Annotated in this window: 86 protein-coding genes and 2 tRNA genes (1 of these 88 running past the window's edge); 34 read left to right on the plus strand and 54 right to left on the minus strand. The window is 39.2% G+C overall.

Features of this window, described 5'->3' with window-relative positions; genetic code table 11:
- Positions 1-708, minus strand: partial view of a DUF72 domain-containing protein gene (locus AWN68_RS05740; RefSeq protein WP_068412626.1) — the 5' portion only. 177 nt of this gene lie to the left of the window's left edge; the window shows 708 of its 885 coding nt (coding positions 1-708); it begins with the start codon at positions 706-708; its stop codon lies beyond the left edge, outside the window.
- Positions 709-923: 215 nt separating this feature from the next.
- Between AWN68_RS05740 and AWN68_RS05745 the strand changes: the two genes are divergently transcribed.
- The 3 genes from AWN68_RS05745 to AWN68_RS05755 all read left to right on the plus strand — a co-directional run bounded on the left by AWN68_RS05745 (position 924) and on the right by AWN68_RS05755 (position 3,152).
- Positions 924-1,670, plus strand: coding sequence for a lysophospholipid acyltransferase family protein (locus tag AWN68_RS05745; RefSeq protein WP_068412629.1), 747 nt, complete (start codon positions 924-926; stop codon positions 1,668-1,670).
- 50 nt (positions 1,671-1,720) lie between these two features.
- Complete coding sequence (locus AWN68_RS05750) at positions 1,721-2,866, plus strand: outer membrane protein assembly factor BamD (protein ID WP_068412632.1); 1,146 nt, start codon at positions 1,721-1,723, stop codon at positions 2,864-2,866.
- Positions 2,867-2,927: 61 nt separating this feature from the next.
- Positions 2,928-3,152, plus strand: a complete 225-nt coding sequence (locus tag AWN68_RS05755; protein WP_068412635.1) for a VF530 family protein — start codon at positions 2,928-2,930, stop codon at positions 3,150-3,152.
- 25 nt (positions 3,153-3,177) lie between these two features.
- Here AWN68_RS05755 and AWN68_RS05760 read toward each other — a convergent pair whose 3' ends face one another.
- The 6 genes from AWN68_RS05760 to AWN68_RS05785 form a co-directional block, all read right to left on the minus strand.
- Positions 3,178-3,384: a hypothetical protein gene (locus AWN68_RS05760; RefSeq protein ID WP_068412638.1), complete on the minus strand. Its 207-nt coding sequence runs from the start codon at positions 3,382-3,384 to the stop codon at positions 3,178-3,180.
- A 165-nt stretch (positions 3,385-3,549) separates the two neighbouring features.
- Positions 3,550-3,870, minus strand: coding sequence for a heavy metal-binding domain-containing protein (locus AWN68_RS05765; protein WP_068412845.1), 321 nt, complete (start codon positions 3,868-3,870; stop codon positions 3,550-3,552).
- 48 nt (positions 3,871-3,918) lie between these two features.
- A complete protein-coding gene (locus tag AWN68_RS05770) occupies positions 3,919-4,425 on the minus strand; it encodes a cupin domain-containing protein (protein ID WP_068412641.1) in 507 nt (168 codons plus the stop codon).
- A gap of 67 nt (positions 4,426-4,492) precedes the next feature.
- Complete coding sequence (locus AWN68_RS05775; protein WP_245657961.1) at positions 4,493-5,068, minus strand: YceI family protein; 576 nt, start codon at positions 5,066-5,068, stop codon at positions 4,493-4,495.
- 105 nt (positions 5,069-5,173) lie between these two features.
- Complete coding sequence (locus tag AWN68_RS05780; protein ID WP_068412648.1) at positions 5,174-6,202, minus strand: phosphotransferase enzyme family protein; 1,029 nt, start codon at positions 6,200-6,202, stop codon at positions 5,174-5,176.
- Positions 6,202-7,092 (minus strand): nucleotidyltransferase family protein, encoded by an 891-nt coding sequence (locus tag AWN68_RS05785; protein ID WP_068412651.1) that lies wholly within the window; start codon positions 7,090-7,092, stop codon positions 6,202-6,204. Before AWN68_RS05785 ends, AWN68_RS05780 begins: the two co-directional genes overlap by 1 nt.
- 82 nt (positions 7,093-7,174) lie before the next feature.
- Between AWN68_RS05785 and AWN68_RS05790 the strand changes: the two genes are divergently transcribed.
- A complete protein-coding gene (locus AWN68_RS05790; protein WP_068412654.1) occupies positions 7,175-8,956 on the plus strand; it encodes a sodium:solute symporter family protein in 1,782 nt (593 codons plus the stop codon).
- Between the two features lie 233 nt (positions 8,957-9,189).
- Here the strand turns inward: AWN68_RS05790 and AWN68_RS05795 are convergent, their stop codons facing one another.
- The 3 genes from AWN68_RS05795 to AWN68_RS05805 all read right to left on the minus strand — a co-directional run bounded on the left by AWN68_RS05795 (position 9,190) and on the right by AWN68_RS05805 (position 11,079).
- Entirely contained in the window at positions 9,190-10,281 is a 1,092-nt protein-coding gene (locus AWN68_RS05795) for a hypothetical protein (RefSeq protein ID WP_068412657.1), read from the minus strand.
- Positions 10,278-10,907 carry an ABC transporter ATP-binding protein gene (locus AWN68_RS05800; protein ID WP_157716105.1) on the minus strand — a complete coding sequence of 210 codons (630 nt, stop codon included), beginning with the start codon at positions 10,905-10,907 and terminating at the stop codon, positions 10,278-10,280. The genes AWN68_RS05795 and AWN68_RS05800 overlap by 4 nt, the downstream gene beginning before the upstream one ends.
- 88 nt (positions 10,908-10,995) lie before the next feature.
- Positions 10,996-11,079: transfer RNA gene (locus AWN68_RS05805), tRNA-Leu, on the minus strand.
- 133 nt (positions 11,080-11,212) lie between these two features.
- Between AWN68_RS05805 and AWN68_RS05810 the strand changes: the two genes are divergently transcribed.
- Positions 11,213-11,908 carry a LiaI-LiaF-like domain-containing protein gene (locus AWN68_RS05810; protein WP_068412663.1) on the plus strand — a complete coding sequence of 232 codons (696 nt, stop codon included), beginning with the start codon at positions 11,213-11,215 and terminating at the stop codon, positions 11,906-11,908.
- Positions 11,909-12,027: 119 nt separating this feature from the next.
- A complete protein-coding gene (gene mltB, locus AWN68_RS05815; RefSeq protein ID WP_068412666.1) occupies positions 12,028-12,990 on the plus strand; it encodes a lytic murein transglycosylase B in 963 nt (320 codons plus the stop codon).
- 73 nt (positions 12,991-13,063) lie between these two features.
- Here mltB and AWN68_RS05820 read toward each other — a convergent pair whose 3' ends face one another.
- From AWN68_RS05820 to AWN68_RS05830, 3 genes are all read right to left on the minus strand, one after another.
- On the minus strand, positions 13,064-15,598 hold the full coding sequence (locus AWN68_RS05820; protein ID WP_068412669.1) for a M14 family zinc carboxypeptidase: 2,535 nt from the start codon (positions 15,596-15,598) through the stop codon (positions 13,064-13,066).
- Between the two features lie 79 nt (positions 15,599-15,677).
- Entirely contained in the window at positions 15,678-16,883 is a 1,206-nt protein-coding gene (locus tag AWN68_RS05825; protein WP_068412673.1) for a hypothetical protein, read from the minus strand.
- 74 nt (positions 16,884-16,957) lie between these two features.
- Positions 16,958-17,455, minus strand: coding sequence for a hypothetical protein (locus tag AWN68_RS05830; protein WP_068412675.1), 498 nt, complete (start codon positions 17,453-17,455; stop codon positions 16,958-16,960).
- A 162-nt stretch (positions 17,456-17,617) separates the two neighbouring features.
- On the opposite strand from AWN68_RS05830, the gene AWN68_RS05835 reads away from it, so the two are divergent.
- Entirely contained in the window at positions 17,618-18,172 is a 555-nt protein-coding gene (locus AWN68_RS05835) for a 2'-5' RNA ligase family protein (protein WP_084362775.1), read from the plus strand.
- A gap of 8 nt (positions 18,173-18,180) precedes the next feature.
- On the opposite strand, the gene trhA is transcribed toward AWN68_RS05835, so the two are convergent.
- From trhA to AWN68_RS05890, 11 genes are all read right to left on the minus strand, one after another.
- Positions 18,181-18,828: a PAQR family membrane homeostasis protein TrhA gene (trhA, locus tag AWN68_RS05840; RefSeq protein WP_068412679.1), complete on the minus strand. Its 648-nt coding sequence runs from the start codon at positions 18,826-18,828 to the stop codon at positions 18,181-18,183.
- A complete protein-coding gene (locus tag AWN68_RS05845) occupies positions 18,818-19,636 on the minus strand; it encodes an ion transporter (protein WP_068412681.1) in 819 nt (272 codons plus the stop codon). Before AWN68_RS05845 ends, trhA begins: the two co-directional genes overlap by 11 nt.
- Positions 19,637-19,727: 91 nt before the next feature.
- On the minus strand, positions 19,728-22,733 hold the full coding sequence (locus AWN68_RS05850; RefSeq protein ID WP_068412683.1) for a DNA polymerase III subunit alpha: 3,006 nt from the start codon (positions 22,731-22,733) through the stop codon (positions 19,728-19,730).
- 53 nt (positions 22,734-22,786) lie between these two features.
- Positions 22,787-25,003 carry a hypothetical protein gene (locus AWN68_RS05855; RefSeq protein ID WP_068412686.1) on the minus strand — a complete coding sequence of 739 codons (2,217 nt, stop codon included), beginning with the start codon at positions 25,001-25,003 and terminating at the stop codon, positions 22,787-22,789.
- Positions 25,000-26,169, minus strand: a complete 1,170-nt coding sequence (locus tag AWN68_RS05860) for a S8 family peptidase (protein WP_068412689.1) — start codon at positions 26,167-26,169, stop codon at positions 25,000-25,002. The genes AWN68_RS05855 and AWN68_RS05860 overlap by 4 nt, the downstream gene beginning before the upstream one ends.
- Positions 26,169-27,137 (minus strand): hypothetical protein, encoded by a 969-nt coding sequence (locus tag AWN68_RS05865; RefSeq protein WP_157716106.1) that lies wholly within the window; start codon positions 27,135-27,137, stop codon positions 26,169-26,171. Before AWN68_RS05865 ends, AWN68_RS05860 begins: the two co-directional genes overlap by 1 nt.
- Positions 27,138-27,238: 101 nt before the next feature.
- Positions 27,239-27,901: a C40 family peptidase gene (locus AWN68_RS05870; RefSeq protein WP_068412695.1), complete on the minus strand. Its 663-nt coding sequence runs from the start codon at positions 27,899-27,901 to the stop codon at positions 27,239-27,241.
- Between the two features lie 109 nt (positions 27,902-28,010).
- Positions 28,011-29,222, minus strand: a complete 1,212-nt coding sequence (gene dinB / locus AWN68_RS05875; protein WP_068412848.1) for a DNA polymerase IV — start codon at positions 29,220-29,222, stop codon at positions 28,011-28,013.
- Between the two features lie 215 nt (positions 29,223-29,437).
- A tRNA-Arg gene (locus AWN68_RS05880) sits at positions 29,438-29,509 on the minus strand.
- A gap of 206 nt (positions 29,510-29,715) precedes the next feature.
- Complete coding sequence (locus tag AWN68_RS05885) at positions 29,716-30,351, minus strand: DUF2202 domain-containing protein (RefSeq protein ID WP_068412698.1); 636 nt, start codon at positions 30,349-30,351, stop codon at positions 29,716-29,718.
- A 111-nt stretch (positions 30,352-30,462) separates the two neighbouring features.
- Positions 30,463-31,077 carry a Tll0287-like domain-containing protein gene (locus tag AWN68_RS05890; protein WP_068412699.1) on the minus strand — a complete coding sequence of 205 codons (615 nt, stop codon included), beginning with the start codon at positions 31,075-31,077 and terminating at the stop codon, positions 30,463-30,465.
- A 137-nt stretch (positions 31,078-31,214) separates the two neighbouring features.
- Here AWN68_RS05890 and AWN68_RS05895 point away from each other — a divergent pair, with 137 nt between their 5' ends.
- Positions 31,215-32,672 carry an NAD(P)/FAD-dependent oxidoreductase gene (locus tag AWN68_RS05895; protein WP_068412700.1) on the plus strand — a complete coding sequence of 486 codons (1,458 nt, stop codon included), beginning with the start codon at positions 31,215-31,217 and terminating at the stop codon, positions 32,670-32,672.
- 223 nt (positions 32,673-32,895) lie between these two features.
- Here AWN68_RS05895 and hflX read toward each other — a convergent pair whose 3' ends face one another.
- Complete coding sequence (gene hflX / locus AWN68_RS05900) at positions 32,896-34,095, minus strand: GTPase HflX (protein WP_068412702.1); 1,200 nt, start codon at positions 34,093-34,095, stop codon at positions 32,896-32,898.
- Positions 34,096-34,261: 166 nt separating this feature from the next.
- Here hflX and rfbC point away from each other — a divergent pair, with 166 nt between their 5' ends.
- From rfbC to AWN68_RS05955, 11 genes are all read left to right on the plus strand, one after another.
- Complete coding sequence (gene rfbC / locus AWN68_RS05905; RefSeq protein WP_068412704.1) at positions 34,262-34,807, plus strand: dTDP-4-dehydrorhamnose 3,5-epimerase; 546 nt, start codon at positions 34,262-34,264, stop codon at positions 34,805-34,807.
- The gene (locus tag AWN68_RS05910) at positions 34,804-35,544 is read left to right on the plus strand and encodes a tyrosine-protein phosphatase (protein WP_068412706.1); all 741 of its coding nucleotides are present in this window, start codon (positions 34,804-34,806) and stop codon (positions 35,542-35,544) included. The genes rfbC and AWN68_RS05910 overlap by 4 nt, the downstream gene beginning before the upstream one ends.
- Before the next feature lie 4 nt (positions 35,545-35,548).
- On the plus strand, positions 35,549-36,529 hold the full coding sequence (locus AWN68_RS05915; protein ID WP_068412707.1) for an SDR family NAD(P)-dependent oxidoreductase: 981 nt from the start codon (positions 35,549-35,551) through the stop codon (positions 36,527-36,529).
- Positions 36,530-36,624: 95 nt separating this feature from the next.
- Positions 36,625-38,028, plus strand: a complete 1,404-nt coding sequence (locus tag AWN68_RS05920) for a tetratricopeptide repeat protein (protein ID WP_068412708.1) — start codon at positions 36,625-36,627, stop codon at positions 38,026-38,028.
- Positions 38,029-38,790: a phosphosulfolactate synthase gene (locus tag AWN68_RS05925; protein ID WP_068412709.1), complete on the plus strand. Its 762-nt coding sequence runs from the start codon at positions 38,029-38,031 to the stop codon at positions 38,788-38,790.
- A 2-nt stretch (positions 38,791-38,792) separates the two neighbouring features.
- Entirely contained in the window at positions 38,793-39,731 is a 939-nt protein-coding gene (locus AWN68_RS05930; RefSeq protein WP_068412711.1) for a DUF368 domain-containing protein, read from the plus strand.
- Positions 39,732-40,475: a shikimate dehydrogenase family protein gene (locus AWN68_RS05935; protein ID WP_068412713.1), complete on the plus strand. Its 744-nt coding sequence runs from the start codon at positions 39,732-39,734 to the stop codon at positions 40,473-40,475. It begins immediately after the preceding gene.
- Between the two features lie 93 nt (positions 40,476-40,568).
- Positions 40,569-42,599 carry an excinuclease ABC subunit UvrB gene (gene uvrB, locus AWN68_RS05940; protein ID WP_068412716.1) on the plus strand — a complete coding sequence of 677 codons (2,031 nt, stop codon included), beginning with the start codon at positions 40,569-40,571 and terminating at the stop codon, positions 42,597-42,599.
- 93 nt (positions 42,600-42,692) lie between these two features.
- Positions 42,693-43,463: a hypothetical protein gene (locus tag AWN68_RS05945; protein WP_068412718.1), complete on the plus strand. Its 771-nt coding sequence runs from the start codon at positions 42,693-42,695 to the stop codon at positions 43,461-43,463.
- A gap of 182 nt (positions 43,464-43,645) precedes the next feature.
- Positions 43,646-44,944 carry an ammonium transporter gene (locus AWN68_RS05950; protein WP_068412720.1) on the plus strand — a complete coding sequence of 433 codons (1,299 nt, stop codon included), beginning with the start codon at positions 43,646-43,648 and terminating at the stop codon, positions 44,942-44,944.
- Between the two features lie 181 nt (positions 44,945-45,125).
- Positions 45,126-46,361 (plus strand): cysteine desulfurase-like protein, encoded by a 1,236-nt coding sequence (locus tag AWN68_RS05955; RefSeq protein WP_068412722.1) that lies wholly within the window; start codon positions 45,126-45,128, stop codon positions 46,359-46,361.
- A 77-nt stretch (positions 46,362-46,438) separates the two neighbouring features.
- Here AWN68_RS05955 and AWN68_RS05960 read toward each other — a convergent pair whose 3' ends face one another.
- Positions 46,439-47,044 (minus strand): superoxide dismutase, encoded by a 606-nt coding sequence (locus AWN68_RS05960; protein WP_068412724.1) that lies wholly within the window; start codon positions 47,042-47,044, stop codon positions 46,439-46,441.
- A gap of 30 nt (positions 47,045-47,074) precedes the next feature.
- The gene (locus tag AWN68_RS05965; protein WP_245657963.1) at positions 47,075-47,524 is read right to left on the minus strand and encodes a nucleoside deaminase; all 450 of its coding nucleotides are present in this window, start codon (positions 47,522-47,524) and stop codon (positions 47,075-47,077) included.
- A 154-nt stretch (positions 47,525-47,678) separates the two neighbouring features.
- Between AWN68_RS05965 and aspS the strand changes: the two genes are divergently transcribed.
- The 8 genes from aspS (at position 47,679) to AWN68_RS06005 (ending at position 57,418) form a co-directional block, all read left to right on the plus strand.
- Positions 47,679-49,424, plus strand: a complete 1,746-nt coding sequence (gene aspS / locus AWN68_RS05970) for an aspartate--tRNA ligase (RefSeq protein ID WP_068412733.1) — start codon at positions 47,679-47,681, stop codon at positions 49,422-49,424.
- A gap of 105 nt (positions 49,425-49,529) precedes the next feature.
- Positions 49,530-51,572 (plus strand): GAF domain-containing SpoIIE family protein phosphatase, encoded by a 2,043-nt coding sequence (locus AWN68_RS05975; RefSeq protein WP_172796039.1) that lies wholly within the window; start codon positions 49,530-49,532, stop codon positions 51,570-51,572.
- Positions 51,573-51,589: 17 nt separating this feature from the next.
- Positions 51,590-51,934: an STAS domain-containing protein gene (locus AWN68_RS05980; RefSeq protein ID WP_068412737.1), complete on the plus strand. Its 345-nt coding sequence runs from the start codon at positions 51,590-51,592 to the stop codon at positions 51,932-51,934.
- The gene (locus tag AWN68_RS05985) at positions 51,924-52,343 is read left to right on the plus strand and encodes an ATP-binding protein (protein ID WP_084362776.1); all 420 of its coding nucleotides are present in this window, start codon (positions 51,924-51,926) and stop codon (positions 52,341-52,343) included. The genes AWN68_RS05980 and AWN68_RS05985 overlap by 11 nt, the downstream gene beginning before the upstream one ends.
- A gap of 7 nt (positions 52,344-52,350) precedes the next feature.
- On the plus strand, positions 52,351-54,267 hold the full coding sequence (locus AWN68_RS05990) for a peptidylprolyl isomerase (RefSeq protein ID WP_068412741.1): 1,917 nt from the start codon (positions 52,351-52,353) through the stop codon (positions 54,265-54,267).
- Positions 54,254-55,129: a peptidylprolyl isomerase gene (locus AWN68_RS05995; protein ID WP_068412743.1), complete on the plus strand. Its 876-nt coding sequence runs from the start codon at positions 54,254-54,256 to the stop codon at positions 55,127-55,129. Before AWN68_RS05990 ends, AWN68_RS05995 begins: the two co-directional genes overlap by 14 nt.
- Entirely contained in the window at positions 55,086-56,447 is a 1,362-nt protein-coding gene (locus AWN68_RS06000; protein WP_068412746.1) for a peptidylprolyl isomerase, read from the plus strand. Before AWN68_RS05995 ends, AWN68_RS06000 begins: the two co-directional genes overlap by 44 nt.
- Before the next feature lie 5 nt (positions 56,448-56,452).
- Entirely contained in the window at positions 56,453-57,418 is a 966-nt protein-coding gene (locus tag AWN68_RS06005; RefSeq protein ID WP_068412747.1) for an AAA family ATPase, read from the plus strand.
- Here the strand turns inward: AWN68_RS06005 and AWN68_RS06010 are convergent.
- Together AWN68_RS06010 and pheS are read right to left on the minus strand one after the other, a co-directional pair.
- A complete protein-coding gene (locus AWN68_RS06010) occupies positions 57,415-58,278 on the minus strand; it encodes a 3-hydroxyacyl-CoA dehydrogenase NAD-binding domain-containing protein (protein ID WP_317038918.1) in 864 nt (287 codons plus the stop codon). The genes AWN68_RS06005 and AWN68_RS06010 overlap by 4 nt on opposite strands.
- Positions 58,275-59,294, minus strand: a complete 1,020-nt coding sequence (gene pheS / locus AWN68_RS06015) for a phenylalanine--tRNA ligase subunit alpha (RefSeq protein WP_068412748.1) — start codon at positions 59,292-59,294, stop codon at positions 58,275-58,277. Before pheS ends, AWN68_RS06010 begins: the two co-directional genes overlap by 4 nt.
- Before the next feature lie 73 nt (positions 59,295-59,367).
- On the opposite strand from pheS, the gene galE reads away from it, so the two are divergent.
- From galE to AWN68_RS06035, 4 genes are all read left to right on the plus strand, one after another.
- The gene (galE, locus tag AWN68_RS06020) at positions 59,368-60,387 is read left to right on the plus strand and encodes a UDP-glucose 4-epimerase GalE (protein WP_068412750.1); all 1,020 of its coding nucleotides are present in this window, start codon (positions 59,368-59,370) and stop codon (positions 60,385-60,387) included.
- Between the two features lie 106 nt (positions 60,388-60,493).
- Positions 60,494-61,807: a UDP-glucose dehydrogenase family protein gene (locus AWN68_RS06025; RefSeq protein ID WP_068412751.1), complete on the plus strand. Its 1,314-nt coding sequence runs from the start codon at positions 60,494-60,496 to the stop codon at positions 61,805-61,807.
- 2 nt (positions 61,808-61,809) lie between these two features.
- Positions 61,810-62,793 carry a UDP-glucuronic acid decarboxylase family protein gene (locus tag AWN68_RS06030; protein ID WP_068412752.1) on the plus strand — a complete coding sequence of 328 codons (984 nt, stop codon included), beginning with the start codon at positions 61,810-61,812 and terminating at the stop codon, positions 62,791-62,793.
- A 38-nt stretch (positions 62,794-62,831) separates the two neighbouring features.
- Positions 62,832-64,229, plus strand: a complete 1,398-nt coding sequence (locus tag AWN68_RS06035) for a capsule assembly Wzi family protein (protein WP_068412755.1) — start codon at positions 62,832-62,834, stop codon at positions 64,227-64,229.
- 24 nt (positions 64,230-64,253) lie between these two features.
- Here the strand turns inward: AWN68_RS06035 and AWN68_RS06040 are convergent, their stop codons facing one another.
- Complete coding sequence (locus AWN68_RS06040) at positions 64,254-65,579, minus strand: exopolysaccharide biosynthesis polyprenyl glycosylphosphotransferase (RefSeq protein ID WP_068412757.1); 1,326 nt, start codon at positions 65,577-65,579, stop codon at positions 64,254-64,256.
- A 147-nt stretch (positions 65,580-65,726) separates the two neighbouring features.
- Entirely contained in the window at positions 65,727-67,226 is a 1,500-nt protein-coding gene (locus AWN68_RS06045; protein ID WP_157716107.1) for a capsule assembly Wzi family protein, read from the minus strand.
- Between the two features lie 247 nt (positions 67,227-67,473).
- On the opposite strand from AWN68_RS06045, the gene AWN68_RS06050 reads away from it, so the two are divergent.
- Complete coding sequence (locus tag AWN68_RS06050; protein WP_068412760.1) at positions 67,474-68,157, plus strand: hypothetical protein; 684 nt, start codon at positions 67,474-67,476, stop codon at positions 68,155-68,157.
- Positions 68,154-69,833, plus strand: coding sequence for a capsule assembly Wzi family protein (locus tag AWN68_RS06055; RefSeq protein WP_068412762.1), 1,680 nt, complete (start codon positions 68,154-68,156; stop codon positions 69,831-69,833). The genes AWN68_RS06050 and AWN68_RS06055 overlap by 4 nt, the downstream gene beginning before the upstream one ends.
- Here AWN68_RS06055 and AWN68_RS06060 read toward each other — a convergent pair.
- The 5 genes from AWN68_RS06060 to AWN68_RS06080 are packed head-to-tail and all read right to left on the minus strand — an operon-like array spanning position 69,830 to position 75,222.
- The gene (locus tag AWN68_RS06060) at positions 69,830-70,885 is read right to left on the minus strand and encodes an NAD-dependent epimerase/dehydratase family protein (protein ID WP_068412764.1); all 1,056 of its coding nucleotides are present in this window, start codon (positions 70,883-70,885) and stop codon (positions 69,830-69,832) included. The genes AWN68_RS06055 and AWN68_RS06060 overlap by 4 nt on opposite strands.
- A 34-nt stretch (positions 70,886-70,919) precedes the next feature.
- Positions 70,920-71,687: a WecB/TagA/CpsF family glycosyltransferase gene (locus AWN68_RS06065; protein WP_068412766.1), complete on the minus strand. Its 768-nt coding sequence runs from the start codon at positions 71,685-71,687 to the stop codon at positions 70,920-70,922.
- Positions 71,688-71,733: 46 nt separating this feature from the next.
- Positions 71,734-72,645, minus strand: coding sequence for a glycosyltransferase family 9 protein (locus AWN68_RS06070; protein WP_157716108.1), 912 nt, complete (start codon positions 72,643-72,645; stop codon positions 71,734-71,736).
- Positions 72,646-72,651: 6 nt separating this feature from the next.
- Positions 72,652-74,043, minus strand: coding sequence for an O-antigen ligase family protein (locus AWN68_RS06075; protein ID WP_068412770.1), 1,392 nt, complete (start codon positions 74,041-74,043; stop codon positions 72,652-72,654).
- 24 nt (positions 74,044-74,067) lie between these two features.
- Positions 74,068-75,222, minus strand: a complete 1,155-nt coding sequence (locus tag AWN68_RS06080; protein ID WP_068412772.1) for a glycosyltransferase family 4 protein — start codon at positions 75,220-75,222, stop codon at positions 74,068-74,070.
- Between the two features lie 341 nt (positions 75,223-75,563).
- Between AWN68_RS06080 and AWN68_RS06090 the strand changes: the two genes are divergently transcribed.
- The gene (locus AWN68_RS06090) at positions 75,564-76,451 is read left to right on the plus strand and encodes a class I SAM-dependent methyltransferase (RefSeq protein WP_068412780.1); all 888 of its coding nucleotides are present in this window, start codon (positions 75,564-75,566) and stop codon (positions 76,449-76,451) included.
- Between the two features lie 51 nt (positions 76,452-76,502).
- Here AWN68_RS06090 and AWN68_RS06095 read toward each other — a convergent pair whose 3' ends face one another.
- The 18 genes from AWN68_RS06095 to AWN68_RS06180 all read right to left on the minus strand — a co-directional run bounded on the left by AWN68_RS06095 (position 76,503) and on the right by AWN68_RS06180 (position 100,719).
- Positions 76,503-77,414 (minus strand): glycosyltransferase family 2 protein, encoded by a 912-nt coding sequence (locus AWN68_RS06095; RefSeq protein ID WP_068412782.1) that lies wholly within the window; start codon positions 77,412-77,414, stop codon positions 76,503-76,505.
- Entirely contained in the window at positions 77,398-78,672 is a 1,275-nt protein-coding gene (locus AWN68_RS06100) for an oligosaccharide flippase family protein (RefSeq protein ID WP_084362777.1), read from the minus strand. The genes AWN68_RS06095 and AWN68_RS06100 overlap by 17 nt, the downstream gene beginning before the upstream one ends.
- Positions 78,673-78,706: 34 nt before the next feature.
- Entirely contained in the window at positions 78,707-79,777 is a 1,071-nt protein-coding gene (locus tag AWN68_RS06105) for a GumC domain-containing protein (protein WP_068412784.1), read from the minus strand.
- Positions 79,774-82,284, minus strand: a complete 2,511-nt coding sequence (locus tag AWN68_RS06110; RefSeq protein ID WP_172796040.1) for an SLBB domain-containing protein — start codon at positions 82,282-82,284, stop codon at positions 79,774-79,776. Before AWN68_RS06110 ends, AWN68_RS06105 begins: the two co-directional genes overlap by 4 nt.
- A 167-nt stretch (positions 82,285-82,451) precedes the next feature.
- A complete protein-coding gene (locus AWN68_RS06115) occupies positions 82,452-83,579 on the minus strand; it encodes a glycosyltransferase family 4 protein (RefSeq protein ID WP_068412790.1) in 1,128 nt (375 codons plus the stop codon).
- Between the two features lie 88 nt (positions 83,580-83,667).
- Complete coding sequence (locus AWN68_RS06120) at positions 83,668-84,333, minus strand: sugar transferase (protein ID WP_068412793.1); 666 nt, start codon at positions 84,331-84,333, stop codon at positions 83,668-83,670.
- A gap of 2 nt (positions 84,334-84,335) precedes the next feature.
- Entirely contained in the window at positions 84,336-85,556 is a 1,221-nt protein-coding gene (locus AWN68_RS06125; RefSeq protein ID WP_068412795.1) for a polysaccharide biosynthesis protein, read from the minus strand.
- Position 85,557: 1 nt separating this feature from the next.
- Positions 85,558-86,412: an NAD-dependent epimerase/dehydratase family protein gene (locus tag AWN68_RS06130; RefSeq protein ID WP_068412796.1), complete on the minus strand. Its 855-nt coding sequence runs from the start codon at positions 86,410-86,412 to the stop codon at positions 85,558-85,560.
- Between the two features lie 5 nt (positions 86,413-86,417).
- On the minus strand, positions 86,418-87,593 hold the full coding sequence (locus tag AWN68_RS06135; RefSeq protein WP_068412797.1) for a glycosyltransferase family 4 protein: 1,176 nt from the start codon (positions 87,591-87,593) through the stop codon (positions 86,418-86,420).
- Complete coding sequence (gene wecB, locus AWN68_RS06140; protein ID WP_068412801.1) at positions 87,590-88,675, minus strand: non-hydrolyzing UDP-N-acetylglucosamine 2-epimerase; 1,086 nt, start codon at positions 88,673-88,675, stop codon at positions 87,590-87,592. Before wecB ends, AWN68_RS06135 begins: the two co-directional genes overlap by 4 nt.
- A complete protein-coding gene (locus AWN68_RS06145) occupies positions 88,665-90,254 on the minus strand; it encodes an alginate lyase family protein (protein ID WP_172796041.1) in 1,590 nt (529 codons plus the stop codon). Before AWN68_RS06145 ends, wecB begins: the two co-directional genes overlap by 11 nt.
- A gap of 10 nt (positions 90,255-90,264) precedes the next feature.
- A complete protein-coding gene (locus AWN68_RS06150; RefSeq protein WP_068412806.1) occupies positions 90,265-92,382 on the minus strand; it encodes a bi-domain-containing oxidoreductase in 2,118 nt (705 codons plus the stop codon).
- Positions 92,382-94,274 carry an asparagine synthase (glutamine-hydrolyzing) gene (gene asnB, locus AWN68_RS06155; protein WP_068412809.1) on the minus strand — a complete coding sequence of 631 codons (1,893 nt, stop codon included), beginning with the start codon at positions 94,272-94,274 and terminating at the stop codon, positions 92,382-92,384. The genes AWN68_RS06150 and asnB overlap by 1 nt, the downstream gene beginning before the upstream one ends.
- Positions 94,275-94,345: 71 nt before the next feature.
- The gene (locus AWN68_RS06160; RefSeq protein ID WP_068412810.1) at positions 94,346-95,161 is read right to left on the minus strand and encodes a class I SAM-dependent methyltransferase; all 816 of its coding nucleotides are present in this window, start codon (positions 95,159-95,161) and stop codon (positions 94,346-94,348) included.
- Between the two features lie 62 nt (positions 95,162-95,223).
- Positions 95,224-96,510, minus strand: coding sequence for a hypothetical protein (locus AWN68_RS06165; protein WP_068412812.1), 1,287 nt, complete (start codon positions 96,508-96,510; stop codon positions 95,224-95,226).
- The gene (locus AWN68_RS06170; protein WP_084362778.1) at positions 96,511-97,695 is read right to left on the minus strand and encodes a glycosyltransferase family 4 protein; all 1,185 of its coding nucleotides are present in this window, start codon (positions 97,693-97,695) and stop codon (positions 96,511-96,513) included. It abuts the gene before it with no gap.
- Positions 97,696-97,701: 6 nt separating this feature from the next.
- Positions 97,702-98,832 carry a glycosyltransferase family 4 protein gene (locus AWN68_RS06175; protein WP_068412816.1) on the minus strand — a complete coding sequence of 377 codons (1,131 nt, stop codon included), beginning with the start codon at positions 98,830-98,832 and terminating at the stop codon, positions 97,702-97,704.
- 69 nt (positions 98,833-98,901) lie between these two features.
- Positions 98,902-100,719, minus strand: a complete 1,818-nt coding sequence (locus AWN68_RS06180) for a glucosamine 6-phosphate synthetase (RefSeq protein ID WP_068412818.1) — start codon at positions 100,717-100,719, stop codon at positions 98,902-98,904.
- Between the last annotated feature and the right edge of the window lie 247 nt (positions 100,720-100,966).

Here is a 100,966-nt window from a genome sequence, read left to right on the forward strand (position 1 = left end):
TTCGAACCAATCATCTAAACGCGCATAATCACTTTCATGGTTGGCACCCACGTAGCGAATAAAGGCTTTGGACGTAGTAAGGCGCATGTGAAGTAAATCTCTTCGACCGGCAGTATCGGTGATAATGTTCGTTACATTATTTTCTTCTAGCAGGGAATAGAATTGGTTAGCTACCTCGGTGTCATTAAGCCAATCGGTATGCCTTACTTCTACCGCAAGCGGAATTCCTTTTGGAAAATTTGTGATAAAATGCGCTAACCTATCCCAGTTTTTCGGTCCAAAATTTTCGTGCAATTGAAGAAAAGTCTGCTCCATTTTTTCCTCCAAACCAGACAAGGCATTCACGAAGTCTTCTGTGTAGCGATCCGCATCGTTCAGCCGCTTTCTATGGCTGATCATCTGATTGACTTTAGGGAAGAATTTGAAATCGGCAGGCGTTTTTCCATACCAGTTTTCAAACTGTTCAGTGCTATAATTATAGAAGGTGGCGTTCAACTCGATGCTGTTGAATTGAGTAGCATAGTAAGTCAGTTCGTCTTTAGTGCCTTTGGGGTAAAAGCCCTTCAAGTCGGTCTTGTTCCATTTTGCGCAACCCACATAAATCTTGGGTTTAGCCTTTGATTTCCCCAAAAGCTTGGCCGTACCTGGATGATCTTGTGGTAAAGTAAAATCAATTTTCTCTGGGTGTTCAACGCTTCCAAATTTCATACATCAAGATTTGTCTCAAGTTAAGCTAATCCACAAAAAAAGCCCAAACCTGTGAGGGTGTGGGCTGCAAGTAAAGAGTGAAGTTCATCCTTTTCTTTAAATTGAGTCATGATTCGGATGAATAACCATGGTCAATTGTCATTAATTTCCGCTCAAATCTAATGACGCATTCCACATAAAAAAACTATTTTAGCTAATTCTTCTGAAAAGATTTTATGCTGAAAAAAGGGATTCAAATACTGTACACGGCTTGGTGCGCGATTTGGTTTGTGGCCATCATGATTGCGCTGTCTCCTTTTACGGTAATTCCAAGATTGATCAGCCCCAAACTGGACAAATTCAGTTACTTTTTTGCCCGTGTCTGGGTCTTCCTGTTTTCCGCGTTTTCTTTTATTCATTTTAAAACACATAACCGAAACTTAATTCAGCGTGGTCAGCCCTATATTTTCACTATTAATCATACCTCCTTTTTGGATGCCCCCGCCATTCCACGAGCCATTCCCGTTCCTTTAAAAGGTTTGGGTAAAGAGGAACTGGCTAAAATTCCTCTGTTTGGATTTATCGCTGGCAGTTTTGCCGTCTGGGTGGATCGTACTAGTGAAGAAAGCAGAAAGAAATCTGTTGAGAAATTAGTGAGGAATTTGAATCGCGGGTTATCCATTATGGTGGCCCCTGAAGGTACGCGAAACAATACCGATGAACCACTGCTTCCTTTCTATAACGGCCCTTTCCGATTGGCCATTGAAACGGGCACTCCCATTATGCCTTTGATTATTCACGATGCAAAAAGGCTTATGCCCAAAGGTCAGTTGGGCTTGAGACCAGGACTAATTCATAATTATTTTCTTCCACCCATTTCTACCCAAAATATGACGCAGGAAGACCTTCCAGCCCTAAAAGCTCAAGTTTATGAAATGATGAAATCTAAGATCATTGAACTAGATAAGGAGAATAAAAGCTAATTTGGCATTCATTTTGGAATGGAGGCTTACTCAACCAAACAATAAAGCTTATGAAAACTTTTCTACACTCACTTTTGGCGCTTATGGTGTTGACTATCGTAAGCTGTGCTACAGGAAAAAACGCACTTGAAAAAGGCAATTACGAAACAGCTTTAGACCGTGCCATCAATCGTTTACAGTCGAACCCAGATAACAAGAAATCGCAGGATGTATTGATTGAGGGGTATCGTTTGGCGAGCAATTATCATATGGATTACATCCGTATGTTGGCCGTAAATAATGATCCAAATAAATGGGAGGCTACTTATTATCAGTACCAGCAGCTGAACAGTTATTATCGCCAAATTCAGCGATGCCCAGCTTGTTTGTCACTGGTAATGCCTAAATCTTTTATTAGTGAAGAAAGTGATGCGGGCAGAAAAGCGGCAGACTATCAAGTAGAATTGGGCAATAATGCTTTGGCTACCAATACTATTGAAGGCGGAAGAAGAGCTTTTAAGCATTTCAATTTTGCGCTCAACTTTGATAGAAACGTGCCGAATATTGATAGTTTGTTGACTGATGCTAGAAACATGGGGACTGTACGGGTTTTAATCGAGCCAATTCCAATTCATTCTCGCAGTTTAGAGTTGACAAATGAATACTTCGAAAACAGAGTTATTGAGTATTTGGACCGATTCAGCGAAGGCAGGTTCATCCAGTTTTTCACTGTTGATGAAGCAGAGCAAATTGACTTGCAGCCTGATCAAATCGTGTCAATGCAATTTGACGATTTTGTATTGGGTCAAACTTTGATTGAATCGAATACCAAAGAAATAAAGCGTGACAGCGTAGTGGTTGGACAGTTTACTGACGACAAAGGCGTAAAGCACGATGTTTATAACACTGTGAAAGCTCAATTGACTGTAAACCGTAAAACGCTCTCGTCTCAGGGTGTAATGAATTTCGAAATAAGAGATGCTTATACTAACCGAATTTTGACCAATCGTAAGTTGCCAAGCAAAGATGTTTGGGTACACGAATGGGCTTCGTTTAACGGAGATTCAAGGGCGCTTAATCGTGATGAAATAGAAATGAGTAAAGGGAAAGAGTTACCTCCGCCTCCACCTCAAACCCTATTCATCGGTTTTATAGACCGCATCTACGATCAAATTATTGGCAACATCAGTAATTTCTATAGAGATTCTGAAATATAAATATTTGGCCTTGGCATTTTTGTCAGGGCCAATTAATTGATTACCCGAAAGACGCAAAACCATGACCACCCCAAAAGAAGCCCAACCGAACAACCCCCTCCACGGAGTAAAACTGGCCGATATCCTTGCGGTATTGGTGAAGAAATATGGCTGGGAAGAATTGGGCGATAGAATCAATATTCGCTGTTTTACACACGACCCCTCCATTAAATCAAGCCTTACCTTTTTGCGGAAAACGCCTTGGGCGAGAGAAAAAGTAGAACAGCTGTATCTTAGATCTATCTAGTTGAGCCGTTCTCTCATTGAGGTGGCTATCTTTTCTTCTTTCTAAAAAAGGTATACCAAACAAAACCTATTGCCATAATTCCAATCAGGATTCCCCAGATCAAATCGGGGTTTTTAGAAAGGAAGTCGCTATCATCAGGGTTGTCGGCATTAAAGATTGACCTTTGAACCACCGGGGTGTATTCAACTGAATCGAAATGGCTTGAAGGATTTTCTATGAATGTATAAAGCATAATTTATCTCTTAATTAAGGTAAACATGCCCGACCATCGAGCAGCGTTAACTATGCCTTAGTAACTTTCAGAAGTGTTAAAGGTTTACCGAGGTTTGGTAAAGGAAAAGCCCCGATCTACTAGAAACCGAGGCCTTATGGGATAGAAAACACCAATCGGTGTATCTTATTGATAGGTTACCGCAGTTCCGCTTGCTGTGACCATAAGCATACTGGAACTTTGACCTACCGTTTCGTAATCCAAATCAATGCCCACTACTGCGTTGGCGCCCATTGCTTGAGCGCTGTATTGTAATTCTTGCATTGCACTATTTTTCGCTTCGCGAAGCACTTTTTCATAAGAGCCAGAGCGACCACCGACTAAATCGGTAATGCTGGCGAAAATATCTTTGAACAGGTTGGCGCCAATAATGGCTTCTCCTGTAATTACGCCATGGTATTTTGTAATCGCGTGACCTTCGATAGTTGGGGTTGTTGTTAAAAGCATGTGGTTGTTTTGTTTTGAGTTTTCGCTGCACATTCATGCAGAACACAACTATGCTTTCGTAAAACGCTCAATTAGTGTTTTATGATCGGGATAAACGGAAGCTAAAGTCGAGCGATCGGCCAATTCAAAGTCTTCAAATTCGAAACCAGGTGAGACAGTGCAGCCTACCAAAATGAAATCTCCTTGAATAATTTCCGCGGCAAACCAATGGTGTTTTGGAATCACTACTTGGAAACTTTGACCCTTTTCTAAGTCTTTTCCAATGGTTTTGGACACCAGTTTTCCTTCGGGGGAAAGCATGTGAATGCAAGCCGTACCTCCATCATGGAAATGCCAAATTTCGTCTGAATTAAGCCTATGGAAATTTGAAACGCTATTTGGGGTAAGCAAAAAGTAAATCGAAGTGCCGAATGTTCTTGCCGATGGATAGTAATTGGGCAATGCACTTTTCTCAATACTTTCTTCCGACCGATAGTTTTCAGCGTAATAACCTCCTTCAGGATGAGCTAAGAGGCTCAGCTTTTCAATATAGTATTCAGCAGTTTTTTCAGCCATACCCAAAAATAATAAAAAAGGCCGCTCCATTAAATGAAACAGCCTTTCAGTATCGTTTAGGATAGATTTATTTCTGCGTAGCCATTTCTACATTACAGATAATTTCAATCGTTGGAGCGACAGAGCCACCTGCACCAGAAACACCAAATTCATTTCTGTCTACGCTGCCTTTGATTTGAAAACCTACTTTCTTGCCACCGTCTTTTGTGTCGATAGACCCAATGTGCTGTGCCATCAGCTCCACTTGTTTGGTGTTACCTCGCATGGTTAAATCACCCACTACTTTATACATACCATCACCTGATTTAGTAAAAGAGGTGCTTTTAAAAGTAACCGTAGGGTGGTTTTCCATATCGAAAAAATCAGCGGATCTCAGGTGGTTATCTCTTCCGTCAACGCCCGTGTTGATGCTTTGCACTTGAGCCGTAAATGAGATTTTGGCATTGGTGAAATCTTCAGCTGTTCCGCCCTCAACTGTGGCTTCGAATTTTTCGAATCTTCCGTTCACAAAGGAAATTCCAGAGTGTTTTGCGTTAAATAATATGCTCGAATGTGCTGGGTCTATTTTCCATGTTTGGCCATTCATTAGGTTGGCCGAAAACAGAGTGGAAATGACAAATAGGGTGAGTATAACTCTTTTCATAGAATAGTTTTTTGCTTGTGTTCGAATAAAACTAACGATTTTCTCAAGAGCAGGAAACCGACATTTCTGTTCAACGGTAATAACTCCACCAAAAAGCATCAACTCTTAATTGGTTTTACTGCTGAAAATCTGACTGTGCATTAGCTGAAGTAAGGTCAGCTGGTTTCTAGCCCTGATGTAGTTCTCTTCGGGGAAACTTATTTTGTAATAACTGTCTCCATTCAGGTAATCGGCTAAAAAGCGAACAGCCTGCATATAGGTCATGTATAAACCTCCAAACTCTAAGTTCTCTTTTTCAAGAGGAATCAATGATTCAGCGCAAGCCGAAAGGTAACCCGATTTTAAGGCCTCTAAATAGCCTTCTCTGATTTCAATTTTGCTTTCATTTAGCTCAGCTTCTTTCGTTGGGGTGAGCAAGGTGCGCATCATGTCGCCAAAATCAGAAAGCACATAACCTGGGCCTGTGGTGTCCAAATCGATGACATGCCGAAATTCATCACTGCCCTCAGTCAAAAGTATGTTGTCGATTTTCGTATCGTTGTGACACACCCTGAGTGGCAGACCATTCTCAACAAGAGTATTAAAGTGATCAACGATCCAACTGAAGGCATTCACTTGGTCAATTAGGCCCTTGGCTGCCTCTTTTCGGTTAGCTTTATTTAGTGCAATGGCTTCCTCCAGCTGTTCTAGCCTCCACTTTAGGCTGTGAAATTTGGGAATGGCTTCATCAAAGGCATTAGCTTTTAGCGAAGCAGTTGCCTTGGTAAACATGCCAAAGCCTTTACCTACTTCTTCTACCAAATTAAGATTATTGGCAGTGGTTGGTCCGTAAGCATTCAACACAAATTCTTGCAATTTCCAGCAACCACCTTGGTCAACATAAAAGCAGTTTCCGTTTTCGGTGGTAATGTGCTTGGCGAATACATCCGACTGTAAGCCTTGAAGCAGATTCAGATTGTTTTCCAAGGTTTCGGTATTCTGAAAAACCTTGGCATTCACCTTCTGAAGGAGGTAGTTTCCGCAGCTAGATTCCACTTTATAGGTGTCATTGATATGCCCAGAACCGAAAGGGGCAACCTTTTCGATTGCCCCTTCTAGTTGGAATGCCTTCAATGCTTCTAAGGCAATGTTCATTATTTTATTTCTTCTGGATATTTTCCGTCCGCAATCATTTTACTGATTCCGCTTACTACAAATGGTTTGTCTTCTTGATAAGTCACTCCTAACCAAGAAGCAGAAGTAGGCACTACGCGAATGGTGGCTTTGCCTTCATTCATCAAGTTGTCCATTTCAGCGGGAACAAAACATTCTGATTTAGGATTGGTATGATTTTCCTTCACAAAGTCAATAAATTTCTCTTCAAAAAGTGACAGTGCTGAAACTGGAAATCCCAAGAAGTTCATCGATACGTAAGTGTCTGGCGCGAGTGAATGTTTCACTCCATCTTCTTCGTAAGTGATATCGTTACCATTTTTACTGATGGCCAAAGTCTCTTTGATGCCCGTTAGGGTCATCTCATCTTTCACTTGACAAACGCCACGATTTACCGTTCCATGGTCAGAAAGGGTGTTTACCAAGCTGTAGCCCATAATCAGGTACTCATTTTCCTTTAAGTTTCTCATGGCAGTTACCACCTCACCAAAAGATTCCTGTCCATAATAGTCATCGGCATTGATGACCACAAAAGGCTCATTAATTAAGTGTTTAGCCGCTAAAATGGCATGGGTTGTTCCCCAAGGTTTTTTTCTATCCGCCTCATAGGCCGCAGTATGCTCAGTGTATTCATTCTGAAAAGCATACTCCATTTTAATCTTCCCGTTGAATCGGTTTTTATAATGCTCATCAAAGGCATCTTTCAAATCGGTGCGAATAATAAATACCACTTTGGTAAATCCAGCATTGATGGCATCATGAATTGAATAGTCCATAATGATCTCACCATTTGGGCCAATTCCGTCCAATTGTTTGTTCCCGCCATAGCGGCTTCCCATGCCAGCGGCCAATACTACCAAAGTCAAATCCATAATGTCCTCTATTTTAATTATAATTGTTGGCTCGAAGTTGTCGAAAAAGACAAGACGAGTCAATTTAACAAATCATTATATTATGCAGCTAGCGACACTCGACTGGATTATCATCCTCGGTTTTTTTGTCATTTTTTTATTAATCGGCCTTAAAGTATCAAAAAAGGCAGGAACCAGCTCAAAAGAATTTTTTCTATCGGGTAGAAATATGCCTTGGTGGTTATTGGGGATTTCCATGGTCGCCACTACTTTTTCTGCCGATACCCCAAATTTAGTAACAGACATTGTGCGCCAAAATGGTGTGGCTGGTAACTGGGTATGGTGGGCTTTTCTGGTCACGGGTATGCTCACCGTTTTTGTATACGCCAAGCTTTGGAGGAAATCGGGCGTACTTACTGATTTAGAATTTTACGAAACACGTTATAGCGGAAAAGAGGCGGCCTTCTTAAGAGGCTTTCGCGCCATTTATTTAGGTGTTTTCTTCAATGTGATGATTATGGCCTCGGTTTCCTTGGCTGCCATTAAGATTGGGGAAATCATGTTTGGCTTAGAGCCTTGGAAAACCATGTTGTATGCTTCCGTAATTACTGTGGCCTATAGTTCAATGGGTGGATTAAGGGGTGTTATTCTCACCGATTTCCTACAGTTTTTAGTGGCCATGGTAGGCTCCATAGCTGCAGCGGTATACATCATCAACTTACCTGAAGTAGGTGGTTTAACGGAGCTTTTGGCCAATCCAAATGTGGCGCCAAAACTTGACCTCATTCCTGACTTCAACAATAGAGAACTATTCATTACGCTCTTAGTTATGCCACTGGCCGTGCAGTGGTGGAGTGTCTGGTATCCTGGTGCTGAACCTGGCGGAGGGGGCTACATTGCCCAACGTATGCTATCTGCCAAAGATGAAAAAAATGCAGTTTCGGCTACTTTACTTTTCAACATTACACATTACGCGTTGCGCCCTTGGCCATGGATTTTGATTGCCTTGGCTTCCTTGGTGGTTTATCCAGATTTAGAGTCCATTAGGTCGGCCTTCCCAAATATTTCTGAAGGAAAAATGGGACATGATTTAGGCTATTCAGCCATGCTACTCACTTTGCCTAAAGGACTTTTGGGCATCGTTATCGCCTCATTGATTGCGGCCTTTATGTCCACCATATCAACGCACCTCAACTGGGGATCTTCTTACGTGGCCTATGATTTCTACCAAAGATTTGTGAAGCCAGAAGCAAGTGAAAAAGAATTGGTGAATATTGGAAGAATATCTACCGTGGTTTTAATGATTTTCGCGGCCTTGTTTGCCTTGGTCCTTACCAGTGCTTACGATGCCTTCCAAATTCTTCTACAAGTCGGTGCAGGAACAGGTGCTGTATTCTTATTCCGCTGGTTCTGGTGGCGTATAAATGCTTATTCTGAACTTACGGCTATGGTCGTTTCATTTATCATGGCATTACTTTTCTTTGAGAAAACAGGCCCTGAATTTATGACTTCCATTTCGCCAGATTATCAACTTCTTTTGAGTGTCGGTGTAACCACTTTCGCTTGGGTAGCTGCTACTTTACTGACCAAACCAACGGATTATAATAAACTAGCTGCCTTCTTCAATTCGGTAAAACCTTATGGCACGGGTTGGAATGGTTTCAAGAAAATCGCCCAAAAAGAAGGCATTCATTTAGAAGCAAAAGTAGGTCGCTTCAGTGTTGACCTACTCGCTATGTTCCTCGGAATTATCATTGTTTACAGTGCGCTTTTTGGTGTGGGAATGCTGCTTTATGGTAACATTTCAACGGCAGTGATTCTACTCTCCGTTACACTAGTGAGTGTTTTACTCTTATTACGAACTTGGAAGAAATTGACATTCTAAACCTAAAAACAGGCTGTCCAAATGGACAGCCTGTTTTTTATACGCATTCCGTACAAAACTAAGCATGCTGTAAGCATCCTTTTTAGAAACACAGGGTAGCAAGTCAAGACCTTGTGAAACGTGAAAAGACCTCTACGAGGTGACTGTTATAGTGGGCTGTTTTTTTAACCGCAAAGAACACTGAGTTTAGCAAAGCCAAGTGACTATGGGGCCTATTTTTATAGGCTGTATTGTTAATCAGTAGATCTTTGCCCTCGTTTCTGAAAAATAAGATAGCTGAGCAATAGGAATAAGCCGCTGATGAAGATGACTTCTATTCGACCTAAAATCACAAAGAACAGTATTGCGCTAGCAAAGAAAACCACCTTTATAAAGTCCTCCATGTCTATCCCCTTTAAACAGAAAAGGCAATGATAGAAGAGTAACAAGGCCAAGGGTAGCATAATGCTTTTCAATAGAAAAAGGGTAGAGATAGTAAGTCCCAGATTCCCAAAGAAAACCATCAATTCGGGCAGCATTAAAATGAGGTAACTTAAGCCATACCAAACAAATTGAAGATTCTTGGAAACGGGTAAATTACGGTAGATCAACAGTTCCTTTTGCTGGTATTGATGGTAATGAAAACAGAAAGCAGCATTCACTGCAGCACTCAACAAAAGACCAAGGTTTAGTAACCTCAAATCTGTTCCTTCCATTTCAAAAATCCAGATAGATCCCACCAAAACAATCAGAGAAGCCATTTTTGTACCTAAAAGTAAAATGGACTGCCGGTTTAAAAGGTGATGAACGAACAGCATAGGGAAAGACTTGGGCAATCTGTTGGTAAAGCTTCTAAACCCAACTTGAAGCTTGGCATCTACAGGACCTATAAGTTTGCGTTCCACCAAGTAAGTGGAGGCGAAAAGTAAAATCAAGTTTCCAGAAATTACCAATACAGCAGAAGTCCATTGATTTAATTGAATGGCAATGGCCGTCATAAAAAGGCCATAACCGAGTATGGGTAAGAAAAGTAAAGACTGAATATGCAGCACAAGCATTAGTCTTCTAATCGGGCTCAGTAAAACCAAATAAGATAACCAGCTATTGTTGGGCAATCTTTTAACCGTAAAAATGAAACTAAGCGTTTTAGCTGCATATAGTAGCCATAAGACTAAAACCACCAAATAATAGAAGGGCTTGACAGCTAAAAACGAAGCAAGATCAACGTGTTGTGGAGTTTTCAGAAAACCGAAACCTAGGCCAAGCACGACCAAAAAGAAGCCTGTATTAGCTTTGTAAAACTCTTTCACCAAAGCCCTCACCAATACCTTTCTTACTACCTTCATGATTCAGGAGTCAACAACCGATTTTCCACTTTGTAAGTATGGGAAGCTTTGATTAACGAATTATCGAAATCCTGATGCGTAGAAAAGAGAAATGAAACACCCTTTTCACGTGATTCCACAATCATTTTGCTTACCAATTGTTGCGCCTCCACATCCAAAGTAATTAAAGGTTCATCTAAAATAATCCATTCAGGTTCGCCCAAAAAGGCCAAAACGATGGACAGCTTCTTGGTCATTCCGCTGGAATAAGTACCGCAAGGCTGGTCGGCATACGCATCTACCGAAAGCTGTTGGATCAAGAATTTTGATTGGCCAGCTGGTGCTTTCTTGAGTTTAGCGAAAAAATTGATCAGATCATTTCCAGACAGAAACTCAGGGAAAAGTGGTTCTGACTGACTATAGTTTACCTTGAGTTTATAAGCTTGTGGCGATTTCTTCAAGTTAATTTCACCCAAACTGATTTCCCCTTGGTAAGGAGAAAGGCCAGCCAGACAATTAAAAAGTGTGGATTTTCCCGATCCGTTTCTGCCTTTGATCCAGTGGATTCCTCTTTCAAAAGTCAGTTCAGGGATCTCCAAGATCAACTGTTTACCAAACGACTTTTGAAAATTATGGAGTGAGAGCATAGACATTCAGAATACGAAGATTCTATAAAAAAAGGTATATAAGATTGGGTAAAAATAAAAAGCCCCGATAAATCGGGGCTTTTTATAGTGCGCACGAGAAGATTCGAACTTCCACACAACTTAATGCACCACCCCCTCAAGGTGGCGTGTCTACCAGTTTCACCACGTGCGCTTAGGTATTAATTAGGGATCGCAAAAGTAGAGAAGTTTTGACTGAATTCAAACATTGGCCACTACCATTTGCAGGGAATCTAATTGTAAATAGACAGGAACCTTTCTACATTTAACCTCTGAAAAATCACTTTATGAACAATCTAAACAGAAATGCTATAGTAGGGCTAATCTTCATTTTGATTGGTACCGTATTTCTACTGGATAACCTCGATATTATCTCATGGCATTACAGGCGCTATATTTTCCAATGGGAAAATATCCTTATCATCATTGGGGCAGTACTTATTCTGAATAAAGAAAATGTAAAAACTGGGGGAATTCTAATGGGGGTAGGGATTTTTCTGAATCTCGATGAATGGTTTAGTATTGACATTAATATTTTCGACTTATGGCCTTTGGTCTTTGTTATTGCTGGTTTTGCCATTGTAAGCCGCAACAGAAACTCAACATCGGACGACAACTATAACACCAGCACCGGGAATTTAGACGCTGAGAAAATTAACGACACTGCAATTTTTGGCGGGGGAGATAAAATCGTGAACAGCCATAATTTCAGGGGAGGTTCACTCACTGCGATTTTTGGAGGTTCCAACATTGACCTTACCCAAGCCAAACTGGCCGATGGTAGACATGAAATTGATGTGTTTTATATGTTTGGTGGCTCTAAAATCCGTGTACCTCAAGATTGGAATGTACAGTTGAACGTCACCGGCATTTTTGGAGGAATGTCGGACAGAAGAAAGCTCATAGACCCACATGCAGATGAAAACAAAGAGCTTGTAATCCGTGGAACTGCAATTTTTGGTGGGGCTGAAGTAACCAACTAATCGACATTATACTAAGCTGACAATTAGTTTTAACTGCATCTAATTAAATAAGGCAGGCGATAAAATCTTTCTCTGGCGTCATATTTGTAAATGAAGTTCGAAAAAGCCTAAATTCGAACATGATCAAATCATTTGCTTTCACTGCTCTTTTATTCATCTCATTTAGTGCTTTTGCACAAATAGATGACACCGCTGTTGCCAACTTTGCCAAGTCATTTTCTGAAAAGAATAATGTACCAATTGAAGAAGTCAATGCCATTCTAAATAAGGCCACCTACCAAGCCGATATCATTGAAAAAATATCGAAGCCTGCCGAAGGCACAATGACCTGGGAGCGCTATCGCAAAATTTTCATTACTGACGAACGCATTAATGCGGGAGTTGAATTTTGGAAAGAAAACAGCGAAACTTTAGCAAAAGTGAGTGCAGAAAGTGGCGTTCCGGAACATATCATCTTGGGAATTATTGGTGTTGAAACTTACTTCGGAAGAATTAAAGGAAGTTACAAAGTGCTCGATGCGCTCTATACCCTCTCTTTCGGCTACCCAAAACGCGCTAAGTTTTTCACTTCGGAACTTGAAGCTTACCTGATACTGGCTACAGAAGAGAAGCTCGACATTGAAACCACCAAAGGTTCTTATGCCGGGGCCATGGGCTACAGCCAGTTTATGCCTACTAGCTACCGCGCTTATGCCAAAAGCTTTGAGGATAACGGTACAAGAGACCTAATCAATTCTGCAGATGACGCTATTGCCTCCGTAGCAAATTATCTCAAAGTTCACCGCTGGGAAAAAGGAGAGCCTGTGACCTCAAAAGCTACGATGACTCGAAAAATAACGAAGCTGAATCCTCAAGCATTAAAACCAAAAAACAAGGTGTCGGATTATACCGCTATTGGTTTTAAGCCTGCTGAAAAGCTTAACGTAGAAATTCCGGCCACCATGATTATTCTTGAAAACGAAAATGGTGAAGAACACTGGTTTGGCATGAATAACTTTTATGTAATTACCCGCTACAACCACAGCCCGCTTTACGCCATGGCGGTTTATCAATTGGCAGAAGCTGTTAAGGCGAAGAAATAATAACACTCCCTTTAAAAGAAAAAGGCCTGTGAACATATATCGTTCGCAGGCCTTTTTAGTTAATCTCTAGTGCTTACTGCCCTACAAAGAAAATTGAGTTGGCAACGAACAACTTTCCGTTTTGCCAGAAGGCACGGAAAAGTGGGTTATCGGCCATATATACAATAGATCCTCTACCATAGCTTTCAACACCGAATACTACAGACTTGGCTAATCTTTCTTTGGCTTTATCTCCAGCTACTCCACTCACGTAAGCGTCAACTCCTTCAATAATTCCAACATTGCCCCCACCTGCTAAGTAAGCATAACGGCTGCTGTTGTTTTTTAAGGTGAAGTAGTAATCAGGATATCCGAAAGCAAGCGGGTTGGTATTGTCCACTTTCAACTTAAAGATTGCACCCGGCAAACGAGAGCTGGCGAAAAGATCACTTCTGTCGGCATAAGGCGTTAATGCCTCTTTTTCCTTTTCTTCATCCGTTTTCTTGTTGGCATCCTTCTCGTCAGAATCAGTAGCGTAGGTTTTCAAACTGAAACCATCTTTTCCTGCAAAAGTATTGATAGATCGTTCGATGGCAATGATTTTTCCACCTCCACGTACCCAACTTTTTACGTCATCCATTCTGTTACCTCCCAAAGCACTTCCGTAAGAACCACTTGGCAATACCAAAGTGTTATACTTGTCAAGATCGATACGCCCAAAATCGCTGACATCAACCATCGTGATTGGGTAGTTCAACTCTTGTTCCATGAAATACCAGAACTCACCAAAACCAAGTGAAGAAACGCCATCTCCTCTTAAGACCAAGATTTTAGGCGCGTCCAAAAATTTCACTCCATTCGATCCAAAATCTTTACCTGTTTCAACAAAAGTAGTTGGGGTAGAAGTAAGACTTCTGTCGTAAGTTTTTGCAGCATTTTTCACAATGTCGTCAAACTTACTGCCCATGTGCATGTTCCCTTTTCGGGTAATGATTAGCGTTCCAGGGGCATAAGAGTTACCTGCCACAGAAAATGACTGCTCGGCAAATCTCAATTTGATGTCGCTTTTAAGCAAATGCCCTAAAAACTTAGCATCCTCCAATGTCTCCCATTTCAATAAATAAGCTGCTGGCTTACTGCCTACATTTACCTGCCCTTGTGGTTTAGTGTATTTGCCGACCTTCACGTCCATTTTGGTTTCAGTAGCATAAGCGTCTAATCCCATCATGTATGGCACAGCCCAAGCTGTTATGTCATAGGTATCAGAAGTACTGGCAAAGGTATTTGGCTCGAAGAAGGCTTGCACCAAAACTGCTTTAGGTTGAAAAGCACTAATGATGATATCACCACTCTGAACACCAGCATTCTCATTTTTACCAGTGAGGTAGTTAAACGAAGACACTGCTTTGCTAGAAGAGCCAATCCCGTAAACGATTTGCTGACTGTCTAAAAAGTCGGTCAATTTTTTAAGTTTGTCTGGGTGGTTTGTTCCTCTAACGACATACGTTTTGTACTTCGCTTTAGGGTTGTTCACGCTCTTATTAAAGAAGTTAGCAAACTCATCCACCATTTTTTCGCTGTATTTCGAAGCGGTTTCTACCGTAGACATTCCAGTAGTATGATGGTGAGCAATCGCATCTTCTAATTTCAAAGTGTCTCCTTCATCCGTAAGAATGGCCAAGTCGCTACTGCCTTGCTCGTAAGTCATGCCAATAGCTCCATTGAACATTGGATAAGAATCGCCATAGCTCGGGTACAGCATATCGAAGCTTTCTTTGGTAAAGAATAACCAGCCGTTCTCGTCAAAGTACTTGGCGTGGTTCTTACCAATAATGTCTTGAAAATCTCTTTGCCATTGGGTTACTTGTTCGTGAACGGGCTCTGCTGCTGGCGCGAAATAATAAGGGCTATTGCTTCCTTGCTCATGGAAATCCACATGGATATGCGGCATTACCGTATTGTAGAATTTCATGCGTTGCTGAGACTCCACTTGCGTTTGCCATGCCCAGTCTCTGTTCAAATCAAACAAGTAATGGTTTGCACGTCCACCTGGCCAAGGTTCATTATGTTCAGCAGCATCTGGATTCGGGTTAGCGGTTGTTCCAGCTACTTGGTTGATCCAGTTCGAGTAGCGATCGCGACCATCAGGGTTAATAGAAGGATCAAAAATTACTACCGTATTTTTCAACCATTCTCTTGAAGTTGAGTTGTCTGGCCTTGCAATTTCATAGAGGGTTTTCATGGCTGTTTCTGTAGAGTTCGCTTCGTTGCCATGCACGTTATAACTTAACCAAACTATACCGATTTTCCTTCCAGAAGGCTCGCCTTCCATCAGTTTTGCTCTTTTTAGGTTATCGATACGAATGGTTTCCCAGTTGTCGATATTTTCTTGAGAAGAAACAATGGCCGATATTAACGGGCGTAGCTCATTGGTTTGTCCGTACTGGTGAATTTTTGCATTGCTCAATTGATTGGTGACGTACTCATAGTAGTCTACCACTTTATAATTGGGTGTAAATCGTGTACCCAGTTTATACCCCAAGAATTCATCTGGGCTTTTAAGCGATTGCGCTTGGGTTTGAAAAAATGTGAATGCCAAAAGGCACAGGCAGAGGAGTGTTCTTTTCATAAATGTAGAGTTAACAGCGAGGAATTTACGGCTATTTAGTTTGTTGCCAAACTTGATTTTTCTGATCGGTTAAATGAGCTTACTTCACCTCAACCACTTTGAGCTTATAAAAAGTAATCAAGTCGGGTTCTTCTTCTAGCTCGCTAATGTCCTGATGCGCCCAAAGAAAGCCCTCATTATCTGCCATATCGAAATGTGACACCTTATCAGGAAGTCTAAGTTCATCATTCATTCTACGTCCATTTTTTATGATCAGATGTTTCTGTGGGTCTGCCTTCATCAAACGCTCCCTGAAATCAGGAGAGTCTCGATCAAGCGCTTCAATATCTGAAAGCTTCATTCCTGAAGAATAGACAATCACTTCAAAATCACCAAGCTTATAAACTCGCTCAATACTTCCGCTTTTGTCGCTAGGGCGACTTTCTCTTTGTTCTTTAAGGCCTACAGGCCCCATTGAAAAACCTTTAAATAATATGAATTTATCAAAAGGTATCCTCATTTGACCAACTATTTCACCACTTGGCAATTCCACCTTGTACATTGTGGTGTCTCCTTTAAAGGCATAATAAAGAAAGTTATCCTTCACGTCTAGCTCCGGCTTCAGAAAGTAAAAAGCCTTGCCACTTGTTACAAACCTGCTGTCGCTCGCTAGCTTCCCTACAGGCTTATAGATTTCCTTATCCATGTTTTCGGTTGCTAAGCTTTGTTCTTTGGCTAAATAGGGGTCTATAAGTGTCATTATTTTACGGTCCTGGTAATATTCTTCGTTTTTATCACTGAACTCTGTTTGTGGCCCCATGTAGGCGACTAGCCGATTATGATCATTCCCTTTTATTTCAAACAAATGATTAAAACCCATGTAAACCATTCCGCCATGAGTAAAATCGGGCTTCATCGATTCCCTTAGATTAAAATCCATGTCATAAGTTTTAACTGTCATAAAGCCCATTAAGGCGATTCCATCTTCATAAAATTCACCAGAGAGTAAATAGTCTCCCACGGCTTGAGGGTCTCCAGCTTGTCGACCCATCTTTTTTAGTACTTCGCCCTTTGGACTCAAAACATAAGCCACTGGAGGGTTGGGCTGAATGGCTAAAAGCTCACCTGTTTCATCATTTACATCCGCGATGGATAGACCTGAAGAAAGGAGGTTAACTTGGACGGAATCAACAATTTGCAATTTATAAATAGAAGCCACATTGGTGGTGGTTTCATTGGAGCTACCACAGCTTATGAGCAAACCAAAAGCCGATACTAATAGAAAGTAAAGCGAGTATTTTTTCATAAAGTCAATTTCAACTTCGGAAATTAACTTATTTTCTACCTAAAGAAAAATAAAGACAGATCGCAATCGTACACTTATTCAACTGGCTCAAGTAATATCACTCTGGAATACTTACCATTATCGCCTGTGCCAAAAAGCAAACGGGTTTCAGACATCTCTTCGAGTTCCAATAGGTAATACTGAGATGCAAAATGATCTCCACTGGTCTCTCCTCTACTGTGTTCTATGATAAACTTGCCTGTGGCTTCATCATAAAAGTATTTTACCGTGGCTACTTGTTCGTCAGGCTCAGGCCAATAACAACCCAAATCACCTAAGGTCACTTCAACTTCTTGAGTATCGGCTTTGAAAGTGTAGACATCGTCTTTATAACAATCATTAAAATCGCTCAATTCATTATTGCTGTAGTCGGCATAGTAAGCAGTCACTTGCCATGACTTCTCAACATCACCATAGACCATTTTTAGTTGCTCGGATGTAAACTTGATTTTTGGCGAATCATCATTGTTTTTACAACCCGTCAAAACAATGATTGAAAGTATAATTGCCAAGAAATATTTAGGTGCTTGCATAAAGGTTTCAAATTTACGCAGTCGTTACCAAAGGCTGTGCCATAAACCCCACAATTGTAAGTTATCGCCTCCATTTTTTAATAGATAATTATTATGCCCAAACACCAAATTAAAATTCCTTAACCAAAAGATCCCTGTTCAAAAAAGTAAGCCTAATTTTGAGTGCTAAAAACTGCAACCGTGAACCGCTATTTCATCGCTATTCTTCCCACTGAACCTCTGGCTTCTGAGATCATTAAAGTCAAACAGTATTTTGTGGAAGCCTATGGAAGTAAAGGCGCATTGCGGTCGCCAGGACACCTTACTTTACACATGCCTTTTCTGTGGAAAGAGAAGAAAGAATCCAAACTGATTGATTTACTTGCACAGACAACTAATATAAATCCATTTAAAATTCAATTGGATGGTTTTGGGGCTTTTCCCCCGAAAGCAATCTTTATTAAAAATAAGCCTTGTGCCGAATTAAGTACGTTTCAAGAGCAACTCACCCGCTTTACTTGGCGCGAAATGAAGCTCTTTAACCCGACACATAACCGAGGCTTTCATCCGCACATTACCGTGGCATTTCGAGATTTAAAGAAGGAAGGCTTTTATAAAGCCTGGCCAGAATTTGAGCACAAAAGCTTTGATGGCGAAATCGAAGTCAATTCTTTCTGGCTATTGAAACATGACGGCAAGCAGTGGCATCCGTTTCACGAATTTGTTTTCAAGCCTTAAAATTAATTTTAGAAAGGAAGCACATATAAATAAACTGCTGCAAAATGAAATGCAGTTCCACCCATGACAAAAATGTGCCAAATGGCATGATGGTATTTAAGTTTGCGCATGAGGTAGAAAACCACACCTGCAGTGTAACACAATCCGCCATAGAGCAATAAGTTTACAGCTTCTGGAGAAATCAACTCTGATAAACGAGAGAACAGAGTAAAGCCCAACCAGCCCATTCCCAAATAAGAAATAAGAGAAAGCACTTCGAGTTTGCCAGTAAAGAAAATTTTGAAAATAGTGCCCGCAAAGGCAATGGACCAAACAGCAATGAGCACATTCATACCCAAAGCTTCTTCGCGAAGCACCACCCAGCAAAACGGGGTAAAAGTGCCCGCAATTAAAATGTAAATGGCGATGTGGTCTAACTTCTTATATAATGATTTCCGCTGTTGGGATTTAACACTGTGATAGGCAGTTGAAGCAGCATAAAGCAATATCATACTGAGTCCAAACACCAAAAAGCTAACTTGTTTTTCACTTGACCCAGCTGGAGTTTTGAGCAGTAAAACTCCAGTACCAACAATTGCTAAAAGGGCTGCAATTCCATGCGTCCAGGCATTGGCCAACTCTTCTTCTGATAGGTAGGCTTCTACCTTATTTTTCATCTGGGAGTATTAATTCTGTGCCACAGAATTTACAAAAGTGCGCGACAGCTTCATGCCCAGTTTGATGGCAGTTAGGGCATTTTACTTTTTTCCTTTCAGCGTTGTCCTTGGTGAGTTCTGCCGTCACAATTCCTGTGGGAACGGCTATAATGGCGTAACCCATAATCATGATAAACGAAGCCAATGACTGACCAATCACGGTTTGCGGGGCGATATCGCCATAGCCCACTGTAGTAAGTGTTACAATGGCCCAATACATACTGACTGGGATACTGGTGAAGCCATTTTCACCTCCTTCAATCATATACATGGCCGTTCCAGTAATCATTACTACTGTGAGTACAGAACCTAAAAATACCGTGATTTTATGCCGACTGGCTTTTAAAGCCCTGGCCAATTGTTCGCCTTCGCCCACAAATCGGCCTAGTTTTAAAATTCTAAAAACCCTAAGTAACCTTAATGCCCGAATAATGAGTAGGTACTGCGTTCCCGTAAAAACCAAGCTAATATAAGCAGGTAATACTGCCAGCAAATCAATGATCCCATAAAAGCTAAAGGCGTATTTTCTAGGTGTTTCCGAAACATATAAGCGTAGAATAAACTCGATGGAGAAGCCTATGGTGAGTACCCACTCTGCTATTTTAAAAAGCTGACCATAATGATCGTTGAGTGATTTTACACTTTCCAAAATCACTGCCAATACACTAATGACAATGGCCCAAAGCAAAGCCACATCAAAGGCCTTACCCGCAGGGGTATCGGCTTCAAAAATTATGATGTAGATCCTTTTTCTTAGGCGCTTGTGCATTCTCAAAAGTAGCAATTATTTGGAGATTCGTGTATTATCAAGAGCATGCGCGTCAAGTTATGAAGTGTCTAAGGCATATTTGTTTTGAAGCCTACCCATTACTCGCATGCCTTGAGGCCAAAGCCAAGCGAGGATCATGGATAAATGGAAGCTTTTGCATGGCCACAACTTCCAGACTGAAAAAATCAAATTCTTCTACCACCTTGCCTGTAATTTCATAAATACCTTTCCCCCTGAAAGGGTGCTTCGCTACTACTGGCGGAAAGTGCGTACTGTCTACAAAATAGCCTTCTCGATCAATCCAGGTACCAAACTGCATTCGTTTTCCGCCCGAAGTGGTAGTGCTTTTTACATGGATTAAGTAACCCACCATTTTCACTAGCTTGTTTTTATGTTGCTCCATTTGTCTTGCCATTACTTCTTTTTGTGGCTGCTCTTTTAATAGATGGAAAGGGTTGCAGAGTGGAAAACCGAGCAGCTCAATTTGATCGAAAGCATCTTCCAACAGATCATAGTTGAGTTCAGGTAATTTATAGTGTTTTACTTCTGGGTCGAAAAGCATTTTGGCGGGTTTGGTTTTTTTCTGCTGGCCTAGCTTAAGATAAGCCTCCCAAAGCAATTCCTTTTTAGTGTAACCCGTAAAACGAAAAGCATTGATTCGGATAAGTAAGCTCAGCTGATCGAGCGAAATCTGCACCCTTTTTAAAAAGTGATCGAAGCTCATAAACACTCCGTTTTTTTGCCTTTCTGTGAGCACTTCCTGCACCGTGTTTTGCTCTAGCGCTCCAATAAATGCCAAACCCATAAAAATTGTATTGCCATAAATGGTGCAGAGTTGTTCGCTTTGGTTTACACAAGGCGCCTGAATATCGGCACCGTGCATAAAAGCCTCGTGCGCATACAACTCCACACTGTAAAAACCACCCCCGTTGTTCATGGTCGCCACCATGTATTCCCTCGGATAATAGGCTTTCAGAAAAAGGCTTTGATAACTTTCAACAGCATAACTGGCCGAATGCCCCTTGGCAAAAGCATAGCCTGCAAAGCTTTCAATTTGCCTCCAAATTTCTGCTGCCAACTGATGAGAATGCCCTATTGCCGCGCAATTTTCAAAATACTTATCGCGAACACTTTGAAACTCCTCACGTGAACGATATTTCCCCGACATGCCCCTGCGCAAAACATCGGCTTCGGCCAAAGTAAGGTCGGCAAAGTAATGCGCCACTTTAATTACATCTTCCTGATACACCATTACGCCAAAAGTTTCGGGCATAATACTCAACATGATTGGGTGGGCTTCTTTCCGTTTTTCGGGTTCGCGAAAACGCAAAATATATTGGCGCATCATGCCCGATTTGGCCACCCCAGGCCGAATGACCGAACTGGCCGCCACCAAGCCCAGATACTCTTCCACCCTCAGTTTTTTGAGCAGCATGCGCATGGCGGGCGACTCTACATAAAAGCAACCGATGGCCTGTCCTTCGCGCAGCATGGCTTTGATTTTTGGGTCTTTTTTAAACTGAGCAATATTATGAATATCAAAATGCGGGTCGTCAGGATGGTTTCTAGAAATGATTGACAAACTCTCCTTGATCTTTCCCAAACCGCGTTGACTCAGAATATCGAATTTATATAAGCCCACATCTTCAGCCACCACCATATCGAAATGAGTAGTAGGAAAACCCTTGGGGGGAAGGTAGGTGGCAGTGTAATAATGGATAGGCTGCTCCGAAATCAGGATTCCGCCTGCGTGAATACTCAGATGGCTGGGGAAATTCTCGATGTAATTTCCATAACGCAAAACCAGCAAATGCAGCTCGTCCAAGTCCTCCACTTTGGCGGACTGGATGTGATCAATTTCGTGCGGAGGCACACCAAGCACTTTGCCCAGTTCGCGCACAATGGCCCTGAACTGAAAAGTACTGTAGGTCGCCAGTAAGGCTGCATTTTTAAATTCCGAAAAGATGAAACTGGTGATGTCTTCTCTGTCTTTCCATGAGAAATCAATATCGAAATCAGGTGGGTTTTTTCTGTAAAGGTTAATGAAACGCTCGAAATAAAGATCAAGCTCTATGGGGTCTACATCGGTAATGCGCAGTAAATACGCCACTACAGAATTGGCACCACTGCCCCGCCCCACATAGAAATAGCCTTTGCTTCTAGCGTATTGGCAAATGCGCCAATTGATCAGGAAATAAGACATAAACCCTTGTTGCTTGATCACCTCTAATTCCGTCTGAATACGATCTAGAATTTTCTGGGTAGACTGCGGATAACGATAGTCAAAACCTTCTTTGCAGAGCCTTTCCAACATTTGATAATCTGCCTCGGGACTACCGCAATAAGTGCGTTGATTTTTATTCAGGTTTTCCCCTTCGAAATCAAAATGGATACCGCATTCGCTCAATAGCTTTTCGGTATTGGTGATCATATAGGGGTGGTCGCAATACAATTCCTTTAACTCCTCCACAGGTCGAATGAAATCCTCCACACTACCTTCTTCTGTCTTAGGGAGTTTGCTCAACAACGTATTGTTATCAATGGCCCGCAACAAACGATGGGCATTAAAGTCCTTTTTCAGAACAAGCCTTTCCCTAGTCTCTTTATCAATTTTGCTTCTGAATGTGGCCGTTGGCAACATCACCAGTTTGGTCTTTTCCATCTGGTGTGGCGGATACACCAGCTTAATTAAATCGGCAGGCTTTATACCAATAAATTCATTTTCGCGAAGCTGAAAATGGGTGTATTTCTGAAAAGGGTACACCACAAAAGCATGCTGAAAAGCTGGAGCTCGGTCTGGAATTTTTTCGCCCGAATGAAGAAACTGAGAGAGGTAATCATTGAGTTCTTTAAAACCCTCGTTGCTCTTAGCAATGGCCACAAAAAGCTGATCCGCCCCATTTCTAAAATCAATTCCTAAAACAGGCCTAATGTCATATTTTGGTGCCATTCGCACAAAATTGAGACTGGCAGCCGTGCTATTAATATCTGTTAAAACAAAAGTACGCACCCCAACTTTCTGCATTTGAGCAAGCAACTCGGCTGTTTTAACAGTGCCGTATTTAAAGCTGAAATAGGAATGGGTGTTGAGGTACATTTCACTTCCAACTTAGTCAGCCAGAAGTGAAAATACTAAATATATTAGTTTAATTATCTAGATGAATTGGATAAAGTCAAAATCGGAATATCGAAGGCAAGGAATACGTTAAATCTTATTTTTGGATCTCCAATAATTAAATTTGGATTACCTGAATCATTGTTAATCTCAGTTAAACCCGGGCCATATTGTAAACCAACCCCAAGCGACAGAGGTATTCTACCTGGCAAAGACCATACTCCATACAATCCTGGTGAAAATATTTGAGCAAGTTCAATTTTATAGTCAGCCTCAGTGCTCATAACCTCTGTAGTGGTAGTGGTGGTATTACCTCCAGGTTCCATAGTAACTGTGGTTGAAATTGTCGTATCAGTACGAATTTCATAATCAACTATTGCACCTACATCAATAAGAGAAATCATTACTCCTAATGCACCCATTTTTCTTTTAAGTCCCCAGTTGAAAGACACCCCAACAGGAGCAGTTACTCCAATTCTGTTATTCCATGCCCTATCAATCTGAGAATCATGATCAAAGTTGTAATAAATGCCTAGGTAAGATTGTAATGAAATGTTGAATTTTGCATTTCTCTTAATAGAATAACTCCCAGCAGGCAGCGCAGCAGACTGGATAATACTCTTGACAACATCTGGGCTATCTGCCTCTACCAAAGCAGCCATAAAAGATGTATATCTCAAAAAACTCTCATGAGAAATCCCAATGGACTCTTCTCTTTTGATCCTGTCGAATTCAGTCTTATAGTTCGCTACAATGCCACCACCCAATCTGACTATCTCCTTTTTATATTTTTTGACTACTTTACGATTGGGGTCTACAATCCCATTACTTGATAGATAGGCTTTCATTTCACCTCTGTCTGTCAAGAAGTCATTATTGATTTTTTCTCCAATGATGCTTTCATAAGCTATGACAAAATTCAAGACAGCAGAACTATAATTCTTCTCATTTATGTTCTTATATATTTGATTACCTGTTCTTAATAAATTGAGATAGTTTCTCCCTTCTTTCATTGCTCCTATTTGGCCCACCGAATATCCTATTGAACTCAAAAAAGTATTAAGGTTCAAAGATCGATCTACGAGGTCTAGGCTCTTGTCAAAGTATAAATAGTAATCTGTATAGTCGACTGACTCTCCCTTCAACTTTTTTCGATCAATTTCAAGCTTAGCTATTTTTACAGTATTCCAACTAGACTCCATAGTTCCAAAGTATTCGAGTATAGGACGAAGACGGCTAATATCGGTCGAAACAGACTTCAGCATACCTTGAACTGCCTGAGAAGATCCGCTTACTTCAAACTCTATTCCTTCTACCTGCTTATATATTAAGCCAAAATAGATTCTTATAGCTTTATCATTACCAATAATTTGAGTTTCAATATCACTAGTACTTACCCAAGCATTACCCGAATCCTTACTCCTAATACTTTCCGAAAGTATAGCCATCAGTTTTATAGAAGCGTAAAGATTTTTTGCCTCACCATCTGCGGGGTTTTGAAACTGACCTAGCGATTTTATTACATCTGCTATATTACCACCATCGATTAATTTACTTACCGAAACCACTGCCGCAAGACCTGCGTATGCCTCGGGATGATCATGCCCAAAATCCTGATAGCGATCTAACAATAGAAGATCATCTAACTGATTAACAAGATTTTGAATATCTTCTTTAAACGCTTCTCTAAACGCCTGTAATAAAATGGCGTATTGATGTGGCTGTGAGTTGATAATGAAATTGGCGCTATTGGGAAATAAGGTAGACGCCTCCTCATTTTCTTTTAGAAACTCCTTGAATTTATCGAAGAAGAGTATGTTGATCTCTTGATTTGCCCTTTCAATCAAAAATTTTGAAATGCCAGTAGCTAAATTGGTCACGTTAAGGCCTGCTATACCTCCAGGGGAGCTAACCAATGCGCTTTTAACTACCGCGCCCTCAAAACCTGACCCTTCAGTTGAGATCGATTGTAGATAATCATTCAAAAAAGGATTATAATTTTCATCATTTGGATCGACTAACTTAATGGCAAAATTTCGGTTCGACAGTCCTGACAATGACGGATAGTAAACCTTAAGTAAACTCACTACCTTATCATGATTCAAATCATCAAAGGCATCTTGTCCAAGAGCAGGAACATTTTTAACATAGGTCGCCAATTCCTTGGCATCATAGTAGGCATTAACACTGTTTTGAGCTACCAAAGGAGTGCCAAGGCATAGGGTTAGTAATACAATGATGATTGTTTTCATAGTTGTGATAGTCTATTAATAAGTGCTTCGAACGTCTTTTTGGGGTTAATAATCCCCGGGTTTCCCTTACCAAATTCAGGGTCACTATTATCCAAAATCATACTGCGCAGATCGAGTACATTAATCTCAATACCTGGCGACTCTCTCTTAACATATGATATTAGTAAAGCCAAAAGTCCCACCACATAAGGTGTGGAAAAACTTGTACCGGAATCCACTACAAAGTGGGTTTTGCTACTATTACCCAGTAAACTCAAATTTTCACCGGGTGCGTAAATTTCAGTAAGTCCTGCTGAATTATTGAACCCTGACTTATTTCTCGATTGCCCTACAGAACCAACTGATATCACTTCCTGAAACTCTGCGGGGTACACAACGAACTCCTTGTCTGGCCCATAATTTCCACTTGATGCCAAAATGAGTTTACTGGCATTACTTTGAATCGCTGACATAAAACGACCTCTGTGATTCTGATAAATACGCTTTGGATAATCATAACTGATGGATATGATATCAATATCTTTTGAACTTGCGGCTTTTTCCAATGCATCCATGTAAAATACTGGCCCTTGTTCGCTTCCTTTGGCTGCATAAAGACTTGCTCCAGGAGCTACTCCAAGTAGATCGGGGTGACATGAATTGATAACAGAGATAACCTTTGAGCCATGGCCTACATCGTCATTAAAGTCCGAATTATCACCCTCATAATTCCAGCCAGATATTAGTTCATCACTTCCCAATGGGTGCCCCAAAGCATAACCAGTATCCAGTACCATTATATTGCATCCACTCCCTAGAGTTTCATACTTCTCCCAAATTTCTGCTATTCCATAATCCTTAATCCACCAATTACTAATCGCTTTTTTATAACTCAGCACTTCCCTCAAGTTTGGGAATTGGTCTGAAGCCTTAAAATGAGGTATATCTGAGTTGATCGCTGGATTTTTATCTGGCTCATTGATTTGGCTAAAGCCTCCACTCCATAAATAGTCTCCGTTCTTGTCTTGATACCAAGTACCATTGCCGTTAATTACTTGGGCATTGGTGTTAATTACATTTATCACCTCAACCTCAAAACCAGGATACAAAACACCCTTTTTATTCCCAGGTTTGACCCAGGGTTCCTTTGCTCTTATATGTACTTCTTGCGTTGCTTTGACTTTCATTATCCTACAGGTTGAGCTTTCATGTTTTTGCTTTGGTTTTGCTGAGTAGTATTTCTCAGCTGGTTAACTCTACTGATCACATCATACCAAAATGGGGCTCCAAAAGAAATGGCCAAAACAGACAAAGCCATTCCAAAAGGAGCCCATAGCATTCTTAAGCCATCCTCTTTGTAATAAGCCCAGCTCTGAGGCCATCCAAGCCCAAGCAAATCAATAGGTTTCTCTAAGCTCCCACTGTAGAATTGAGTCAATTTTTCTTGAGGCGTGTCGACACCTTCTTTCTCTTCCCCCTCTTTTGGATTAATTTTAAAGTATTCAAATGCTGAGTTTGCAAATTGAATTCTGAGTTGTTCATTTTGAGAAAGTGCTTCGTAGATTCTTACAGTATCAATATTAAATAACAACACAAGTATTACACTGGTAATCAGAGTTACTTTTTTAATCTCTCGACTAAACCAATCTTTCATTTGATCACCTTGTTCATCGAACCAGCTCTCAAGCTTATTCTGAAACTCTTTTATATCTTCACTGGCCTCTTTTGAGAAAGTCTTAATTAGACCAAGTGTTTCTGAGCCATCAGGATCCTTAAATTTATCTTTGCCCACCTTATCTATGGACTGAGTTATTGTATAATTATCAAAATTTGACTCCCGCCCTACCTTTTGGGAGTCACCTCCAGTTCTTAGAACATCCATCAATACTTTAGAGAACTTATCGCCACTCAAATTAGAAAACCCCTTATTCCCATTTTCTGAAAGCCCCCGAATTAAGGGGTGTTCAAAAAAGAACTTCGATAGGCCTTGACCTTCTGGGTCATCTAACAATTTGATAATACCTTTCTTGAGGTTTTTAGCTCTCAAGTCCATCTTTGAGGAAGCGTACTCCACCAAAAGCGTTACGAGAGTGCTGAATAAGAAGAACAGAAAGGAAAAACCTAGTACTATATCTAATATTTGTGAGTTGATCATGATCTATTGGTTTAGATAAAATGCTTCGTCTTTCTCTTGCCTTGTTAAAGTGACTATCTTAGTTGAGGTCATATCTTCAATGAATTATTCCACCCAGAACCCTAGGTTTGGAGTAAAGACTCTAACATATTTACTGATTGCTGTCCGTAAACCCCATCAATGGTCAGCCTGTGATTGGCTTGCAGTAGGCGCAAAGCATCTTCGGTTTTTTGCCCAAACACGCCATCGGGGTCTCCACAAGGGTAATGCAGCTGATTTAAAAGTTCTTGCAGCTTCATTACCTCTGAACCTCTGCTTCCTTTTTTCAATACAGGCTTGGGTATGGATAATTTCTTTTGTGCCTCAACCCTTCTGAAGCCTAGTACCTTTTGGGCATCATAGGCCGCTACTGATACGCTGTTAGCTTGATTTCCTCCTAGGCAAAATACCTTATCTCCTTTTGGAGAAAAGCCCAAGAAAAAACCAACATGGCCTTTCCATGAGTGAACACTTTCTCTCCAAAATACCACAATATCTCCAGGCAATGGGTCATTAACTTTCGTGCCTACCTGCATCCACGATCTGGCATTCGCTTTACCGCTCTTTTTATAATCTAGACGATGGCAACAGAAATTAACAAATATACTGCACCACGGAGTTTCATCATCTTTAATGGTTTCGAATCCTGAATCTTGGGCGTACTGCAATATTTTTTTCTCATGCTCCGAACCTAGGATCTCACTTACCCCCAATTCTTCGAAAGCTATTTTCAACAACTGACTCATACTTAGCTCTGGTTATTTCTAATAAAATAAGTCAATAAAAGTGTTGTGAAAAATACCCACAAGCAGGTATTTACACACTCAACTCAATGATAAAGAGCTGTTTACAATATTATCGCCTCCTATTCGGCAACAGCGGGGGTGGTTCTCCTGTAAAAGGATTAAAACGGCTGATGGTCCGAGCTTCCATACCGGCTGCGCGCATTACCACTCTATCTCCATATTTGTCGCGCATTTTATCCATGGCATGATACAGGTTGAGTTGCTCTTCTATGTCTTCAAAAAGGTTGATCTGGTAACTTCCTTCCACCAAATGACTAAACCGGACTCCAATCAGTCTGACTAAAAGTCGTTTATGGTAGAGTTTATTAAACAGCTCCAGCACCTTAGCAATCAACACATGATCTGCGGAGGTATATGGAATTCGAGACTGAAGCGTATAAGTGTTAAAATCAGAATAGCGGACTTTGACAGTAACGCAAGAAGTAAGTTTTTGCCCCCTACGCAACTGGAAAGCAAGGTTTTCGGCCATGGCCAGCAGTATGCCTTTGAGCTTAATCACATCAATGGTGTCTCTATCAAAAGTTCTTTCGGTAGAAATTGACTTGCGTTCGTTGTAAGGCATCACAGGCGAATTGTCTAGCGCCTGGGCTTTCTTCCAAATACTCACCCCATTTTTACCCAATACTTTTTCCATCAGTTCCATGGGCATTTCTTGAATGGTTCTGATCTGCTTTACTCCCAAACTGTACAGCGTTTGTTGGGTCTTCTCGCCCACCATAGGAATTTTGCTAATGGAAAGCGGAGCAATAAAGGGCATTTCATAACCCAAGTCGACCTTAATTTGATTGTTGGGTTTTGCTTCGCCCGTAGCGATTTTTGAAATGGTTTTGTTCTTCGACAAACCAAAAGAAATGGGCAGCCCTGTTTCCCTGGTAATCCGTTGACGCAGTTCCGAAGCCATAAGATAACTATTGAAAAATTTATCCAAACCTGTTAAATCAGCATAAAATTCATCAATAGAAGATTTTTCATAAAGTGGTACCGTCTCTTTTATGATGTTGGTTACGTCTTCAGAATAATTGGTATAAGTAGCGGAATTGCCTCGAATTTGGATGGCATCGGGACAAAGTTCTTTGGCCCTTTTCATCGGCATAGCCGAATGCACACCATAGGCACGTGCCTCATAACTACAGGCAGCCACTACCCCGCGGTCGGTAACTCCCCCAATAAGCACAGGTTTGCCAATAAGCCTACTATCGAGCAGGCGTTCAACAGACACAAAAAATGTATCCATATCGAGATGAAGGATTGTTTTTTCCAATTCAGTAGTCTTTCCAAAAGTCAACGTAAATCTAATAATTTTAGTTAACTAAAATTATTAGATTTTATGATTATAAATACTAAAGTAGTTAAGGGTTATTAGTTATGCGGGGTTGGGTTTTGAGACCTAGATAATTGATTTATCGAAATATTAAATAAGCCCTCTAATGTCAGCAAACAAAAAGCCCCGATTTATGTAAAACCGAGGCTTTTTAGTGATCCCGACAAGAATCGAACTTGTATCTAAAGTTTAGGAAACTTCTATTCTATCCGTTGAACTACGGGACCCATTCCTTTTTTTTGGAGGAGCAAAATTAATTAATAATATGTGTCTTTCAAGTAATTTGGAAAGATCGCTTTAGGAGACTTTACCACATAGACAGACGCTTCTCTTGGTAAACAATGATAAAGACAACCAATGGCTAATAAAGCCCTGTTGGGGATAGACTGTGACAAATGCAACAGGAGTTTATAGATACCCAGCTGCTCTGAAGTTAAGAATTGATGATAACTTCAAATTCTTCTTGAGTTAAATATTGAGGAACATAAGCTATATTTTGTTTCTTTAAGTTCAGCACAAAAGATTTAAGGTGATTTTTTGACCCTTTCATCAAGTTTTCGAAAACTAAAATAATGTCTTCATTATCCACATTGGAACTCAACTCTCTTTGAAGGTCCAAAATATCAATTTCTTCAATAGCTGCACCTACTTTAAGCGCACTCTCTAAACTCACCGATCCAACCTGAATTAATTCAGTATACAATGTTTGAAGTTCTTGATTGACGAATACTCCAGGGGGCCTATTAATTGCGGGATCCTCCAATTCATATTTATTTAAGAGTGTTCGCACCGCATCTGTATGAGACTGCTCGCTCGCTGAGATATTATTAAAGATTTTTAAAGACCAAATAGTAAATAGATGATCATACACATCCCTCGCTAATTTTTCTTCCTCGCGCATAAATAAAAGCGCATCTATTTCAGTTTCACTCAAAGGTTCTACTGGAAGTGCCCAAATTTGTATATTGACTAATTCATCGTCTGTATTAATCATCTCATCCCTGGAATTGCTACACGAAAACGCAACCACTGATAAGCTTAACAATATGTAATTGAATAAATTTTTCATGATCTATGGTATTTCTATTCAAATAAAGCCAATTACCAAATGATTATTGGCAACATTTGTTACACTCGTCAAGGGAAAAACCGGTTGGTAAGGTTAGCAGAAAGAAAGAAGTTACTTAATATTCTTTAGATAGTGAGTCAGCTCACTGATATCAAATGTCACGCTCCATATCCCTCTCAAATCACCCATTTTATGATTTAGAGCATTGTCATTTGGGTACAATTCCTGTATGGATTTTAGTGTTTCTAGAGTAACCTGACTACCCACTTCACCATGACAGTTCAAACAAAGAGGACTATCTAATAAAATTGGCTTAGCATAAAGTATCTCGCTTTCATTAAGCACTTCCACTACTGGGCTTAAATCTCCACCCTTCTCCAGCGATTGTGCATACTTTTCAAGTATCACCCGTTCCACATCTGAGGGTTTGTCCTTCTGATTCCTAGCGCTAAGTGAAGCTCTTCTTATTGAAGCTTTAGGTACCGTTTTCAAGGTATCAAGAATAGGGTATGCGGCTACATTACAGAACTGCACGGCATAAGTAACCCCCTGCTCGGAGATTGCTTGTTTTAATTGTCCACCGAGTGTTTTTTGCGCCAAAGTCGAAATCTCATCGCCTTCAATATGCGCCAATGCTGTTAACTCATCTATAGATGCTGTAGAAGTACCTTTGTTATTTGTGCAGCCCATCACGATTAAAACGAATGGAATTATTAGTAATCTCATAATCCTATCTTTTCAATAAAGTAAAACTAAATCAACAGACAGTTCTGTAACAAATGTTACCCTTATTTCTTATATGTAACATTTGTATCATAATACCATTACTACTTGCCTTAAACTTGTTCTATAAAAAGAGCAACATGTCTAAAATCGTAATATTAGGGTCGGGAATAGCGGGCCATACTGCCGCTTCCCATTTGAGAAGAAAGCTCTCAAAGAAACATGAAGTGCTGGTCGTTTCGCCAAACTGGAACTACCAATGGATCCCCTCAAATATTTGGGTGGGGATAGGAAGGATGCAACCAGAGCAGATCATCTTTCCATTGGAACCGCTCTACAAAAAGAAAGGCATCAACTTTAAGCAAGCTAAAGTTGTATCATTCCATCCTGAAGGAGATGACAGTACCCTACCATACGTAGTTGTAGAGTATGTTTTTGGTGAACAGAAGGGGGAAACGGAGAAAGTCGCTTACGACTACCTCATCAATGCAACAGGACCAAAACTAGCTTTTGACCTAACAGAAGGGCTTAACCCTGGTACAGATGATGTTTATTCGGTCTGTACCTATGATCATGCGCAGCATGCCGCAAGTGGATTGGAAAAGCTAATTGAAAAAGCAAAGAATTCTTCCTCCAAACTAAAAGTACTTATAGGAACAGGACATGCCAAAGCTACTTGTCAAGGAGCCGCTTTTGAATATATTCTCAATGTAGAACAGGAACTAAGAAGAAGAAAGGTACGAGATAAAGTATCCATAAAATGGATTACCAATGAGTCAACTTTAGGAGACTTTGGAATGGATGGAATGCTGCTATCTTATCAAGGAAAACCAATGAAATCAAGTGATATGGTAGAAATGGTTTTTCGAGATAGGGAAATAGAATGGATTTTAGGAGCAGGTGTCAATAAAATAGATCAAGGAAAAGCCTTCTATGAAAATCTCGAAGGGGAGAAAAAAACCGAAGAATTTGATTTTGCCATGTTGATTCCAGCGTTTTCGGGTCATGGATTCAAAGCTTACGACCAGCAAGGAGGAGATATAACTCCTAAGCTTTTCAAAGGCTTTATGGTTGTAGATGCCGACTATACCGTCAAGCCATACGAGGAATGGACAGTTCAAGATTGGCCAGAAACCTATCAGAACCCGAGCTATCCAAACATTTTCGCGCCAGGTATTGCCTTTGCTCCACCACATAGTATTTCTAGACCTAGAAAAAGCCCGAATGGAACAGAAATATTCCCTGCACCTCCAAGAACTGGGATGCCGTCAGGCATCACTGCTAAACTGGTAGCGGATAATATTATCGACTCCATAAAGAGCGGGAAAGAGTCTTTACACCATAGAGGTTCTTTAGGAAATATGGGGGCAGCATGTATTGCTTCCGCAGGTTATGGACTTATAACTGGTAGTGGTGTTAGTATCACTACTTTTCCAATTGTTCCAGATTATAAAAAATATGAAAAAACAGGCGGAAGGGATATTAAAAAGACATTTGGTGACATTGGGCTTGCCGGTCATTGGGTAAAACTTTCTTTACACTATGCATTTATTTACAAAGCCAAAATGAAACCATTTTGGTGGTTAATACCTGAATAAAAATACCATGAAACAGAAAATCACAAAGTCCCAGAAAGCTTATATGCAAAACCCTATCATCCAATTTTTCAAGTTTATTTATTTGAATGTTCGGATCATACGAATAGTAGCAGGCGGACACGGGGGTACTAGGAAGTAATAATCTGTTCTAAAGAAAAAACGATTATCACCTCATTCTGATAGACCCCAAATAACGGTCCATCAGTTGAAGTATATTAATCATTTAATAATATGTGTCTTTCAAGTAGTTTGGAAAGATGGTCATGTGCTGCTTTTTCACCTTCTCGAAAATCACTTCTCGCATTTCGGCAATATTCTCCTTTTTCTCAGCCGAAATAAACACAACGCTCTCACCTTCAGCATTTAGATAGGTTTTCTTCAGTCTTTCTAATGTCATTGGCGGATGTTCCATTTCCTCCTCTATTTCTGGATCTAAAGATTCAACCAGTTTGTCAATTTTATTAAACACAATAATTGTTGGTTTATCTGCTGCTCCAAGGTCTACCAAAGTTTGGTTTACCGTTTCCATTTGATCTTGAAAATAGGGGTGTGAAACATCTACCACGTGTAAAAGAATATCGGCTTCCCTTACCTCATCCAAAGTAGATTTAAAAGATTCGATTAAGTGTGTAGGAAGTTTTCTAATAAAACCTACCGTATCGGACAACAGGAAAGGAATATCGTCAATGGCTATTTTTCTAACCGTGGAATCCACTGTCGCGAAAAGTTTATTTTCAGCCAACACCTCAGCTTTGGTCATTAAACGCATAAGGGTAGATTTACCCACGTTGGTGTACCCAACCAATGCTACACGCACAATGCTTGTTCTAGATTTTCGCTGAACTGCATTTTGCATTTCAATTTTCTCCAGTTTCTTTTTCAGCACATCAATCTGATTCCTGACAATCCTACGGTCGGTTTCTATTTCCATTTCACCAGCCCCGCCTCTTGTGCCAGTCCCTCCTCTTTGTCTTTCCAAGTGAGTCCACATTCTGGTTAATCGAGGCAATAAATATTTAGATCTCGCCAGTTCAACCTGAGTTTTAGCTTGGGCTGTTTGTGCACGATAAAGAAAGATATCTAGGATGAGTAAACTACGGTCGTAGATTTTAACCTCTAGTTCCTTTTCTAAATTTCGTAACTGTGAAGGAGAAAGGTCATCATCAAAAATAATTGTTTTAACGCCTTCAGCTATAATGTAAGTTTTAATCTCTTCGAGCTTACCCTTACCCACAAAAGTCTTTACCTCTGGCCTTTCCATCCTTTGTGTAAATGACTTCACAACTTCAAGACCAAGCGTTTCGGCCAAGAAGGCCAATTCGTCCAAATACTCCATTACCTTTTCTTCGGGCTGGCCTTTAGTGATGAGCGCGACCATCACTGCTGTTTTTTCGTCCGTATCCGTTGTTAAATATCCTCCCATAAAGCATCAAAATTACTACTTATCGAAGCCATTTCTAAATTCAACCCAGAAATTGCGTCATGAAACTAAAAAGTATAAACACCATTTAAGGGTATAATAGTTTTGTAGTGCCTTATCGTTTGATAAGAAAGCTTAACGGCTTAAGTTTGAAAGGAATTTTTTAGCAATGAAAATTATAGAAACAGGCTTTAATGGCCTTTACGAAATTGAGTCTACCGTGTTTGGAGATGACCGAGGTTATTTTTTTGAATCGTATCGAAAAAAGGCTTTTGAGGACCTCGGAATACAAACTGACTTTGTTCAAGATAACGAATCGTTTTCCGTGAAAGGCACATTACGTGGACTTCACTTCCAAAGTGAGCCTTATGCCCAAGCAAAACTCGTAAGAGTAGCCTTAGGCAAAGTAATGGATGTGGCAGTAGACCTAAGGCCTAACTCCCCTACTTTCGGTAAGCATCATACCGTAATTCTAGATGCAAAAAGACATAACCTATTCCTTGTACCAGCTGGTTTCGCTCATGGCTTCTTAGCTTTGGAGGACAGTGTTTTTTCATACAAGTGTACTAACTACTACAATAAAGCATCTGAAGGGGGTATTTTATGGAATGATCCAGAGCTAAATATCGACTGGCAAATAGAAAACCCAATCGTGTCTGAAAAGGATAAACTTTTACCTAATTTTGTAGCCTATAAAAACGCTCCTCTATTTTGAGTATACTTTCTTTTTTAAAGCCAAAGGATACTTCTCCCGCCTCTGTTTTACCTATTAAAACAGACATCCATTCGCATTTAATTCCTGCGATCGATGACGGTGTGCAGTCTATTGAAGAATCGTTAACGGTTTTACGCGAAATGGAAGCCCTAGGCTATGAGAAGGTAATTACTACTCCTCACTCTATGCCAGGCACTTACGACAACTCGCCTGAGAATATTTATGCTGGGTTGGAAGTCATGCGTGAAGCAATCAAGAAAGAAGGCATCAATATTCAGTTAGAGGCCGCCACAGAATATTACCTCGATGAATCGTTCGTAGAGCTAATAGACTCAGGGGCTCCATTAATGACTTTCGGCAATAAGCACGTTTTGTTCGAAACTCCGTTTATGAACATGCCACCCCAACTGAAAGAGGTCACCTTCAAGCTGAGTTTAAAAGGATATAAACCTGTTTTCGCCCATCCAGAACGCTATTTATACTTAATGCAAAGTGAATATTTACTGGATGAATTGATTGATAGAAATGTAATTCTACAGTTGAACATCATAGCACTTACTGGTTGTTATTCTAAACCGGTGCAAAAGTTTGCTGAAAAGCTCATTGACATGAAAGCTGTGAAATTAGTAGGTACCGATTGTCACAATATGGGCCACATTGACCTCTTGAAAGAAGCGGTAAAAACAAAGTACTTTAAAAAATTAATGGACTTAGATCTTCTAAATAATTCCCTTTAGAGTTATGGTTTTTGTTACTGGCGCTACGGGCTTACTCGGTAGCTTTATTTGTAGAGAACTTATTAAAAATGGTCAGTCCATTCGGGCTGTCAAACGCGGAAGCAGCCAACTGACTTTGATCGAAGATATTGTTGACCAAATTGAATGGGTGGATGGTGACATGAACGACACCACATTTCTGTTCGAAGCACTGGAAGGTATTGACGGAGTAATTCATGGGGCTGCGATTATTTCCTTTGATAAAAGAGATGAGGATCGAATGTACAAAACCAATGTACAAGGCACTGCCGATCTGGTAAACGCTTGTCTAAAAGCTGAAGTGAAAAACTTTGTGCAAATAAGCTCTGTGGCGGCCTTGGGTAGAAAGCCTGGACAGAAATTTATTGACGAAAAAGACAAATGGGAAGGCACAGAATACGACTCCATCTATGCACGATCTAAATACTTACAAGAGTTAGAAGTTTGGCGCGGTGCTCAAGAGGGCTTGAATGTAAAAATTGTAAACCCTACTGTAGTATTAAGCCCTGGGCTTTGGGGCAGCGGAAGCACTTCGGTTTTTAAATACGCTTACGATAGCAAAACATTCCACCCTGAAGGCACCATTAATTTTGTGGACGTTCGTGATGTAGCTGAAATCTGTATTAAACTACTTGGTTCTGACGTTCAAAACGAAAGGTTCGTACTTAATGCAGGTACAAAAGAGTTTAGAGATTTCTTTGCCGAAGTAGCCAGCCGTTTTGGTAAAAAACCACCTTCTAAACCAGTTCCTTACTGGATGCTCAAAGTAGCTGTAAAATTAGAGTTCGTACGTTCTAGAATAATGCGCCAAAGTGCATTAATCACAAGCGATACGGCTAAGCTGTCGCGTATGCATTATCACTTCAAAAATGATAAAGTAAAAAAAGCTTTAAACTTTGAGTTCCGGCCTGTGAACGAAACTCTAGACTGGAGCGTTAGAGAACTTAAATCCATGCACAACCTTTAAAAAACAGGGCTATAAACAGATCAGGAAAAAAAAGACAAGGCCATATAGTTTGCCATTCATTTATTCCTTACTTTGAATAAACCTTTCGAAAATAGATGCAAGAAGACTATCCTAGCAGAGAAGAGGAACGTGGGCTGATCAAGAAATTCGAGGAGCAACTCAAGCAAAAGACATATAATTTTTTCGATATCACTGAATACGAAACGATTATTCAGTATTACATCGATCACCTTCAATTTGGCAAGGGCTTAAAAGCATGCAAGCTAGCCATTGATCAATTCCCGTTTTCTCAAGAAATAAGCTTGCTCATGTCGCAGTGCTACATTGGTAAAGAAAATTATCAAGAAGCCCTTAGAGTGATTGATGAAGCTCAAAATTTGCATCCGAATGATGTAGAATTGAACACCGTGAAAGGAACAATTTATTCCTTTTTAGGTGAGTATAAAAAAGCAGTTGAACTTTTGCTCGGCACATTGGATTATGCCGAAGACAAATCAGAAGTATATTATAATGTGGGCCTTACCTACCAAACCAATTCCAAATTTGAAGAGGCAATTGGTCATTATAAAAAGGCCATTGAGCTCAACTTAAATCACGAAAACGCACTTTATGAGCTTGCCTATTGCCTAGATGTGACGGGCAAACTGGAAGACAGCGTTGATTATTATAAGCAGTTTATCGATCAAGACCCTTATTCTACCTACGCATGGTATAATTTGGGAATCGTATTAAACAAGCTCGAACGCTATGAAGAAGCGATAAAAGCTTACGATTATGCTTTGGTCATTGACGACACATTTTCATCGGCTTGGTTCAACATGGGTAATTCCTACATGAACATTGACAAGTATGACGAGGCGCTAGAAGCATATAAGAATACGCTAACGAATGAAGGCCCCTCAGCTGAAACCTACTGCTGTATTGGCACCTCTTATGAAAAACTCGAGCAATACGAGTTGGCCATGAAGTATTACCGAAAATCCACAAAGCTTGATCAATTTTATGAAGATGCTTGGTATGGAATAGGTTGTTGCTTGTCTGAACAAGACAAGTACTATGAGGCCATTCATTTCTTTAACAAAGCACTTAAGTTAGACCCAGAAAACGCGAACTATTGGCTGGCTATAGCTGATGCCGAACAGCATGTAGGCAATATCGTTTCAAGTTTTGAAGCCTATCAAGAGGCTGCTATGCTTGAACCCAACAACGAAATGATTTGGCTGGATTGGTCGCTCATTCATTACGAACAAGGAGAGCACATAAAAGCCATCGAATTGATTGATAGGGCTTTGGAGGAACTTCCAGAACATTCTGACTTAATGTATCGAATGGTAGTTTACCAAATATCGGCAGGTAGATACAAAGAAGCCTTTGCTTATCTAGAAAATGCTTTAATTTTGGACTTTGAAAATCACGAAGTGCTTTTTGATTTCTTTCCTAAAATTGAAACCCAAAAAGCATTATACAAGATCATTGATCAGCACCGAAATAAAATTTAAATGCACTACTTTTTAGATAACCTGCCCGAAAGGACACAGAAACCAAGAGAAAAAGGCTTCACCATGGTCATGGACAAGGGCCTAAGTGTTAGACAAGCGGAAGATTTCCTTAGCGTTAGCGCTAACCATGTAGACATTATTAAGTTAGGCTGGGCTACCTCGTACGTAACGGCTGGCCTGGAAGACAAGCTTAATGTGTTCAGAGCTGCTGGAATCCCTTTTTATTTTGGAGGTACGCTTTTCGAAGCCTTTGCTGTTCGCAATAAATTTGACGACTACAGGAAATTACTAGATAAATTTCAGGTCCCGTTTGCTGAAGTATCTGACGGTTCATTGGATATGGACCACGATAAGAAGTGTGAATACATTACTGAGTTATCGAAACAAGTGACTGTGCTTTCAGAAGTTGGTTCTAAGGACGAGGAAAAAATCATTCCTCCATACAAATGGATCGAACTGATGCAAAAAGAACTAGATGCCGGTGCTTGGAAAGTAATTGGCGAAGCGCGTGAAGGCGGAAACGTTGGTCTTTTTAGGTCTAGCGGAGAAGTTCGTTCAGGCTTAGTTCAAGAAATTCTAACCAAAATTCCTTTTGAAAAAATCATTTGGGAAGCCCCACAAAAAGCACAGCAAGTTTATTTTATTAAGCTGGTTGGCGCCAATGTAAACCTTGGTAACATTGCGCCAGAGGAGTTAATCCCACTAGAAACCATTCGTTTAGGTTTAAGAGGAGATACTTTCAGCCACTTTCTGGACAAGTAAGAATGAAGAACATTAAGGGATTCATTCTTCTCTACTTCAAGGGTATTGCCATGGGTAGTGCTGATGTGGTTCCTGGAGTTTCGGGCGGGACAATTGCCTTTATTACTGGCATATACGAAAACTTACTAAACGCCATTCGCAGCGTTGACCTTCAGGCACTTCAGTACCTGAAGAAATTTCAGATCAAAGCGCTTTGGAAGCACGTTAACGGAAACTTCTTATTGCCATTATTGGCAGGAATTGCGACCAGTGTTCTTACACTCGCCAAAGTAATCACCCATTTGTTGGCCGAACACCCGATTCAGGTTTGGTCTTTCTTTTTTGGGCTTATTGTTATTTCAGCCCTCATTATTCTTAGGGAAATAAAGCAATGGAATATTGGTGTTTTTGTGGCCATAGCTTTGGGTATTGCCGCGGCATACTTTATTACCTCTGCAACTCCTGCTGAAACACCAGAGGCTTCATGGTTTCTATTTATAGCTGGCGCAGTGGCCATTTGTGCAATGATTTTGCCCGGTATTTCGGGCGCATTTATTCTGCTTATTTTTGGAAAGTATGAGTTTATTCTTTCCGCTGTAAAAGAATTTAGAATCGTAGATATTGCCATTTTTGGCTTAGGTTGTATTGTGGGTTTATTGAGTTTTGCTCGTTTGGTGGGTTGGCTTTTCAACAAATACCATAACATCACAGTGGGTGTTTTATCAGGCTTTATGATTGGTTCTTTAAACAAGGTTTGGCCTTGGAAAGAAGCTATAGAGACATATATTGACCGCCATGGTGATTTAAAACCTTTGGTCGAAGCCAATGTATTGCCCAATCAATATTTTGCAAAGACGGGTGCCGAACCTTTCTTTTTAGAAGCCATTTTATTTGCTGCTGCTGGTTTCCTTATCGTATTGGCAATGGATAGAGTTGCAGCTGCGTTAAACCCTAAAAAGTAAATGCGAAAATTTGGACTGATCGGTTACCCACTCGGCCATTCGTTTTCGAAAAAACACTTCTCAGCTAAATTCGAAAAAGAAGGAATAGAAGCCGAGTATGAGCTTTACCCTCTTGAGAACATTGAGGAATTTCCTGCCTTAGTAAAAAACACAAAAGGCCTAGAAGGCATTAATGTGACCATTCCCTACAAGGAGTCAGTAATGAAATTCCTTGATGGAGTTGATGAAAAGGCCGCTGCCATTGGTGCCGTAAACACCATCAAAATTCAGAAAGGAAAACTGAGAGGTTACAATACCGATTATTTGGGTTTCAAAACTTCATTGGTGAAGTTTATTGGAGCCAATCCAATGCCCACAAACGCTTTGATTCTAGGGACAGGCGGAGCTTCTAAAGCCGTTCAAACTGCGCTTTCAGACCTCGGTATTGAATTTAAGTTGATTTCGAGAAGACCACAAGACGGGCAACTTACTTACAAAGACTTCAACAAGCCAACACCTGAACACCTCGATACCTACAAACTTATTATCAATACCACGCCATTAGGCATGGCTCCTAAAATAGAGAGTCTTCCAGATTTACCTTATCAGCAACTAACCCCTGATCACTTTCTCTATGATTTGGTTTATAACCCACTTTCAACCGCCTTTATGCAAAAGGGAATTGAGACCAAGTGTTGGGTGAAAAATGGTTTGGAAATGCTGCATGGCCAAGCAGAAGCCTCTTGGGAGATTTGGAATAAGTAAGTTTCTCATAGACTTAAATTCCTCCAAAAACTTCTGAACTAAAAACAGTCACCAGAGGTTTTTCTTGCTCACACTTTCCCTTAGTTTTACTCTATGGATTTCAAGCTTACTTCTGACTTTGTACCTACCGGTGACCAACCTACTGCCATCAAGGCCTTAACCGAAGGTGTCAATGCAGGAGAGGCCAGCCAAGTGCTCTTGGGGGTTACAGGTTCAGGTAAAACCTTTACTGTAGCCAACCTTATTCAGGAAGTACAAAAGCCTACTTTAATCTTAAGCCATAACAAAACTTTGGCCGCCCAACTTTACGGAGAATTCAAGCAATTCTTTCCAGACAATGCGGTAGAGTATTTCATTTCTTACTATGATTATTACCAACCAGAAGCCTTTATTCCAGGCAGCAACCTTTTTATAGAAAAAGACCTTTCTATTAATGAAGAAATTGAAAAGCTAAGATTGAGTGCTACCTCCGCCTTACTTACAGGCCGAAGAGATGTGATTGTGGTGGCTTCAGTTTCCTGCATTTACGGTATTGGAAACCCAGAAGAGTTTGGTAAAAATGTAATTACACTCCAAGTCGGTGACAGTATTTCGCGCAATAAACTCCTTTTTGCTTTTGTAGATATTCTTTACAGCAGAACAGAAGCGGAGTTCAAGCGGGGCACATTCCGCGTAAAAGGCGACACGGTAGATATCTTCATTGCTTATGGCGATTTCGCTTTTCGAATTTACTTCTGGGGCGATGAAATTGAAGCCATTCAAATGATTGACCCGATGTCAGGAATGAAGATATCGGACGAAAAAATTATCACCATTTTCCCTGCTAACCTTTTTGTTACGGGCAAGGATGTATTGAATCAGGCCATTCTTGAAATTCAAGATGATTTGGTGGAACGTCTCCACCAGTTTGAAGACGATGGCAAATTCTTAGAAGCCAAAAGGCTGAAAGAACGCACTGAATTCGACCTAGAAATGATGCGCGAATTGGGCTATTGTTCTGGTGTAGAAAACTATTCCCGCTATTTCGACAGACGAGAAAGAGGCCAAAGACCTTTCTGTTTGCTCGATTATTTTCCAGAAGATTTCTTGATGGTCATTGACGAAAGTCACGTAACGCTACCACAGGTGCGTGCGATGTGGGGTGGCGATAGATCTAGAAAAGAAAACTTAGTGGAGTATGGTTTCAGATTGCCATCAGCCATGGATAACCGCCCACTAAAATTTGACGAATTCGAAGGTTTGGCCAAGCAAACAGTTTACGTCAGTGCTACGCCAGCCGATTATGAGCTCAACCTCACTCAAGGCGAAGTAGTAGAACAGGTTATTAGACCAACAGGTTTATTAGACCCAATTATTGAGGTACGACCAAGCCCTAACCAAATCGATGATATTCTAGAAGAAATTGACATTCGTGTGAAGAAAAATGAGCGCGTACTCATTACCACTTTAACCAAGAGAATGGCCGAAGAGCTTTCTAAATATTTGGAAAGGGCCAATGTAAAAGTCCGCTATATCCACTCAGAAGTGACCACCCTAGACAGGGTTGAAATTCTGCGTGACCTAAGGCTCGGTGTTTTCGATGTGTTGGTAGGCGTAAACTTACTAAGGGAAGGGCTTGATTTACCAGAAGTTTCATTGGTCGCAATTTTAGATGCGGACAAGGAAGGTTTTCTACGAAATGAACGCTCCTTGGTACAAACCATTGGCCGTGCCGCCCGAAACCAAAATGGCATGGTGATCATGTATGCAGACCGAACCACGGTTTCTATGCAGCGTGCCATTGACGAAACCCGAAGAAGAAGAGCCATACAGCAAGCCTACAATGAAGAGAACGGCATTACGCCAACGACCATCCACAAATCGAAAGAGGACATTAGAAATCAAACTTCGGTGGCCGATTCCAGAAAGCAGAAAAAGAACTACTATTCGGAAAACGAAAGTATTTCTATAGCCGCAGATCCTGTTGTGGCTTATATGAGCAAAGAAGGGATGGAAAAAATGATCCTCAAAACCCAAAAGTCGATGGAGAAAGCCGCCAAAGACCTCGACTTTATCGAAGCGGCCAGACTGCGTGATGAACTAGCTGAATTGAAGGAGTTATTAAGAAAAAAACAATCACATTAACTGCCCTTTCTCTGTCTCCAAAAATATTTCCGTCCTTCTGCTGTGACCTTTTCTAAAAGCTGCGTCAAATGGCTCAAACACAGAAAATAAAACATGAAACAGCAAATTATCATTGGAGTATTCATCTTGACATTGTTCAGTTGCTCTAATGAAAAAGAGAAAGAAGTATTGATGAGTGAAAACTCAAGTTTGGTTGCCAAATTAGATAGTCTTTCATCAGAACTAAAAAGCAATCAAAAGGCATCGGCAACATTAATGCAAGCCATGACCTTATTGGATTCAATTGATTTAGGCAGAAAAATGCTCAGAGTAACTTTAGAGAACAGCGACTCTCAAGAGGATTTCATTGCTCATTTAACTGAATTGAAATCTTATATAGCGCAAACCTCTCTTCAGATTTCGAGTTTAGAAAAGTCATTAAAAAACTCGACAACCGCACAAAACACTTATGCGAATAGCTTAAAGAAATTGAAGGCTGATTTTGAGTTGCAAAAGAATGACATCGCGTTATTAGAAGCTCGATTAGATACTGAAACCAATAACAATCAAAAGTTGGTGGCATTGAATAACATTCAATCAGAAACGATTTTGAATCAAGATGAAATGATTGAAGCGAAAACAATGGAACTAGAACTTTTGGATCAGCAAATTTCAGCAATGAAATCGGCATTCAAAATTAGTGAGGCAGACTCCTATTTCACCAGAGGCGAAGCGTATGCACTAGCCGCACAGAGAACAAAACTGGCCCCTAGCAAGAAAAAAACCACCTACAAACAGGCTTTAGAAAACTATCAAAAAGCACTTGAATTAGGTAGAGAAGACGCAAAGCCGAAAATCGAGTTGATCGCTAAGAAATTACATTAATAGGTTTTGAATTTTTGTTTGAGAGAAAGGGGTGATCATAGCGATCACCCCTTTTTTATTTACCATGAATTTAAATCAATACAAATCTTTTCTGATTTTAGGGTTTTTTCTAAACCTATTTTTTCTTTCTTTACATGAATTTACTAAAAAGAGGTTCATTTTTAAACCTGTAATTAAAGAGAATGATTAGAAAACAGTGGATCCCAGGATTTACCATCTTAATACTGGTAGCAATCATTAGCATGTTCGATGTAGATAACGGAGAGGTTATTATCGATGCAAATATCAATGGAGCCGATACCGCCTGGATGCTTGCCGCAACTGGATTGGTATTACTTATGACCCCAGGACTTTCCTTTTTTTATGGGGGAATGGTGAACAAAAAGAATGTGATTTCTACTATGCTTCAAAGCTTTATCTGCATGGGAGTAATTACGCTGGTTTGGGTGGTTTTTGGCTTTAGCCTCGCTTTTGGCGACAGTATTGGAGGTATTTTTGGCAACCCTACTACGTTTGCCTTTTTCAAAGGGGTAGGCGGTGCCACTCAAGTAGATTTGGCTCCTACCATTCCATTTATCTTATTCGCCTTATTTCAAATGAAATTCGCCATCATCACCCCAGCCTTAATCACCGGGTCTTTTGCCGAAAGAGTGAGGTTCTCTAGCTTTTTACTTTTCATCATTCTTTTCAGCGTATTTATATATGCTCCTCTAGCGCATATGACCTGGCACCCTGACGGCTTCTTAAGGAAGTGGGGCGTTCTCGATTTTGCTGGAGGAACAGTTGTTCATATGTCTGCTGGTTTTGCTGCAATAGCCGCGGCCATCATTCTAGGCAAAAGAAAGGACCATGGAACTTCAGAGCACCAACCCGCCAACGTACCTTATGTCTTACTTGGTACAGGCCTCCTCTGGTTTGGTTGGTTTGGCTTTAATGCTGGCTCTGCTTTAGGTGCCAATGCCAGTGCCGCCATGGCCTTTGCCACAACCACTGTCGCTTCTGCAGCCGCTATGTTAGCTTGGGTATTCTACGATGCGTTAATGGGACGTAAAATTTCAGGAATGGGGGCTTCCATTGGAGCAGTTGTAGGCTTAGTTGCTATTACCCCTGCCGCAGGTTTTGTCACCGTTGGCCAAAGTGTTTTCATTGGTGTGGCTGGGGCGATTATATCCAATATTGTAGTTTACTACAAAAACAAAACTGGAATTGACGATACATTAGATGTCTTTCCATGCCACGGAGTGGGCGGAATTGTAGGCATGATTCTTACCGCGGTTTTCGCAAAGGATGTAGGCCTTATCTATGGAGAAACCACAACTTTCTTTCGCCATATAGCCACCATTTTTATGGTAGGCACATTTACCTTCGGAATGTCTTATGTGCTGTTTAAGTTAACCAACCTGATTATCCCCATGAGAGTAAGTATTGAAGATGAAGAAAGGGGTTTAGACTTAAGTCAGCACGGAGAAACTCTAGGTTAAAAAAATCAAAATTGAATCGATCGTCAACGAGTATATAGATTAGGTTACAATTTTTGTTTGCAAGAAAAAGGGGTGCCAAAAGCATCCCATTTTTGTTTTTATTCAATGGGCTCACCATTTAAAAACTATGGGTAGCAGGGGTCGCTACCCTTTCTTATATTATCCGTCTAATTCCCAATCTATGAACAACCCTCAACTCGATATCGATTTTGTTAGAAGTTACTTCCCTGCGCTTAGCAGTGGCTTTGTCTATATGGACAATGCCGGTGGTTCTCAAACCTTAAAACCTGTAGTCGATAAAATTTCGGAATACCTGCTGAATTACGATGTACAGCACGGAGCTTCCTATGAAATTTCGCGTATAGCAAAAGAAAAAGTTGATTTTGGGACGGCAGAAATGGCCAAACTCGTGAATGCCAAAGACCCAAAAGAAATTGTGATGGGGCCTTCCTCCACCATGATGTTTAGACTTTTGAGTCTTACGCTTTCAAAAGTATGGAAAGCCGGAGACGAGGTAATCACCACCAACTCTGAACATGAATCTAATTGTTCGCCTTGGACAGACCTACAAGAAAAAGGCATTGTGGTGAAAATTTGGGAGGTAAATCCTGAAAGCCTTGAATTAGAAATCGAAGATTTAAAGCAGCTGCTTTCAGTTAAAACGAAACTGGTAACCATGGTGCATGCTTCCAATATTTTGGGCACCATCAACCCAATTGCCGAAGTGGCCAAAGTGGTACATCAAGCTGGTGCGCTATTCTGTGTCGATGGCGTTGCCCTTGCTCCTCACCGCTTGGTGGATGTGCAGGCTTTGGATGTAGATTTCTATGTGTTCAGTTGCTATAAAGTGTATGGCCCACATTGCGCGCTCATGTATGGAAAGCTGGACGTTCTTGAAGCCATGGCAGGCATTAACCACCACTTTATTAAGGAAGTGCCCTATAAACTTCAACCCGGCAATAAGAATTTTGAACTGACCTACAGCATGGCTGGACTGACGGAATATTTGAGAAGCGTTCACGACCATCATTATCCAAATGACACCAAAGCGGATGACCAGATAAAATTTCAGAAAAGCTTCGATTTGTTTGCTGCCCATGAAGAAGCGCTGGCCAATCGCTTTATGGATTTCCTAAAAACTAAAGACTCGGTTACCATTCTTGGCGTGCAAAATGGGGATCAGAAAAGAAGAGTCTCCACCATTGCTTTTCATCATGACAGTTTAAAAAGCGAAGCCATCGTAAAGCAAGTTGACCCACACCGCATTGGTATTCGATTCGGTGATTTTTATGCCAAAAAATTAGTGCAATCCCTCAACTTAGAAGCCAAGGGCGGCCCAGTACGCGTAAGTTTTGTGCATTACAATACACTGGAAGAAGTGGATAGGTTGATTGGGGTTTTGGAGAAGGTTTTATAGTATTTGTTTTGCCACTACAAAACAAAAAAACCACCCCTTTGCAGAGGTGGTTTTGAACTCATCAAGATTTTAGAATCTTACTTCCCTTCGTTGTATCTTCTGGTTACTTCGTCCCAGTTAATTACGTTAAAGAAAGCGCTAATATAATCAGGTCTTCTGTTTTGGTAGTGCAAATAATAAGCGTGTTCCCAAACATCAAGACCCAAAATTGGCTTTCCGCCACAGCCTACATTTGGCATCATTGGATTGTCTTGGTTAGGAGAAGAGCAAACCTCTACTTTACCACCAGAGTGAACGCAAAGCCATGCCCAACCAGAACCAAATCTTGTCGCTGCTGCTTTTGAGAAAGTATCTTTAAAGCCATCGAAAGAACCAAAAGCTGAATCGATAGCTGCGGCTAAATCGCCAGAAGGCTTACCTCCACCGTTTGGAGACATTACTGTCCAAAAAAGATCGTGGTTATAGTAACCACCACCGTTATTTCTTACTGCTGCATTGTCAGTATGGTTGGCCAAAAGCTCTTCAATACTTTTGCCCGCCATTTCAGTACCTTCAATTGCTGCGTTCAGGTTGTTGGTATAACCTGCATGATGTTTATCGTGATGGATTTCCATCGTTCTTGCATCCACGTGCGGCTCAAGCGCGTCAAATGCATATGGTAAATCTGGAAGTTTAAATGCCATGTTTATTTATGATTATAGTTGAACAAAAATTTATGGTCTCAATTTAGAGAAAAACGATTTCATAAGCGCTTCACTCTCTACTTCTAACAAGCCTCCTACCACTTCTGTTTTAGGATGTAGCAAGTTTCTCTCATGAATGCTGTATCCTCTTCGAATATCCCTGGCTCCGTACACCAATTTGCCGAGTTGCGCCCAATATTGAGCTCCGGCACACATGACGCAAGGCTCTAACGTAACATACAAAGTGCACTCTTTCAAGTATTTTGCCCCCAAATAATTAAAGGCCGAAGTCAAAGCCAGCATTTCTGCATGGGCAGTAACATCATTCAATTGCTCCGTTTGATTATACGCTCGGGCAATAATTCGTTTTTCAGCGACTACCACCGCTCCAACAGGAACTTCTCCCCTGTCGAAAGCCATTTGGGCTTGCTTTAAAGCCTCACCCATGAAAAACTCGTCTTTATGTACTGATAGTTCCAAAGTTCAAACGTTTTATTTACCCAAGGGGCTATTGAAAGCGAAAATCTTTTCAGAATAAGTAAAGATTAAAAGTCTCTTTCGATTGAAGCCTAATATTAGCCCCATTTGCTAAAACAATTACTAAATTTGCGGCTCAATTTTACGAAAGCATACCATGTTAAGAACGCATACCTGTGGCGAATTAAGAGAAAGCAATAGCAACGAGCAAGTTACACTTTGTGGTTGGGTACAGCGGTCGCGCGATAAAGGCGGCCTCATGTGGACCGACTTAAGAGACCGTTACGGTATTACTCAGCTTTCTTTTGAAGAAGGAAGTACCCCTGCTGAAGTGTTGGAAACGGCCAGAAAACTCGGGCGTGAATTTGTTGTGAAAGCAACAGGAACCGTGGTAGAACGCTATTCAAAAAACGATAATATCCCTACAGGAGGCATCGAAATTAAGGTAGAAAGCTTAGAGATTTTGAATGGCTCAAAAGTACCTCCATTCATTATTGAAGACGACACCGATGGCGGTGAAGAGCTCAGAATGAAATACCGCTACTTGGATTTACGTAGAAACGCGGTGCGCAGCAAGCTGCAATTGCGCTCTAAATTGGCCATGGCCGTTCGTAATTACTTAACCGAACAAGACTTTATTGAGGTTGAAACGCCTGTTTTGATCAAGTCTACGCCAGAAGGAGCTCGTGACTTTGTGGTGCCTTCTAGGATGAACCAAGGTGAGTTTTATGCGCTGCCACAATCGCCACAAACCTTTAAGCAATTACTGATGGTTTCTGGTTTCGACAGGTATTTCCAAATCGTAAAATGTTTTAGAGATGAAGACCTTAGGGCCGATCGTCAACCTGAGTTTACTCAAATAGACTGCGAAATGTCTTTCGTAAATCAAGAAGACATTCTGAATACTTTTGAAGGCATGACCCGCCATATGTTCTCTGCCGTAAGAGGTGTAGAATTGGGCGACTTCCCTCACATGACTTATGCCGATGCCATGCGCAAATACGGAAACGACAAACCCGACATTCGTTTTGGGATGGAGTTTGTTGAACTGAATGAGCTGGCACAAAACAAAGGCTTTAGCATTTTCGATCAGGCCGAATTGGTACTTGGAATTTGTGCAGAAGGTTGTGCCGAATACACCCGTAAGCAATTAGATGCCCTTACTGATTACGTGAAAAGACCACAAATTGGCGCCAAAGGTTTGGTGTATGTAAAGTGCAATACCGATGGCACTTTCAAATCTTCAGTAGATAAATTCTATTCTCAAGAAGACTTAAAAGCTTGGGCAGACAAAGCGGACGCAAAAGCTGGCGACTTAATTTTGGTACTTAGCGGAACCACCAACGAAACCCGCAAGCAAATGAGCGAATTACGTTTGCACATGGGTAAAGAATTAGGCTTACGCGATAAAAACACTTTCCAACCACTTTGGGTAATCGACTTCCCGCTATTGGAATGGGATGAAGAAACTAAGCGTTTCCATGCCATGCACCACCCGTTCACTTCGCCAAAGGCGGAAGACATGGCTCTGCTCGATACCGACCCAGGAAAAGTAAGGGCCAATGCTTACGATTTGGTCATCAATGGTGTTGAAATTGGCGGTGGTTCTATCAGAATTCACGACCGCGCTACGCAGCAATTGATGTTTAAACACTTAGGCTTTACAGAGGACGAAGCCAAAGCCCAGTTCGGCTTTTTAATGGATGCATTTGAGTATGGTGCGCCTCCGCACGGTGGAATTGCCTTCGGTTTCGATAGACTTTGCGCCATGTTTGGTGGTTCAGACAGTATCAGAGATTACATTGCTTTCCCTAAAAACACTTCGGGCCGTGATGTAATGATCGACTCACCATCTACCATTGATGAAACACAACTCAAAGAGTTAGGGATAAATTTGAGATAAGCCGTTTACTTAAAACTTAGTTTTAAGATTTGGCCGTAGCGTTAAATTCGTAAATTCGGGCGCGTCTAAAAACTGATGAAAACAAAGCTTACAAAAAAATTCTACATGCGTATTAGCCTAGCGATATCCACGCTACTCTGGCTAATTATGACGCTGTTGGATGTTTTGCAGGTTTTAGCGGTAAGGAGCGATGTGGATTTAGGTATTTCTCCAACTGTCTCTGTCCTTATAATGGACTTCTTTTTTGTCTTTGTGGTATTGTTTTACCGCCTTAGAATTACAAAAGTAGAAAGTACAGACTTCATCGATTATCTCTGGCGAGTATTTGCCATTGGCCTTATTGCTACATTAGTTTCACTTGCCCTTGGCCTGTTCAACAACTCCATTGCTGATTCGGCACTGGCCAATAATCCATTTTTAGAGGAGGTGTTGTATAGTATCCGCTTCGGATTAATTTCCGTATTCCTCATTTCTACTTTTACGGTGTGGAAAAAGCTCATTCTGTACCAAAAATCTAAAAGACTGGTCATCTGGTGGAATGTTTTTGAAGGCGTGATATTGCTTTCTATATTTTTCAATCTCACAGGCACGGAACTACAAACCAGTGATTTATTTAAAGTTCTTTTCGGTGTAATTACCCTAATGGCGTTAATCCTATCAGCCAATTTAAAGTGGGTGGCTTTTCTCAACTTTAAGCAAAAGTGGAAAAGTATTTTGCTCATTCTACTCATCACCATTTACCTTGGTTATTTCTTTACCTCTATTTATGTTCCAGGAGAAGAAACAATGGATACCTTAAAATCCATAGACAATCTCTTTATTGTTTCGCTGTTTGTCTTCTTACTTTTCTATAGCATTTTCTCACTTTTGGTGATCCTCTTTAACCTTCCAACCTCCTCTGTTTTCGAGAAAAAAATGGAAGAGGCAATCAACTTCCAGCGCCTGAGCCAATCCATTCAACAAGGAGAAAATGAAAATCAGATTTTCGACATTCTGTTAACCAGCTCCATGAGCGCTGTATATGCTGATGCTGGTTGGCTAGAAATTGAGCGCAACAAACAAGGTGCAGAAGAATCAGAAATCAGAAGAAAAAACCTTAGCCCTACAAACCGGCTTGAGGTAGTAGAGCAAATAAAGGTGAGCAAGCAAAAATATGTGCTAAAAAACCCGCTTTCAAAAGCCACAGAGCAAGACCAAACGCTTATCTTATTTAAGAAATCCAATTTCAGATCCGTACTTATTGTTCCCTTGATCATTCAAGAAAAAGTAGCGGGTCACATGTACTTGCTCAATGAACTCAGTGATGGCTTTAACAAAGAGATGATTAACATCATCAATACTTTTGCCAGCCAGGCCAGTATTTCCATTGAAAACTTCCGCCTTTTGGGCGAAGCCTTAGAAAACGAACGATACAAAAAGGAGCTCAACATTGCCAAAAAGGTACAGCGTGCACTTTTACCTGTAAACCTCGATCACGATGATTCTTTTCAGATTCATGCCTTTACCCAAGCACCAGATGAAGTGGGAGGTGACTATTATGACACCTTCAAACTGAGCGAGCATAAGTTTGCGGTGGTCATTGGAGATGTTTCAGGAAAAGGTACCTCGGCAGCTTTCCACATGTCGCAAATGAAGGGCATTTTTCAGAGCTTGGTCCAGTTAGACCTTGCCCCTGACGAATTTTTGGTCAAAGCCAATAAGGCTTTGAGTGGCTGTTTAGAGAAAACTTCATTCATTACCCTTTCTTACTTTGTCATCGATACCGAGCGTAAATCGGTTGAATATTCAAGAGCAGGCCACTGCCCTACTCTTTACTACTCCAGTCAAAACTCGAGTGCCGAATTTCTTGAAAATAAGGGTTTAGGATTGGGAATTCTACGTAACGACAGCTTCAAAAACTATGTGTTCGTCAATAAAATGACTTTCCAGAAAGATGACGTCATAGTACTGTATACCGATGGCATTTCAGAAGCCTCTAACCATTCTGGCGAGGAATTTGGTTATGACAGAATGAAAAAGATATTGACGGACAACGCACAGTTCGATGCCGTTTCAATTCAAAAGACATTTATTAAAAAACTCTTTGAGTTTTGTGAGGATAAAAATTTAAATGATGACTACACTATGGTGGTGATCAAGTTCAAATAAAGAACGTATAAAAGCTTATGTTAGAGATTGTACAGACCAACGAAAACAATTACATCTCCATTGCCGTAACAGGAGATGCAGATGCCAGTTCTTCCATCAAGTTGGACAAAGGGCTCCGATCGGCTTTTGACGAAAGCCACAGTAACATTATAATAGATTGTACTAACCTTAACTATATTTCTTCCGCTGGATTGGGTGTATTCATGTCCTACATCGAAGAAATAAATCAAACCAACATCACCTTTATTATCTATGGCCTATCCGAAAAAGTGCTCAAAGTTTTTGGCATCCTCGGCCTAGACCAATTGCTTATACTTAAAGATACAAAGGAAGAAGCTTTAGCAGAGATAAATGGCTTATAGTTTTAACATACCCTACAGCAAAAATAAACTCAGGTTGATGCGCAAGTTCGTAACCGAAGTGTTACACGAGCATTCAGTCCCTGATATTGAAACCAATATGATGGTATTGGCGGTGGATGAGGTATGTGCAAATATTATTATCCATGGCCAATGTTCGGACCTTGAAGATTACGTGAAAATTTCTATCAGCTTTAATAAAGAAGGTGTTTGGTTCGACATTATTGACAAAGGAGCCGCTTTTGACATTATAAAATACAACGAGCCAATTTTAGGTGATTTAATTCGAACCAAACAAAAAGGAGGCGTGGGTATTATGTTGGTGAAGAAAATCATGGACAAAATAGAGTTTGATTCAAGCCCGAATCAAAACACTTTGCGCTTATTCAAAAGAGTGACTTTCCAAAAGTAGCCATACCATGCGTTTCTTAGTATTATTGATTTTCGGTTTATATACTATTGCTCCAGCATTAGCTTTCCAGGACAAGGCTAATGTAGCTCAGATTAATGGAGTCCCTATTTCCAAAGCTGAATTTCTCTATGCTTTCCAAAAAAACCAAAAGGAAAATACGCCAATCGTTTACGATTCGCTTCAAAAATATTTAACCCAATACATCGATTTCAAACTCAAGGTATTGGCTGCCGAAAAAGCTGGAATTGATGCTTCTCAAACTTTTAAAGACGAGTACAGCGGATACATCGCTCAAATTCAAAAACCTTATTTCCAAAACCCTGTATCAGAAGAGAGCCTTATTTTAGAAGTCTACGATCGACTGAAGTATGAAGTGAATGCTTCACATATTCTGATCCGCATAGCCAATGATTCCAACCCAATGGATACGCTCGCGGCCTATCAAAAAACCGACAGCCTAAGAATCTTAGCTGTAAGCGGAGTTGATTTTGCCCTTTTGGCTAAAAACAACTCACAAGATGGATCGGCTAAAGATGGTGGAAGCCTAGGTTGGTTTACTGCCATGGCCATGGTTTACCCCTTTGAAAATGGTGCTTACGAAACTCCTGTTGGTGGAATTTCCAAAATCATCCGTTCGCAATTCGGCTATCATATTATTAAAACAAATGATAAAAGACCAGCCAAAGGCCGAGTGAAAACATCTCATATTTTCTTGACTAAAAATGGGCGTTCAAGAGAAAGCGGAAACCAGTTGATCCAAACCATTTACGATTCCATTCAAAATGGTGGTGACTGGAAGGCCCTCTGCAAACAATATACGGACGATAGTCAAACCCAACTCAATGGTGGGTCTCTTCCTTTTGTAGGCACAGGAGAACTTCCAGATGAGTTCATGAAGGCAGCCTATAGTATAGAAACCCTAGGTGATATAGCCCCTCCTTTAGAAGCCTCGTACGGCTGGCACATTATCCGTCTCGATGCAGTAGAACAAATGCCCTCATTAGAAGAATTGAGACCAAAGATTTCTGAGAACATAAGGCGTTCGGGTAGAAATCAATTATCGCAAGAGATGCTAGTCAATAAACTAAAGCATGAAAACGGCTTTGAACAGGATTTACCTAGACTTCAGAATACCATTGCTCAAATTGCAGCAGTGGGTTTGCCGAATATAGATTTAGCTAATTTATCTACCCAAACCATTTTCAAAATTGGGGAGAAAGAAGTGCCCTACTCCGACTTTTTTAATTCATTAGGAAACGCTAATCAGATTACCTTGACCTCAGTATGGAATCGATATAAGCTTTTTGAACGAGAACAAATCATTCTGCATGAAGACAGCCTTGCACCACAAAAATATCCAGAATACGGGTTTTTACTGAATGAGTACAAGGAAGGGTTAATGCTTTTCGAAGTTATGGAAAAAGAGGTCTGGAATAAAGCCGTGGAAGACAGTATTGGCCTCAATACTTTTTTCAATACGAACAAAAAGAACTATGCAGCCCCAGAAAGAGCCTCCGTATGGGTAATTGAATCTGCCAATTCTGAAAACCTCGATAAGGTGCTAAGCACTTTTAAATGGGACAAGAATATGTCCTTTGAGAATGCGTTAAAGGCTCAGCTTGATCCTCAAGTATTTAGTGCGTTAAAAATTGCTAAAAGAACATATCAACGAGAGGATTTGCCTAATTTCGCACAAAACTGGAAAGAACAGGCTCTTTTTAGTCAACCCACTGAAAAGCGAGTTTACGCCATTGAAGAGATAATCCCTAAGGGTATATATCGTTTAGAGGAGATAAAAGGCCTTGTCATGGCAGATTATCAGGATTGGTTGGAAAAAGATTGGATCAAATCTTTAAGAAAGGCCAATAAAATTGAGATTGATACTAAAGTATTGAAGCAAATCGCTTCTGATGAAAAAAGGTAAATACTACATATTGCTAATCACTTTACTCGCTGCTAGCTCTTGCGAGTTCCTTGGTATGGAGTCAGAAGGCAATGTAGATAATACAGAAAACCTTGTGGCCAGGGTCGGAAATACCTTTTTATACAAAACCGACATTAGTGACTTAACGGACGCAAGTATATCTTCTGAAGATAGCGCAAGAATAACCGAACGTTTTATTGACAATTGGATTAAAAAAGAACTGTTTGTTAGAGAAGCAAGTAGCAACAGCAAAATTGATCAGACAGAAATTCAAAGAAAAGTAGAGGCCTATCGCTACACACTCATTTCTTATGAATACCAGAAATTAATGGTGGAGCAACAGCTCAGTAGAGAAGTTAGCGAAGAAGAAATAAGGCAATACTACGGTGATAATATTGAGAATTTTCAGCTTAGACAGAATATTTTAAGAGGCCGGTATTTAAAAATCTTGCAAGCGGCACAAAAAAAGGCAGATGTAAGAAGGTGGATGAAGTCTGACAGACCAGAAGACTTAGAGTCACTTAAATCCTACGGGTTTCAGTTTGCAAGTGATTTCTCTTTGCAAGATTCTACATGGATTAACTTTGATGATCTCATCAAAAACTCACCCTTTTCCACCATTGAAAATAAGATTCAGTTTCTCAGAAGAAACCGATATGTTGAAGAATCAGATTCTCTATATCTTTACCTTTTCAGAATTCATGAATTTAAGCTGTCCGAGCAGGTTTCTCCATTGGAGTATGTTAAGGAAGACATTAAAAATATTATAATTAACAAGCGTAAGGTAGAGATTGCCAAGAGTCTGGAGAATAAAGTTTATGAAAGAGCAAAAAGAAATGAGGACTACGAGATATATAAATAGAGGATTGACGGCAATACTGTTTACAGTACTTTCACTCAACTTAACTTTTGGGCAAGAAATAGTCGATAAGATTGTGGCCAAAGTTGACAATCACATTATTCTTAAAAGTGAAATTGAACAGGCCTATGCCGGCTTTTTATCCAGCGGTGAAGCGGCAAATTTTACAGGTGATGCCCGTTGTTATATTTTAGAACAAATCATCGAAACCAAACTTATGCTGGCCATGTCTGAATTAGATTCAGTGGATGTCGATGCCGGAAGAGTGGATTATGAACTCCAAATGAGAATGCAAAATATTATTGCACAAGTGGGTTCAGAACGTGCTATTCAAGAAGCCTATGGAAAATCTATCGATCAATTGATGGAAGAGTTAAGACCTAATATTGAAGAGCAGTTAAAAATAGGAGCACAAGAAGAAAACATCTTGAGTTCGGTAACCGTAACTCCTGCCGAAATTCGAAAGTTTTTCAATAATATCCCAAAAGACAGCTTGCCACTTTTCAATACTGAATTTGAAATAGGTACCATTATTAAAAAGCCTGTGCCAAACGAAGCTGAAGTACAGAAGGTAAAAGATCAGCTGATGAAAATCAGAGAAAGGGCCATGAAAGGAGAGAATTTTGAGGTTTTGGCTATTGAAAATTCTCAAGGACCATCTGGCCCAGACGGAGGAAATTTAGGCATGGCAAAAAGAGGGCAATTTGATCCTTCCTATGAGGCTGGTGCATTAGCATTAAAACCAGGAGAAATCTCAATGCCAATAGTTTCATCATTCGGAATACACCTTATTCAGTTGATAGAAAAACGAGGAAATGAATTCAATTCACGCCACATCCTTATTACCCCTAAGCCTACACAGCAAGACATTCAAAAAACTTCTGATCTATTGGACAGCCTTAGAACCCTTATTTTATCCGACAGTATAACTTTTGCCGCTACAGCGAAACAATATTCCGATGATGAAGGTACAAAGGTAAATGGTGGCTTTTTGAGCGGTCAGTTTGGAACAAACAGAATCCCATCAGATGCCTTAGATCCGACCATGTTTTTTATCATTGATGAAATGAAAGAGGGAGATATCTCCAAGCCTGAAATCATTGACATGCCGGATGGTTCAAAGGCGGTTCAAATCATATATTACAAATCTAAAATAGGGCCTCACAAGGCCAATATGACGGATGATTATGAAAAATTAAAAGCGGCTACTTTAGGAATGAAAAAGGCTCAAAAAAGAAGTGAGTATATTAAAGAAAAAATGAAAGAGGTTTACGTGATGGTTGACCCAGAGTTCAATCGTTGCGGAATAACGAATAATTAATAGGAATGGAAGAAATAAAGTCGGAAGTAGCCCTTGCAAATAAGTTTTTTGAGGATTTCAATATTCTTAAAAAGGAAATCTCAAAAATAATAATTGGTCAAGATGAAGTAGTTAATCTACTTTTGACTTCAATTTTCTGCCAGGGTCACAGCCTCTTGGTCGGAGTTCCTGGCTTGGCTAAAACTTTGTTGATCAGTACAATTTCTTCTGCCTTAGACCTGAAATTCAATAGGATTCAGTTTACTCCAGATTTAATGCCTTCAGACATTTTGGGTGCTGAAACGTTGGATAAGGACAGAAATTTCAAATTTATTCAAGGCCCAATCTTTGCCAACATCATTTTGGCAGATGAGATTAACAGAACTCCCCCTAAAACACAGGCTGCCTTGTTAGAGGCCATGCAAGAGTATGCGGTTACGGTTGCTGGCCAAACCATCCCTTTACAGAAACCATTCTTTGTATTGGCTACGCAAAACCCAATTGAGCAGGAAGGAACCTATCCTCTGCCAGAAGCTCAGCTAGACCGTTTTTTGTTCAATATCCAACTGACATACCCGTCATTTGCTTCAGAAGTAGACATTGTAAAAGGTACAACTACTGATGAACAAAAAGTGGTTAATAAAATACTCGGTGCCGAAGAAGTACTGGCTTACCAACACTTGGTACGTAGGGTGCCCGTTGCTGATAACGTAATAGAATACGCAGTTAACCTCGTACACAAAACTAGAGTTGAATCAGAAAGAGCTCCAGCCATTACAAAAGAGTACGTGGAATGGGGTGCAGGACCAAGAGCCTCCCAGAATTTGATTATTGCTGCCAAATGCAATGCCTTACTGAACAACAAATATTCACCTGATATTGAAGATGTAAAGGCCGTTTCGAAACCAATTCTACGTCATAGAATCGTGAGAAACTTTAAGGCAGAAGCCGAAGGTATCACCATCGACAAATTGATTGAAGAATTACTTTAAGCCGAGTAATCGTAAAAGCCCTTTCCAGATTTACGTCCATTATGACCAGCATCTACCTTTTGCTCTTGAATGCGTGAAGGTCTAAATTTTGGATCTTGATGAAATGCGTTGAACATTGACGTGGTGACTGAGAAATTAGTGTCTACACCAATTAAATCCATCAACCTAAAAGGCCCCATTTTAAAACCAGAAGCTTCTACCAGTCGATCAATCCCTTTAACATCAGAGACGCCCTCTTCCAGTACTTTTAATCCTTCAACGTAGAAATTACGTGCCACTCGGTTAACAATAAAGCCGGGCGCATCTTTTGCCATAACTGGCACTTTCCCCAATTGCTTAGCCAGTTCAAAAACGGTATTTGAAGTATCATCTGAAGTGGACACGCCAGAAATCACCTCTACCAATTTCATGATGTGGGCAGGATTAAAAAAGTGCATTCCTACAAAGCGTTCTGGGTGCTTCAAGTCTCTAGCAATTCTTGTAATTGGAATTGATGATGTATTTGAAGCCAAAATGGTCTTCTCCGAATTCAGGTTTTCCAATTTCCCAAACAGCTCCTTCTTTACATCAAGCCTTTCTACTATTGCCTCAATAATGATGTCTGCCCTAAGCTGCTCAAAATCGGTGCTAAAAGTGATATTGGAAAGTGATTGATCCCTTTCCTGAACGGTTACCTTACCACGTTCAATTCCCTTCTCGAGGTTCTTTTCAATATTTAGTTTGGCCTGATTTAAAGCTGTAGCTTGAAAGTCGTATAACACAACGCTATAACCAGCTAAAGCAGAAATCTGAGCAATTCCTTGCCCCATAGTTCCAGCCCCTACTACTCCAACTTTCTTAATGTCTTGTAATTTCATCATAGCGAATTGAATTGCTTTAAAAAGCGAATGTCGTTTTCTGTAAACAATCGTAAATCTTTAATGCCATACCGTAGCATGGTAATACGTTCGATACCCATTCCAAAGGCAAAGCCCGAATATACAGAAGGATCTATTCCACAGCTCTCCAATACATTTGGATCGACCATTCCAGCACCACCGATTTCTACCCAGCCACTGTATTTGCAAATGTTACAACCCTCGCCATGGCATATCTGACAAGAGATATCAATTTCGGCACTAGGCTCTGTGAAAGGGAAGTATGATGGCCTAAAGCGCACCTGAGTCTCCTTGGTATACATCTCCTTAGCGAAATGATAAAGCGTTTGCTTTAAGTCGGCAAACGAAACGCCCTTGTCAATGTATAAGCCTTCCATTTGATGAAATACACAGTGAGCCCTAGCTGAAATCGCCTCGTTTCTGAATACCCTTCCTGGAGAAAGTGTTCTGATTGGAGGTTTTTCATTTTCCATCACCCTGATCTGCACTGATGAAGTATGTGTTCTTAAAGCGATGTCGGGATTCTTCTCTAAAAAGAAAGTATCCTGCATTTCTCTCGCTGGGTGATTTTCGGGAAAGTTCAGTGCAGTGAAGTTATGCCAGTCATCTTCAATTTCTGGCCCCGAAGAAACATTAAATCCAATTCTCTCAAATATCTCTATGAACCTTTGGCGTGTAGCCGTTAAAGGATGAATTGTTCCAAACTGACTTTCAATAGGTGGCAAAGTAAGGTCTGGGTGATCTTCCGATTTTTTAGCGCCCGATTTCAAATTATCAATATGGAATTGAAAACGATTTTCAGCCAAGTTTTTCAAAGCATTTACATCCTGACCATAAGCTTTTCTTTCTTCAGCAGGCACAGTCTTCATGTTACCGAAAAGCTCTCCAATAACGCTTTTACGGCTTATGAACCTCATCCTAAAAGCTTCAAGCTCAACATCAGAGCTTACCACAGAGGCTTCTACTTCTTTCTTAATTTCTTCGATCGAATTCGACATATTGCGTTAGTATTTCGATACAAAAATAGGGTTTGATATTAATTAATCCCTCTAAGCTTCTAAATTTGTGCTTATGCAGAATATCCTTGTTACAGGTGGTGCGGGTTATATTGGTTCACATACAGTGGTTGAGCTCCATAATGCGGGTTATAACCCTATTATAGTCGATAATTTATCTAATTCTAGAATGTCAGTTTTAAATGGGCTTAAGAATATTACGGGTAAAGACTTTACTTTTTATCAAATTGACTGTAATAACAAAGAAGCTTTTAGACAAGTTTTTAAAACAAATGAGATTTCAGGCGTAATACACTTCGCTGCATATAAAGCAGTTGGAGAATCGGTCGCAAAGCCTTTAGACTATTACGAAAACAATGTAGGCTCGCTAATGACCCTTATTCGTTTAATGAAGGAAGAAAGCGTTGAAAAACTAATATTCTCTTCATCCTGTACGGTTTATGGACAACCTGACCAACTCCCTGTAACAGAGCAAAGTCCTAAGAAAACAGCAGAGTCCCCATACGGGAACACAAAACAGGTCTGTGAAGAAATCATTGAAGACATATCAATTTCAGACAAATCATTTAGAGCCATTGCCTTGCGTTACTTTAATCCTGTTGGGGCACATCCATCCTCCGAGATTGGGGAATTACCTTTAGGCATCCCAAATAATTTGGTGCCATTTATTACGCAAACTGCGGCAGGCTGGAGAGAAGAGCTTACCGTATTTGGGGATAATTATGATACTGAAGATGGCTCTTGCGTTAGAGATTACATTCACGTTGTAGATTTGGCCAAAGCCCATGTCAAAAGCTTAGAGTACTTAACACTCCATTCAAATTTATCTTTCGATATCTTCAATATTGGAACAGGCAGAGGCAACACCGTTTTGGAAATGGTAAATACTTTCGAGGAGGTTTCTGGGGTTAAGTTAAACTACAAGGTGGGTGAAAGAAGAAATGGAGATATAGAAAAAATCTATGCTGATGTCACCAAGTCTACCGAGACCCTTGGTTGGCAGACCGAAAAGTCATTGAAGGATTCACTAAAAGACTCTTGGAATTGGCAAAAAACATTAACTAAAGATATTTGATACTTATCTAATATAAGTTAACGCTCATCTGAGAAATCGATGCATTCATCTAATTTCAATTAATAGGACCCTTATTTATCAAACCTTTGTCAAAAAATAATAAGTAATGAAGATAGCAGTAGTAGGAACTGGTTATGTAGGTTTAGTTACAGGAACATGTTTTGCCGAAGTAGGTATTGACGTAGCTTGTATTGATATTGATCAAAAGAAAATTGACGGCCTTAAAGAAGGCATAATGCCTATATATGAGCCTGGTTTGGAAACCATGGTAAAAAAGAATTATGAAAAAGGTCGTTTACATTTCTCTACAAATTTAGCCGAAAGCATTCAGGGTTGTGAAACTGCTTTTATTGCAGTAGGAACTCCTCCAGGTGAAGACGGAAGTGCAGACTTAAAATATGTTTTGGCCGTAGCCAGGTCAATTGGTGAAAATATGAATAACTACATGGTAGTAGTTACCAAAAGTACTGTACCAGTAGGAACAGCTCAAAAAGTAAAAAAAGAAGTAGCAGATGCTTTAAAAAGAAGAGGAGTAGATATCCCTTTTGATGTTGCCTCCAACCCCGAGTTCTTAAAAGAAGGTGCTGCTATTGCCGATTTCTTAAAGCCCGATCGAATCGTTGTGGGTGTAGAGTCAGAAAAAGCTGAAGAAATGATGAAAAAGCTCTATAAGCCTTTTCTTCTTAACGGACACCCTACCATTTTCATGGACGTACCATCGGCTGAAATGACTAAGTATGCAGCAAACTCGATGCTTGCAACAAAAATTAGCTTCATGAACGACATTGCTAACCTCTGTGAGATCATGGGTGCCGATGTAAACATGGTGCGTAAAGGTATAGGCAGTGATAATCGAATTGGAAATAAGTTTATTTACCCAGGTGTAGGTTACGGAGGATCTTGCTTCCCTAAGGATGTCAAAGCCCTAATTAAAACAGCGGAAGATAATGGCTATACCATGTCCGTTTTAAAGGCAGTAGAAGAAGTAAATGAACGTCAGAAATCTGTAATGGTAACCAAGGTTAAATCTCACTTTGGAACTGACCTAACTGGCAAAACATTCGCAGTATGGGGACTTTCTTTTAAACCTAAAACTGATGATATGAGGGAAGCACCTTCTATTGTAATCATCAATGCATTATTGGAGATGGGTGCCAAAATAAAAGTTTATGACCCAATTGCAATGGCGGAAGCTAAACACGACCTGAAAGACACTGTTACTTACGCAAAAGATGAATATGACACGCTTATCGATGTAGATGCGTTGCTTTTGGTAACGGAATGGCCGGAATTCAGAGTTCCAAACTTTGATGTTGTGGCAAGATTGATGAAATCAAAAGTAATTTTTGATGGAAGAAATATTTACGACAAGGAAGAAGTTAAAAGTCTTGGTTTCGATTACTACGGCATAGGTATATAATTATGAAAAGAGTTTTAATTACAGGCGCGGCTGGGTTTCTTGGTTCTCATTTATGTGATCGTTTTATAAAAGAAGGATATCACGTAATTGGCATGGATAACCTCATTACTGGTCACTTATCCAATATTGAGCACCTTATGCCTCTAGAACAATTTGAGTTTCATCACCATGATGTTTCAAAATTTGTTCATGTAGCAGGTAAACTCGACTATATCCTTCACTTCGCCTCTCCTGCAAGCCCAATTGACTACCTGAAGATTCCGATTCAAACTTTGAAAGTGGGCTCTTTGGGTACTCATAACCTATTAGGCTTAGCTTTAAATAAGGGTGCTAGAATGCTTATTGCCTCAACTTCCGAAGTATATGGGGACCCGATGGTTCACCCCCAAACTGAAGAATACTATGGTAATGTAAACCCAGTTGGCCCAAGAGGTGTTTATGATGAAGCCAAAAGGTTTCAAGAAGCTATAACAATGGCTTACCACACTTATCATAAGTTAGAAACCCGAATCGTAAGGATATTCAATACCTACGGTCCACGTATGCGCCTGAATGATGGGCGTGTATTGCCAGCCTTTATTGGCCAAGCTTTGCGTGGTGAAGATTTGACGATCTTTGGAGATGGTTCTCAAACAAGATCTTTCTGCTATGTTGATGACTTGATAGAAGGAATTTATAGGCTTTTATTATCAGACTACGCACACCCAGTAAATATTGGCAACCCTGATGAAATTACAATTTCTCAATTTGCTGAAGAAATCATCAAATTAACAGGAACTCAGCAAAAGGTGATTTATAAACCTTTGCCAAAAGATGATCCAATGCAGCGACAACCGAACATTGACAAAGCCAGAGACATACTAGGATGGGAGCCTAAAATATCACGTGCTGAAGGATTAAAAATAACATACGATTATTTCAAGTCATTTTCAGAAGAAAAGCTTTTCGATAAAGATCACAAGAATTTTGACCACTATATAAAATAAGCCTACAACCAAGGCTTATTATTTAGTGTCTCAATTACATGCTCACAAAAAAATTCCTAACCCTATTTGCCCTGTTCTATGGGCCATTATTATACGGTTTCCAATTTCCCAATGATTCAATTAAAGAATCGCATAGTTTTGTAGTAAAACAGGGTTTAATCTCTTCAACAAATGGTACGCTACCGTTCTGGATGCAGGGAAATAATAGTCAGCGTTTTAAAAATGGGGAGAGAAATTTTGTTTACAGTAGTCTCTTTTTTACCAAGGACATAAGTAAAACAAATAACCTTAACTATTTCTATGGAATGGAATGGTCAGGGGTTACCTCCGACAAGGTATATGGAAGCTTAATTCAAAATTATATTGGGCTAAGTTACTCAAGCTTTATTTTTACTGTCGGCCAAAAGGAAGAACTTCTCGGTTACAACCCAGTGCTTGGCTTTGGAAATCTTGTGAATGGCAACAATTCACGTCCAATCCCGAAGTTATCCTTACAAACCCGTGATTGGTTTCCACTCATCAGATCCTTTCTTAGTGTAAAAGGATATATGGCTCACGGGTGGCTTGAAGCGGATAGGCATCAAAGTGGTGCGCTTCTTCATGAAAAGTATCTTCATTTTAAATTCAAAACAGAAAGCCTACCGATTCAGTTTAATTTCGGAATAACGCATAACGTTCAGTGGGGAGGTCAAAATCGACAGAATAACCTAAAGCAACCTACAGGGTTTTCCAATTTCATGAGAATTCTGCTCGCGAGCAAGGGTAACGATAATGCTCTTGATACAGATAAGATCAATGCCCTTGGCAACCACCTCGGCACATGGGACCTGCTATTAAAAATTACCATTAACGAAAACTGGAGTATAGAAAACTATATTCAATGGTTGTGGGAAGATGGTTCAGGATTGAAGCCAAAGAATTGGAACGCTGGGACATATGGGCTTTCTATAAACCAGATAGACGAATTGGGATTTTTAAGTAAAATAGGAGTCGAAATAGTAAATACCTCAAATCAAGGAGGCTCACTTAGTGGTCTTGGCGCTGGCCCTGATAATTTCTTAAATAACAGTGTTTATCGAAATGGATGGACCTATAATAACCAACTTATTGGGAGTCCCATTTTCCTCATTATCAACCCAGAAAACTCGCTTGGCAATACCATAAATAATGTAATAAGCGGCCTTAGTCTTTACTCTCAAGGCCACATTCGGAATTTTAAATATACGCTTTCCTTTAGGAAATTTGTAAATTCTGGAACGAAGCATATACCGCTGAATACCGCTTTAGAGCTTAGCTCAATTGCACTAAACACCTGTATTAACATCAAGAAAAGTAATCTATTAATTGGTACAGAATATAACTGGGGGAATTATGCTCCTCCACATATTAGTTTTAGGGTAGAGTTTCAGAAAGAAATTACCCTAAGCAAAAGGTAATCTAAGAGATTCTCAACAGCAAAACTAGTAAGCCAATTTTTGCCCTTTCATCAGAGCATAAATTGTGAGAAAAATAATTTTAATGTCTAATACAAAAGACCAGTTCTGAAGGTAAAACCTGTCTAGTCTCACCCTAGAATTCATTTGATAGTAATCTGTTATCTCGCCTCGAAAGCCCATGGCTTGCGCCAAGCCCGTAACCCCCGGCTTATAAGCGTGTCGCTTAGCATACTTTTCTATTTTACTTTCATAAGCTTTGTTAAGAGAAAGTGGGTGGGGCCTTGGACCCACAATTGACATATTACCAATCAATACATTGAAGAATTGCGGAAACTCGTCCAAGCTTGTTTTTCGTAAAAAAGTACCAAACCTTGTTATCCTTGGATCATTCTTACTGGCCCAAACAAAATCAGATTCATTGTTCTTCACCATGGTCCTGAATTTATAACAGTAAAATGGTGTATTTCCTTTACCATGCCTAAGCTGTTTAAACAGAATTGGCCCTTTGGATTCTAATTTTATAATCAAGCCAAAGACGGGGTACATCCAACTTAGAAAAAACACGAAAATCAGAAAAGCAAATACCACATCAAAAGCACGCTTCACAAAAGTATTTACCTTGGCATCTAGCGGTAAGTTATTAACATCAATTACTGGTACCGCATCATATCTTCGAAGCACAAAGTTCTTAATTGCTTCGGTTTTGAATTCTGGCAAGAGTTTTACTCTTTTTAAACTACTCTCTCCAATTTCAATTGCCCTCTCCAATACATACTTGGGAGCTCTCTCACTCACATAGATATGATCTATATTGTCAAGGTTTGCCTTCAGAAAATCTTTGAAGTCTCCCAAATATGAATACTCCTGATTGTTGCCATTCACATCTCCATAAAACCCAAGACATCTTATCCCGTAGTGACTTTTTCTTTTAAGTGTCTCGAATAGCTTAGTCCCTAGGTCATCATTACCTAGTATAACTGCATACCTGATATTACCACCAAATTCCCTATACTTATCTAGCACAAGATGAACTGAAACCCTATAAATGGTTAGCCATAGAAAGAGAAGTAGAACTAAAGTGGTCAAAAAATGACGTTCCAGAGATTCAGATTCAGAAAACAACCAAAAAATTGAAATAACAGAAATGAAAATGAATACGCTAAAAAAGGCCTTTTTGAATGTGGTGTAGTAACTAACTGCTCTGCCTATTTTATAATCTTTATTCAGGTATGATATAATGGGCCAAGTAGATAAATAAATTGTCAACAATAAGAGGTAAGGCTTACTAACAACAAACTGACCCTCAGCCACATACACTGAACTAAAGAAAATAATTGTTAAAACAATCATTTCCCCTAACACAAATAAATACGGAAAGTATCTGTTAAACCTTTTTCTCACCACTTGAGAATTATTTTTATTTCAATTATATCACAAAAAAAATATTGCCACAAAGATATTAAAACAAGCCAAACCTTTCACATGTTGTACGCTGAATTAATAATTTGACAATTTGTATCGGACAGACAGTTCAAACCCAACAGCCTGATACAGTTGACCAAAATCGTTTGCAAGCCTTATATTCAATGACAATGGCTTTAAGTCAAACACTTGTTTATAATCAACTTCTATTGAAGTGTACCATTGTTTTTTAGCTGGTAGAAAAACATATTCAAAATTAGGGTCTCTGTCTATTCCCCCCCAATTGAATCTGCCCTCATACAACCCCGCATAAGTACCAAAGTTTTTTGAGTATGTCAATAGCCCTTTATAGGTAATTTTAGAAGTAAAGCGCCCCTCAATCCCTATATGGAGCGCTGATAATCTATTATTCGCAATAGCCACACCGTAATCTGGATAAGGTTCAAGAAAGTTAAGAGTACGCTTGTAAGTTAAAATCAATGGGTTTCCAATTACTTGATCATGGTATGTCCAACCCGAACGATACAAATAATTATTGTAGATGTCATCTCTTTCACCAAATTCATTGTTCCGATTTTGCTCTTCGGTTTGGATATCATCTGTAGGATCTGGAAGTCCACGCCCACTCTGCCACTTTGTTCTTACCACCTCGATATAAAACTTATTTACCAAAGATTCATTCTCTGGCAAAACCCACTCCAACCCAATTAAAAAATCCTTAAAACTTATGAATTGGATACTACCGGCATCTTCAAACGGCTTTTGATAATTTAGACTCAGTGTATGAGCTCCTAATCTTTTTTTGAAGATGAACTCTGTTAAACCAAGATGATTACCAATGGCATTTCCCTCGCCAGCGCTTGTGCCATCTGGATTATGAATGCCCCTTCCCATAAACACTCTGAAATAATTGTTTAAACTACTCGGCTGTTTATCACCTTGTGGTGAGACGCCCCCATACTGAGCAAAATGTACAATCCCCGATGAAATTTGCAAACCAATTAAGTCGTCTAAATCAATCATCCCATAAAAGGTCTTACCATGTAAAAGCGCCTTTGAAATGTATCTATCTTTCTCCATCCACCTTTGACTCAAAGAACCTCTAAACTTCAAATAATGATGCGTGAAAGGAACGGACTTGTACTCATTCAAGCTAATTTCAAGCATTGGAATTGGTAGTGCATTTTCACTCAACGCCAATGACCCAGATGATAGATCAGCGTGTAATCCGCCATAAGTTTTTTTGATTCTTCCAGCGTTAAATTCCCAGTCTTTAAATTTCGCACCTAAATAAAGCGTTGATAATCTTTCGTTTCTAAAACTCAAGCCTGAAGAAAGCGTCCAAGAATCGCTAATTATTCTTTTATACTGTAGCTCCCCTTTCAGAAAGACAGGCGCATCACCGTCAACTTCTCCATACTGGTTATTAACAAGGTAAAAAGGAGCAAAGCTCTTGGAGGAAATAAGAGTTCCTGATTGAATTTCCAGGTCTAGCGTGTCAAGTTTAGCGGAAACATCCTGAGCTAGCGTCACTTTATAAAGAATCAGGAATATGCCAAATAAAAAGAGTCTCAATACAATTAAATTTAATCCTTCAAATATATCAAATCCCATATGTATTTCTGTAGTCAATCTTTACTTAAAAAACTGCCCTATTCATTAAATGAGTATGAAAAGCTTACAGCTTCAGAGTCTACCTCGAGTATTATTGTTCTCTCTTTTACTTTACTCCGTATATTTCACAGCTTTTCTTAATTATTCAGAATAAGTTTCCCATTTTTGATAGTTCCTTATCAATTGTGAACCTGCGTTTTCTAATTAAATGAATAGAAAGTCCCTCAACTATATCTTTTGCGCTTTTGCTTTGCTCTGTTTTTCGTGCGAGGACATTGTACCCGAGGAAGAGCTTATTTATTTCAACGACTTCGATAATGGGGACTATCCAGGCATTTCTGGCGTGAAGATATCAAACTTTGATGGCGATGTTGTTATGGGTAACTTCAATAATAGTGGATTTCAGCTTTCATTAGATGATTTACCAGATCATGAATATATAAGAGTTTCCTTCGATCTATATATTCACGATTCTTGGGATGGAAATACAAACGAAACAAACCCTTTGGGGGAAGACCATGACGCTTGGTTATTAGAATTTGATCCAAATGAAAACCTAAAGTCATCTGAAAAAATATATTTTGAAACTACATTTTCGAATGGGCTCTGTATACCCGGTTTCTGCTATAGCCAATCGTACCCGCGTGAGTTCCCCTTTCCAAATAACTCAAAACTAGAGGCTTTTTCAACCAGTCTTCCTGGTCTATGCGCATGGAAAGATTCTCCAAATGGAACATCTCTTTACAAGTTTGACAAAGTCTTTCTACATAAAAGAAATAGTACAACTATAAGTTTTTATGATAGATTAGTACAACCAAATTCCGACAATCCATTATGTGATGAAAGCTGGTCTTTAGACAATTTATCTATAAGCGTTTTTAAGAAAAGATGAAAAAAATAATATTGTTAATCTATACTTTCTTACTTTTTGGCGGCCAATTATTTGCCCAAACGATCCCTTTGGGGTCAGCGGTTGTCCAAGATTATTTAAGAAGGCAGCAGTTACTTGGAAATCTTGATTCTTCATTTTCATTTAATTATCGACCAGTAGTCTTTGGAGGGAACGGTCTTAAGATCGACTCCTTAGTATTTGATACCGATAACTACTTTAAAACCATAGCTCGTTTTGATGGCAACAAGGGCAGCTTGAAGATTTTGCCCTTGGATTTTAGGCTAGCCTATGATAGCGATCATCCCGACAGCAGAAATGACGGAGCAATGATTCGCTCAAGAGGATTACAAACCTATTTAAGTGCGGGGATATATTCAGAATGGGGTCCCCTTACAATTCAGTTGAAACCAGAATTAATATTTGCAGAAAATAATAGATACCAAGGTTTCCCATTTAAGCCTCGCCATTTTGAGAGTACATGGCAATCTAGATATGTATTTTTTAATCGGATAGATGAACCTGAACGTTATGGAGATGGCAATTATACACAAGCCACAGTTGGCCAGTCAAGTATACGGCTAAATCAATGGGGACTATCATTAGGTCTGTCCACCGAAAACATTTGGTGGGGGCCGGCCATACGTAATAGCTTAATGATGAGTAATAATGCTCAGGGATTTCCGCACATAACCTTTAACACTCAGCGACCAATTGAAACTTTCATTGGCTCATTTGAAGGACAAATATTGACGGGGCAACTTAAAGCGTCTGGATTCAACCCTCCCTACTATGATTCCCTGTTTAGCGGACAAGTACAGTTTGCCCCAAAACCGAATGATTGGCGTTATTTTCAGGCAATAAGTTTCTCTTATTCCCCAAAATGGATTCAAGGGCTTTCATTTGGTGTGACAAGGTGGGTTCAGCAGTATTACGCAAATGCCAAAGCGGGAAAAGACTATTTTCCTGCAGTTTCAGGCATATTTAGAGGGAAAGACCCTAACGAATTTGGGTCTGAGTTAAGACAGGATGAGGCAGCAAGCCTTTTTGGGAGATGGGTCTGGTTTGATTCTAAAGCCGAAGTATACTTTGAATTTGGAAAAAATGATGCTGCAATTAACTTAAGAGATTTATTAGTTGACTCCGATCACTCAAGAGCTCTAACCATAGGCTTCAGTAAGCTATTTCCAACAGCCAAGAAAGATGAGTTTTACCAATTCAATTTTGAATTAACACAAATGTCACAAACGGAGAGCAGATTTTTTAGGAATGCTTTATCGTGGTATATCCATGGCGTTGTTCGGGATGGATATACCAATAACGGAGAAGTTCTTGGCTCAGCCTTAGGCCCAGGCGGTAATGCACAATACCTCGAAGTTTCGTGGCTGAAAGGTTTAAAGCGGATTGGCGGAGCCGTTGAAAGATATGTTCATAATAACGACTTTGCTACTTTCACTTTCTCGGGTGATTTCACAAGGTATTGGGTTGATTATAACCTACATGGTTTTGTTGAATGGCAATTTGACAAATTATTCCTAAGAGGTTCCTTATTCTACACTAAGTCGCTGAACTATCAGTGGGAAGTTATATTTGACCCTAATGCTACTCCATATCCTTACTATCCGGGGAAAGATCGAGATAACTTCAATTTAGATATCAACTTAGCTTACACTTTTTAAGAAGGCATTCTCAGCACCCATGAATCATGTATTTCCTGAAAGGTAGTTCTAAGGTCCTTGGTGATATTCCAATTTGGATAATGATCTTTCATTTTACTCAGATCCGATATGTAGCAAATATGATCACCTGAACGGTTCTGTTCAGAATACTTATACTTCATTGGTTTCCCCGAAATTTCAGAGATCAAATCAAAAGCTTCAAGAATTGAGACAGAGTTTGATCGTCCACCACCCAAATTATACACTTCCCCTACCCTCGGATTCATCAAAAACTCTTCAATAAACCTTGCCACATCAAACGAGTGTATATTGTCACGCACCTGTTTTCCTTTGTATCCAAAGATTGTATACTCTCTTTCTATTAAATTACACTTGATTAGATAACTAAGAAAACCGTGCAATTCAACACCACTGTGGTTTGGGCCGGTTAAACAGCCTCCTCGTAGGCAGCAAGTAGGCATGTTAAAATATCTTCCATATTCCTGAACCATCACATCCCCAGCCACCTTTGAGGCCCCAAAAATGGAATGCTTTGATTGGTCAATAGTAAAGCTCTCCTTTATACCATTATAATACTCTTCGTCCGTATAATCCCATCTCTTTTCATGCTCAGTAAGGTTAAGGCTGTTTGGCGCATCACCGTATACTTTATTTGTTGACATATGAACGAAGGGTACATTAGTAGAAACTCTTCTGAGTCCTTCCAAAAGATTTAAGGTGCCCACAGCATTAACATCAAAATCATCAAAGGGCCTCGAAGCCGCCAAATCATGACTAGGTTGTGCAGCTGCATGAACAATTGCATCAGGTTTGACTTTCTGTAAAAAGTCACCTACTTCAGCTCTATTCCTAATATCAATTACATGATGGGTATAATTAGGGTACAGTTCTTCCAGTCTTTTAGCATTCCATTGAGTATCACCTGCACTGCCGAAAAAATCGGCCCTCATATTATTGTCTATTCCAATAACCTCCCAATTTCTTTGGGCAAAGAAACTCACAACCTCACTGCCAATTAAGCCCGCAGATCCCGTTACTAGTAATCGATTCATAATGTATGATTAAATTCTTTTCAAAGAGACCAGACTAATAAGGCCGCCTTAAAAAATACCTATGTTTAATAAATTTGAATATAAAATGACTATTTGTTATAAAATACCTTTTTGCTAACCTTTTTGGCTCCTGAATTAGCCTATAGAGCCATTCAAGACCATTTTTCTGCACCCAACTAGGCGCCTGCTTTACCGTTCCGGCATGGAAGTCAAAAGCAGCACCAACTGCCATCATAGCGGCATACACCCTACCTTTGTGGTTAGCCACCCAGTACTCTTGTCTTGGGCAACCTCGTCCAACAAGTACTATGTTTGCCCCACTACTATTTATCTTTTCAACATCTTCAAAATCTTCCTCTGCAGTTGCCTCTCTAAATCTATCGATATGTACACCGCATATATCCACACTTGGGTAGTCTCTTTCGATAAACTCTTGAAATTTAGATAGGGTACGCTCCGTACTTCCGTAAAGGTAAACTTTCAAACTCTTTTCGTTTGCTTTTTTCAGTACCCAGAGCGTAAGCTCAGGGCCATAAACTCTATCCTGCATTCCAAGTTTATAGAAACTATTGAGCGCCCACCTCACAGGTTGGCCATCTGGAACTATTAAATCAATATTATTTATCACTTGCCCCAATTGAGAATCGGTAATGCTAGTCATTAAGCCATGCACAGCAAGGGCAGAAACACCGAAACTACATCTTTGAATACCATTTTCCACAATGATTTCTGAAGCAAGCTCATAATCCACATTAGCATATTCGGGCACAAATAATCTATACTTCTTAAACGGTTGGCTCATCTAGGTTTTATCTCAATTACGTTAACGGTATAAAATCATGCAGCTCCTAATTCGTTTGGTTAAGAATCGTAGATGCTGCATTCAAAACCGTTTTTACGTCAATACTATTCATATTCTGAAATTGGTATGGCAAGTTATATAAATCTCCATATTCAAAAGCTTGATTTGAGAAAACAGCTACTTGGCCAGGGTTTAGAGAGTACCTTGGGTTTGTAGGGCCGTAAAGAATAACCGATGGTATATTAAATACCGAAGCCGCTTGTTCGGCAAAAGAGTTTACCCCGATTAGCAGTTTGGCATACTTTACCAAGAGTAAGCTTTCATAAATGTTAGTTTTACCCCTGAAGTCTACTACCCCTTCTATAGGGGCATTGTCTTGTGTGCCAATGTGATAAACACAATAACCCAAAACCTTGAGCCCTTCAACAAGGCGTAACCATTTACTTTGATCCCAATTTTTCTCTTGAAACCAAGCACCTGCTCCTGATTGAATAACGAGGTACTTTTTATTCTCAACATGATCTCTTATAAAGTCTTTATATTCTCTCTCATCAATAGAAATTGCATGCTTACTTTTATGCTCGTTCAATACACCTGCAACTTCCTCCATTATGAGCCTACAATGAAGTGGTTTTCTGATTGTCCAAGGGAAAAAGTCATAGTGGCTATAACTCAACCAAATCACTGGAAAAGTTAAACGTGAATGCACGGAAAACTGTACATTATCAAACACCTCAGGGAATCCTGAACTTACCGAAATTTTTGCTTTCGGGTATTTATATTGAATAGCCTTTACCACTGATGAAGCCATAATAGCATCTCCAAACCCACCATCTCGAATAATAGTTAGGTTCTGGTTATTAAAAAATTTCAGAAAGAACAATGAGAGTTTAGTAATGAAGTACTTTCTTACAGCAGAAAAATGTTCTCTAATACTATATGCTCTATTCGTTCTCACGCTTATTTATGATAATACTTGATACTTCTTATTCCTTTGATAAATGGTTTCCGCATAACCAATAAACCACCATGAGATTAATGACACATATATATATGCTTCAGCGTTAGCTGTAAATAAAGGCAATAGTAATCCGAATTTGACCGAAGCCGCAACGAAGGGGATGACTGCTTCTTGTCGGCTTCTTGATAAGCGGAAAGCTCTCCAAGAGTCACGTATACCGAAAAAGAGCATTCCTATATAAATTAATGCACCAAGAAAGCCAAGCTGAACACCATAAATCAAGTATTGATTCTCACCACCTACAATCAAACTTTCTTCAACTCCACCAGCATTACCGCTCATTGCCAACCCAATACCCATTGGGTTTGACAACATACTCTCCACTGCTTTTAGCCAATCCACAATATGAGTCAAACTGGAAGAGTTTTGAAATGTAAGTGTATCGATAACAAAATATCGGACTTCATCAGCCGCAAAAAAAGAAATATATAAAACTATACAAACCGCAACGGCAATGGCTGCTTTCAAAATCTTATAATACCTCATTAAAAAGGCTATAAATATGAGCATTAAAAAAAAAGCTACAAATGAAGCTCTAGAATATGCGAGTAAAACACAAATAAATGAACAAGCTAGAATTACAAAGTATTTACTCTTGTTTGTTTTATATGGAACTGAAAGCAAATAAATAGTACTCAAGGCAACTGAAATGAGCATAGAGGATGAAAGCTCCAATGGGTTCGCGAAAAATGAGCCATACCTTGGTCGCCCACCCTCTGCCTCAAAGGTCCAATTAAGACCATACGTACCAACGGGTTCAAAATCCTTCAAATGTAAATTATACTTGGCATAGCCTACTAAAGTATGAAAATGAGTACTAAAAACCCTTTCCAAAATAATCAGCCCACATGCTAAAACAGTCATGATAAATATGACGTTGAAAACTCTATCCCAATACTTAAAGTCAATCTTGATCTGACGACCAAAAAAGTAAAATATCCCTATTAACAAGATATTTTTTAAATAGACGGCTTTATTGGTAAATGTGGCTTCGCCAACACCCAATACAAAGAAGATAAAAGAGAGCACAAGAAAGGAAAGAAAAAGGCCATCCAAAAAAGATATTTCCCACTTCCTATTTAGCATGTTTCTTTGGCCAGATATCCATACACCAAGAGCTCCAAAGATTACAATCTCTTTAGAGTATTGAATCAAATTAACTAAAATAGGCAATTCAAAAGCATCGTAATTAAAGGTTAAAAAAAGCGCATAAATAGGGAAAAAGATTACGGAAAAAAGTAGCACATATTCAAACTTCCCCCTAAGGACAGCATCGAGCACATAGAAAAATAATATGGAATAAAGTATTAAAAGAAAAGTAGCAACGATAGTCATTCGGTTATTTTATCATTAAGTCAACTAAACGAGTGATCGAGAGCTTAATACTTCAGCATAAAGGTTTATCAAGTTTTCATACCCTTTTTCTTCGGTATAATTTTCTTTATAATCTAGATATGCCCGTTCTCCCAATTGGTTTACCAATGCGGAGTTCTCTTCCATCTTATTAATGGCATCTATCAACCCACTTTCAATTTCATATTTAAGGCCATTAACCCCATCATTAATCATGGAAGCCATGGCCCCTCTATTTCTCGAAATTACCGGTTTTTTTAATGAAAAAGCCTCAAGAATAACCATTGGCATTCCTTCATAATATTTAGAAGGGAAAATGACAGCTTTACACTTTCTCATATTTTCCAAAACAACATCTCGGTTTCTTTCCCCTAAGTGTTTAACATTCTTAAAATCACGGAATATCTCTGGATTATCCGATTTACCAATAAGAATGAATTTGGAATGTGTATTTCTTCTAAACAAATAAAGTAAATCCTGAAGTCCTTTTGAATCATTTAGTCTACCAACAAATAGGAAAAAATCTTCCCGAACAGTCACCAAATTATTCTCAGCCAGAAAATTGGGTTTGACCACAACTTTGTCTTTCAAGGTATCCCCAAAAACTTTCTCTTTCTGAAACTCGGTCAAGCATACGTATCGATCAATCAGATTATCCCAAGTTCCTTTATTTCTATGATATTGGATTACATGAGCCTGAGCGGCAGTTGCAAAATATGAGTTTCTATAACACTTAAATTTAATAGAGTTATAAAGGCTCTTATTTAAACACTTTTCACACACCTCCCCATTACGAAATAGAAGGCTATTAGTACATACCATTTTGTAGTTATGTAAGGTCTGAACAACTGGTACATTTTTAGACTTACAAACTTCATAGACAATAGGTGTAATCAAAGGAAATGTATTATGTACATGACAAATATCCGGCTTCTCCTTTTCAATAAATTCTTCTAATTCCTTCCCAATGGATTTTGAAGAGTGAAGAGAACTCAATATTTTGATCTTATCTAATTTTGAATATTTATCCAAATCAGAGTTATCCTTAATAAACTGAATTACACAATGGCCATGACGGTCCAGTATTTTTTTCTCTTCCTCAACAACGGTTTCCTCACCCGTCTTTCCTTTATATATATTGTGAACCTGGAGAATTTTCATTGAACCTAGCTTAGTTGACAATAGTTAGTATGATTAAAAAATTATTAATTTTTGATAATGACAAACCGTTTCAAAGTCAATTGAATGATGACTACTTGGTTAAGCCATCGCGCAAACCTCTAACCACAAACTTTAGGTAAATAAATCTCCCATGCAAAACAAAGTACGCAATATACCCACAAATCTTTAGTCCTTGGCTGAGCCAAGAGGCAATTTTACGGACCCTTTTTTCATAGTTGTTCACAGAGAACGAGTGACAGGCAAAATTCTCATTTAGGATACTATTGATAAAAAATCTATATTTTTGATGATTCATAGATAAACAGCAAGAGCAGGCAAATATGACAAAAAATCACGGTTATTTAGAGTTTCCTGATATTCACAGATATTCAGTTTCAGAAGGTCTATCTGAAGAAGTTTTAGTGGCAGCCTTCAAGGTTGAAGAACACTATCACCGACTCTTGCTTAATGAAAAGAATTTTGACAAACGAGTAAAATTATATGATGAATTCTATTCTAAGCTTATTCCTATTTATGGTAGAGATACTAGTTTAATTGATGGAATAAACGACAAGGATAAATACGTAAAGTTATTCGCAAAAGAACTGGAGAATGCTTCGGTTGTCGACTACGGGAGTGGTCAGGGATATATGCTTCAAAGTATAGAGAGACACCTAAAAACCAAAAGCCTTACTGGAATAGATGTGGTAATTCCTGAAAGTCTCAAGTCTCATAAAACAATCCGTTTTATAGAGTCTAATATTATTAATTATGAATTTGATGAAAAGTTTGATGTTGCGTTTTCCGATAATGTCTTAGAACATCTTGTTCCAGAGGATGCTGATATTCATCTGAAAAACATATTCAATCATTTGAAACCCAATGGAAAGTTAATAATAATAATGCCTAACAGACTCTTCGGTCCCTGGGATGTTACTCGCATTAAGGATTTTTCTCAGTCAGGAAAACTGACCGCAGAAGGAGGTCATGTAAATGAATCTACACATACCGAAATGGCAAACCAACTTAAAAAGATTGGGTTCAGAGAGGTCTCAACAATTTTACCAATTCCAAAGCTTAAATATTCTCTTTTCAAAAAAGTGAGGATAAAAACTCACTGGGTAGAAGCAATAGAGAATAACCCTATCCTACTAAGAATATTTAGAAGCATCAAGGTATATGGCGTATGTCAACTAAAGCTTCCGGTAACTTTGATTGCACAAAAATAGCTTCAAGAAAAGAATCTATTTATTGAAGCTTAATTTATAATATGATTAACCTCATTTTATTAACCCATCCTTAAACCCTTTCAGGGCAGACCTTAGCTTGTTAAACCGACCTCTGAAAATAAAGTAAGCCGAATAGCCAGCCAGTTTGAAAAATTGATAACCCCAAGCGCCTACGGGGTTAAAGTAATCCTTGTGTTTTCTAACCAAAAACAAATGATTTCTAGCATGAAGGTAATGCATAAAAGGCGATAGAAACCCTTCCTTCTGCTTGGTATCACTTTTTAAAGAGGCCATGGAAAGATGAAAGATTACACTTTCTGGAGCCACCTTTAACTCATAACCTGCTTTGCGCATTCGAATGGACCAATCTACATCTTCATGGTATGCAAAGAATTTATTATCCAAAGCACCAATCTGGCGGATAACCGAAGACCGAGCTAAAATACAACAGCCTGTGATCCAATCCGTGTCTAATTTAATGCTTGACCTTACCGTGTCTAGCTCTTGATATAAAAAGCGTGTTTTCGACAAACCAAAGAATCGATCAGTATCTCCACCTGCACTCCATATAAAGTCTTTCCGATTCAATTCTAAGATCAACGGCTGAACTGCAGCCACTTTAACATTACCCTCTAGGGTCAAAAGCAATGGTTCTAAAAAGCTTTCCGTAACTTCAGTATCGTTATTAAGAAGCATAATGTACTCGAATCCAGCATCCAAAGCCCGTGTTATTGCTACGTTGTTGCCTCCAGTAAAACCCAGGTTCTCTATGTTCTGAATAAAGGTAACTTCTTTAAACCTCTCTCTAAGTCTAGGTCCCGAATTATCTGCTGAAGCATTGTCTACCAAAAAAATATTTATGCTTGGGAAACCCGTATCCTCTAAACTACTAATGCATCGAACCGTAAGGTCATAGGCATTCCAGTTAACCAAAATGATTGCAATTTTATTTATCCCCATCATTACTCAACACACAATACCTCTTTAATAAATAATAATGCACTGCAAAACTTAACACCTCTGAAAGAAGTAGTGCCACAGCCAGCCCATAGCCCCCAAAGTAATAACTACCCAACATTGCAATAACAAGCATAAAAACTGCCGTTACCCAGGTGGCTTTGGCCAAAATTTCTTTCCTTTCTGCTACTAAAATTTTTATCATGTTGGCAACGTTCAACATTCCAAAAAACGGAATAAAGCATAATATCCTTAACACATTGGCACTATAATCAACATACTCACCACCTAAAATTCGGATGATATATGAAGAAGTAATTGCGAACCCCAGTCCAACAGCAAAGGTTAATGCCAGACCACTTTTATAAGCTTTAGATAAATACTCATTAAAATCAGACTCATTTTCATGATAAAGTCGTGAAGCACTTTGCAGAATAGACTGGGTTAAAAAAACGGGAATCATTCTTAATAAAAAAGCTACTCGTTGCGCTAAGTTATACCTTCCTAGTTCTACTTCCGAAACAAAATTACTTAGAATAATATAACCTCCATGAACTGAAAGGTGTCCGCCAATGGTTGAAAGGAAAAACTGAAAATTCTCCTTTATCCTTATAAATACCTTTGCAGCGTTGACCCAATAAAACCTGAGCCCCCACTTTTTGTAGACGAACACTAATAAACCGAAATTGACAATGACGGAAGAAGCTCCGAATAAAAAATTAACCCATTTAGCGTCACTGCCTTCTTTCACTACTATGACTACGGCAATTAAATAAAACAGCTTAGATATGGCATTGGCAATTGAAACTAAAGAAAGCTTGTCGAGCCCCTGCAAAATAAACATCGGAAATAAGGCTTCCCCTAGTAAAATCACCAATGAAAGAGAAAGTATTGAGGAATAATCAGGAAAAAAATTGAACCCATAAATAGCAATTAATATCAACAAACTGAGCACGACAGAAAGCATCAGCTTGGTGACTATAATCTCATTTACCAACTCTTGCTGTTTATCGGTATCACCTAAGGTTAATGCTAGCCGCTTTGGCCCGTTTAAATGGAAACCGTAATTGACAAGGACACTTAAGAACATTACAACTGTAAGCCCTAAACCGACTAAGCCGAATTGGCCTTCCCCTAAGTTTTGGTACAGTAATGGTGTGATAACAACTGCTACAAGGACATTTACTCCTTGGTTTAGCGACAAGTGAAAGAAGTTAGCGAAAGAAACGCTCTTGATTATTTTTCTAACCTCTTTGATAACTATTGGGGCTCTTGATTAAGATTATGTAAGAGTTATATCAATCTTCTTGACTCATAACAGATGTATAAATCCGCATTAAAGTAAAGTAACTCACCATTAGCAGTCCACCTAAAATCAACCCAATCACCAAGGCTTTATACCACTTCATATGGTCGTCTTCTAGGGGCAAAACAGGCTTATCTATTCCCTGTATCAGAGGTGTATTATTTCGATTAGAGATTTTAGCAATTTCTAAATTTTTAACAATCTCCTCATATACAGCCGATGAAGCCTGAACATCTATCATTATTTTTTGTCTTGGCACATATGCCGTAGACTTCAAAGAATTAAGGTAAGGGTTACGTTCATCAAACTGAGCTAAATCACTTAAGGACTGATCTAAAACCTTTTTAACGCTATCTGCCTGATAGGCCAATACTCTTAAGTTTTCACTGGTCTTTTTTGTTTTCGCTGCTTTATAAAACTCGTTTACATGCTGAACTAAAGTTTCATTAAACTTTTTAGAAAACAACTCATTATTAGAGGTATATGCTACGCTTAATATAGTAAGCTTTCGGCTAGGCTTTGAAACGACAAGGTTTCTTTTTCTAATATCTTTTACCACTTCCTTCAAAACACTATCATGCCTCACAATCATATTGTCTTTAGGCATCTCAAAATTGACACCCGCTTTTGCCCACTTTTTGTCCAGTTTGTTTTCACGGCCATACCAAGTTATGAGTCTTTCAACACCCATTTCCGATTCACTTTTTGTCAAAAGCGTCTCCTTCATCATGGTGTATGACATGTAAAGCTCCGTAATATTATCCAGCTGAAAAAGGCTACTCTCACCTCCTAATGAGGAACCAACATTAACTCCAGCCAAAGAAGCCAGAGAAGATAGCTGTCCTAAACCTCCACCAGATTCATCCTCAAGTGTAAATGTTGTTTCAGCCTTATAATTTGTTTTTCTAACCAACTGATAAGTGAAGAATAACCCCCCAATAACAATGGCACCAACAATAATTTTTGCCCATGCGCTGAACATAGCTTTTGCCCATGCCTGAAAATTGCGTATAAGGCCAGCAATAGATATTCGCTCTTCATTAATATGGTGATGTTCACTCATTTTCCAGAAAAATTGATTTGACTAATAAGAAGGGCTAAAGTGGCTAAACCGCTAGTGATACCAACAACCTCAGAAATAGCAAATGGTAATTTAAGTGGCTTGGAAGGTACAATAATTTCAGCACCCGGAGATACACGAGGATAAAATTTGAAAAACAAGAATTTTTTTGTCTTCGCTACTTTCCCATTGGCGTAAATCACATGCGTGTTTTTACGCTGAGCTCTGTTGCCAAAGCCTCCAGCCAAGTTGATAAAGTGCTTGACGCTTCTATTGGGCTCATAAACCACTGTGGTAGGATAAAGCACTCTACCTCTTAACCTCACAGTTTCTTGCTGTTTCGGAAGAACAAGCACATCGCCCTCCTCAAGGATAAGGTCAAATTTAGATTTCGGATTTTCAATAATTTTCTTCAGATCGATTCCAATAGCATCAGAGTTACCAAGTTGTACATCTCCAAAAAGCGCATTGCGTTGGACAATTTCTCTGAGTCTTTCCTTTTTCGCGTAGAATGGATCTCCTTCAGTGTCTAAGTTTTGTTTATCAAGCTCATCAAGTTGCTGATTAAGCCTAGCCACTTGCGCCAACTCCGATTCAGATAATGAAGGATCTCCTTCGGCATACCTGTTGAGAAGTGCTTCCAAGGCCTGAACTTTTTGTTCAATATTGCTTATCTCTGAATGGAATTCGGTTTTTCTGAGCAAAGTAGCTCCCTCTATATATGCATACTGGTTTACACCTCCTGCACGCTCTAAAAGACTTGATATTCTCTCGGTTTGATTCTTTATGGCATAGTTGCCCGGATAGGCTACCTCCCCTTCGATGGCCACAAATTTTTGAACAAAGAAATTAGGGTTCTTTCTTACAATGATATGATCAAAGGGCTGAAGTTCAAAAGTTTTATCTTCATTATTAAGTGACAGATTTCTGTCAACATCTACAACGAAAACCTCTGATACATTCCCAACTTGAGCATCACCATATCTTCGTGTGATTTCAATTTTCGATTCCGATGCTGAAGACTTAAAGCCTCCCGCCAAAATCAAGATATCTTCAATCGTCATTTGATTTGAAAATCTAAAGATCCCACCAGAATTTACCTCACCAGAAACTTCTACATAACTCTCCTCTTTCAAATCATAAATGGAAAATATTTGTACAACATCTTCACGCTGTAATTGAACATCATTTGAAGTCCCATCCATTAAGTCCTTCAAATTGATGGAAATAGTTTCTGTAGATAAATCAGGATTTGTTCTAATAATTAAAGCCCTGCTTTGACTAGCATCACCCTTCAGTCCATCAGCCTTTTCAATAAGTTGTTTGGCTGTTAGCGCTCCAGAAATTGAGTACTGTCCTGGACGGAAAACAGCCCCCTTAATTTGAACTCGATTTGAGAAGCGATCCAAGACACGTTTAACTTGATAAACATCCCCTGGCTTAGGAGTAAAAACTGCATACTGATTTTCAAAAACATCGGCAACCACCTTCTCTTTGCCCACGTTCCTAACTACACTTATTTGTTCTGAAAAAGCATTCTCGCTAAATCCCCCCGCATACCTAATTAGATCGGAAAGGGATTCATTCTCCTTTAATTCATAAATAGCTGGTCTTTTCACGGCACCACTAACTGTAATACGGTTGGTATATGGATCAATAATAATCACATCATTACTCTGAAGCCGTATATTACTCTTGCTATCCCCTGAAATTAAAAAATCATAAGCATCAAGTTGAGCAACTAGCTTATCTTCTCTAAACACTTTGATATTCCTGAGTGTTCCATTTTCCGTCACACCACCCACGGAATACAACGCATTAAAAACTGTACTAAATGCACTCATAGTATAGTTACCTGGAATAGCAACTTCACCCGCCACTGTGATATTAATTGACCTAATTCTTCCTAAAGTAACAGAGATGAATGTTGAAGGAGATTCTCCTTCCAATTCAGTAATTACCTTGGCTAGTTTATTTTTTATCTTGGCCTCAGCAGCTTTAACATTTAGTCCCGACAAGAAAATAGGCCCAAAGTTTTCCAAAATAATACTCCCCTCAGGGTTAATTTCAGCCTGATAGTATTGTTCTGAGCTTCCATAAATATCAATAAAAATCTCATCCCCTGCTCCAAGCACATAATTTTCTGGAGTCGGAATATTCAAGCTAGACACAAAACCATTTTTTGCATTGCCATTTTGAAAAATGGCCAAACCAAAAATCTCAGAGGGTAATAAAGGCTGACTTTCAGAAATCAACGCTTCCATACTGGTTCGATTAGATCTTCCCGTTGGAGTTGATTCAGCCGTAGATACTCTGGAGCTTTGTATTTTATTCATCCTTTGACCTAGTTTTGATATTTCAGTCAATGACACCCCTTGTCCCTGTGCAGCAGCAAACAAGTCTTGTTGTGAATACCCCATTGAAGATGCCTTTTGCATCATACTTTGAATTTGTTCATCAGAAAGCTCATCCACCTTAATGGCAGTAAAATCTGGCAATGCCTGAGCCATTGCCGGCTGGTTAAAAAACAGTGTTAACAATCCCAGAATAAGAAATGAATATTTAATTTTTTGCCCCATTTGTTGGTGATTCCGTCTAATTCGTATGCAAGATAAAATAAAAGCCAAACATAAGAATGTTTAGCTGTTAAAGCATTCTACTCTAATGTCTTCGTTTTTTAGCCTACCGACTTTGTAATTGATACTACTTTCGCTTCTTTTCTATAAGTTCTATTTCTTTCCTTCAGTTCTTCCTTGCGCTTATCAATCATCGATTTAAAAATAAGCTCCGTAATTGTTCCTAAAGTTAATGCAGTAACTATAAGTGCGGGAAGCACAATCGCATCTGAAAAACTTTTTAACACTAAAGTCAATAAAACAAAAATCACGTTTACGGTTACCAAAATACCCGTGGCCTGAGCGTGGTTGCAGCCCAAACGAAGAAGAATATGGTGTAAATGAGTCCTATCTGGATGCATTGGAGACTTCCCTCTCAGCATTCTCTTAATAAACACTCTCAAAGTATCATAAAGCGGTACAATTAATACTCCTATGGCTGGCCCAACAAATGCATCAAATCGGAAAGGGTGTGCTGCTTGGAGATTGTAGTTTAAATCAATAAATTTTATTGATACTATTGACAGAAAAAATCCAATCATCAAAGAGCCCGTATCACCCATGAATACTTTTGACGGAGCCCAGTTAAATTGTAAGAAAGCCAACAAGCCACCTAACAAAGAAAAAGAAAGAAAGGCGTAAGCATCAGCGCCTACTAAGTAGAACCAGATGCCAAAAAATAGGGTGCTAATTATACCAATAGAGCCAGCTAAGCCATCAATTCCATCAATGAGATTATATGCATTTGTTATGACAATGATTGTAAATACAGATAGGATGTAACTAAAAATCGTTGGAATTTCATATACTCCAAAAATTCCGTAAAGAGAAACAAGCCTAATATCGCAGACTGCTACTATAATAAGTGTTGATGCAATTTGGCCAAGAAGTTTCTGGAATGCCCTTAGATTAATCAAATCATCTCTAAAGCCAATTATGAACATTATGGTCAAGGCACTAATTACGTACTTGATCTCTTTAAGTCCGTCAAAAGGCATCCAAATAAAAAGCGAGATGGAAAACCCAATAAAGATTGCCAATCCCCCCATCGAAGGCGTATGTACAGTATGAATCTTTCGCCCTCCAGGAGTATCCAAAAAGTTACGCTTTTTGAACGCTTTGATAAAAACCGGAAAGATCAAAAAAGTTATTAAAAAAGAAGTACCTCCCAGTAGAAAAAACTGTTCCATTCAATTCTGTTATTCTCTGTAAAGTTAAACAGTTAAACCAAGTATTGAAAGGCGCGACATCAATTAATAAATAACTGAAGTCATTCGTTTAAAAAGATGGTTTAGGAGGAAGGGACTTAAATACTCTATAGGGCAAGTCCGAGCTTGAGAATAGTATTACCCAAGCTGTCAGAAAAATGATTTTTAAGTCCACCCACATTGAAGCTCTTTCTTGATACCACAACTCTAACTTGCCTTTATATGGAGCGATGGTGTTTTCGTAATAGGTATGGGGATCCAAATTACTATTAGAGATAAGAGACTCCTCATCTCTAAAAACAATAGAGCCAATACCCGTTAACCCCGGTTTTACATTGTAAACGAGCGCTCTCACCTCTTCAGAATAAGCATTAAATGTCTTATCAACCAATGGCCTTGGCCCCACTAAACTTATGTCCCCCAACAATATGTTAAATATTTGAGGTAGCTCATTGATCTTTGTCTTTCTCAAAAACCCACCCATTGGTGTAACTCTAGGATCATTTCTTAACGTTATGGATCCTGAACCCATATTTGGGCTGTCCTTAAGCATGGTCGCAAACTTAAGGATCTCAAAGTATTTGTTATTCAACCCTATTCTCTTCTGCTTATAAAATATGTAGCCTTCACCCGTCAATTTAAGCCCTATTATAATTGGGAGTAACAGCGGGAGAAGAATTATTATTGCTATTAAAGCGGCAGTTATGTCTAAAAGCCTTTTAAAAAATTTATACATAGTTACATGCTTTGATCCAAGTTTTTGCCCTTTTCGATATGATCAAAATTAGGAAGGTAAGCTTTCAAAACCTGAACCACACTCGCCTTTGATATCGTTTCTGAATTGAATGCTGACTCTAGATTAGAAAATATTTTCATTAATTCTTCTGCCGATTTTCTTTTTGTACTCTTTATTACCCCCAAACCAGAAAAACTATCAACATCCAACTCCTCATCGTCAGTATAAAATTCTTCAAAAGACTTTTCACCTGACGTATTCGATTCGAAAAAATATACTGGGTAAGTACTAGAATTGGCTTTCAACTGTGTAGCCTTTTCTCTCGCCTCCTCCTCAGTTGCGCAGATATCCGCTTCAAAACCCAATTCTTTTAACAAGCTTACCGCTATGGACGAAAAGGTTTTCATGTTCTTATTATAATCTAGCTTTGGGAAGAATATTTCTCCCGAATCACCTAAAAGACAAGCTAAAAGGCAAATTTGTCCTGACTCCTCAGGTGAGACAAAATACCTTTTAATATTCAATGGGCTTGAAAAGGGTTGTTGTTTGGCCAATCTCTCCATGAAACCAAAGGGAAGACTACCATTAGAAAATGCCACATTAGCAAACCTTGCTGTTGAAATTTGTAATTTATCAGAGTAGGCAAGAATTAAATCCTCCATTAGCTTTTTACTCGCCCCCATAACATTTACGGGGTTTGCAGCTTTATCTGTTGAGACGCAAAAGAAATGTTCAGGAGGGTTTTGAACCAACAGGTCTAAAAGTCCTTTTGCCTTGAGCACATTATTTTGAATCATTGCCTCAATGGAGTAATGATCTTTTTCACTTCTCACGTGTTTGTGAGCAGCAAAATTGGCAACAATATCAAAAGGGCCTGATGCAAGGAACATCTTCTTAAAAACAGGATCCGAAAAACTTATAGGATACGTTTTAAGGTCATCAGGCACATTAAGTCCTACCGAACTTCGAAGATCTCTAACAAGTTCTGTTAAACCGTTTTCATTAATATCAACAACGTAAAGCTTACTAATATTAAATTTCAGGAGTGCTTTTATAAAAGATGAGCCAATAGTCCCCGCTCCTCCAATAACCAAAGCCGATCTTCCTTCTGTTTTTTCAATTAGCCTTTCATGAAAAGTCAACAAATCCTTTGAGAAAAGGCTTTCCTTTCTCTCCGTTACATACTCTGATATAAATCGATCAACATTGAATAATTTACTCATTTCAATTGTTTTTAGCCATTAACCGAATCCCTTCTTCAAATGAATAGGGTGGTTCAAAGTTCAATATATTCCTCGTTGCACTATCATCGACTACGAGAGAGCCAAATAGCCTCTTATATATTTCAGGTGCAATTTTTTTTATCGTAAACCTCACCAGCCCTGGAATTGAAATCAGCTTGATTTGAATGTTCTTTCCTTTGGCAATTTCTGAGATTAGTCTTGAAGTAGACACTGGTTCGGAATCTTGAATTAAAAAAGTCCCTGACTTACTGGTTTCTATTACCCTGTCTAAAAGAGCTACAAGATTGTCCAGCCCCAGCATACTTCTCTTGTTATTAATATTCCCTAAAGGGATGTATTTTCTCTTTTCAACCAAGGCCATAAGTTTCTGCATGTTGCCCTTTACACCCTGCCCATAAATTAGTGGTGGACGAACAATAGAAATTCCAAAATCTCTAGATTCTAAATTTTTAAGCGCCTCTTCAGCCATGAGTTTACTCTTACCATAAGCATCATTTGGTCTACATGCTGTCTCTGGAGTGAGTAATTCATAATCATCTCCATATACCTTAATTGTGCTAACAAAAATAAAGTGACCTACTCCTGCTTGTTTGGCGGCTTCTGCCAATTTCTTAGTTAGCTCATAGTTCACTTCAAAATAAAGCGAGTCATCTGTCTTCTCCATTCGGTGAGCAATTCCTGCCAAGTGAAGAATTACGTCTACCCCCGATAAATTTAAGCCTTCGATCTGAACATTCTGGAGCGAAACCGTTTTTATTAAATATCTGTCCTTATTGTTGACACAGAAGCGTTGCCCAACAAAACCAGATGCGCCCGTTATAAGAACTGTCTTCATATCTCCTACTCCCCTTTATTGGCGCTGGCAATTATACTGTCAGCCATTTTTTCCATTATATTCTTGCGACTGAATGCGGATATGAACGTTGATCTTCTTTGATTTTTGAACTCAAAAGATTTAACCTTCGACACAAATGTTTCAACATCTCCAGGAGCAAAGAGAATATAATTTTCTAAATTTTTCTGAATAAAGTGACTAGAAAACCCGGCAACACCTGCAATTATGGGTTTATCATAGGCTCCGTATTCAAATATTTTTGATGGAAGCACTTTCTCAAAAGCTTTAAAATCATTTAAATGGAGAAAAAGAAAGTCTGACTTTATATAAAAATCCTTCAGCGCAGTTCTGCTCAGTGGCTCAACGAGTTCAATATTCGTACTTCCTATTTTTTCAATTTGATCTATTAGTTTGCCTTTTGCGCCCCCATCTCCAATGATTACAAACTTATAATTATCACCTAGCGCCTTAGCCGCTTGGGGTATAATTTTATGTAAACCCTGTCCCTCTCCAATATTACCAGCATAGGTTATGATAAACTGATCATTAATTCTCTCTTGGGATTTAGGGAGATTTAAGAATTCATCGTCAATTCCGTTCGTAAAAAATGAGTACGATGGGTTTTTGAATTTTGTAAAATACCCTTCAAAACCACCTGAAACGAGGTTAATATGATTGGCGTTTTTAAAGGTATATTTTTCAACTTTTCTGAGAACAGGCAAACTGAGCGTTTTCAATATTTTGCTCTCGAGCACCTCGTTCATTGTATCGGTAAAGATATCTCTTATATCAAGATAAAGATTGACCTTATGTTTATTCGCCAGGTATCTTCCTAAAAAGCCCGTAAAAAGACGTGAAGAGGACGCAAAGACCAAATCATAGTGATTTCCTTTAGTCAACTTCAATGCATTAAAGAAAAATGTTTTAAACGAATTAATTTGATCCAAAAAACCACTTTGATGATCTGGAATAGGGATTCGCTGAATAAATAGTTTGTCTCTTTGCTCAACCTCAAGAGCGTCTTCTTTGAAAGACTTATAACGATTTGGCATGGTAGTGATCACATGAACCTCATCACCTTCTTTGAGTTTTCTATTTAACTCGTAAGCCAAGGGTGTATTTCTAAATGATCCAGCACAAAGGTCTGGTTCGAAATAAAAAGTCAAATAAAGTATCTTCATAATTTATTCAAGCACTCTATTATCCTCTCTGCTGTTTTTCCATCCCATAATTTTGGAATCTCCCCCTTCTTCCAACTTCCTGAAAATAGCTTCGCCATCGCTGGCCCTATTGATTTTGGGTTTGTTCCTAAAAGCTCATTGGTTCCTAGCTCACAAGTCTCTGGTCTTTCAGTATTATCCCTGAGGGTCATACACGGAACGCCCATCACTGTTGTCTCCTCCGTTATCCCTCCTGAATCGGTAATCACAGCCTTCGCTCGTTCCACTAAGAAGTTAAATTCCAAATAAGGAAGTGGCTCGATCAAGTGTAAATTATCGTGTGTGATCCCTAGGTTTTCGAAAACTTTAGCAGTTCTTGGATGAATTGGAAAAACTAGAGGCATTCCCTGAGAATGATCTACAATTTCTTGTATTAGACCTTTTAACTTATGCTCCTCATCAACATTTGCAGGTCTATGCAAGGTCATCACAATGTAGTTTGACTCCTTAAGTTTTAATTCATCCCAAACCTCAGGCCTCATAAAACGCGACCGATTCTTAAGCAAAGTATCAATCATTGTATTACCCACGAAAAAGATTCTCTCGTCTTCAACGCCAGCCCTTTTCAAATTACTATTCGCTCGTTCAGAGGTAGTAAAAAAGTAGTCCGTTATACTATCGGTAACCATTCTATTTATCTCTTCGGGCATCGAAAGATCAAAAGAGCGAATACCTGCTTCCACGTGAGCCACCTTAATGTTTAATTTTTTTGCTGCAATCGAACAGGCCATTGTAGAGGTTACATCACCAACTACCAAGGTTAAATCACAAGGCTTTTCTAATAGAAGGGCCTCATACCTGACCATGATCTTAGCGGTTTGCTCTGCTTGGGTTCCAGAACCGGACTCTAAATTCACATCCGGATGAGGAATATTGAGTTGCTCAAAAAAGTCACCTGACATCTTCTTATCATAATGCTGCCCAGTGTGGACTAGTCTATATTTCAGTTTTGAACCACTATCTTCAGCTTTTTGAATAGCGTGAATTATTGGTGCAATCTTCATGAAATTAGGGCGAGCCCCAGCAATAATATCAATCAGCATATTGAATTTCTATTTGGTTTGTTTCACTTGGTTTCAGTACTAATTTTTTTGCTCCGATTAGACGGTTGAAACCATCAGCATATTCGTAACTCTCAAGTGCAAAGGAACGAAAGCCCTCTAACTTAATCCTTATATTATCTGCAAAAATATCATTTCCTGAAACTTTCAACTTAACATCGGGATGAAAATGCAGAGAAGAGACTGTATCCTCGATCAATGAACTGCTCCCCTTTAAAATATCTTCAACGTAAATAGCGCTTTGACTAGCGCTGAATTTTCGTTTAACACTTAGCCCTTTTTTTCCAAATCCATTATGCTCCGCCACAATTTCAGAGATCGAATCATTCAATACATGAACCTTTGCACGTTTAGCAACCCTAAACCCTCCCCATACTTCAGAGGAATTGGTGTTACCTAAAGAAACACAGTTATGAGAAATAGTTGACCTTTCTAATTGTCTTCTTTGGTTCTTTTCATAAGTAGAAATACCAACATCAACAATAAATGGTTTCCCATTAAGATTCAGCAAAAAATTTAACTCATCCGCATGTGCATGTCCTGGCTGATAAGAAGGGGTAATCCCTCCTATATCTACAACGAGTTCCATACGCTCATTAGAAAATTTCCTATACCCAGATTCTGAAAGAGATATCTCATTTTCCCAGTCAACTCCAAGTAGTTTTGCATAATCTAACAACTCTTGGGTTGTAGGAGCAATTCCCTTTGTAGCGTCTTTTAAGTAAGGAATTTCTCCATTTCTAAAAGTAATCGTATCAAGCCACGACAACATAGATTGAGCAACATCCTTGAGCTCTTTCAGCAATTCTTTAGACTTCCATGTATTATTTTGGACTAGATTGATAGTGTCGAGTAATCTAAAAAGCAGAATCTGGTGATACATTGGAGACCTCTCATAGTGCGCTCCATCCGAAAGAATTTGCTCGCTCAGTTGTGCCATTAAAAGCTTTTTGGCTTTCCTATAAAAGTTATCGTTTTCAAAATAATAGGCCCCAAAAAACAATGAAAATGCATTTTCTAGTAAATGATTTGCCAAAATATGGTACTCCAAATTTGACTCAAGAATTTTGAATTGCTTATAGAGACACTGGTCTATCTCATCCTCTTGAATGTTGTTAATTGATAGAAACTTTACCCAGTTAATTCCCCTTAAAGAGATGGGATAAGGCTCTAGTCCACCTTTCAAGCTATCATAGCTGTGACGGTAATTTTTAATGAACTTTTTACCAGAATCAGGACCAATTTTCGGGTCGAAAAGAAAATCGAAATAATTTAAATTGTAGTTCCATAGCTTGCCTTTCCCTTCATAATTCCAATCCACCTTTCCGATGAATTCGTGAGGTAGGTTTAGGAAAGAAAATCTCAAATCTTTCTCAGTCAACCATTCAATGCTGGTCGCCTCAGGGCTGAATGGAAAGGCTGCAAGCACAATCCGATCCTGAATTGGTTTATAACCCCGAAGTTTACCAAAAGAAATAGGGTCAAAGACCCTATTTCTAACCTTATAATATATTTGATAAAAAACCTGTATCCGTTTTAAGTGGATCACAGTATTAATCATCAATTTCAGTCTAGTCCACATCTACCCAAGCTCCCATTTTTAAACTTTCTACTGCCAAAATACTGGCCTTACTCACGTTAATAACTTCATTCACTGGGATAATAGGATTACCTCCCTTTTTAGCAAATTCGCTTAAACGTCTAAATTGTTCTACGTGGCCTTTATCTTGTTTAGTCTTTAATTTGCCAAAGCCTTTGGCACCAAAACCTTGAGTTATCCTAAAGTTATCACACACAAAAGTTCTTTCTTGAGAGTAAACCTCTATTCGTTCTTTTGAATATGACTTGGCTCCATTCGCAAAATAATTAATGGTCCCATTAGATCCATTTTCAAACCTTAAAAGAATAGAAGCATTGTCTGTATTTTCCTCTGGATTCTTGCCCATAGCGTTCATACAAACCGAAACTACCTGGCTACCCGTCAGATATACTAAAAGGTCTATATAATGGCATGCTTCTCCAATAATTCTACCACCACCAACTTCCATATCATGGATCCAAACATCTTTAGGGATAAAGCCGGCATTCATAGTGGCGCATACGTTAATAGGCCCACTGGCCTCTCCAAGTGCTTTTTTTATTTTCTCCATATGGGGAGAAAACCTTCGATTAAACCCTACCACCACTGACTTCTCCGACTTTTCGGCCTGAGCAATAATATCATCAACCTCAGTTAGCTTTAAAGCCAATGGTTTTTCAACAAAGACATGCTTACCCGCTTCTAAACAAGCCAATGCCATTGAAGCATGAAGATTATGCCGTGTTGTAATCAAAACCAACTTAACCTCATCATCCGCTAATATTTCTTTATAATCACTAGTTGCGAAATTAACCCCGAACTTGTTCGCTAGTGTTTTCGCACTTAAGCCGCCCGAGCTAGCAATGTATTTAACAGGGGTCTCGTTTTTCTTTAAGGCAGGCAAAATCATTGCATTGGTAAAATTGCCCGCACCAACGATTCCTAGTGCGCCACCTTTTCCTTTTCCAGCCCCTACTTCTACTTTCCTTATGGGGGTCTCTTCTTCATTACTATAAACCAGAATTGAAGCCACCGATTTAGAGGTACCTATATTTCCGTAAATCTTATCAAAGTCAGCAAGTGGTATTTCTTCGGTAATTAGAGGTTTTACATTCAGTTTTCCGTTAGAAATTGCACCCAAAACCGTTTGAAAATTTCTCTTTTCCGTCCAGCGAACAAACGGGAGTGGATAATCTTGTCCCTTTTGTTCATAGTCGTCATCATAACGACCAGGCCCATAGGAGCAAGACACTTGGAAAGTAAGCTCCTTTTCGTAAAAATCAGCTCTTGAAATATCCAAGCCAATTACACCAACAAGTACAATACGGCCGCGTTTCCGGCTCATTTTAGCCGAATTAGAAATAATGTCGTTCGTTTTATTTGAAGCGGTAATGATCACTCCATCGGCACCTACTCCATTGGTATGCTCTTCAACTATTTTTACTTGATCAGCCCCAGCACTGAGGTTAATGGCTTTAATACCTTTAGCCGTAGCTATATCTACTTTACTTTGATCGTAGTCAAAACCTATGACATCGCAGCCATTGGCGATCAATAATTCAGCTGTGATTAAACCTATCAAGCCAAGGCCGATAACCACTACAGTTTCGCCCATTGTTGGATTCAGAAGGCGAATGCCCTGAAGTCCAATAGCACCTATGATCGTAAATGAAGCCTCACTATAAGAGACATTGTCAGGAATTCTAGCAACAAGATTTTCAGGAATACAAACAAATTCAGCATGATTGCCATTTGAAGCTACCCTATCACCAACTTTGAATTCTTTAACCCCTTTACCGACAGCTACAATCTCACCTACATTGCAATAGCCCATGGGTAGCGGCTGGTTAAGCTTACTAAATACAGCCTCCAAGGTAGGCATCAAGCCATCTGTCTTAATTTTATCAAGCACCATCTTAACCTTGTCTGGCTGTTGACGTGCCTTAGATACTAAATTAGATTTGCCAAATTCAACAAGCATTCTTTCTGTACCTAGCGAAACCAAACTCCGTTGTGTCTTAATAAGAACAGCCCCAGTTTTTACTAATGGAGCTGGCACTTCTTCAAGAATAGTTTTGCCTGTTTTTAGGTCTTGTATTATTTGCTTCATCAATTAATTCTTCCTTTTGAAAACTGTCTCACCCAACTATCAATGGCCAATATTGCCCAAATAGAATAAGATGCGTCAATATCTCCTTTTTTATTGCTTTCAACTAGAGCATTTACTTGAGCGTAGTCAAAAATGTTAAATTTCTCAATATTTTCTCTGCTCAGCCTCGATTCAACTAACGCTGACAAGTCTTCTGTAATCCATTTTCTAACAGGCGCACCAAAACCTGCTTTGGAACGATATATTACCTCCATTGGTAAGTACCTCTCTGCGACTTTCTTGAGTATATATTTTGTGACGTTATTCTTAAGCTTAAACTCGGGAGGTATCTTATAACTAAAGTCAACTAAATCATTATCCAAAAATGGCACTCTTATTTCGACTCCAGCTGCCATTCCCATTTTATCGGTATAATTGAAGTTATGGTCAACCAAAAAGGAACTCATCTCCAAGTGGAGCATTTGATTCAGTGAGTTGTGTTCTTTAGGAATCTCATTAACCTTAGACCTAAAAAAGCTATACTCATCAAGTTTATCTAGCTTCTCTTTAGCGTCTGCTTTAAAAAGGCTTTTTACAGTTCTCCAGTCAAGCCAATCAAAATAAGTAAATAGTCTGTCCTTCTTAGGTTTTCTAAGCGTACCTAAAAGTTTTTTTACCCTTCGTTTATTCGGGGTACTGGGTTTTAGTAGACTAGCAAAACCACCTGTAATATTTAGTATAAACTGAGGTATCTTTGAGATTTTCGCCTCATATTTTAACATCTGATGTCTTCTGTAGCCAGAAAACACATCATCTCCTCCAGCGCCACCAATCAATACTTTGAAGCCCATTTCAGCAGCCCTCTTGGAGATGTTTAGTACATTCAAAGGCGCGGGGTCGGCCTGAGGTTCATCCAAATGCCAAATCATGCTATCAAAATCCTTGGCAATATCAACGTCTGATGATACTACTTCTAGTTTGACACCTAAGTGATCGGCAACTATTCTAGCATAATCCAGATCATTACTAAAACCTTCGCTTTTAGCAAAGGTAGTAGTATCAATAGTAAAGCACTGAATATCTTCAGAAGGACGTAACTTTCTTGCTATCGCGACCAAAAGACTACTATCGAGGCCACCGGAAAGGAAGAACCCTACAGGAACATCGGACAAAAGTTGTCGCTGAACTGCTTGAACCAATAGAGCATCTAGGCTATCAACTAGTTCATCCTCAGTTGCAAGATGCCTGGTTCCATCGAACTTATTTGTTTGGATAAATTTTGACTCAGTACTGATTACCCCATTATTATTGGAGATTGTACAATACTCACCAGGGAGCATTTTCTTTATCTGCTTTGAAGGAGTTCCTTTACCTGGAGACCAAAGAAATTTTATGTAGTTGGCAATCGCCCCATAGTCTAATTCATTTGAGTCAAACTCAAGCGCTTTTAACTCAGACGAGAATTGAAATTCATTATCAACAAAACTGTAATACAAAGGCTTCACACCAAACCTATCTCTCACCAAAACAGCCTTTTCTGTTATAAGGTCATATATGCAGAGCGCAAATATTCCGTTGAGCATCTCAAATACTTGAGTACCATACATTAAATAGCCTTCAAGAACGGTTTCAGTATCAGAAGTCGACTTAAACGTTACTCCTTTTTCTTCAAGTCCCTTTCTAATTTCCCAGTGATTATATATTTCACCGTTGAAAACCATTACCGTATTTCCGTCCTTAGATAGAAACGGTTGGTGGGCCATTTCACTAACATCTTGAATAGAGAGCCTTACATGCCCAAGGATAGCATTCTTATGTTCAAACCAACCGGTATCATCTGGTCCTCTATGTTTTATGAGGTCGAGTACCTTCCGATCAATTTTCTTATTAAAAGCTCCAACTATGCCGCACATAAAACTTAAAATCTATAAATACATTCCAATGAATAAGTACTTTAAAAATAGTACGACAAGATAATTTTGGCTCATTTTTTTTCTAAATCTAACATCAGAAATAGGCCGTTATTTCGCATAAAAGCTTTGAAAAAACGTCTTGGCCATATTTTTCTCGCGCCAGTCAAAACAGCCCCTTTATGCCTTTGTCCAGCCTGAGAGGTTAGTAAATCACCATGAGTTAATGGAGAGGTAATAGAGTTGATTTTAAACTTATGAAAAAGTTCACGTGCCTCTTTATAAGAGTAAGCTTTTGTTCCAGGACTTTCCAAATATTGATGATAAATTTTATTGAGACCAATAAAAGGTCTAAAAGCGAACAAGCCATACCTTAACCACAACATGAAGCCAACTAAGCTGTGTTTATGGTATATCATTATTTTACATTTCCCATTTTCCTTCAGCACCCGATGAATTTCATCTACCACCCTTGGTGTATTTGGAGAATGGTGTATTACACCCCAGGAGTAGATCATTTCAAATGATTCATTCTCAAAAGGTAAATTTTCAGCATCAGCGATCGAAAGATCAGAAGTCAATCCAAGTAATTCAAACCTCCTTTTTGTATGACCTACAGCCCGTTCCGTTAAATCAATACCCGTTAGTATTGCACCATTTTGTGCCAAAAGCATGTGGTCTGACCCTAAGCCCACTCCTATTTCTAGGGTCTTCTTATCTTTAAATGATTCAAATTGACCAAAATCTAGAATCTCTGGTTCCAGTTCATATCTTATCTTCGATTGACCTAAATAATCATCTTTAGAAAAGCCCTCAAGGAACAACTTCTCCCCACAAGAGCTTTCATTCCAGAAATCTCGTACTTCATTTTTTAAGTTATCTGTCACCATAAGAATTTACCTAGGAGCCAAAGACTGTTTGATCCACAAGTTCTAAATCACCTGTTCTAATTCTAGATAGCATTTTTTTGAGCTAATTTTTTGGCCAACACCTTCTTATCAAACATTCCATAAATCAGCCAAATGGGTGGATAAACGATGGGTAGACTAAACATAAGTCCAATTAAGACAAGGAAGACGGTAAACAGTCCCGCCTGCTTAAAATCTAATCCTGACAAAATTAGCATCAAATATAGAAGGAAGAAAATACCGTATTCGAACAAATATTTCCCGAAAGAAGACACGGAGTCGCTAGATATTTCATACAACAACCTAGATCTCATGTGGGCGGGGTAAATATCTTCTAAACCGTTATCTAAATAAACATGTTGGGCTTGAGTCGTAAAGGAACCACTACCTCGTCCCAATGGCTTTTCATATGCCCCATATAAACCAACCATGATAGGATTCACTCGATTTGACAAAGATGAAACACGCAGAAGGTCTTTTGGTGATGTTGACTTTAGCAAGCTTACTAAATCAGATAACCCTTTATTTCCACTTATTGGGTCAGTAGTAGCAACAAAAACGCCAAGGCCTATTCCCATAAATAAACCTATGTACCAGTATTTCTTGATATAACCTGTGAATTGTGATGCCGTGAATAAAAAGAGCAATACATAGCCTCCTCCCGACTTCGAAAGAAGAATCATAAATACACAAGCAGCAAACCTGTAATAGTAAAATTTATCTTTCTTTTCGCCCTTATAAAACCAATTCTGAATGACCAAAATATAGATACAAATTATCCCTAGAAAGCTTGGCTCAGGTGCTAAAGAAGTAACCCCTCTTCCGGTACTTGCCGAGTATTTGACCTCTCTAATGAAGTGTTCGAAAATAAGACTAAATATTGTTGGCGAAATAAACTGTATGATTGCTCCAACCAGGTAAATGATAATTACTGCGGAAAGAATTTTCTTGCTGAAGTACCCGTTATATCTCTTTGCTATATAAAAAACGCCAAAGCTATATAACGGCCCTATCGCTTTTCTCAGCTGATATGTTGACTCATTAATGTTGATATAAAAAATGAACAAAAGACATAAACCAAAAATCACCAATTCACGCTTGTCCACAATAAATTTATCCTTCATTAGAAGAATAAAAAGAACGGCATACCCAATCAGTCCTGTAAGGATTTGAACATCTGAACCAAGTGGTACAGGTGAAACGTAGGGCATTAAGGCAAAAAAGAAAAAGATATTAAGAATAACCTCTTTAGAAAAAACGGGGTTAATGTTGAACCTAAGGTTCAACTTCTTTAAATCAAATTTTGTCGTTAGCACTTTTATTAACATCATCTAATTCGCAAGTAGCCTTAGGTAAACCTCATTCATTTCTCTGGCGGCCAAATCTTGAGCACATATCTGGATATACTTTTCCTTTGCGGCTTCTCCAAAAGCCTTCAACTTACTTCTATCTCGTTCTAAACAAACTATACCATTAACCAATTCCTTATAGTTCTTCTCATTAATCACTAAGCCATTTACTTCATGTTCAACCAAATCATCTATCTTATGATAAAGTGCTAGAATTGAAGGAATCCCATATATTCCAGCTTCGAAAACAGACCTTGGTGTGCCGTTCAAATGCATTGGGGCAATGAGCAAATGGCAATTTTGAATTTCAGACTTGATATCTCTAACCTGCCCCAACAAGGTAACATTTTTAAGTTCGTATTCTTGTATTGCTTTTCTCATCCTATTCTCATAATCAGGATAGACATTAAGCAGGTTTAACAATCTTCCAAACAAACTTTTAAAAAAAGCTTGTGATTTAATATTAGAACCAATTATTACAAATTGAATGTTCAGGTTTGCTCTTAATTCAATTATGGCCTTTAAGGTTTCTTCTACACCTTTTTGCTTGTAAAAATTGGCAAGAAACAACACTTTGAAAACTTGACTATCATAATTGATTGCGCTAATTCGATTAGCCTCATTTTCATCTAATTGAATGGGATTATAAATAACGCTCTTATGGAGTATTTCAGGGTACTGATAAGCAACACTTTTAGTAATGCAAATCAATTGATCAACAAACCTATTGCATTGATTTGTGAAGAGTTTTAGCAGTAATTTGTATTTTCTATTTGGGACGGTTCTTGCATGCATTACGACAGGAATTCGCAGCTCTTGCTTCACCCTTTTCGCCAAAGAAAACATCCCAATTTCATTTAGGTGAACTATGTCTGGTCCTATTTCTCTTATTATGGCAACAACTTTAGCTACTTCTTTATAATAAAAAAACGATTTTAGGTTGACAAAAATCGTTCTTATATATCCAAAGTTTTCTGCGGTAAAAAGTACAGGGATCCCTCTAATTTCGTAAACATGAGGCGTTAACAATTTGAACTTGTCTACCATTTCTCCTTGTTGAGTAATGATGTGAATCTCATGTTCCAATACTAATTTGGACAACAAAAAATAAAGACTATTCCCTGCTCCTCCAGTGGAGCCACAGTGATGGACATAAACTATTTTCATGTTGTGCTATAATCGATTGTACAACTGGATTAGTTTTTCTTCTTGTAGCAACCAACTGTATTTAGCAGATGTTGCAGATGTATTTGCCTTAAAGAAATCAAGGTCTTTGCTATTCATTAGATCAACAGCATTCTTAAATCCCTCCTCAGTATTTTCACTTGCAACGACTCCAACTTTATTGGTCTCAACAAGCTTCTTCATTTCTGGAAGGTTTGAGCAGATAACTGGCAATCCACAAGAAATATACTCGAATAGTTTGTTTGGGAGACAGTACCGATCAGATAAAGAGATATCCTGAATAAATGAAATCCCTACATCTGCGGAGGAAGTGTAATTTAAAAATTCATTTGGATCCACAAAGTCGTGAAAATAAATATTCCCTTGTTCGCGGTAATCGTCAATGAGTTCTTTTAACTTCCCCTTCCCCATAAAAACGATAACGTTCTTGTCTGAATCAAGCTTGCTGAAAGTCTTAAGTAATATCTCTACTCCTCTCCCTGGCATCAAGTATCCTTGATATAAAAAGATCCTCTGGTCGGGTCTAATCTCCAGTTTTTCTCGAAATAAATTATACTTTTTACCCGTATCTCTTGTAATCTTTGGGACATTTAAAAGCACTGTTGGCTGTTCAATTCCATAGAGTCTTACATACTCATTGGCAATTGTATCACTTACCGTAATGACCCCTGAAACCTCTTTGATAAGCTTTCTTTCCAAGAATTGATATATCTTCTTTCGAAAGCCTTTGATACCATTCGCTTCAGTTTCATATTCATGTGCATCGTACACAATAGCAGCATCTTTATGAGCTAAGCGTTTGATAAGGCTTGCCACCACCAACCCTTGCAAGTCATTCGCATGAATAACCTCACATTTTATCTTTTTAGCCCTAAAAACCGACCGAAAGATAAACTCCATTGTTTTAAACAAGTTAAAAACAAAAAAAGAGGGTAGTCTTTGTGCAAAAAGTGAAATATAGACCGTACTAAACTGATAATGGGTAGTCGTTTGTTTTCTTGAATCAGGGCAAATCAGACTTACTTGATGGCCATGACTGGCCAGCGCATTTGTATAATTTATGACCCTGTTATCATTCGCTATTTCCTTTGTCGTTAAAGCTAATATGTTCTTACCCATCAAAAACTAACTATTCAGTAGGTCATTAAAATGATTTCTAATCGTAGTTACAATAAACCTAAACTTGGTCTAAAGTGTATACAACTTTGGGATCTTATTGACCACTGTAATCGCCTCCTTAAAATCAATACCTACTGCGTCTAGATACCACCTTATGTTTTGATACCTCGGCTGATTCTCATCCTCTACTAATTCGAGAGCTTTTTCTCTCGTCATCTGCCCCTCTCTTATCTGATTACTCCTAAATGTATCATGCTCTGTAAAGCCAGCCACTACATAGTAAATATAGTTATAGAAAGCAGCCGTACCATCTCCAATTCTCCAAGTAGTAGTTGTATCAGGCGCTAACTCCCAATCATAGGTAGCAAGAGTTTCATCAATTTCTGTTTCATCCCATCTGAAGAAATCAAAAATATGGTAGTAATCACTTTTCTCTGTAAAACTCCTGTAGTATTCTCCAGAGAGCGTATCCCATAAAGACCTATTAAAATACCCTGGTGACTTCATCATTGCTTTCATACGAAGAAATTGATATCTCAACTGCTTCATAGCTCCGTGACTATATACTCGCTCCTCTTCAAAATCCGGAGGAACGCCTAAAAAGCCAGATTTAAAATGGGTCACTTCTAGTGGGTTAACGCCCCATAAGTTGAGCCCAATTCCCGTTTGCTGTTTTATTGTCTCTACATGCCTAAAAAAGTGCTTGTCGCCTGCCGTGAGGATACTGATCATGCCCAAATGAGGTGACTTAAGCCAAGCCTTAAGGTTCATCTCTATATATTTTCGCTTCTTCGTAATATCATCAGCCACTATAATATTTTCAACACCCATTTCGGCACACATTCGGCTTATATTTCTTCTGCCCAAATCTGTCACCATACCCCAATCATAGGTATAAGTAATTGGTTTCATTTTAAGCTCCTTGACAATCAAATGCAGCCCAAAACAACTATCTCTACCTCCTGAAAATGGAACAATACAGTCATTCCCTTCCTTTCGTCTGTATGGCTCTACTAACTTGAACAATTCCTCTTTAGGTCTCGGAACATTTCTTAGTTTGTAGTTATTACAATAGTTGCAAACACCCTTATCATCAAAACGGATATAAGGCATCGTCTCTGGAAGAATACATTTGGTGCACCTCTTCAAATTTGGCTTCGGGTATTCTAGTAGCTTTTCTTCTGAAGACAAAAGTGGCAAATCAGCAATCAGATTGGTTTTTCTACCTGCTTTATCAGATACGTCCATGGCCTTATCAGACACTGCAATGTCAATAAAAACACCAGTCTTTATCTTCTTAATATCCTTACAGCCCATCTGAACCAATGGATAACTCTCAGAAGCAAAAATCTGTCTCCCCTCATTTTGCCCCAAATACAAACTACCATTGTTTGAAAACAGGCAGAGCTTACCAAGTTTTGGTAATACCAATGCACAAGCAACAATCCCCTCACACAAATCAAGTATCTTTTCAGGAATGCTCTCAAGGGTATCTCCGTTTTCAACACATTCTGCCGCAATGGCAGCAATCACTTCTGTATCTATCTGAAGCTTTCTTTCCTTGTTAATTTTAGACCAGATCGATTCATGGTTAACCACAATACCGTTATGAATTACTGCTACTCCATCTCGTACCACAGGCTGGTTGTCGGATAGGCCGTTCGTAATCAATCTGCTATGCCCCATAACCATACTAGAGGATTTCAGCTTGACTTCCTTTAAAAGTTTGCTTATCGCATAATCAGCGCGTTTAACAATATAATCTGAGCCGTCCGTAAAAATTAAACCACTCGAATCCATGCCTCTTTGCTGGGAGTGATTAACTAAGACTTGCAGTTCCTTTTTATCGACTGGAGCCGAGGAAATGATACCGAATATGCCACACATGTGCTAGATTTTTGATTGTTTCAAATGAATTGATAAAAAGACTATCAAGTGTTCTTCTTAATCAGACCGCGAAGTTAATCTAATTATGGAATTAGTAAACCATGTAATCAATGATATTACCATTAACAAACCACTTAGAATTTTATAAGTGATTTTTGTTTTCAAAATTTTTATAAAGATCGAAAAGTATTTTTTCTTGAGTACCCCAATTGAACAAAGCTCTTGCTTTTAGTATATGCTCAGCTAG

It is taken from the genome of Roseivirga echinicomitans, from assembly GCF_001592935.1.
GTDB classification, from domain to species: domain Bacteria; phylum Bacteroidota; class Bacteroidia; order Cytophagales; family Cyclobacteriaceae; genus Roseivirga; species Roseivirga echinicomitans.

Bases quoted from the DNA above. Each gene is read 5' to 3' on its own strand.
- mltB (WP_068412666.1), top strand. From the start codon at position 12,028: ATGATCAAATCATTTGCTTTCACTGCTCTTTTATTCATCTCATTTAGT.
- AWN68_RS05895 (WP_068412700.1), top strand. From the start codon at position 31,215: ATGTCTAAAATCGTAATATTAGGGTCGGGAATAGCGGGCCATACTGCC.
- trhA (WP_068412679.1), bottom strand. From the start codon at position 18,828: ATGAAAAATAAGGTAGAAGCCTACCTATCAGAAGAAGAGTTGGCCAAT.
- AWN68_RS05825 (WP_068412673.1), bottom strand. From the start codon at position 16,883: ATGAAAAAATACTCGCTTTACTTTCTATTAGTATCGGCTTTTGGTTTG.
- AWN68_RS05790 (WP_068412654.1), top strand. From the start codon at position 7,175: ATGCAGCTAGCGACACTCGACTGGATTATCATCCTCGGTTTTTTTGTC.
- AWN68_RS05765 (WP_068412845.1), bottom strand. From the start codon at position 3,870: ATGCTTTTAACAACAACCCCAACTATCGAAGGTCACGCGATTACAAAA.
- AWN68_RS05795 (WP_068412657.1), bottom strand. From the start codon at position 10,281: ATGAAGGTAGTAAGAAAGGTATTGGTGAGGGCTTTGGTGAAAGAGTTT.
- AWN68_RS05890 (WP_068412699.1), bottom strand. From the start codon at position 31,077: ATGAGATTACTAATAATTCCATTCGTTTTAATCGTGATGGGCTGCACA.
- AWN68_RS05845 (WP_068412681.1), bottom strand. From the start codon at position 19,636: ATGCACAAGCGCCTAAGAAAAAGGATCTACATCATAATTTTTGAAGCC.
- AWN68_RS05915 (WP_068412707.1), top strand. From the start codon at position 35,549: ATGGTTTTTGTTACTGGCGCTACGGGCTTACTCGGTAGCTTTATTTGT.
- AWN68_RS06180 (WP_068412818.1), bottom strand. From the start codon at position 100,719: ATGTGTGGCATATTCGGTATCATTTCCTCGGCTCCAGTCGATAAAAAG.
- AWN68_RS06105 (WP_068412784.1), bottom strand. From the start codon at position 79,777: ATGAGTGAACATCACCATATTAATGAAGAGCGAATATCTATTGCTGGC.
- AWN68_RS05935 (WP_068412713.1), top strand. From the start codon at position 39,732: ATGCGAAAATTTGGACTGATCGGTTACCCACTCGGCCATTCGTTTTCG.
- uvrB (WP_068412716.1), top strand. From the start codon at position 40,569: ATGGATTTCAAGCTTACTTCTGACTTTGTACCTACCGGTGACCAACCT.
- AWN68_RS05860 (WP_068412689.1), bottom strand. From the start codon at position 26,169: ATGAAAGTCAAAGCAACGCAAGAAGTACATATAAGAGCAAAGGAACCC.
- AWN68_RS06025 (WP_068412751.1), top strand. From the start codon at position 60,494: ATGAAGATAGCAGTAGTAGGAACTGGTTATGTAGGTTTAGTTACAGGA.
- AWN68_RS05995 (WP_068412743.1), top strand. From the start codon at position 54,254: ATGAAAAAAGGTAAATACTACATATTGCTAATCACTTTACTCGCTGCT.
- AWN68_RS06170 (WP_084362778.1), bottom strand. From the start codon at position 97,695: ATGAAAATAGTTTATGTCCATCACTGTGGCTCCACTGGAGGAGCAGGG.
- AWN68_RS05865 (WP_157716106.1), bottom strand. From the start codon at position 27,137: ATGATCAACTCACAAATATTAGATATAGTACTAGGTTTTTCCTTTCTG.
- AWN68_RS05920 (WP_068412708.1), top strand. From the start codon at position 36,625: ATGCAAGAAGACTATCCTAGCAGAGAAGAGGAACGTGGGCTGATCAAG.
- AWN68_RS06030 (WP_068412752.1), top strand. From the start codon at position 61,810: ATGAAAAGAGTTTTAATTACAGGCGCGGCTGGGTTTCTTGGTTCTCAT.
- AWN68_RS06040 (WP_068412757.1), bottom strand. From the start codon at position 65,579: ATGATTGTTTTAACAATTATTTTCTTTAGTTCAGTGTATGTGGCTGAG.
- AWN68_RS05775 (WP_245657961.1), bottom strand. From the start codon at position 5,068: ATGAAAAGAGTTATACTCACCCTATTTGTCATTTCCACTCTGTTTTCG.
- AWN68_RS06115 (WP_068412790.1), bottom strand. From the start codon at position 83,579: ATGGAACAGTTTTTTCTACTGGGAGGTACTTCTTTTTTAATAACTTTT.
- AWN68_RS05985 (WP_084362776.1), top strand. From the start codon at position 51,924: ATGGCTTATAGTTTTAACATACCCTACAGCAAAAATAAACTCAGGTTG.
- AWN68_RS06010 (WP_317038918.1), bottom strand. From the start codon at position 58,278: ATGATGAAATTACAAGACATTAAGAAAGTTGGAGTAGTAGGGGCTGGA.
- AWN68_RS05755 (WP_068412635.1), top strand. From the start codon at position 2,928: ATGACCACCCCAAAAGAAGCCCAACCGAACAACCCCCTCCACGGAGTA.
- AWN68_RS05975 (WP_172796039.1), top strand. From the start codon at position 49,530: ATGCGTATTAGCCTAGCGATATCCACGCTACTCTGGCTAATTATGACG.
- AWN68_RS05760 (WP_068412638.1), bottom strand. From the start codon at position 3,384: ATGCTTTATACATTCATAGAAAATCCTTCAAGCCATTTCGATTCAGTT.
- AWN68_RS06000 (WP_068412746.1), top strand. From the start codon at position 55,086: ATGAAAGAGCAAAAAGAAATGAGGACTACGAGATATATAAATAGAGGA.
- AWN68_RS06055 (WP_068412762.1), top strand. From the start codon at position 68,154: ATGAAAAAAATAATATTGTTAATCTATACTTTCTTACTTTTTGGCGGC.
- AWN68_RS06035 (WP_068412755.1), top strand. From the start codon at position 62,832: ATGCTCACAAAAAAATTCCTAACCCTATTTGCCCTGTTCTATGGGCCA.
- pheS (WP_068412748.1), bottom strand. From the start codon at position 59,294: ATGTCGAATTCGATCGAAGAAATTAAGAAAGAAGTAGAAGCCTCTGTG.
- AWN68_RS05745 (WP_068412629.1), top strand. From the start codon at position 924: ATGCTGAAAAAAGGGATTCAAATACTGTACACGGCTTGGTGCGCGATT.
- rfbC (WP_068412704.1), top strand. From the start codon at position 34,262: ATGAAAATTATAGAAACAGGCTTTAATGGCCTTTACGAAATTGAGTCT.
- AWN68_RS06095 (WP_068412782.1), bottom strand. From the start codon at position 77,414: ATGATGGGGATAAATAAAATTGCAATCATTTTGGTTAACTGGAATGCC.
- AWN68_RS06090 (WP_068412780.1), top strand. From the start codon at position 75,564: ATGACAAAAAATCACGGTTATTTAGAGTTTCCTGATATTCACAGATAT.
- AWN68_RS05850 (WP_068412683.1), bottom strand. From the start codon at position 22,733: ATGTACCTCAACACCCATTCCTATTTCAGCTTTAAATACGGCACTGTT.
- AWN68_RS06160 (WP_068412810.1), bottom strand. From the start codon at position 95,161: ATGGTGACAGATAACTTAAAAAATGAAGTACGAGATTTCTGGAATGAA.
- AWN68_RS05980 (WP_068412737.1), top strand. From the start codon at position 51,590: ATGTTAGAGATTGTACAGACCAACGAAAACAATTACATCTCCATTGCC.
- AWN68_RS05810 (WP_068412663.1), top strand. From the start codon at position 11,213: ATGAACAATCTAAACAGAAATGCTATAGTAGGGCTAATCTTCATTTTG.
- AWN68_RS06145 (WP_172796041.1), bottom strand. From the start codon at position 90,254: ATGATTAATACTGTGATCCACTTAAAACGGATACAGGTTTTTTATCAA.
- AWN68_RS06050 (WP_068412760.1), top strand. From the start codon at position 67,474: ATGAATAGAAAGTCCCTCAACTATATCTTTTGCGCTTTTGCTTTGCTC.
- hflX (WP_068412702.1), bottom strand. From the start codon at position 34,095: ATGGGAGGATATTTAACAACGGATACGGACGAAAAAACAGCAGTGATG.
- AWN68_RS05830 (WP_068412675.1), bottom strand. From the start codon at position 17,455: ATGCAAGCACCTAAATATTTCTTGGCAATTATACTTTCAATCATTGTT.
- AWN68_RS05960 (WP_068412724.1), bottom strand. From the start codon at position 47,044: ATGGCATTTAAACTTCCAGATTTACCATATGCATTTGACGCGCTTGAG.
- AWN68_RS05800 (WP_157716105.1), bottom strand. From the start codon at position 10,907: ATGCTCTCACTCCATAATTTTCAAAAGTCGTTTGGTAAACAGTTGATC.
- AWN68_RS05785 (WP_068412651.1), bottom strand. From the start codon at position 7,092: ATGGATTTGACTTTGGTAGTATTGGCCGCTGGCATGGGAAGCCGCTAT.
- AWN68_RS05870 (WP_068412695.1), bottom strand. From the start codon at position 27,901: ATGAGTCAGTTGTTGAAAATAGCTTTCGAAGAATTGGGGGTAAGTGAG.
- AWN68_RS06130 (WP_068412796.1), bottom strand. From the start codon at position 86,412: ATGAAGACAGTTCTTATAACGGGCGCATCTGGTTTTGTTGGGCAACGC.
- AWN68_RS06075 (WP_068412770.1), bottom strand. From the start codon at position 74,043: ATGACTATCGTTGCTACTTTTCTTTTAATACTTTATTCCATATTATTT.
- aspS (WP_068412733.1), top strand. From the start codon at position 47,679: ATGTTAAGAACGCATACCTGTGGCGAATTAAGAGAAAGCAATAGCAAC.
- AWN68_RS06135 (WP_068412797.1), bottom strand. From the start codon at position 87,593: ATGAAGATACTTTATTTGACTTTTTATTTCGAACCAGACCTTTGTGCT.
- AWN68_RS06110 (WP_172796040.1), bottom strand. From the start codon at position 82,284: ATGGCTCAGGCATTGCCAGATTTTACTGCCATTAAGGTGGATGAGCTT.
- AWN68_RS05950 (WP_068412720.1), top strand. From the start codon at position 43,646: ATGATTAGAAAACAGTGGATCCCAGGATTTACCATCTTAATACTGGTA.
- AWN68_RS05750 (WP_068412632.1), top strand. From the start codon at position 1,721: ATGAAAACTTTTCTACACTCACTTTTGGCGCTTATGGTGTTGACTATC.
- AWN68_RS05770 (WP_068412641.1), bottom strand. From the start codon at position 4,425: ATGGCTGAAAAAACTGCTGAATACTATATTGAAAAGCTGAGCCTCTTA.
- AWN68_RS05925 (WP_068412709.1), top strand. From the start codon at position 38,029: ATGCACTACTTTTTAGATAACCTGCCCGAAAGGACACAGAAACCAAGA.
- AWN68_RS05930 (WP_068412711.1), top strand. From the start codon at position 38,793: ATGAAGAACATTAAGGGATTCATTCTTCTCTACTTCAAGGGTATTGCC.
- wecB (WP_068412801.1), bottom strand. From the start codon at position 88,675: ATGCTGATTGATATTATTGCTGGGGCTCGCCCTAATTTCATGAAGATT.
- AWN68_RS06120 (WP_068412793.1), bottom strand. From the start codon at position 84,333: ATGTATAAATTTTTTAAAAGGCTTTTAGACATAACTGCCGCTTTAATA.
- AWN68_RS05820 (WP_068412669.1), bottom strand. From the start codon at position 15,598: ATGAAAAGAACACTCCTCTGCCTGTGCCTTTTGGCATTCACATTTTTT.
- AWN68_RS05885 (WP_068412698.1), bottom strand. From the start codon at position 30,351: ATGAAAAATTTATTCAATTACATATTGTTAAGCTTATCAGTGGTTGCG.
- AWN68_RS06165 (WP_068412812.1), bottom strand. From the start codon at position 96,510: ATGATGTTAATAAAAGTGCTAACGACAAAATTTGATTTAAAGAAGTTG.
- AWN68_RS06125 (WP_068412795.1), bottom strand. From the start codon at position 85,556: ATGAGTAAATTATTCAATGTTGATCGATTTATATCAGAGTATGTAACG.
- galE (WP_068412750.1), top strand. From the start codon at position 59,368: ATGCAGAATATCCTTGTTACAGGTGGTGCGGGTTATATTGGTTCACAT.
- AWN68_RS06150 (WP_068412806.1), bottom strand. From the start codon at position 92,382: ATGAAGCAAATAATACAAGACCTAAAAACAGGCAAAACTATTCTTGAA.
- AWN68_RS05945 (WP_068412718.1), top strand. From the start codon at position 42,693: ATGAAACAGCAAATTATCATTGGAGTATTCATCTTGACATTGTTCAGT.
- AWN68_RS06065 (WP_068412766.1), bottom strand. From the start codon at position 71,687: ATGAGCCAACCGTTTAAGAAGTATAGATTATTTGTGCCCGAATATGCT.
- AWN68_RS06005 (WP_068412747.1), top strand. From the start codon at position 56,453: ATGGAAGAAATAAAGTCGGAAGTAGCCCTTGCAAATAAGTTTTTTGAG.
- AWN68_RS05855 (WP_068412686.1), bottom strand. From the start codon at position 25,003: ATGAAAACAATCATCATTGTATTACTAACCCTATGCCTTGGCACTCCT.
- AWN68_RS05990 (WP_068412741.1), top strand. From the start codon at position 52,351: ATGCGTTTCTTAGTATTATTGATTTTCGGTTTATATACTATTGCTCCA.
- AWN68_RS06060 (WP_068412764.1), bottom strand. From the start codon at position 70,885: ATGAATCGATTACTAGTAACGGGATCTGCGGGCTTAATTGGCAGTGAG.
- AWN68_RS05780 (WP_068412648.1), bottom strand. From the start codon at position 6,202: ATGAACATTGCCTTAGAAGCATTGAAGGCATTCCAACTAGAAGGGGCA.
- asnB (WP_068412809.1), bottom strand. From the start codon at position 94,274: ATGTGCGGCATAGTTGGAGCTTTTAATAAGAAAATTGATCGGAAGGTA.
- AWN68_RS05955 (WP_068412722.1), top strand. From the start codon at position 45,126: ATGAACAACCCTCAACTCGATATCGATTTTGTTAGAAGTTACTTCCCT.
- AWN68_RS06175 (WP_068412816.1), bottom strand. From the start codon at position 98,832: ATGGGTAAGAACATATTAGCTTTAACGACAAAGGAAATAGCGAATGAT.
- AWN68_RS06080 (WP_068412772.1), bottom strand. From the start codon at position 75,222: ATGAAAATTCTCCAGGTTCACAATATATATAAAGGAAAGACGGGTGAG.